113 protein-coding genes and 1 tRNA gene (2 of these 114 running past the window's edge) are annotated in these 112547 nt (G+C 65.5%); 52 read left to right on the top strand and 62 right to left on the bottom strand.

All coding sequences use genetic code 11. The features are described 5' to 3' along the window. Both sufB and XW59_RS09840 read right to left on the bottom strand, forming a co-directional pair. Window positions 1-577, bottom strand: the beginning of a protein-coding gene (gene sufB, locus XW59_RS09845) for a Fe-S cluster assembly protein SufB (protein ID WP_047144773.1). It extends 935 nt beyond the left edge of the window; 577 of the gene's 1512 nt are visible here — the first part of the coding sequence; it begins with the start codon at window positions 575-577; its stop codon lies beyond the left edge, outside the window. Window positions 578-754: 177 nt separating this feature from the next. Further along, entirely contained in the window at window positions 755-1918 is a 1164-nt protein-coding gene (locus tag XW59_RS09840) for a cysteine desulfurase family protein (protein WP_047144772.1), read from the bottom strand. Window positions 1919-2158: 240 nt separating this feature from the next. Here XW59_RS09840 and XW59_RS09835 point away from each other — a divergent pair, with 240 nt between their 5' ends. Both XW59_RS09835 and XW59_RS09830 read left to right on the top strand, forming a co-directional pair. Further along, on the top strand, window positions 2159-2833 hold the full coding sequence (locus XW59_RS09835; RefSeq protein ID WP_047144771.1) for an alpha/beta hydrolase: 675 nt from the start codon (window positions 2159-2161) through the stop codon (window positions 2831-2833). A 13-nt stretch (window positions 2834-2846) separates the two neighbouring features. After that, window positions 2847-3500: an FMN-binding negative transcriptional regulator gene (locus XW59_RS09830; protein WP_047144770.1), complete on the top strand. Its 654-nt coding sequence runs from the start codon at window positions 2847-2849 to the stop codon at window positions 3498-3500. Window positions 3501-3640: 140 nt separating this feature from the next. Here the strand turns inward: XW59_RS09830 and XW59_RS09825 are convergent, their stop codons facing one another. Together XW59_RS09825 and XW59_RS09820 are read right to left on the bottom strand one after the other, a co-directional pair. Next, window positions 3641-4999, bottom strand: coding sequence for an esterase-like activity of phytase family protein (locus tag XW59_RS09825; RefSeq protein WP_047144769.1), 1359 nt, complete (start codon window positions 4997-4999; stop codon window positions 3641-3643). Window positions 5000-5106: 107 nt separating this feature from the next. Continuing rightward, entirely contained in the window at window positions 5107-6216 is a 1110-nt protein-coding gene (locus XW59_RS09820; protein WP_047144768.1) for an anhydro-N-acetylmuramic acid kinase, read from the bottom strand. 128 nt (window positions 6217-6344) lie between these two features. On the opposite strand from XW59_RS09820, the gene tyrS reads away from it, so the two are divergent. Further along, complete coding sequence (tyrS, locus tag XW59_RS09815) at window positions 6345-7598, top strand: tyrosine--tRNA ligase (protein WP_047144967.1); 1254 nt, start codon at window positions 6345-6347, stop codon at window positions 7596-7598. A gap of 18 nt (window positions 7599-7616) precedes the next feature. On the opposite strand, the gene XW59_RS09810 is transcribed toward tyrS, so the two are convergent. Next, a complete protein-coding gene (locus XW59_RS09810; protein ID WP_047144767.1) occupies window positions 7617-11021 on the bottom strand; it encodes a DUF3971 domain-containing protein in 3405 nt (1134 codons plus the stop codon). Between the two features lie 93 nt (window positions 11022-11114). Here XW59_RS09810 and XW59_RS09805 point away from each other — a divergent pair, with 93 nt between their 5' ends. Together XW59_RS09805 and XW59_RS09800 are read left to right on the top strand one after the other, a co-directional pair. Then, entirely contained in the window at window positions 11115-11585 is a 471-nt protein-coding gene (locus XW59_RS09805; RefSeq protein ID WP_047144766.1) for a peroxiredoxin, read from the top strand. 319 nt (window positions 11586-11904) lie between these two features. Continuing rightward, window positions 11905-13179: a M23 family metallopeptidase gene (locus tag XW59_RS09800; protein ID WP_047144765.1), complete on the top strand. Its 1275-nt coding sequence runs from the start codon at window positions 11905-11907 to the stop codon at window positions 13177-13179. Between the two features lie 6 nt (window positions 13180-13185). On the opposite strand, the gene prfB is transcribed toward XW59_RS09800, so the two are convergent. From prfB to XW59_RS09785, 3 genes are all read right to left on the bottom strand, one after another. Next, a protein-coding gene (prfB, locus tag XW59_RS09795; protein ID WP_136068093.1) for a peptide chain release factor 2 occupies window positions 13186-14317 on the bottom strand; the annotation gives its coding sequence in 2 pieces (ribosomal slippage) (window positions 13186-14250 and window positions 14252-14317; 1131 coding nt in all). A gap of 130 nt (window positions 14318-14447) precedes the next feature. Continuing rightward, the gene (locus XW59_RS09790) at window positions 14448-16949 is read right to left on the bottom strand and encodes a penicillin-binding protein 1A (RefSeq protein ID WP_047144763.1); all 2502 of its coding nucleotides are present in this window, start codon (window positions 16947-16949) and stop codon (window positions 14448-14450) included. A gap of 207 nt (window positions 16950-17156) precedes the next feature. Continuing rightward, on the bottom strand, window positions 17157-18356 hold the full coding sequence (locus XW59_RS09785; RefSeq protein ID WP_047144966.1) for an N-acetylmuramoyl-L-alanine amidase: 1200 nt from the start codon (window positions 18354-18356) through the stop codon (window positions 17157-17159). A gap of 672 nt (window positions 18357-19028) precedes the next feature. Here XW59_RS09785 and XW59_RS09780 point away from each other — a divergent pair. Next, window positions 19029-21830, top strand: a complete 2802-nt coding sequence (locus tag XW59_RS09780; RefSeq protein ID WP_047144762.1) for a ribonuclease E/G — start codon at window positions 19029-19031, stop codon at window positions 21828-21830. Window positions 21831-21918: 88 nt separating this feature from the next. Here XW59_RS09780 and XW59_RS09775 read toward each other — a convergent pair whose 3' ends face one another. Further along, window positions 21919-23070: an aminotransferase class I/II-fold pyridoxal phosphate-dependent enzyme gene (locus XW59_RS09775; RefSeq protein ID WP_047144761.1), complete on the bottom strand. Its 1152-nt coding sequence runs from the start codon at window positions 23068-23070 to the stop codon at window positions 21919-21921. 127 nt (window positions 23071-23197) lie between these two features. On the opposite strand from XW59_RS09775, the gene XW59_RS09770 reads away from it, so the two are divergent. The 6 genes from XW59_RS09770 (at window position 23198) to aat (ending at window position 28523) form a co-directional block, all read left to right on the top strand. Further along, window positions 23198-24595 (top strand): M48 family metalloprotease, encoded by a 1398-nt coding sequence (locus XW59_RS09770; RefSeq protein ID WP_047144760.1) that lies wholly within the window; start codon window positions 23198-23200, stop codon window positions 24593-24595. Between the two features lie 44 nt (window positions 24596-24639). Continuing rightward, window positions 24640-25452, top strand: coding sequence for a DsbA family protein (locus tag XW59_RS09765; protein WP_047144759.1), 813 nt, complete (start codon window positions 24640-24642; stop codon window positions 25450-25452). A gap of 147 nt (window positions 25453-25599) precedes the next feature. Then, complete coding sequence (gene aroQ / locus XW59_RS09760) at window positions 25600-26037, top strand: type II 3-dehydroquinate dehydratase (RefSeq protein WP_047144758.1); 438 nt, start codon at window positions 25600-25602, stop codon at window positions 26035-26037. A gap of 32 nt (window positions 26038-26069) precedes the next feature. After that, window positions 26070-26537: an acetyl-CoA carboxylase biotin carboxyl carrier protein gene (gene accB / locus XW59_RS09755; protein WP_047144757.1), complete on the top strand. Its 468-nt coding sequence runs from the start codon at window positions 26070-26072 to the stop codon at window positions 26535-26537. Window positions 26538-26549: 12 nt separating this feature from the next. Next, window positions 26550-27893 (top strand): acetyl-CoA carboxylase biotin carboxylase subunit, encoded by a 1344-nt coding sequence (accC, locus tag XW59_RS09750; protein ID WP_047144756.1) that lies wholly within the window; start codon window positions 26550-26552, stop codon window positions 27891-27893. A 15-nt stretch (window positions 27894-27908) separates the two neighbouring features. Beyond that, window positions 27909-28523 (top strand): leucyl/phenylalanyl-tRNA--protein transferase, encoded by a 615-nt coding sequence (aat, locus tag XW59_RS09745; RefSeq protein WP_047144755.1) that lies wholly within the window; start codon window positions 27909-27911, stop codon window positions 28521-28523. A 27-nt stretch (window positions 28524-28550) separates the two neighbouring features. Here the strand turns inward: aat and XW59_RS09740 are convergent, their stop codons facing one another. Together XW59_RS09740 and XW59_RS09735 are read right to left on the bottom strand one after the other, a co-directional pair. Further along, complete coding sequence (locus XW59_RS09740) at window positions 28551-28985, bottom strand: DUF2155 domain-containing protein (RefSeq protein ID WP_082137516.1); 435 nt, start codon at window positions 28983-28985, stop codon at window positions 28551-28553. A gap of 126 nt (window positions 28986-29111) precedes the next feature. Then, window positions 29112-29510 carry an NADH:ubiquinone oxidoreductase subunit NDUFA12 gene (locus XW59_RS09735; RefSeq protein WP_047144754.1) on the bottom strand — a complete coding sequence of 133 codons (399 nt, stop codon included), beginning with the start codon at window positions 29508-29510 and terminating at the stop codon, window positions 29112-29114. Between the two features lie 150 nt (window positions 29511-29660). Here XW59_RS09735 and XW59_RS09730 point away from each other — a divergent pair, with 150 nt between their 5' ends. Next, entirely contained in the window at window positions 29661-30161 is a 501-nt protein-coding gene (locus tag XW59_RS09730; protein ID WP_047144753.1) for a hypothetical protein, read from the top strand. Here XW59_RS09730 and XW59_RS09725 read toward each other — a convergent pair. From XW59_RS09725 to gatB, 3 genes are read right to left on the bottom strand one after another with little or no spacing between them, the layout of a single operon-like run. After that, a complete protein-coding gene (locus tag XW59_RS09725) occupies window positions 30145-30606 on the bottom strand; it encodes a GNAT family N-acetyltransferase (protein ID WP_047144752.1) in 462 nt (153 codons plus the stop codon). The two genes, XW59_RS09730 and XW59_RS09725, sit on opposite strands and share 17 nt — an antisense overlap. A 49-nt stretch (window positions 30607-30655) precedes the next feature. After that, window positions 30656-31156, bottom strand: coding sequence for a GNAT family N-acetyltransferase (locus XW59_RS09720; protein WP_047144751.1), 501 nt, complete (start codon window positions 31154-31156; stop codon window positions 30656-30658). A 5-nt stretch (window positions 31157-31161) separates the two neighbouring features. After that, a complete protein-coding gene (gene gatB / locus XW59_RS09715; protein ID WP_047144750.1) occupies window positions 31162-32664 on the bottom strand; it encodes an Asp-tRNA(Asn)/Glu-tRNA(Gln) amidotransferase subunit GatB in 1503 nt (500 codons plus the stop codon). A gap of 286 nt (window positions 32665-32950) precedes the next feature. Between gatB and XW59_RS09710 the strand changes: the two genes are divergently transcribed. Further along, window positions 32951-33208, top strand: coding sequence for a YjhX family toxin (locus XW59_RS09710; RefSeq protein ID WP_047144749.1), 258 nt, complete (start codon window positions 32951-32953; stop codon window positions 33206-33208). 50 nt (window positions 33209-33258) lie between these two features. Here XW59_RS09710 and XW59_RS09705 read toward each other — a convergent pair whose 3' ends face one another. After that, complete coding sequence (locus XW59_RS09705) at window positions 33259-33690, bottom strand: CBS domain-containing protein (RefSeq protein ID WP_047144748.1); 432 nt, start codon at window positions 33688-33690, stop codon at window positions 33259-33261. A 163-nt stretch (window positions 33691-33853) separates the two neighbouring features. On the opposite strand from XW59_RS09705, the gene XW59_RS09700 reads away from it, so the two are divergent. Both XW59_RS09700 and XW59_RS09695 read left to right on the top strand, forming a co-directional pair. Then, complete coding sequence (locus XW59_RS09700) at window positions 33854-34687, top strand: glycosyltransferase (protein ID WP_052958075.1); 834 nt, start codon at window positions 33854-33856, stop codon at window positions 34685-34687. A 74-nt stretch (window positions 34688-34761) separates the two neighbouring features. Then, window positions 34762-35199 carry a RidA family protein gene (locus XW59_RS09695; protein ID WP_206077698.1) on the top strand — a complete coding sequence of 146 codons (438 nt, stop codon included), beginning with the start codon at window positions 34762-34764 and terminating at the stop codon, window positions 35197-35199. Window positions 35200-35208: 9 nt separating this feature from the next. On the opposite strand, the gene XW59_RS09690 is transcribed toward XW59_RS09695, so the two are convergent. Further along, window positions 35209-35970, bottom strand: coding sequence for a rhomboid family intramembrane serine protease (locus XW59_RS09690; protein WP_047144746.1), 762 nt, complete (start codon window positions 35968-35970; stop codon window positions 35209-35211). A 365-nt stretch (window positions 35971-36335) separates the two neighbouring features. Between XW59_RS09690 and XW59_RS09685 the strand changes: the two genes are divergently transcribed. Both XW59_RS09685 and XW59_RS09680 read left to right on the top strand, forming a co-directional pair. Continuing rightward, window positions 36336-36977, top strand: a complete 642-nt coding sequence (locus XW59_RS09685; protein ID WP_047144745.1) for a PAS domain-containing protein — start codon at window positions 36336-36338, stop codon at window positions 36975-36977. A 110-nt stretch (window positions 36978-37087) separates the two neighbouring features. After that, complete coding sequence (locus XW59_RS09680) at window positions 37088-37708, top strand: PilZ domain-containing protein (RefSeq protein WP_047144744.1); 621 nt, start codon at window positions 37088-37090, stop codon at window positions 37706-37708. A 10-nt stretch (window positions 37709-37718) separates the two neighbouring features. On the opposite strand, the gene gor is transcribed toward XW59_RS09680, so the two are convergent. The 5 genes from gor to XW59_RS09655 all read right to left on the bottom strand — a co-directional run bounded on the left by gor (window position 37719) and on the right by XW59_RS09655 (window position 41835). Beyond that, the gene (gor, locus tag XW59_RS09675) at window positions 37719-39110 is read right to left on the bottom strand and encodes a glutathione-disulfide reductase (protein ID WP_047144743.1); all 1392 of its coding nucleotides are present in this window, start codon (window positions 39108-39110) and stop codon (window positions 37719-37721) included. Between the two features lie 177 nt (window positions 39111-39287). Then, window positions 39288-39770, bottom strand: a complete 483-nt coding sequence (locus XW59_RS09670) for a DUF2059 domain-containing protein (RefSeq protein ID WP_246666048.1) — start codon at window positions 39768-39770, stop codon at window positions 39288-39290. A 77-nt stretch (window positions 39771-39847) separates the two neighbouring features. Next, window positions 39848-40543 (bottom strand): ribose-5-phosphate isomerase RpiA, encoded by a 696-nt coding sequence (gene rpiA / locus XW59_RS09665; RefSeq protein WP_047144741.1) that lies wholly within the window; start codon window positions 40541-40543, stop codon window positions 39848-39850. A 146-nt stretch (window positions 40544-40689) separates the two neighbouring features. Beyond that, window positions 40690-41418: a L,D-transpeptidase gene (locus tag XW59_RS09660; RefSeq protein ID WP_047144740.1), complete on the bottom strand. Its 729-nt coding sequence runs from the start codon at window positions 41416-41418 to the stop codon at window positions 40690-40692. A gap of 81 nt (window positions 41419-41499) precedes the next feature. Next, entirely contained in the window at window positions 41500-41835 is a 336-nt protein-coding gene (locus tag XW59_RS09655; protein WP_047144739.1) for a hypothetical protein, read from the bottom strand. A gap of 194 nt (window positions 41836-42029) precedes the next feature. Between XW59_RS09655 and XW59_RS09650 the strand changes: the two genes are divergently transcribed. From XW59_RS09650 to XW59_RS09635, 4 genes are all read left to right on the top strand, one after another. Then, on the top strand, window positions 42030-42713 hold the full coding sequence (locus XW59_RS09650; protein WP_047144963.1) for a phosphoglycolate phosphatase: 684 nt from the start codon (window positions 42030-42032) through the stop codon (window positions 42711-42713). A 68-nt stretch (window positions 42714-42781) separates the two neighbouring features. Then, window positions 42782-42856, top strand: a tRNA-Val gene (locus tag XW59_RS09645). 231 nt (window positions 42857-43087) lie between these two features. Next, window positions 43088-43306: a hypothetical protein gene (locus XW59_RS09640; RefSeq protein ID WP_047144738.1), complete on the top strand. Its 219-nt coding sequence runs from the start codon at window positions 43088-43090 to the stop codon at window positions 43304-43306. A gap of 71 nt (window positions 43307-43377) precedes the next feature. Then, a complete protein-coding gene (locus tag XW59_RS09635) occupies window positions 43378-43680 on the top strand; it encodes a hypothetical protein (protein WP_136068090.1) in 303 nt (100 codons plus the stop codon). Between the two features lie 158 nt (window positions 43681-43838). On the opposite strand, the gene XW59_RS09630 is transcribed toward XW59_RS09635, so the two are convergent. Next, window positions 43839-45977 carry a L,D-transpeptidase family protein gene (locus XW59_RS09630; RefSeq protein ID WP_047144736.1) on the bottom strand — a complete coding sequence of 713 codons (2139 nt, stop codon included), beginning with the start codon at window positions 45975-45977 and terminating at the stop codon, window positions 43839-43841. A 372-nt stretch (window positions 45978-46349) separates the two neighbouring features. Here XW59_RS09630 and XW59_RS09625 point away from each other — a divergent pair, with 372 nt between their 5' ends. Then, window positions 46350-46748 carry a rhodanese-like domain-containing protein gene (locus XW59_RS09625; RefSeq protein WP_047144735.1) on the top strand — a complete coding sequence of 133 codons (399 nt, stop codon included), beginning with the start codon at window positions 46350-46352 and terminating at the stop codon, window positions 46746-46748. 17 nt (window positions 46749-46765) lie between these two features. Here XW59_RS09625 and XW59_RS09620 read toward each other — a convergent pair whose 3' ends face one another. Next, entirely contained in the window at window positions 46766-47671 is a 906-nt protein-coding gene (locus XW59_RS09620) for an alpha/beta hydrolase (protein WP_047144734.1), read from the bottom strand. A 47-nt stretch (window positions 47672-47718) separates the two neighbouring features. Between XW59_RS09620 and XW59_RS09615 the strand changes: the two genes are divergently transcribed. Continuing rightward, window positions 47719-48171, top strand: a complete 453-nt coding sequence (locus XW59_RS09615; protein WP_047144733.1) for a MarR family transcriptional regulator — start codon at window positions 47719-47721, stop codon at window positions 48169-48171. A 6-nt stretch (window positions 48172-48177) separates the two neighbouring features. On the opposite strand, the gene XW59_RS09610 is transcribed toward XW59_RS09615, so the two are convergent. From XW59_RS09610 to XW59_RS09600, 3 genes are read right to left on the bottom strand one after another with little or no spacing between them, the layout of a single operon-like run. Continuing rightward, window positions 48178-48498: a YnfA family protein gene (locus XW59_RS09610; RefSeq protein ID WP_047144732.1), complete on the bottom strand. Its 321-nt coding sequence runs from the start codon at window positions 48496-48498 to the stop codon at window positions 48178-48180. A 52-nt stretch (window positions 48499-48550) separates the two neighbouring features. Then, window positions 48551-49162: a pyridoxamine 5'-phosphate oxidase family protein gene (locus XW59_RS09605; RefSeq protein WP_047144731.1), complete on the bottom strand. Its 612-nt coding sequence runs from the start codon at window positions 49160-49162 to the stop codon at window positions 48551-48553. A gap of 2 nt (window positions 49163-49164) precedes the next feature. After that, a complete protein-coding gene (locus XW59_RS09600; RefSeq protein ID WP_047144962.1) occupies window positions 49165-49518 on the bottom strand; it encodes a DUF971 domain-containing protein in 354 nt (117 codons plus the stop codon). 203 nt (window positions 49519-49721) lie between these two features. Between XW59_RS09600 and moaA the strand changes: the two genes are divergently transcribed. The 9 genes from moaA to XW59_RS09555 all read left to right on the top strand — a co-directional run bounded on the left by moaA (window position 49722) and on the right by XW59_RS09555 (window position 57946). After that, window positions 49722-50729 (top strand): GTP 3',8-cyclase MoaA, encoded by a 1008-nt coding sequence (gene moaA, locus XW59_RS09595; RefSeq protein ID WP_047144730.1) that lies wholly within the window; start codon window positions 49722-49724, stop codon window positions 50727-50729. Between the two features lie 120 nt (window positions 50730-50849). Further along, complete coding sequence (locus XW59_RS09590) at window positions 50850-51770, top strand: DMT family transporter (protein ID WP_047144729.1); 921 nt, start codon at window positions 50850-50852, stop codon at window positions 51768-51770. 79 nt (window positions 51771-51849) lie between these two features. Continuing rightward, window positions 51850-53055: a multidrug effflux MFS transporter gene (locus XW59_RS09585; RefSeq protein ID WP_137327005.1), complete on the top strand. Its 1206-nt coding sequence runs from the start codon at window positions 51850-51852 to the stop codon at window positions 53053-53055. Next, the gene (gene mobB / locus XW59_RS09580) at window positions 53052-53567 is read left to right on the top strand and encodes a molybdopterin-guanine dinucleotide biosynthesis protein B (protein ID WP_047144727.1); all 516 of its coding nucleotides are present in this window, start codon (window positions 53052-53054) and stop codon (window positions 53565-53567) included. The genes XW59_RS09585 and mobB overlap by 4 nt, the downstream gene beginning before the upstream one ends. A gap of 158 nt (window positions 53568-53725) precedes the next feature. Beyond that, window positions 53726-54484, top strand: a complete 759-nt coding sequence (locus XW59_RS09575; RefSeq protein ID WP_047144726.1) for an ABC transporter substrate-binding protein — start codon at window positions 53726-53728, stop codon at window positions 54482-54484. A gap of 215 nt (window positions 54485-54699) precedes the next feature. Next, on the top strand, window positions 54700-55413 hold the full coding sequence (locus XW59_RS09570) for an ABC transporter permease (RefSeq protein ID WP_047144725.1): 714 nt from the start codon (window positions 54700-54702) through the stop codon (window positions 55411-55413). Beyond that, the gene (locus XW59_RS09565; RefSeq protein ID WP_047144724.1) at window positions 55410-56228 is read left to right on the top strand and encodes an ABC transporter permease; all 819 of its coding nucleotides are present in this window, start codon (window positions 55410-55412) and stop codon (window positions 56226-56228) included. The genes XW59_RS09570 and XW59_RS09565 overlap by 4 nt, the downstream gene beginning before the upstream one ends. 112 nt (window positions 56229-56340) lie before the next feature. Then, on the top strand, window positions 56341-57210 hold the full coding sequence (locus XW59_RS09560; protein WP_047144723.1) for an NAD(P)-dependent oxidoreductase: 870 nt from the start codon (window positions 56341-56343) through the stop codon (window positions 57208-57210). A gap of 4 nt (window positions 57211-57214) precedes the next feature. Then, window positions 57215-57946, top strand: a complete 732-nt coding sequence (locus XW59_RS09555) for a DNA alkylation repair protein (protein WP_047144722.1) — start codon at window positions 57215-57217, stop codon at window positions 57944-57946. 39 nt (window positions 57947-57985) lie between these two features. On the opposite strand, the gene XW59_RS09550 is transcribed toward XW59_RS09555, so the two are convergent. From XW59_RS09550 to XW59_RS09530, 5 genes are all read right to left on the bottom strand, one after another. Next, entirely contained in the window at window positions 57986-58687 is a 702-nt protein-coding gene (locus XW59_RS09550; protein WP_047144721.1) for a gamma-glutamyl-gamma-aminobutyrate hydrolase family protein, read from the bottom strand. Window positions 58688-58886: 199 nt separating this feature from the next. After that, complete coding sequence (locus XW59_RS09545) at window positions 58887-59378, bottom strand: Lrp/AsnC family transcriptional regulator (RefSeq protein ID WP_047144720.1); 492 nt, start codon at window positions 59376-59378, stop codon at window positions 58887-58889. Between the two features lie 98 nt (window positions 59379-59476). Next, window positions 59477-60103, bottom strand: a complete 627-nt coding sequence (locus XW59_RS09540) for a uracil-DNA glycosylase family protein (RefSeq protein WP_047144719.1) — start codon at window positions 60101-60103, stop codon at window positions 59477-59479. Further along, window positions 60103-60714 carry a glutathione S-transferase gene (locus XW59_RS09535; protein WP_047144718.1) on the bottom strand — a complete coding sequence of 204 codons (612 nt, stop codon included), beginning with the start codon at window positions 60712-60714 and terminating at the stop codon, window positions 60103-60105. The genes XW59_RS09540 and XW59_RS09535 overlap by 1 nt, the downstream gene beginning before the upstream one ends. Beyond that, window positions 60711-61361, bottom strand: a complete 651-nt coding sequence (locus XW59_RS09530) for a thermonuclease family protein (protein WP_047144717.1) — start codon at window positions 61359-61361, stop codon at window positions 60711-60713. Before XW59_RS09530 ends, XW59_RS09535 begins: the two co-directional genes overlap by 4 nt. A 75-nt stretch (window positions 61362-61436) precedes the next feature. Between XW59_RS09530 and XW59_RS09525 the strand changes: the two genes are divergently transcribed. Next, a complete protein-coding gene (locus XW59_RS09525) occupies window positions 61437-62975 on the top strand; it encodes a HAMP domain-containing sensor histidine kinase (RefSeq protein WP_047144716.1) in 1539 nt (512 codons plus the stop codon). Between the two features lie 3 nt (window positions 62976-62978). Here the strand turns inward: XW59_RS09525 and XW59_RS09520 are convergent, their stop codons facing one another. Continuing rightward, window positions 62979-63968, bottom strand: a complete 990-nt coding sequence (locus XW59_RS09520) for a nicotinate-nucleotide--dimethylbenzimidazole phosphoribosyltransferase (protein WP_047144715.1) — start codon at window positions 63966-63968, stop codon at window positions 62979-62981. Between the two features lie 144 nt (window positions 63969-64112). Here XW59_RS09520 and XW59_RS09515 point away from each other — a divergent pair, with 144 nt between their 5' ends. Both XW59_RS09515 and XW59_RS09510 read left to right on the top strand, forming a co-directional pair. Continuing rightward, window positions 64113-64349, top strand: a complete 237-nt coding sequence (locus XW59_RS09515; protein ID WP_047144961.1) for a DUF1289 domain-containing protein — start codon at window positions 64113-64115, stop codon at window positions 64347-64349. Beyond that, entirely contained in the window at window positions 64346-65050 is a 705-nt protein-coding gene (locus tag XW59_RS09510) for a TIGR02281 family clan AA aspartic protease (RefSeq protein ID WP_047144714.1), read from the top strand. Before XW59_RS09515 ends, XW59_RS09510 begins: the two co-directional genes overlap by 4 nt. Window positions 65051-65059: 9 nt before the next feature. Here XW59_RS09510 and XW59_RS09505 read toward each other — a convergent pair whose 3' ends face one another. The 3 genes from XW59_RS09505 to XW59_RS09495 all read right to left on the bottom strand — a co-directional run bounded on the left by XW59_RS09505 (window position 65060) and on the right by XW59_RS09495 (window position 67834). Further along, a complete protein-coding gene (locus XW59_RS09505) occupies window positions 65060-65893 on the bottom strand; it encodes a sulfite exporter TauE/SafE family protein (protein ID WP_047144713.1) in 834 nt (277 codons plus the stop codon). A gap of 58 nt (window positions 65894-65951) precedes the next feature. Further along, window positions 65952-66947, bottom strand: coding sequence for a tRNA dihydrouridine(20/20a) synthase DusA (gene dusA, locus XW59_RS09500; protein WP_047144712.1), 996 nt, complete (start codon window positions 66945-66947; stop codon window positions 65952-65954). 707 nt (window positions 66948-67654) lie between these two features. Continuing rightward, the gene (locus XW59_RS09495; protein ID WP_047144711.1) at window positions 67655-67834 is read right to left on the bottom strand and encodes a hypothetical protein; all 180 of its coding nucleotides are present in this window, start codon (window positions 67832-67834) and stop codon (window positions 67655-67657) included. A 252-nt stretch (window positions 67835-68086) separates the two neighbouring features. Here XW59_RS09495 and XW59_RS09490 point away from each other — a divergent pair, with 252 nt between their 5' ends. Next, window positions 68087-68428 carry a hypothetical protein gene (locus XW59_RS09490; RefSeq protein ID WP_052958074.1) on the top strand — a complete coding sequence of 114 codons (342 nt, stop codon included), beginning with the start codon at window positions 68087-68089 and terminating at the stop codon, window positions 68426-68428. A gap of 95 nt (window positions 68429-68523) precedes the next feature. Here the strand turns inward: XW59_RS09490 and XW59_RS09485 are convergent, their stop codons facing one another. The 11 genes from XW59_RS09485 to XW59_RS09435 form a co-directional block, all read right to left on the bottom strand. Then, the gene (locus XW59_RS09485) at window positions 68524-68931 is read right to left on the bottom strand and encodes a response regulator (RefSeq protein ID WP_047144710.1); all 408 of its coding nucleotides are present in this window, start codon (window positions 68929-68931) and stop codon (window positions 68524-68526) included. 161 nt (window positions 68932-69092) lie between these two features. Further along, window positions 69093-69407 (bottom strand): hypothetical protein, encoded by a 315-nt coding sequence (locus XW59_RS09480; RefSeq protein ID WP_047144959.1) that lies wholly within the window; start codon window positions 69405-69407, stop codon window positions 69093-69095. A 72-nt stretch (window positions 69408-69479) separates the two neighbouring features. Beyond that, on the bottom strand, window positions 69480-70256 hold the full coding sequence (locus XW59_RS09475; RefSeq protein WP_047144709.1) for an SDR family oxidoreductase: 777 nt from the start codon (window positions 70254-70256) through the stop codon (window positions 69480-69482). Further along, window positions 70253-71980, bottom strand: a complete 1728-nt coding sequence (locus XW59_RS09470; protein WP_047144708.1) for an SMP-30/gluconolactonase/LRE family protein — start codon at window positions 71978-71980, stop codon at window positions 70253-70255. The genes XW59_RS09475 and XW59_RS09470 overlap by 4 nt, the downstream gene beginning before the upstream one ends. Beyond that, a complete protein-coding gene (locus XW59_RS09465) occupies window positions 71959-72939 on the bottom strand; it encodes an NAD(P)-dependent oxidoreductase (RefSeq protein WP_047144707.1) in 981 nt (326 codons plus the stop codon). The genes XW59_RS09470 and XW59_RS09465 overlap by 22 nt, the downstream gene beginning before the upstream one ends. A gap of 1 nt (window position 72940) precedes the next feature. After that, a complete protein-coding gene (locus tag XW59_RS09460; RefSeq protein WP_047144706.1) occupies window positions 72941-74059 on the bottom strand; it encodes an ABC transporter ATP-binding protein in 1119 nt (372 codons plus the stop codon). A 3-nt stretch (window positions 74060-74062) separates the two neighbouring features. Next, window positions 74063-74893 carry a carbohydrate ABC transporter permease gene (locus tag XW59_RS09455; protein WP_047144705.1) on the bottom strand — a complete coding sequence of 277 codons (831 nt, stop codon included), beginning with the start codon at window positions 74891-74893 and terminating at the stop codon, window positions 74063-74065. Between the two features lie 11 nt (window positions 74894-74904). After that, on the bottom strand, window positions 74905-75813 hold the full coding sequence (locus XW59_RS09450; protein ID WP_047144704.1) for a sugar ABC transporter permease: 909 nt from the start codon (window positions 75811-75813) through the stop codon (window positions 74905-74907). Window positions 75814-75916: 103 nt separating this feature from the next. Then, window positions 75917-77152, bottom strand: a complete 1236-nt coding sequence (locus XW59_RS09445) for a sugar ABC transporter substrate-binding protein (RefSeq protein WP_246666052.1) — start codon at window positions 77150-77152, stop codon at window positions 75917-75919. Between the two features lie 76 nt (window positions 77153-77228). Continuing rightward, window positions 77229-78398 carry a mandelate racemase/muconate lactonizing enzyme family protein gene (locus XW59_RS09440; protein ID WP_047144703.1) on the bottom strand — a complete coding sequence of 390 codons (1170 nt, stop codon included), beginning with the start codon at window positions 78396-78398 and terminating at the stop codon, window positions 77229-77231. Next, entirely contained in the window at window positions 78395-79321 is a 927-nt protein-coding gene (locus XW59_RS09435; RefSeq protein WP_047144702.1) for a dihydrodipicolinate synthase family protein, read from the bottom strand. Before XW59_RS09435 ends, XW59_RS09440 begins: the two co-directional genes overlap by 4 nt. Window positions 79322-79424: 103 nt before the next feature. Here XW59_RS09435 and XW59_RS09430 point away from each other — a divergent pair, with 103 nt between their 5' ends. The 6 genes from XW59_RS09430 to maiA all read left to right on the top strand — a co-directional run bounded on the left by XW59_RS09430 (window position 79425) and on the right by maiA (window position 86219). Beyond that, window positions 79425-80414, top strand: a complete 990-nt coding sequence (locus XW59_RS09430) for a 2-dehydro-3-deoxygalactonokinase (protein ID WP_047144701.1) — start codon at window positions 79425-79427, stop codon at window positions 80412-80414. After that, a complete protein-coding gene (locus tag XW59_RS09425) occupies window positions 80411-81403 on the top strand; it encodes an aldose epimerase family protein (protein WP_047144700.1) in 993 nt (330 codons plus the stop codon). The genes XW59_RS09430 and XW59_RS09425 overlap by 4 nt, the downstream gene beginning before the upstream one ends. A gap of 242 nt (window positions 81404-81645) precedes the next feature. Continuing rightward, entirely contained in the window at window positions 81646-82620 is a 975-nt protein-coding gene (gene deoC / locus XW59_RS09420) for a deoxyribose-phosphate aldolase (RefSeq protein WP_136068109.1), read from the top strand. A gap of 31 nt (window positions 82621-82651) precedes the next feature. Continuing rightward, window positions 82652-85027: an aldehyde dehydrogenase family protein gene (locus XW59_RS09415; protein ID WP_047144699.1), complete on the top strand. Its 2376-nt coding sequence runs from the start codon at window positions 82652-82654 to the stop codon at window positions 85025-85027. A 51-nt stretch (window positions 85028-85078) separates the two neighbouring features. Beyond that, window positions 85079-85552, top strand: coding sequence for a homoprotocatechuate degradation operon regulator HpaR (gene hpaR / locus XW59_RS09410; RefSeq protein WP_047144698.1), 474 nt, complete (start codon window positions 85079-85081; stop codon window positions 85550-85552). A 16-nt stretch (window positions 85553-85568) separates the two neighbouring features. Beyond that, a complete protein-coding gene (gene maiA, locus XW59_RS09405) occupies window positions 85569-86219 on the top strand; it encodes a maleylacetoacetate isomerase (RefSeq protein WP_047144697.1) in 651 nt (216 codons plus the stop codon). A gap of 43 nt (window positions 86220-86262) precedes the next feature. On the opposite strand, the gene XW59_RS09400 is transcribed toward maiA, so the two are convergent. The 5 genes from XW59_RS09400 to XW59_RS09380 form a co-directional block, all read right to left on the bottom strand. Beyond that, entirely contained in the window at window positions 86263-86892 is a 630-nt protein-coding gene (locus tag XW59_RS09400; RefSeq protein WP_082137514.1) for a glutathione S-transferase family protein, read from the bottom strand. A 130-nt stretch (window positions 86893-87022) separates the two neighbouring features. Continuing rightward, on the bottom strand, window positions 87023-88294 hold the full coding sequence (locus XW59_RS09395) for an alpha-hydroxy-acid oxidizing protein (protein WP_047144696.1): 1272 nt from the start codon (window positions 88292-88294) through the stop codon (window positions 87023-87025). A gap of 20 nt (window positions 88295-88314) precedes the next feature. Beyond that, window positions 88315-88746, bottom strand: coding sequence for a TIGR01841 family phasin (gene phaP / locus XW59_RS09390; protein WP_047144695.1), 432 nt, complete (start codon window positions 88744-88746; stop codon window positions 88315-88317). Window positions 88747-88810: 64 nt separating this feature from the next. Further along, complete coding sequence (locus tag XW59_RS09385; RefSeq protein ID WP_047144955.1) at window positions 88811-90103, bottom strand: DUF445 family protein; 1293 nt, start codon at window positions 90101-90103, stop codon at window positions 88811-88813. A 121-nt stretch (window positions 90104-90224) separates the two neighbouring features. Continuing rightward, on the bottom strand, window positions 90225-90764 hold the full coding sequence (locus XW59_RS09380; RefSeq protein ID WP_047144694.1) for a GNAT family N-acetyltransferase: 540 nt from the start codon (window positions 90762-90764) through the stop codon (window positions 90225-90227). A gap of 237 nt (window positions 90765-91001) precedes the next feature. On the opposite strand from XW59_RS09380, the gene rirA reads away from it, so the two are divergent. Further along, window positions 91002-91466 (top strand): iron-responsive transcriptional regulator RirA, encoded by a 465-nt coding sequence (gene rirA, locus XW59_RS09375; protein ID WP_047144693.1) that lies wholly within the window; start codon window positions 91002-91004, stop codon window positions 91464-91466. Window positions 91467-91472: 6 nt separating this feature from the next. Here the strand turns inward: rirA and XW59_RS09370 are convergent, their stop codons facing one another. The 5 genes from XW59_RS09370 to hemP are packed head-to-tail and all read right to left on the bottom strand — an operon-like array spanning window position 91473 to window position 95571. Next, window positions 91473-92264 carry a heme ABC transporter ATP-binding protein gene (locus XW59_RS09370; RefSeq protein WP_047144692.1) on the bottom strand — a complete coding sequence of 264 codons (792 nt, stop codon included), beginning with the start codon at window positions 92262-92264 and terminating at the stop codon, window positions 91473-91475. Between the two features lie 10 nt (window positions 92265-92274). Next, window positions 92275-93348, bottom strand: coding sequence for an iron ABC transporter permease (locus XW59_RS09365; RefSeq protein WP_246666047.1), 1074 nt, complete (start codon window positions 93346-93348; stop codon window positions 92275-92277). A 43-nt stretch (window positions 93349-93391) separates the two neighbouring features. After that, entirely contained in the window at window positions 93392-94288 is an 897-nt protein-coding gene (locus XW59_RS09360; RefSeq protein ID WP_047144690.1) for an ABC transporter substrate-binding protein, read from the bottom strand. A gap of 12 nt (window positions 94289-94300) precedes the next feature. Then, the gene (locus XW59_RS09355; RefSeq protein ID WP_047144954.1) at window positions 94301-95359 is read right to left on the bottom strand and encodes a hemin-degrading factor; all 1059 of its coding nucleotides are present in this window, start codon (window positions 95357-95359) and stop codon (window positions 94301-94303) included. Between the two features lie 8 nt (window positions 95360-95367). Continuing rightward, window positions 95368-95571: a hemin uptake protein HemP gene (gene hemP, locus XW59_RS09350; RefSeq protein ID WP_047144689.1), complete on the bottom strand. Its 204-nt coding sequence runs from the start codon at window positions 95569-95571 to the stop codon at window positions 95368-95370. A gap of 210 nt (window positions 95572-95781) precedes the next feature. On the opposite strand from hemP, the gene XW59_RS09345 reads away from it, so the two are divergent. The 3 genes from XW59_RS09345 (at window position 95782) to XW59_RS09335 (ending at window position 98728) form a co-directional block, all read left to right on the top strand. Continuing rightward, the gene (locus tag XW59_RS09345; RefSeq protein ID WP_047144688.1) at window positions 95782-97971 is read left to right on the top strand and encodes a TonB-dependent receptor; all 2190 of its coding nucleotides are present in this window, start codon (window positions 95782-95784) and stop codon (window positions 97969-97971) included. A gap of 174 nt (window positions 97972-98145) precedes the next feature. After that, complete coding sequence (locus XW59_RS09340) at window positions 98146-98391, top strand: hypothetical protein (RefSeq protein ID WP_136068086.1); 246 nt, start codon at window positions 98146-98148, stop codon at window positions 98389-98391. Between the two features lie 22 nt (window positions 98392-98413). Further along, window positions 98414-98728: an antibiotic biosynthesis monooxygenase gene (locus XW59_RS09335; RefSeq protein ID WP_047144686.1), complete on the top strand. Its 315-nt coding sequence runs from the start codon at window positions 98414-98416 to the stop codon at window positions 98726-98728. A gap of 297 nt (window positions 98729-99025) precedes the next feature. On the opposite strand, the gene putA is transcribed toward XW59_RS09335, so the two are convergent. After that, window positions 99026-102658, bottom strand: coding sequence for a bifunctional proline dehydrogenase/L-glutamate gamma-semialdehyde dehydrogenase PutA (gene putA / locus XW59_RS09330; protein ID WP_047144685.1), 3633 nt, complete (start codon window positions 102656-102658; stop codon window positions 99026-99028). A gap of 144 nt (window positions 102659-102802) precedes the next feature. Between putA and XW59_RS09325 the strand changes: the two genes are divergently transcribed. After that, window positions 102803-103255, top strand: coding sequence for an Lrp/AsnC family transcriptional regulator (locus XW59_RS09325; RefSeq protein WP_047144684.1), 453 nt, complete (start codon window positions 102803-102805; stop codon window positions 103253-103255). Between the two features lie 572 nt (window positions 103256-103827). Here the strand turns inward: XW59_RS09325 and XW59_RS09320 are convergent. The 5 genes from XW59_RS09320 to XW59_RS09300 form a co-directional block, all read right to left on the bottom strand. After that, on the bottom strand, window positions 103828-105042 hold the full coding sequence (locus tag XW59_RS09320; RefSeq protein ID WP_047144683.1) for a cytochrome c peroxidase: 1215 nt from the start codon (window positions 105040-105042) through the stop codon (window positions 103828-103830). A gap of 4 nt (window positions 105043-105046) precedes the next feature. Beyond that, entirely contained in the window at window positions 105047-105490 is a 444-nt protein-coding gene (locus tag XW59_RS09315; protein ID WP_047144682.1) for a FixH family protein, read from the bottom strand. 55 nt (window positions 105491-105545) lie between these two features. After that, on the bottom strand, window positions 105546-106565 hold the full coding sequence (locus XW59_RS09310) for an aldose epimerase family protein (protein ID WP_047144681.1): 1020 nt from the start codon (window positions 106563-106565) through the stop codon (window positions 105546-105548). Window positions 106566-106575: 10 nt separating this feature from the next. Then, the gene (locus XW59_RS09305; protein WP_047144953.1) at window positions 106576-108033 is read right to left on the bottom strand and encodes an NAD-dependent succinate-semialdehyde dehydrogenase; all 1458 of its coding nucleotides are present in this window, start codon (window positions 108031-108033) and stop codon (window positions 106576-106578) included. A gap of 159 nt (window positions 108034-108192) precedes the next feature. Continuing rightward, entirely contained in the window at window positions 108193-109143 is a 951-nt protein-coding gene (locus tag XW59_RS09300; RefSeq protein ID WP_047144680.1) for an AEC family transporter, read from the bottom strand. Window positions 109144-109271: 128 nt separating this feature from the next. On the opposite strand from XW59_RS09300, the gene XW59_RS09295 reads away from it, so the two are divergent. From XW59_RS09295 to XW59_RS09280, 4 genes are all read left to right on the top strand, one after another. Continuing rightward, on the top strand, window positions 109272-109826 hold the full coding sequence (locus XW59_RS09295; RefSeq protein WP_047144679.1) for a histidine phosphatase family protein: 555 nt from the start codon (window positions 109272-109274) through the stop codon (window positions 109824-109826). A 113-nt stretch (window positions 109827-109939) separates the two neighbouring features. Then, complete coding sequence (locus XW59_RS09290; RefSeq protein WP_047144678.1) at window positions 109940-110221, top strand: acyl carrier protein; 282 nt, start codon at window positions 109940-109942, stop codon at window positions 110219-110221. A gap of 38 nt (window positions 110222-110259) precedes the next feature. Continuing rightward, window positions 110260-111447 (top strand): beta-ketoacyl-ACP synthase, encoded by a 1188-nt coding sequence (locus XW59_RS09285; protein ID WP_047144677.1) that lies wholly within the window; start codon window positions 110260-110262, stop codon window positions 111445-111447. A 24-nt stretch (window positions 111448-111471) separates the two neighbouring features. Next, on the top strand, window positions 111472-112547 hold the 5' portion of the coding sequence (locus tag XW59_RS09280) for a beta-ketoacyl-ACP synthase (protein ID WP_047144676.1). It continues 196 nt past the right edge of the window; the window shows 1076 of its 1272 coding nt (coding positions 1-1076); the start codon lies at window positions 111472-111474; its stop codon lies beyond the right edge, outside the window.

Raw genomic sequence — 112547 nt, 5'->3', positions numbered from 1 at the left:
AGCCGAGATATTTCTGGACCAGCTCCGGGTGCTCGCGGATCGCCTCGGAGATCGAGCAGAAGATCACGCCGGCCTTGGCGAGCTCTTCCTTGAAGGTGGTGACGACCGAAACCGAATCGAACACGGCGTCGACTGCCACCCGGCCCGACTTGTAGACATTGTCGTTGGCGCTCTCGTCGTCCGGGTCCTTCTGGACGCCGGCGAGGATTTCCTGCTCGCGCAGCGGAATGCCGAGCTTCTCGTAGACCTTGAGCAGCTCGGGATCGACCTCGTCGAGCGAACGCGGGCCGGACTGGTTTTTCGGCGCGGCGTAGTAATGGATGTCCTGGAAATCGATCTTGGGGTAGCTCACCCGCGCCCAGGTCGGCTCCTCCAGCGTCAGCCAGCGGCGATAGGCGCCCAGCCGCCATTCCAGCATCCAGTCGGGCTCGCCCTTCTTCGCCGAAATGAAGCGGATGATGTCCTCGTTGAGACCCTTGGGAGCCTTGTCGGTCTCGATCTCGGTCTCGAAACCGTATTTGTACTGGTCCACGTCGATCTTGCGGACCTGCTCGATCGTCTCCTGCACAGCAGGCATCGGCGCTCTCCATCCTCGCCGGGGTCAAGGCCCGGCAGTTGTCGATATCGCATATGGCCGCCTACAGGCGGTATGCGCTCTATTTAAGGTGTGCGGAGCGAAATTGCACCACCAGCGATGCAATTCCTTCCGACACGAGTTTCGCCGGACCGTCGCGGTCCGGGTTTCGTCGCCGCCTCAGGCCGCGCTCGTCCTTGTGGCGCGCCGCGCGACAAGGCCGGCCAGCGCCTCGCGGAACGCCGAAAGCTCGGCTTCGCCGGTATCCCGGCCGATCGAGACGCGCAACGCGCCCATGCCGTCGACCACGCCCATCGCCTTGAGCACGTGGCTCGGCCCGACCTTGCCGGAAGAGCAGGCTGAGCCCGCCGAAAGGGAAATCCCGGCGAGATCCAGGGCGATCTGCGCGGTCTCGGCCTTGAGGCCGGGTATCGCAAAGAAAACCGTATTGCAAAGCCGTTCTGCGTCGGCACCGTAAATTTCGGCGTCCGGCACCAATTCCTTCACCGCATCCTCGAAGACGGCACGCGTCGAGGCGACCCTTCCGGCCTCCTCCAGCGCGGCAAGCGCTTCGCGCGCGGCCGCCCCGAAACCGGCGATCGCGGCGAGGTTCTCCGTGCCCGCGCGGTGGCCTTTTTCCTGCCCTCCGCCGCTGACGAGCGGGACCGGCATCATCAGGTCGGACGCGCCGACGATCGCGCCGGCGCCCTTCGGTCCGCCGATCTTGTGCGAGGAAAAAATAAGGAAGTCGGCACAAAGCTCTGAAATATCGAGAGAAACTCTCCCCGCAGCCTGCACCGCATCGATCACGGCGATGCCGCCGGCCGCCTTGGCGGCGCGGGCGATTTCGCGCATCGGCTGGACCACGCCGGTCTCGTTGTTGGCCGCGTGCACGGCGACCATCGGCAGGCCGCCCTGCCTGTCGTGCCGCGCGAGCGCGGCTTCGAGCGCGGCAAGGTCGATGACGCCGTTCGCGTCGACCCCGATCGTTTCCACCATATCGGCCGGAAAACGCCCGCCGCCGCGAATGCAGGGATGATCCGTCGCCGAGACATGAAGGCGCGAAACGCGCAGCGGCGCGCGCCCCATCCTCCAATCGGGCGTAAGCAGGGTGGAAGCGGCCTCGGTCGCGCCGGAAGTGAAGACGACATGCTCGGGCTTCGCCGCGCAGAGCGCGGCGACGTCGCGCCTCGCATCCTCGATCATCCGTCGCGCATCGCGCCCGTCGGCATGGACGGAAGACGGGTTGGCGTCTATCTCGAGCGCGGCAAGCATTGCCCGGCGCGCCGCCGGCAAAAGCGGAGCACTTGCATTGTAGTCGAGATAGGTGCGCGTCACCGCCATGACCGCAAATCTTCTCCTTCAGGCCGCAATCACCGGGAAGTCGGCGTTTTTCCTTGAAATTGCAAGGCCAGCCGTCCTATCTACCCGCTTCGAAAACCAGATGGGCTTGCCCGTCGAGTTTTGAACAATTCTAAACTAGCTTCTAAGAAGACGGTCGCCTTACGTCAAGGCCATTCGGCCTTTTCCCCCGAAATCGGGGTGGCGAGCGACGTCCGTGGAGCGGCAGTAACTGGAGCAGATATGCCAGAGGTCATTTTCGCAGGTCCGGCCGGACGTCTCGAGGGTCGTTACCAGCCTTCGAAGGAAAAGAACGCGCCGATCGCGATTATTCTTCATCCGCACCCGCAATTCGGCGGCACGATGAACAACAAGATCGTCTACGACCTCTTCTACATGTTCCAGAAGCGCAACTTCACCACGCTGCGCTTCAATTTCCGCGGCATCGGTCGCAGCCAGGGCGAATTCGACCACGGCACGGGCGAATTGTCGGACGCCGCCGCCGCGCTCGACTGGGTGCAGTCGCTGCATCCCGATTCCAAGAGCTGCTGGGTTGCCGGTTATTCCTTCGGCGCCTGGATCGGCATGCAGCTCCTGATGCGCCGCCCCGAGATCGAAGGCTTCATCTCGATCGCGCCGCAGCCCAACACCTATGATTTCTCGTTCCTGGCGCCATGCCCCTCCTCCGGGCTGATCATCCACGGCGATGCCGACAAGGTGGCGCCGCCGAAGGACGTGCAGGGTCTCGTCGACAAGCTGCACACCCAGAAGGGCATCACCATCACGCAGAAGACGCTTCCGGGCGCCAACCATTTCTTCTCGAACGACCCCGATGTTCTGATCGAGGAATGCGCCGACTACCTCGACCGGCGGCTTGCCGGCGAGCTCGCCGACCCACGGCCGAAACGGCTCAGATAGGAAGGGCAACGATATGTACCAGCCTCCCCATTTCATCGAAACGCGGCTGGACGTTCTGCATGCCTTGATCACCGCCCATCCGCTCGGGCTGCTTGTCTCGAACGGACCGGAAGGGCCGGTCGCCAATCCGTTGCCCTTCCTGCTCGACGCCGGAGCGTCGCCGAAGGGCACGCTGCGGGCGCATCTCGCCAAGGCGAATCCGCAGTGGCGCATGCTAGCGGACGATCCCGAAACGCCGGTCCTGGTCGTCTTCCAGGGCGCCGACACCTATGTGACGCCGTCCTGGTACGAGACCAAGCGCGAAACCGGCAAGGTCGTGCCGACCTGGAACTACGCCATGGTGCAGGTGCGCGGCCGCCCGCGCATCATCGACGACCGGGACTGGCTTGCCGGGCAGATCGCCGAGCTGACGGCCGGCCACGAAGCGGAACGATCCGAGCCGTGGAAGGTCACGGACGCGCCGGATGCCTTCATAGAGGCGCAGCTCAAGGGCATCGTCGGACTTGAGATCGAGATCGCCGCCATCGACGGCAAATGGAAAGTCAGCCAGAACCGTCCCGTCACGGATCGCGCCGGTGTCGCCGAAGGCTTGGCGAAGGAACCGAAGCCGGCCAGTGCGGAGATGGCTCATATGGTGCGCCGCTATGGCGGTCTGACCGGCGAATAGATCGAGTCTCCGCCCGCCCGGACCGCGCTCGCCGGTCATTCCGACGGACTTTCGCAGACGAACAATGGGCAGAAAAAGGGCCCCGATCGTTCCGGAGTCCCTTTTTCCATTCATGAGAAAGCGGACATAACAGTCAGGATTTATTCCGCTTTCAGGAATTCGCCGACTTCCAGCAGCACGAACTCGTTGTCGTCCACCGCATCCACCGCGCGCCCGGCCGAGAACGGCAGGTTGTTGTCGTTTCCGACGATGATGTGGTTCTCGTCGACGCGGTCGACATTCTCGATCGTCACGAACGGCATGTCGTAGAAACCGTCGCCGCCGCCCTGGCGCTTCCTGTTGTCCGGATCCGCGATGTTGAGCAGGTCGATATAGCCGATCTTGCGCACCGCGCCGCCGACATTGTCGTCGCTCATCTCGATCTTGTAGATGCGCTTGACCTTGGACGGCTTGGCGAAGCAGTCGGGCTTCGGGTCGTTCGCGTCCGCGCAGGCATTCGCGGCGACGCCCGCGCCGTTGTCGCGCTCGATGACCAGCGCGGTCGTCGCATCGAGCATGTTGAAATCGCCGATCGCCTCGCCGCCCTCGGCAAGCGGATAGAACCAGCTCCGGCCGGTCCATTCCTTGCTGGCGACGTCGAATTCGATGACCCGCAGCGCCGTCCGGCCGTCCGCCTGCTCGACCGAACCGTCTTCGAGGAAAAGCGGACCTTCGAGCATGCCGTAGAGTTTGCTCCCGTCCTTCGACATCGCCAGGCCCTCGTAGCCGCCCGAGCGCTTCAGGTTGAAGGACGGCATTTTTCCGGTCGGGCTGCCCGGCAGCGCCAGCGCGGGATGGTCGGGCGAACGCACCGGCTTGCCGTCGGCCACGGTCTCGAACACGTCCGTCAGGCGGCCTTCCGCATCGAACTTCAGGAGGTAGGGCCCGAACTCCTCGCCGATCCAGAAGCCGTCCGCCACCGGCTGGATCGATTCCACGTCGAAATCGGCGCCGGTGAGAAAGCGGTTGTCGGACCCCTCGAGCACGATCGGGAACGGCGCCTTCCTGTCCGGGTCGGTCAGAAACACCGTCTGCAGCCTTTCCACCTCGCCGCCGTCCCAATCGAAGCGAAGCTGGTGCAGCATCAGCATGGCATCGGGCGAGTTCAGCTTGTTGCCGAACCCGTTGTCGGAGAGCGACCAGAACGTGCCGTCCTCCATGGCCTTGATCCCGGAAAAGCCCTGGACCGGCTGGCCGTCGAAGGGAAGCGAGAGATTGGTCGGGCGGTGACCGTCCATGCCGGGAACGGTGCCCAGCTCTTCCGTGCGGCGGCGGTCGGGCGTGGTGAACTTGCCCGAGACCTTCATGTGCTCGGGCGCGTTCTCCGGCGCGGCGACGAAGGTCTCGGCCGGCAGGATCGCATGGCCGGCAAGCGTCGCGGGAAATTCCTTTTCCTGCGCCAGCGAAGGAGCGGTCGTGAGGGCAATGGCGGCGACAGCCGCGAGCAACGAAGGTTTCATGATGATGACCCGGTTGGAAATGACTTATGCGCAAGTGCTAGGCGCCGCGCATGTCGGCCGGGTGACGCGACCATAAAGCTTCGATGACAATCCCCGTGGACGATGCCTCAGGGGCGGGCGAGCACGCCGCCGCTGACGGGCTTCCTGCAGCCCGTCGTCGTCGGAAAGGTCAGCGGCAGGCCCTTCAGCGAGCGTACCGCCAGAAACGCCCACGCCTCCGCCTCCATCGCGTCCCCGTCGAGGCCGGCATCCTCCGCAAGCACGACCTCCGCGCCATGCGCGGCCGCTCCTTGCCGCAAATCGCCGACGATGTGCGGATTCTTGCGGCCGCCGCCGCAGGCGATCCACAGCTTCGGCGGCTCGGGCATGTGCTCGGCCGACCTCAGGATCGCCTCCGCCGAAACGGCCGCCAGCGTCCGCGCGCCGTCCGACAATTCGAGACCGCTCGCGATCTCCAGGGTAAAATCGTTTCGATCCAGGGATTTGGGACCGGCTTTCTCGAAGAAGGGATTGTCGAGATAGCGGTCCACCACGCTGCGCACGACACCGCCTTCGCTGGCGATCATGCCGTCGGCGTCGTAGGGCACGCCGCCCTGGCTCGCCACCCACTGGTCGATCAGCGCGTTGCCGGGCCCGCTGTCGAAGGCGACGGGGTCGTCCCGCTTCGGCACGTAGGTCACGTTCGAGATGCCGCCGATATTGACGAAGCAGACGGGAAACCGGGCCAGGCCGGCCGGCAGCGAGGCGGCGAGCGCGGCATGATAGGCCGGCACCAGCGGCGCGCCCTGCCCGCCATGCTCCATGTCCCTGGCGCGCATGTCGTAGACCACCGGCAGGCCGGTTTCGCGCGCCAGCAGCGCCCCGTCCCCGATCTGCACGGTCAGCGCCCTTTCCGGCCGGTGAAGGACGGTCTGGCCGTGAAAGCCGACGACGTCGATCCTCGCATCCGGATGCGCGGCCGCGAAACGCCGGACGGCCTCGGCATGGCGCATCGTCAGCTCGCGCTCCAGCGCCGCGAGGTCGCCCGGCCGCTCGTCGCGCTTCTCGATCCGCTTCGCGGTCTCCAGCGCCTCCTCGATGCTTCGGCGAAACACGGCCTCGTAGGGCACGAACATGCTGGCCCCGCGCTTCACATCGCCTTCGCCGTCGGTTTCCAGCATCGCCAGGTCGATGCCGTCCATCGAGGTTCCGCTCATCAGGCCGAGTGCCGAGGTCATTTTTCCTGTCGACTTTCGCGTGCCATGTCACGTTTCTTGTGATTCCGCCCCTCTTGATGCTAAAGGCGCGCCATCGGCTTTGCCATCGGCAAGGCGGAACGACGAACTTCTCCACCGGAAAGAACCGAATTATGTCCTTCAAATCCGAATTCCTGCGCACCCTTTCCGAGCGCGGCTTCATCCACCAGATCTCGGATGAAACCGGCCTCGACGACCTCTTCGCGAAGGAAACCGTGACGGCATATATCGGCTTCGATCCGACGGCGCCGAGCCTTCACGCCGGCGGGCTCATTCAGATCATGATGCTGCACTGGCTGCAACAAACCGGCCATCGCCCGATCGCGCTGATGGGCGGCGGCACCGGCATGGTCGGCGACCCGTCCTTCAAGGACGAGGCGCGCAAGCTGATGACGCTCGACACCATCGCCGCCAACATCGCCTCCATCAAGCGGGTCTTCGCCAACTATCTCACCTTCGGCGAAGGCGCGAAGGACGCGGTCATGGTCAACAACGCCGATTGGCTGGCCCCGCTTAACTATCTCGAATTCCTCCGCGACGTCGGCCGGCACTTCTCGGTCAACCGCATGCTGAGCTTCGATTCCGTCAAGCTGCGGCTCGAGCGCGACCAGTCGCTGTCGTTCCTCGAATTCAACTACATGATCCTGCAGGCCTACGACTTCGTCGAGCTGAGCAAGCGCTACGGCACGCGCCTGCAGATGGGCGGCTCCGACCAGTGGGGCAACATCGTCAACGGCATCGATCTCGGCCACCGCATGGGCACGCAGCAGCTCTACGCGCTGACCTCGCCGCTGCTGACCACCGCCTCCGGCGCCAAGATGGGCAAGTCGCTTTCGGGCGCCGTCTGGCTCAACCCGGACATGCTGTCGGCCTATGATTTCTGGCAGTACTGGCGCAACACGGAAGATGCCGATGTCGGCCGCTTCCTGAAGCTCTACACCACGCTGCCTCTCGACGAGATCGCGCGGCTTGCCGCGCTTGGCGGCTCGGAGATCAACGAGGCCAAGAAAGTATTGGCCACCGAGGTGACGGCGATGCTGCACGGGCGCGAGAACGCCGAGCAGGCCGCCGAAACCGCGCGCAAGACCTTCGAGGAAGGAGCGCTCGCCGAGAGCCTGCCGACGGTGGAGGTCGCGAAGTCGGAACTGGAAGCCGGCATCGGCATTCTGTCGCTCTTCGTCAAGGCCGGCCTTGCCGCCTCCAACGGCGAGGCGCGCCGGCAGGTTCAGGGCGGAGCCGTGCGCCTCAACGACGAGCCCGTCTCCGACGATCGCCGCGGCGTGACGGTTGCGGACCTGACCGCCGAAGGCGTCGTCAAGCTTTCCATGGGCAGGAAGAAGCACGTCCTGGTGCGGCCGGTCTGACCGGCCGCGCCAGCGCTTTCAGCGGAACTCGAACACCGAGCGGAAGATGCCCGGCGCGATCACCGACAGCGGATTGATCTGAAGGTCCGGCTCGCCCGCCTTGCCGGCGAGCCGGAACGTGATGCCGATCAGGCCGCGGTCGCGGCCATTGCCGAGAATCTGGCCGATCAGCGGAATCTCGCCGAAGATCCGGTTCAGCCCATAGGCCGGCATGAAGGTGCCGGTCATCGCCATGTTGCCGGACCTGTCGTAGAGCGAGCCCTGGAAGGTGGCGCCGATCAGCGGTCCGCGCAGCACGCCGCGATCGAGATTGAGATAGCCCGTTCCCTTCTCCACGACCGAGAAGCCGCGCTCGAACTGCACGCGCGAAACGTCGATCTCGCCGCGTACCGCGTCGTTGAGGGTGCGCCCGTCGCTGGCCGGCGCCGTGGAGACCAGCGAACTCAGCCGCGGCTCGTTGACGACCCAGAAATTGCGCGCATCCACCTGCCCGGAGAGCGGTCCGCCGCTGCCCTTGAGCGCAACCGTGATGTCGCCGCCCTCCATCCGCTCGTAAATGTCGAGGAACCGCAGTATCGAGCCGGCATCGGCGGATTGCATGCGGATGTTGCGTGCGCCGCCCGCCCTGCCGTCGGTGAAGGTCACCTTGCGCCCGTTGCGCGTGGTGGCGGAAAACTCCAGCGCATCGGTCACCGGGCCGTTGCCCCGATAGCTCAGCGTCACGTCGCGCAATGTCTCGCCGTGAAAACCGATCGCGGACGCGACCGCGAGATCGACCGTCACGGGCACGCCCTCGACCGACTTGGCGGCTCCCTCCGCGTCGGCGGTCAACATCTTGATGACCGAACGCACGTCGATCGAATTGCCGCGTATGGTGACGTTGTAGCCGCTGCCCTGCCGCTTCACGTCCACGGAGAAATCGTCGGTACGGTTGAGTTTGGCGGAATTGAGCTTGACGCTCGACACGCCGCCGCGATCGAGCGAGATCGCGCCCGCGGCTGAAAACGTGTCGCCCTTGACCCGGAAATCCGAAAGCTCGGTCCGGCTCCCGCGCCTCTCCATGGTGAAGCTGGCGGTTCCGGGTATGCCCGTTCCCTTGCTCCATCCCACCCATGGCACCTTGAGGGTGGAACGGGAAAGGTCGGCCGTGATGGCCTCCTTGCCCTCGCCGGCGGCCACCGCCTGCACCAGCGCGGTCCCGCCCAGAACGACATCGAGGCCCGGCGCGAGCGCATCGCGCGCCTTGTCGTCCAGCACCAGATCGACCTTGCGCTCTCGCGCAATCTCGCTGTTGCCCAGCGGGAACACCAGATGCACCTTGGAGGCCGCGCCGTTCAGCTTCGCATCCGCGTCGATCGCCGCGCGCGTCGGCTCGACGACGATCCGCCCCTTCGCCTCCGTGACGGTCATGCCCTCGAACGGCCTTGCCAGCGCGAGGTCGGAATAGTCGAGCTCGACCTTCCATCCGAGGCTTTCCACGGGGACGTTCCGCGTCAGCGGAATATCGGCGGACACCGTTCCGCTCACCTCGCCCGACAGCTCCCCCGGCTTGAGATCGACGAAGCGCTCGACATTGATCGGCTCGTAGCCGGCCAGCGCCATGATCGCCGGCGCCTGCCCGTCGACGCCGATCCGCAGTTTGCCGATCACCGGGTTCAGATGCGCGTCGCGGATCGTCAGCGTGCCGGCGCTTGCATTCACGGTCCTTCCGTCGCTCATGAAAACGGTGCCCGAATTGAGCGCGATGTCGACATCCGTCCCGCGAAACTCGACGACGCCGTCGCCGTCGCGCATCGGCGGAAGCCGGCCGGCCATGTCGAATCGGGTTCCCGCGATCGCGAAACGGCCGGAGACCTCGTCGCCGTCGAACGGGATGCCGTTGCCCATGCGTCCCGGCGGAACGCCGAGCCGCACGCTGCCCTCGACAACGCGCCCGCCATAGACGTTCTTCGATACCCAGTTGCGCGCGCCGGGCGCGGCAAAGAACGGCCAGATCTGCTTGACATGACTGACCGGCATGTCGGTGACGTCGACATTGAGCTGCAGGCCCGGCGACTTGCCCGGCTCGAACCGCACCTCTGCCGAGCCGGTGACCTCGCCCTGGGCGGTGCGCAGCCCGATCTCGTCGACGTCGAGAATGCGGGCCGGCCCTTCGTAGCGGCCGGCGATGCGGGCGAGAACCGGCAAAGCCGGCTCGGACGAACCTTCCGGCGAGATCACCGAACCGTCGCTGACCAGCTCGTAGCGGTAGTGCGGCCGCTCGCCGCTCGCCTTCGGCGCGGGGCCGACGGCGCCGTGAAACTGCCAGCGCGACCGCCCGCTGGTGACGCTCGCCCGTTCGATCTCGATCTTCCTCGTGCCGCCGACGACCGTGGCGGTCATGTCGGCATCGATCTTCATCTGGCCGGGACGGCCCATGTCGAAGACCGCGTTGGCAAGATGCGCGTTGAACGACAGGCGGTTTGGAGCCCCCGACCCTTCCGCGCCGGTGATCTCGACGTTCAGATTTCCCAGCACGTTGGGGTCCTCGACCGCGGCGCCATTGCCGGCCACCACGATTTCCGGCGCTTCCGAATTCGTCGTGATCGCGAGGCGCTCGATGCGCCGCTCACCGGCGTTGCGCGAGGCCGTTCCCTCGAGCTTCACCACCCGCTCGCCCCAGCGCAGCAGTGCCGAGATGGCGAGCTGGCCGTCTGCCGGCGCCGACAGCCTGGAGCTTTCCACCAAGAGGCGGCGCTCGTTCTCGCCGCTGCCGAAGACGATCTCGACGTTTTCCAGGTCGATCTCGTCCGTGCCGCTGGCCTGGAGCGCGTCGAAGGCCTGGTGGAGGCTGTCGAACACCAGGGCCGCGGCGACATCGGGATCGAGCAGCCCGTCCTCGTTCAGGAAATGCAGGCCGACGCCCTGCCCGTCCGCGCGCGGCAAGGCTTCCATCATGATACGGGCATTGCCCAGATGCGCGCTGCCGAGCTTCACCTCGCCGCGCAGCAGCGGCAGCGCCCTCAAGCCGAAACGCAGCGAACCCACGCTCATCATCGTCGCGTTCGATTCGGCGGAGGCGATTTCAGCGTCGCGGATTTCGATGCCCACCCGGCGCCCCTTGGCGACCGAGAAACGGGTGCTGCCGATGGCGGTGGTTACCCTGGTGCCCGCAAGCGCGGTGATCGCCGCCTGCGCTTCGCGCTGGAGCCGCTCGTTTCCGACCCCGCTTCGCGCCGCGAAGTAGACGGCGCCGATCGCCGCGATCGACAGCACGAGGCTCGCGAGCACGACATAGGTCAGCGTTCTCGTCAGCCGTGACCACAGCGGCCGCCGCGCCCTGGTGGGAGCCGGCGTGGGCGCGGCAGACGGCAATGCGTCGAGACGAGCGATTTCGTTACGCCTGAAGCGTATTTTCTCGTGTTGCGGGGCGTCGCCGTGCACCAGTTCGCTGCCGACCTTTCCGTAATGGACGAATCTTGGGGAGCCACTATATCTGTCGCCTCCTGACGCGTAACCTCACAGAAGGGCGATCCCATGGCAAACTTCAATATCGGCGACACCGCACCGGATTTCGAACTTCCCGGAGACGGCGGCACGACCGTTTCCTTGTCGGCGCAGCGCGGAAAGCAGGTCGTCCTGTTCCTCTATCCCAAGGACGACACCAGCGGCTGCACCGCGGAAGCCCTCGCCTTCTCCGCTCTCAAGCCCGAATTCGAGAAGCTCGGAGCGGTTCTCATCGGAATGTCGCCGGACACGGCAAGGAGCCATGACAAATTCAAGGCAAAGCACGACCTGACCGTCATGCTTGCCGCCGACGAAGAGAAGAAGGTGCTCGCAGGATACGGCGTCTGGGTCGAGAAGAGCATGTACGGACGCAAATTCATGGGCGTCGAGCGGACCACCTATCTCATCGGCGCCGACGGCAGGATCGTCCGGAAATGGGAGAAGGTGAAGGTTCCCGGCCATGCCGAGGAAGTGCTCCAGGCGGTGAAATCGAACCGATAGGTTCCCGACGGCGAAGCAGGAACCTCTCGTCTCTCCGTACGTTCCCCCTTCAAGGAACGAGAACCGCAAGACCACGGAGAAGGAAATGCTGAGAGGACTGCTTCTGTGGATGATCGGCATACCGATCCCGATCATCATACTTCTGCTTCTGTTCCTCGACTGATCCTGCAGCCGCAGGACGTAAAAATGCCCCGATCAGCCATCGGGGCATTTTTCTTGTAGGCCGGCTTCGCGGCCGCGCGAACGTCCCGCCGAAAAGCTTTGTTAACCCTAATAATGTGTAATCGGGACCTGACATCTTTCGGCGTGGGTAGGATTCGTGACAGACAATCGGCAGGCTTCGGTCTTTGGCAGGCGGAGGGAGCCTCATACCGTCATCATCGCGCGCGGAGACCAGATCCGGCACTTCACCATCCGGCCCTGGATGGCCGCGCTCGCAGGCTCCGTGGTGGCCGCCGCCGCCGTCGGCTACCTGCTCGCCACCTCCTATCTCGTGCTGCGCGACGACCTGATCGGTGCGGCCGCCGCACGTCAGGCGCGCATGCAGCAGGCCTATGAGGACCGCATCTCGATGCTCCGCGCACAGGTCGACCGCATCACCAGTCGCCAGATGCTCGACCAGCATCTCGTCGAGAGCAAGGTCACCGAGCTGCTGGAGCGCCAGGCCCAGCTCACGCAGCGCCACGGGCGCATATCCCCGATCCTCGACCGGATCGGCGACGCCAAATTGCCGAACTCGGCTCCGGTTCCCGCTGGCAAGCCGGACCGCCAGGCGCGCCTGGGTTCTGCCGCCACCGCCTACGCCTCGGTGACCGGCGGCACGGAGCCCGCGCCCTTTTCATCGGCGTTCTGGGAAACCCGCCACGGCCATTCCGGCGGCGAAAGCGCCGCCGATCAGGCCGACAGGCTGTTCATGACCATCAATCAGTCGCTTCAGGACATCGAGGAAGAGCAGATCGCACGGCTCGACATGCTCGCCGAGGACGCCTTCGAGAAAACCGGGCGCATCGTCGAGGCGCTGGAAGAGGCAGGCCTCCAGGTCGACATCGACGAAGGCGGCCAGGATACCGGCGGCCCCCTTCTCCCGGTTCAGCCGCTCAATTTCGACATGCGCGTCCGCGAACTCGATCAGGCACTCAGCAAGCTCGAGACGGTGACGGAGATGACCAAGGCCCTGCCGATCCACAATCCCGCCCCCGGCCGCTCGGTTTCCAGCACCTTCGGCATCCGCCGCGATCCGCTGATCGGCGCCCCGGCCATGCATGCCGGCATGGACTTCCGCGCCACGACCGGCACGCCGGTATTGGCCGCGGGGGCCGGAAAGGTGATCAGGGCCGGCTGGAACGGCGGCTACGGCCGCATGGTCGAGGTCGAGCATGGCGACGGCTTCACCACACGCTATGCCCATATGAGCAGGATCGGCGTGAAGGCTGGCGAGAGCGTGAGCACCGGCGACGTGCTCGGCAAGGTCGGCTCGACCGGCCGTTCGACCGGCCCGCATCTGCACTACGAGGTCCGCCGAAACGGCGAACCCCTGGATCCCGTACGCTTCCTGAAGGCCGGCAGGACCGTCAAGAAGCTGATGCAGCCCTGACCTCGATCAGTCGAGATCCGCGACCGGCTGGCCGGGAGCACCCTCGATCTTCTGGGACAGCGACGCTTCCATGAATTCGTCGAGATCGCCGTCGAGCACGTCCTGCGGACTGGTGCTTTCCACCCCCGTGCGAAGATCCTTCACGAGCTGATAGGGCTGCAGCACGTAGGAACGTATCTGATGCCCCCAACCGATGTCGGTCTTCGACGACGCCGATGCGTCGGCCGCCGCCTCGCGCTTCTTGAGCTCCTCTTCGTAGAGCCGCGAGCGCAGCATGTCCCATGCCTTGGCCCGGTTCTTGTGCTGCGATCGCTCGGCCTGGCACTGCACCACGATACCGGTCGCGATGTGGGTGATGCGGACGGCTGAATCGGTGGTGTTGACGTGCTGGCCGCCGGCGCCGGAGGCGCGGTAGGTATCGATCCGTACGTCAGATTCCGAGACGTCGATCTCGATCGACTCGTCGATGACCGGATAGACCCAGATGCTCGCGAAGGAGGTATGGCGCCGCGCGTTGGAATCGTAGGGCGAGATGCGCACCAGGCGGTGGACGCCGGATTCCGTCTTCAGCCAGCCATAGGCGTTGGTGCCCTTGATCAGCACGGTCGCCGACTTGATGCCCGCCTCCTCGCCGTCGTGGATTTCCATCACCTCGACCTTGAAGCCGCGACGCTCCGCCCAGCGGGTGTACATGCGCAGCAGCATGTTCGCCCAGTCCTGGCTTTCCGTGCCGCCGGCACCCGCGTGCACCTCGAGATAGGTGTCGTTGGCGTCAGCCTCGCCCGAAAGCAGGGTTGCGATCTGGCGGGCCTTCAATTCGCCGCGCAGCGATCTGATCGCCGCTTCGGCTTCCTGCACGACGGCTGCGTCGCCCTCTTCCTCGCCCAGCTCGATCAGGCCGACATTGTCCTCCAGCGCCTGATTGAGCCCGGTGATGGCCTTGATGTTGTCGTCGAGGGTCTGGCGCTCGCGCATGAGCTTCTGCGCCTCCTGCGGATCGTTCCACAGATCGGCGTCCTCCGCGCGCATGTTCAGGTAATCAAGTCGTTTTACGGCCTGATCCCAGTCAAAGATGCCTCCTCAGCAGGCTTATGGCCTGCTTGATTTCGTCGACGAGATTTTCGGTTTCCGCTCGCATGGCAGCTTCGCTGTCCGTTTCTGCTTGGTTGATGAATCGGGCCGGAACATAGGGGGGTGGCCAGGTGCTGTAAAGTGAAACGGCCACGCAGTCATTCGCCTGCGTGGCCGTTTTCCTATGGTTTTTGACGTCAGTAGAGGCCGCCGCCCGAACCGGATGTGATCGCCTCGCTCGCCTGCGGAGAGATTTCCCTGGCGCGCTCCTCCTGGTTGGAATCCATGCCGATCACCCAGTAGCTGTCGGCCGGCCCCGTACCGGGCTTGAACGCTTCCATGATCGCACCCGAGGCGCCTTGCGAGGCGCGCATGCCCGACTTGCGGTCGACGGCGATCATCTTCATGCCTTCCGGCACGCGGAAGTCGACCGGCGGCGTGTCCTTCAGCGCCTCGGCCATGAACTCCTTGAAGATCGGAGCGGCGAGGCCGCCGCCCGTCGAGCCCTTGCCCAGCGGCGTCGGCCGGTCGTAACCGAGATAGAGGCCGACGACGAGGTCCGGCGTATATCCGATGAACCAGGCGTCCTTCTCATCATTGGTCGTGCCCGTCTTGCCGGCGATCGGGCGCTTGAGCTCGGAAACGGTGACGGCGGTACCCCGGCTGACGACGCCTTCCATCATCGAGGTGATCTGGTAGGCGGTCATCGGGTCGAGCACCTGCTCGGCGTTGTCGACGAGCTCCGGCTCCGACTGCTCCTGCCAGGTATTGGCATTGCAGCCCTCGCAGGGGCGCTCGTCATGGCGGTAGACGGTCTTGCCGTAACGGTCCTGGATGCGGTCGATCAGCGACGGCTTGATCTGCTTGCCGCCATTGGCCATCACCGAATAGGCGGAGACCATGCGCATGACGGTCGTTTCGCCGGAGCCGAGCGACATCGCCAGCACCGGCAGCATCTTGTCGTAGACGCCGAAGCGTTCCGCGTATTCCGCGACGAGGTTCATGCCCATGTCGTTGGCGAGCCGCACCGTCATCAGGTTGCGGGACCGCTCGATGCCGGCGCGCAGGGTCGAAGGCCCGGCGAAGCCGCCGCCATAATTCTTCGGCTCCCACACCTGGTTGCCGACCTTGATCGAGATCGGGCCGTCGAGCACCACCGAGGCGGGCGTATAGCCGTTGTCGAGTGCGGCCGCGTAGACGATCGGCTTGAAGGAGGAACCCGGCTGGCGGTAGGCCTGCGTCGCGCGGTTGAATTCGGACTCCGAATAGGAGAACCCGCCGACCATTGCGAGCACGCGGCCCGTATGCGGGTCCATCGCCACCATGCCGCCGGAAACCTCCGGAACCTGGCGCAGCACCCATCCCGCGGCCGGGATCTCCTTGACCTCGTCCCTGCCGTCCTCGCCGCTGGCCGCGGTGAGCGCGGGGTTTTCGATCATGACGACGTCGCCGGGGTTCAACACGCCGGCCGGCGAATTGGCCTTGACGCGCTTGCCGTCCACCGTGTGGCGCAGCGCCCAGCTCATGTCCTTGGCGGCGACGGAAACGATATCGCGCGCTTCCACGAGCTCGCCCGAGGCCTTGCGGGCAGGCTGCAGGCCGACCTTCAGCCCTTCCGACGAGGATTCCAGCACCACCCCCAGCTTCCACTCGGGCACGTCGCTCAACCGGGGCACCTCGCCGAGCGGCACGCCCCAGTCTCCCTCCACGGAGACCGTGGTGACCGGTCCGCGATAGCCGCGCAGCGTGTCGTATTTGATGAGCCCGTGCTGAAGCGCCTTGCGGGCGATGAGCTGCATCTCCGGATCGAGCGTGGTGCGCACGGACAGCCCGCCCTCGTAGAGCGCGTCCTCGCCATAGCGGGCGATGATCTCGCGGCGGACCTCCTCGGTGAAATACTCGCCCGCGAACAGGTAGGTTCCGCCGCGGCGCGGCGTGACGCCGAGCGGCAACGCCTTGGCCTTATCGGCCTCCTCGGTCTCGACATAGCCGTTGGCGACCATCTGGTCGATGACCCAGTTGCGGCGCTCGAGCGCGCGCTCGGTGTGCCGGAACGGGTGATAGTTCGACGGACCGCGCGGAAGCGCGGCCAGATACGCGGCTTCCGCGACCGTCAGCTCGTTCACCGACTTGTCGAAATAGGTCAGCGCCGCGCCGGCGACGCCGTAGGCGCCTAGGCCGAAGAAGATCTCGTTGAGATAGAGTTCGAGGATGCGGTCCTTCGAATAGGCCTGCTCGATGCGGAAGGAGAGCAGCATCTCGCGCACCTTGCGCTCGATCGTCTGGTCCGACGTGAGCAGGAAGTTCTTCGCCACCTGCTGGGTAATCGTGGACGCGCCGACGGGGCGGCGGCCGGAGCCCATGTTCTGGGCGTTGGTGATGACCGCTCGCGCCAGGCCCGTCACGTCGATGCCGGGATGGTTGTAGAAATTCTTGTCCTCGGCCGAAAGGAAGGCGGCCTTGACGCGGTCCGGGATCGCCTGGATCGGAAGGTAGAGGCGCCGCTCGCGGGCAAACTCGCCCATCAGCGCGCCGTCGGAGGCGTGGACGCGGGTCGTCACCGGCGGCTCGTACTTGGCGAGCACTTCGTAGTCGGGCAAATCCTTGGTGAGGTGGCCGATATACATCGCCACGCCACCCGCCACCAGCAACGCCAGCATGATGCCGATGCCGAAGAAATATCCGATGAGACGTATCATGCCCACTCCAGTCTACGGATCCGGTACGATCCTCGCGGCGTGCCGTAGCGCTATCGCTATCTGCCTTCCGCTCTTCAAGTCACGCTCGTGCTCCGCCCATGTGGGCAAAATGCGGCGGCCGAAAAGAGCTTCTGCATGATTTTGAAATTAAACCACAAAGTGTTGTGCCATTGCAACGATGGCCGCAAGGGTTGCCGCCGCCGCGTTTCATCCGCCCGCACCGGCTTTCGCCGCGGCGAACATGTCGATTGCCGAGACGATGCTGTCAATGGCCTTGGCGCGCCATTTCGGATCGCGCAGCTTCACCTCGTCGGCTTCGTTCGAAAGATAGCCGAGCTCCAGCAGGACGGACGGCACGTCCGGCGCGCGCAGCACCCTGAAACCGGCGAAACGATGGGGATTGTTGATCATCTCGATCGAATTCGACAATTCGCCGACGAGCGAGCGGGCGAAGCGCATGGAGAAGGAGTGGGTCTCGCGCCTGATCAGGTCGACGAGGATGTCGGCCACGCCCTGATTCTGCTCCTCCACCTCGATGCCGGCGATCTCGTCGGAGAGGTTCTCGCGGATCGCCTTCGCCGCCGCTTCCGCGTCGGAAGCCTTGTCGGAGACGGTGTAGACCGTCGCGCCGCTGATCCCCTTCAGGCGGATCGTGTCGGCATGCACCGAAATGAACAGGTCGGCCTCGTGCTGGCGGGCGATGCGCACGCGCTCGTCGAGGCGCAGGAACACGTCCCTGTCGCGCGTCAGATAGACGTCGTATCTGGAGGTGTCGTCGAGGCGCTTCTTCAACTCGAGCGCGAAAGCCAAGGTTATCGTCTTCTCCAGCGTGCCTTTCGAGCTTTCGGCGCCGCTGTCTATGCCGCCATGCCCCGCGTCGACCACGACGGTGAACTTGCGTGTCTCAGGCTTTGTCGGGGTCGCGAGGCGGTCCACCTTGCGGGTCGTCTGCGTCGCGCCCGTGGTGCCGATCTGGTCGCTCAGCGCGGCCTCGAACGCCTTTTCCGAGCTGGCGACGATGTCGGCGACCAGCCGGTAGCCGGGCGATGATTCGTTCTGCACCACCTCGAAATGCTCGACCTCGAAGGGCGTGTCCATCGAGACGATGACCCGGGAAGCGCCGCTTTCCAGATTGCCGTGACGCACGTCGGTCACCATGCCGCGCGGCTCCAGCTCGGCCTCGTCGAATCGGAAGGCCGTTTCCGGAAGGTCCACGACCAGCCGGTGCGGATTGCGCAGCAGCAGCCACCGCACCTCCGGCTCGCGGTCGAACTGCATGATGATGCGCACGCGCGAGGCGTCGCCGGCCATCTTGTAGCCGTCGGCCTGGAGTATTTCCTGCGCGGACGCGCCCCTCGCCGCGACGGCGCAAAGGACAACCAGAAGGAGAAAGCAGGCCGACTTCACGGTTTGCGCGAAATCCGGGACGGCAAGGCCCCATCCACGCGTCGTGACATTATCGCTTGCTGGAAACGAGCACGGCTGCATTGCGTCCCAAGATGACTCAAACGTTGAAAATCCGAAATACGCGCGGTTAACGACTGGTAATCGGTGATGGTTAATCAAATATTTAAGGAGCCCGCAAAGCCGGGCGAACCGTGGAAGACTCCTTCCCGCCACTTTTGCCGGCATCCAAATCGGGGTTGCCATGACCTTCGCCAAATCATAAAAGCGAGGTTGGATCACCGCAATGCCTGCAATCGGTCCGAGACGCGATCGCTGCAGGCGCGGGCGATGCCGCCGAATTTCTTCAAGGCGTTTCCGGCAACGAGGAACCCTTGAGTGATGAAAACGGCCGGAACGGTGAGTTCCGCGCCGGCTCGGTCAGAGCAGCAGAGAACGGTCCGGCAACCGCCGGATCTTGGTTGAAAAGGTTTCGTAAGACACGAATGGCCCCATCCGCATCGCCACCCAAACCCGGAAATGACCGCGCCGTTCCGGCCGCGGCCGGTTTGGGCGGTGCGCTTCGGCAGTGTCTTGCGAACCCGCAAATGTCCGGATCGCCGGCAAGACAGTTAAGAAAGCCGCATGCCCCAGCGCGCTTCCCCGTGTCTGCCCGCACCGGGGAGAAAAGAAATAATGCCCAACAAGATGCTTATAGACGCCTCCCACCCGGAGGAAACGAGAGTTGTTGTCGTTCGCGGTAACCGCATCGAAGAATTCGACTTTGAGTCGCAGGACAAGAAGCAGCTAAAAGGAAACATCTACCTCGCCCGCGTCACGCGGGTGGAGCCTTCGCTTCAGGCGGCGTTCGTCGAATATGGCGGCAACCGCCACGGCTTCCTGGCCTTCAGCGAAATTCACCCGGACTACTACCAGATCCCGGTCGCCGACCGTCAGGCGCTGTTGCGGGCGGAGGAAGAAGCCGCCGCCGCGGAAGACGAGGATTCGGACGAATCGGAAGAGCGCGGCCGCAACCGCCGCCGCCGTCGCGGCAACCGGAGCCGCGGTGGCCGCGGCGATGAAAAGCGCGCGGACGCTTCTTCGGACGCGGAAGACGGCGCCGAGGCCTCCGAGGACGGCACGCACGACGACGACGGCGGTTCGGTGATGGCCGAGGCCGTCGATGCCGACGTGATCGCCGAGGACGTCGGCGAGGGCCGTGGAAGCGACGACGCCGACGACGCGGGCGGCGAGGATGCGAACGGCGCCGGCGGCGATGACGGCGAGGTCGAATCGGTCGGCGCGGGCGACGCCATGGAAGAGGTGCGCGACCGCCGCAAGCCGCCGCGCCGCCATTACAAGATCCAGGAAGTCATCAAGCGCCGCCAGATCCTGCTGGTGCAGGTGGTCAAGGAGGAGCGCGGCAACAAGGGTGCGGCACTCACCACCTATCTCTCGCTCGCCGGCCGCTATTCGGTGCTGATGCCGAACACCGCGCGCGGCGGCGGCATCTCGCGCAAAATCACCAATGCGCAGGACCGCAAGCGCCTGAAGGACGTCGTCAAGGATCTCGAAGTGCCTCAGGGCATGGGCGTGATCCTGCGCACGGCTGGCGAAAGCCGCACCAAGGCCGAGATCAAGCGCGACTACGAATATCTGATGCGGATGTGGGAGAACGTCCGCAACCTGACGCTGCAATCGACCGCCCCTGCCCTCGTCTACGAGGAAGGCAGCCTGATCAAGCGCTCGGTGCGCGACCTCTACAACAAGGACATCGATGAAATCCTCGTCGCAGGCGAGGACGGCTATCGCGAGGCCAAGGACTTCATGCGCATGCTGATGCCCAGCCATGCGAAGGTCGTCCAGCCCTATCGCGACAAGGCGCCGATCTTCGCGCGCAACGGCATCGAGGCCCAGCTCGACCGCATGCTGCAGCCGCAGGTGACGCTGAAGTCCGGCGGCTACATCATCATCAACCAGACCGAGGCGCTGGTCGCCATCGACGTCAACTCCGGCCGCTCCACCAAAGAGCATTCGATCGAGGACACCGCGCTCCAGACCAATCTGGAAGCGGCCGAGGAGGTCGCGCGGCAGTTGCGCCTGCGCGACATGGCGGGACTGATCGTCATCGACTTCATCGACATGGAGGAGAACCGCAACAACCGCTCGGTCGAGAAGAAGCTCAAGGATTGCCTGAAGAACGACCGCGCCCGCATCCAGGTCGGCCGCATCTCCCATTTCGGCCTCCTGGAGATGTCGCGCCAGCGGATTCGTGCTTCCGTGCTGGAATCGACGATGCAGCCTTGCCCGCATTGCGGCGGCACCGGCCATGTCCGTTCCGAATCGTCGGTCGCCCTGCTCGTCGTGCGTGCGATCGAGGAATTCCTGCTCAAGGACAATCGCAACCACATCACCGTGCGCACGCCGACCTCGACGGCGATCTACGTGCTCAATCACAAGCGCTCCATGCTTGCCGAGCTCGAGGCGCGTTTCGGCCTGACGATCACGGTGGAAGCCGACGACACGGTGCGTTCGCAGCACTATGCGATCTTCAAGGGCGCGCCGGTGGAGCGCCCCGTCACGATCGAGGCGCCCTCCATCTCCGTCGCGGATCTCGATGACGATCTGGTCGAGGACGAGGAAGTGCCCGCCGAGGAAGCTGACGAGGCCGAGAGCCATGTCGAGCAGCCGCGCGGCGGCGATGACGGCGAAGGCCAGCGCAAGCGTCGCCGCAGGCGGCGGCGGCGTGGCGGCCGCGACCGCGATCGCGAACAGCAGGCGCCGGGAGAGGCCGCGCCGGTGGAAGACGCTGCCGCCGACACCGACGGCGACGAGGATGCCGACGAGAACGACGCGGAAGCCTTTGCCGACGACGACGCGAACGGCAATGACGGTTCCCGCAAGAAGCGCCGCCGCGGCAAGCGCGGTGGTCGCCGCAATCGTCGCGACGAGGAGGACGCGGAGCAGGAAGCCGGTGCGGTCGCCGAGGCTGCCGAAGCCGAGGTGATTGCCGAAACCGTCTCCGCCGAAGTGCCGAACGTGGACGAAGCTGCCATGGCGGCCGTGGAACAGGCCTCCTCCGTAGTGGAGACGAGCACGGGCGACGCTTCGGCCGAAGAAGCGCCCGAGGCCGAGGCAGTCGCCGAGGAGCCGAAGGCCAAGAAGCCGAGGCGCACGACGAAGCGCGCCAAGAAGGAACCGGAGCCCGAGGTCGTGGAAGCCGAGGCCGCACTTGCTACGCCTGAGCCGGAAGCACCGGAAGCAGAGGCGCCGGCAGTCAAGAAGAAGGCTGCGCCGAAGCGCGCGCCCAGGCGCAAGGCGGCGGCTGCGGAAACCGAATCCGAAACCTCCAGCGAGCCGGCGGCCCCCGTCGACGCCGGGGAGCAGGTCGCGGACGCGGAGGCGGAGCCGGTGGTGGTTTCGTCCGACGCCGCAGCCGGGAGCGACGAGCCCAAGCAGCGCAAGACCGGCTGGTGGCAGCGCAAGGGCTTCTTCTGATCGCGTCAGAGCCGCTGAGAACGAAAACGGCATTGAAAACCGGCCTTTGGGCCGGTTTTCTGCTTTTCAGCCTATGGTCGTTCCGCTGCTATCCGTTCAGCCAGCGCTCCAGGGCGTCGGTTGCGGCGATCATGTCCTCGTGGCTTCCGGCATAGGAAAACCGCATGAAGCGGTGGCCTTCGCGCGTGTCGAAGTCGCGTCCGGGCGTCGCCGCGACATGCGCCTCGGCGATCATGCGCCTCGCGAATTCCATGCTGTCGTTGGTGTGCTGGGATACGTCGCAATAGGCGTAGAAGGCTCCGTCCATCGGGGCGGCGACCGGCAGGCCGAGCGCCGGCAGCCTCGCGAGCAGCAATTCGCGGTTCAGCCGGTAGCGCTCCTTGATCGCGTCGAGTTCGCCGGAAGCGTCGAAGGCCCGCTCCGCCGCGATCTGCGAAAGCTCCGGCGCGGAAATATAGAGGCTCTGCTGCAGCCGCTCGACCGTTCTGACCAGCGGTTCGGGCAGCACCATCCAGCCGATCCGCCAGCCGGTCATGCAGTAATATTTCGAGAACGAGTTTATGACCGCGACGCTGTCGTCGAAGGCGAGCGCGCTCATGTCCTCGCCGACATAGGAAAGACGGTGATAGATCTCGTCCGAGATGGCCGCGACGCCGAGATCGGACGCAGCCGCCAGCAGCTTGCGCAACTCCTCGGCGGGAATGACGGCGCCGGTCGGGTTCGCGGGGCTTGCGAACAGGACGCCCTTCAGCGGCACCTTTCGGTGCTCGGCCTCCAGCAGCTCCGCGGTCAGATATCCATGTCCGCCGAGCGGGATTTCGACCACTTCCAGGCCGAGCGCGGCCAGAATGTTGCGATAGGCCGGATAACCGGGCTCGGTGATCGCCACGCGGTCGCCCGCGTCGAACATGGCGAGGAAGGCGAGGTTGAAACCCGCCGAGGAGCCGGTCGTCACGACGATTCGCTCCGCGGGCACGGCTAGGCCGTAATGGTCGCGGTAGTGGCGGCTGATCGCCTGGCGCAGCGAGGCGCGGCCAAGGGCGTCGGTATAGCCGATGCTGCCCGTCGCCAGCGCCCGCGCGGCCGCCTCGCGGACGATCGGGGGCGCCGGATCGAAGGGCTGCCCGACCGCCAGCGAAACCACCTGTTTGCCCGTGGCGCGCAACCTGTTAGCCTCGGCAAGCACGTCCATGGCGTGAAACGGCTCGACCGCGCCGCGTTTGGATATCGATATCGGCATGGATGCTCCTGGTTCCGCGGCTCGCCGCCGCGCCGCACAAATGCCCTATTGATGTGGGGATCACAAGTTCATGAGAAAATGCGCAGCGTCTTTCCTTCAAGCTTCCCGTCGGATACCAGTGCGAGGCATGAAATCACGCTCCGCTGCCGCATCGATTCTGGCACGGCCCGCCCGTTTTGTGGCGGCGGCGCTGCTGGCGATTCAATCCACGCTCCTTCCGCTCTCCTCCGCGCAGGCCCAGCAGCGCGTCCCCATCGTGCGCGACGCGGAGATCGAGGCGCTGGTGCGCGACTATGCGGCGCCGATCCTGAAGGCGGCGGGCCTCTCCCGTTCCGGCATCGAGATCGTGCTGGTGAACCAGCCCTCCTTCAACGCCTTCGTCGCCGGCAGGCGGATATTCATCAACACCGGCGCCCTGATGACCGCCGAGACCCCCAACGAGATCATCGGCGTGCTCGCCCACGAGGCCGGCCATATCGCCGGCGGCCATCAGCAGCGCCTGCGCGACCAGATGGCGCGCGCGCAGACGATGTCGGTGGTGGCGACGATCCTCGGCATAGGTGCCGCGGTGGCCGGCGCGGCCAGCGGCACCCAGGGCCTCGCCCAGTCCGGCGCCGGCCTTGCCATGGGCGGCGGCGAAGCGGCGCGGCGCAGCCTGCTCGCCTATCAGCGCACCGAGGAGATCACCGCCGACCGTTCGGCCATCACCTATCTCGAGCGCACCGGCCAGTCGGCGCGCGGCATGCTCGCGACCTTCGAGCGGCTCGCCGACGGGCTCTCGCTTTCCGGCGCCCGCGTCGATCCCTACCAGATCAGCCATCCGGTCCCGCGCGAGCGCATCGCCAATCTGGAGACGCTCGCCCGCCAGAGCCGCTATTTCGACCGCACCGATCCGCCGGCGCTCCAGCAGCGCCACGATCTGATACGCGCCAAGATCGCCGCCTACACGCAGGGTCAGGCGGCAACCTCGCGCCTCTTCCGCAACGACCGCGGCAGCCTGGCGGCGCGCTATGGCGACGCGATCAGCACCTTCCTCGCCGGCAATCCGCGCGGCGCGCTGCCCAAGATCGACGCGCTGATCCAGGCGCAGCCGCGCAATCCCTATTTCCACGAGATGCGCGGCGAAATCCTGATCAAGGCGAACCGGCCGGCCGAAGCCGCCCAGTCCTTCGCCCGCGCGCTCAGCCTCGATCCCAACAGGTCCGGCATCATCCAGATCGGATATGGCCAGGCCCTGCTGGCGACCGGACAGCCCGACCAGATACGCAAGGCGGTCAGCGAGTTGCAGACCGGCCTCAGCAAGGCACGCGAATTCGCCGCCGGCTATCGCTACCTTGCCCAGGCTCACGGCCAGCTCGGCGATATCGCCCAGGCGGAGCTTGCAACGGCCGAGGGCCACTATTATTCGGGCAGCATCCGGGACGCGAAGATCTTCGCCGCGCGCGCCCAGCAGAAACTGCCGCAAGGCTCGCCGGGCTGGCTCAAGGCCCAGGACATCATCAATCAAAAGCAACCGGGCAGATAGGCAAGCCGCCAAACGCCGGGCCGCAATGCTGAGGGAATTCTGGAATGGGTAAGGCAATCGCATTGGGCGTCACCGGCGCCGTCATTTCCGTCGGGATGCTCGGGCTCGGCTATCTGGTGGGAAGCGGCGGTGCCGGCCTGCCGGAACGGAGCCCCGCTCCCGCGGCTGCAAGCCAGCCCCTGCCCGTCGCGACGGCCGACCGCGGCGCGGTGGAGGCGATCGTGCGCGACTATCTCGTCGCCAATCCGGAAATCCTTCTCGAGGTGCAGCAGGCGCTCGAGATCAAGCAGCAGGAGCAGCAGCGGGTCGCCCAGACCGAGGTGATCTCCGGCATGTCCGGGCAATTGTTCAACGCCGCCCATGACGGCGTGGTCGGAAATCCGGAAGGCGACGTCACCATCGTCGAGTTCTTCGACTACAATTGCGGCTACTGCAAACGCGCGCTTGCCGACATGGAGGCGCTGGTCGCCGCGGATCCGCAATTGCGCTTCGTGCTGAAGGAACTGCCCATCCTCGGGCCGGATTCGCAGCAGGCGCACATCGTGTCGATGGCGTTTCGCTCGCTTGCGCCGGAGAAGTACGGCGATTTCCATCGCGAGCTCCTCGGCAGCGGCCGCGCCAACGAGGCGACCGCCATCAAGGTTGCACTGGCCCAGGGCGTCGACGAGACGCAATTGCGCGAGGCCATGAAGGATCCGGCGATCGCGAAAGCCTTCGGCGAAACCTACACGCTCGCCAACGAGCTCTCCATCACCGGCACGCCCTCCTATGTGGTCGGCAACGAGGTCGTCTTCGGCGCGCTCGGCCAGGAAACGCTCGCCGAGAAGATCGAGGCGGCGCGCGCCCTGACCAATTGAAGCCGTTTTGACGTTTTTCCTCTCCATCGACGGCTTTTTGCGCCTGTGGACAGGAAAAGAAGCCACTTGCCCCCTTTGCCGGGCGGTTTATGCCGATTATAGAAGTGCCCGCGCGCGAGCTTTTTCGCGCATGGCTGGATGTTTCGTATGACCAAGACGATTTTTGTTCTCAACGGCCCCAACCTCAACATGCTCGGCAAGCGGGAGCCCGGCATCTACGGCGGCAAGACGCTCGACGAAATCGGCGCGGACTGCCGCAAGGCGGGGAAGGAGCTCGGCCTCGACGTCGATTTCCGCCAGACCAATCACGAGGGCGTGCTGGTCGACTGGATCCAGGAGGCCGGCGAGAAGGCGAAAGCCATAATCATCAATCCCGGCGCCTACAGCCATACCTCGATCGCGATCCACGACGCCCTGCGCTCGGTGGCGCCGCTGCCGGTCGCCGAGGTGCATCTCTCCAACATTCATGCGCGTGAAGCGTTCCGCCACGTATCCATGGTTTCGCCGGTCGCGCTCGGCGTCATCTGCGGCTTCGGCCCGTACGGATACGTCATGGCGCTTCAGGCGCTCGCAGCCCGGCTTTGACCGGCAAACGAAAAGACAAGGACGATAGCCAGATGTCGACGAAGAAAGCCGGTGTTGACCAGCAGCTCATTCGGGACCTCGCGAGCATTCTCGACGAGACCAACCTGACCGAGATCGAGGTGGAGCAGGACGACATGCGCATACGGGTTTCGCGGCAGTCCGCGCCCGTCCAGGCTTTCGCGCCCGCTCCGGCATACGCAGCGCCGGCGCCCGCGGCAGCTCCCGCCGCGCAGGCCGCCCCCGCTCCGCAGCCGGCCGACCAGAACAAGAACGCGGTTGCCTCGCCCATGGTCGGCACGGCCTACCGCGCCGCGGCTCCCGGTGCCGCGCCCTTCATCGAGATCGGCCAGCAGGTCAAGGAAGGCCAGACGCTGCTCATCATCGAGGCGATGAAGACGATGAACCAGATCCCTTCGCCGCGCGCCGGCACCGTCACGGCAATCTTCGTCGAGGATGCCCAGCCGGTCGAGTTCGGCGAGCCGCTCGTTGTCATCGAATAGATCGGGACCGGAATGTTTCAGAAAGTCCTGATTGCCAATCGCGGCGAGATAGCGCTCCGGGTATTGCGCGCCTGCAAGGAGCTCGGCATCAAGACGGTCGCCGTGCACTCCACCGCCGACGCCGACGCCATGCATGTGCGCCTGGCCGACGAGAGCGTCTGCATCGGCCCGCCGCCCTCGCGTGACAGCTACCTCAACATCCACCAGATCGTCGCGGCCTGCGAGATCACCGGCGCCGACGCGATCCATCCAGGCTACGGCTTCCTGTCCGAGAACGCCAAGTTCGCCGACATCCTCGCCGCCCACAACATCACCTTCATTGGCCCTTCCGGCGACCATATCCGCGTCATGGGCGACAAGATCGAAGCCAAGCGCACCGCCAAGCGCCTCGGCATTCCGGTCGTTCCCGGCTCCGAGGGCGCGGTCAGCGACGAGAAGGAAGCGAAGCGGATCGCCGCCGAGATCGGCTATCCCGTCATCATCAAGGCTTCCGCCGGCGGCGGCGGCCGCGGCATGAAGGTCGCCCGTTCCGAAGAGGACCTCGTCGTCGCGCTCGCGACCGCCCGTTCGGAAGCCGGCGCCGCCTTCGGCGACGACGCCGTCTATATCGAGAAATACCTGGAAAAGCCCCGCCACATCGAGGTTCAGATCGTCGGCGACGGCGCCGGCAACGCCGTCCATCTCGGCGAGCGCGACTGCTCCCTGCAGCGCCGCCACCAGAAGGTCTGGGAAGAGGCGAACTCGCCGGCGCTCAACGCCGAGGCCCGCGCCAGGATCGGCGATATCTGCGCGACGGCCGTTGCCGACCTCGGCTATTCGGGCGCGGGCACGATCGAATTCCTCTACGAGAACGGCGAGTTCTACTTCATCGAGATGAACACGCGCCTTCAGGTCGAGCATCCGGTGACGGAGGCGATCACCGGCATCGACCTCGTGCACGAGCAGATCCGCGTCGCTTCGGGCGGCGGCCTCTCGGTCCGCCAGGAGGACGTGCGCTTCCAGGGCCATGCCATCGAGTGCCGCATCAACGCCGAGGATCCGAGGACCTTCGTCCCCTCGCCCGGCACGATCACCCATTTCCACACGCCGGGAGGGCTCGGCATCCGCGTCGATTCGGGCGTTTATTCGGGCTACAAAATTCCGCCCTATTATGACAGCCTCATAGGCAAGCTGATCGTCCACGGACGCAACAGGGTGGAATGCATGATGCGTCTGCGTCGCGCCCTCGACGAGTTCGTGGTGGACGGCATCAACACGACGCTGCCGCTCTTCCGCGACCTGGTCGGAAACTCGGACATAGCCAATGGCGACTACGACATCCACTGGCTCGAGAAACATCTCGCCTCGCACGACTGAGGCTGAAAGGCCGTCATGACGCGGCCTTTCGCCCCCGGCTACCGCATTCCGCCCGACCTCCTGTTGCGGGCCTATGCGTCCGGCGTCTTCCCGATGGGGGAGAGCGCAGAGGATCGTGAAATCTTCTGGGTCAGGCCCGAGACGCGCGGTGTCATCCCGCTCGACGGCTTCCACATGCCCAGGAGCCTGCGCAAGGTCATCCGCCAGGGACGCTTCGACATCCGCTTCAACACGGATTTCGCCGGCGTCATGGAAGGCTGCGCCGAGCCGTCGGAAGGCCGGCACAATACCTGGATAAACGGACCGATTCGCGAAGCCTACTCGGCGCTTCACGATCGCGGCTACTGCCACTCCGTCGAGGCCTGGCGCGAGGATCGCCTGGTCGGCGGTCTCTACGGCGTGACGCTTGGGCGGGCCTTCTTCGGCGAAAGCATGTTTTCGCGGGAGGCGGATGCGTCGAAAGCCTGCCTTGCGGCGCTGGTCGAGCGCCTGCGGGAACGCGGCTTCGTGCTGCTCGACACCCAGTTCACCACGGAGCATCTCAAGCGGTTCGGGGCGGTGGACATTCCCCGGCGCAAATACGAGACATTGCTGGAAGACGCCCTGCGCGACGAAGCCCGGTTCGACTGATCGCCGGCGGGGAAACCGAGCGGCGGCTCAGTTGGTCGAGGAGGCTTCCGGCGGCGGCACGTCGGACTTGTCCTTGCAGCTCTTCAGCCACACGTCGTAGACGGCATGCTCGACGGCGTTGAGGCCCGGGCTTTCGGCGAACATCCAGCCGGTGAAGATGCGGCGTATCTTGCGGTCGAGCGTGATCTCGTCCACCTCCACGAAGGAATCGGTCTTGGGTTCCTCCGTGTCCGGCGCGGAGTAGCAGACGCGCGGCGTGACCTGCAGCGCGCCGAACTGGACCGTTTCGTCGATATAGACGTCGAATGTGGTGATGCGCCCGGTGATCTTGTCGAGACCGGCGAATTCGGCGACCGGGTTGACCGCGCGTTCGGCGAGCGCCGGCGCTGCGAGCATGCCGAAGGCCGAAAGGCCGAGAATGGCGGCCAGAAATCCGGGGCGAAGCAGGTTTGCTGAAATCATCGCGAGAAGCGGCCCTCTTGCATGTCGCCCCTGTCCCACCAGCAGCGCCCTTTCGAACAAGTCCCGACGCCCTATCGTGAAATTATGGCGATAAAAGCTCCGGCCGCAATGGGTCGGAGCCACGGATCAGTTGCCCGGCGTCCAGGCATCGTAGTCGCCGGTGACGCGCGGGCGCTCTTCCGTGCCGAGGATCGAGCCCTTGGGCCGGTAGGCCGCGGCTGACCCGGTCAGGTTCGGCTCGTGCGGTTTCTGCCATTCGCGCGGCTTGTAGTCCTCGTCCGTCGGCGGCGTGTCGACGCGGTGCTGGATCCAGCCGTTCCAGCCCGGAGGAACCGTGGAGGCCTCGGAATAGCCGTTATAGATCACCCAGCGGCGGGTGCGACCCTCCGGATCGACGCCTCCCTCATAGTAGACATTGCCGAATTCGTCCGAGCCGACGCGCTTGCCCTTGCGCCAGGTATGAAAGCGCGTGCCCAGCGTCTGTCCGTTCCACCAGGTGAAGAACTGTTTCAGGAAGGTCGTCATGGAATCCTCAGGCAAGCCCCATTTGATCCAGCCGCCTTATGGCCTCCAAAGCGGCTGAAGGCAAGGGCTTGTACTCCGGCGCGGCGATTGGCAGCGGACTATTCCCCGCATAAGCTCCGATATCCGCCGCCGCAAGGGAAGGAGCCGCTCATGGCCATGATACAGGTCTGGGAATTGCTCAGCTACATGGTCACCGTGATCGGTCTGCCGGTGGCGATCTTCTTCTTCGTCTACGAGCAGCGCCGCCAGCGCGAGAACGAGGAGGAGGAAATCTACCAGATTCTGTCGGACGGCTATATCGACTTCCTGAAGCTCGCCATCGACAACCCGGACCTCAAGCTTCAGGCGAACGCCGCCGTCCTCGACCTCACTGAGGAGCAAAGGGAACGCATGCTGGCGATGTTCGGCATCCTCATCTCGCTTTTCGAGCGCGCCTATCTGGTGGTCTATGACGACAACATGTCCGAGCGCAGGGCGCGGCGGTGGCGATCGTGGGAGGATTTCATGCGCGAATGGTGCCGGCGCGAGGATTTTCGCGACAACCTCGATCTGCTCCTGCCGGGAGAGGACCCCGATTTCGCCGTTCATATCCGCAAGATAGCGGAAGAAGAGAACGCAAGCCCGCGCCCGGCCGTCACGGCTTCATCTTGAAGCCGGCATGACTCTTGGCGAAGCCGAGCCGCTCGTAGAAGCGGTGGGCGTCGACGCGTGCATTGTTCGACATGAGCTGGACGAGGCGGACGCCCTCGCCCCTCGCCTTTTCGATGGCGAAGCGAATCATCCTTTCGCCGATCCCCCGGCCGCGCATGTCGGCGCGCGTCTGCACCGCCTCGATCGTCATGCTCGTCGCGCCGCGTCCCGTCATGCTGGTGATAAGGGTCGTCTGGAAAGTGCCGACCACCTCGCCGCCGAGCATCGCCACATGGAGCGTATCGTTCGGGCTCGCCGCTATCTTCTCGAAAGCGGTGAGGTAGTCGCCGCCCGCCGCGGCATCCGTCGTATCGCCATGCCCACCCAGGGTGTCGGCGGCGAACAGCGCGACGATCGCCGGCACGTCCACCCGGCGGGCTTCGCGGATTTCGAGATCCTGTATCATGTCGGGACGGCCTCGGAGAAAACTCGATGCATTCCAGCTTCGGCCAAACTCAGTCGACCCACACGATCGGCCGTTCGTAGATAGCGGCTGCAATTCCCGATCGCCGCGCGCCGCAGTCGGCTGTCATGCCGACCTTCGCGAACCCCTGGGCGAGGTAGAAGGCGACGGCCTTGGCATTCGCCTCCTCCACCTCCAGCCGCAGCTTGCCGGCCTCTGGGAAGCAGCTCTCGATCTCGTCCAGGAGAAGACCGCCTATGCCCCTGCCCTGAAAGCCCGGTCTCACATAGAGCTGGCGCAGCATGACGGTCCTGCCCTCGTCCGTGGCGTCGGCAAAAGCCATGCCGCCAAGCCGCTTGCCGTCGTCCGCGACGAGGAATTCCGAATGCGGCCGCGTCAGTCGCGCCCGCAGCGAGGCGATCGAATGCCAGTCGTCGGTGATCTCCGTCACGCGCTCGGCGCCGTAGATGCCGTCATAGGTGTCGTGCCAGGTCTCGACGAGGAGCGCGCGCACGGCATCGAGATCGCGCTCGGATGCGGTGCGCACGAACATGACCGTCAATCCTCGAGCCCGAGCTTGGCCTTGACGAGGTCGTTGACGGCCTGCGGATTGGCCTTGCCGCCGGTCGCCTTCATGACCTGGCCGACGAACCAGCCGGCGAGCGTCGGCTTGGCCTTCGCCTGCTCCACCTTGTCCGGATTGGCGGCGATCACGGCATCCACCGCCGCCTCGATGGCGCCGGTGTCGGTCACCTGCTTCATGCCGCGGCTTTCGACCAGCTCGCGCGGATCGCCGCCCTCGTTCCAGACGATCTCGAACAGGTCCTTGGCGATCTTGCCGGAGATCGTGCCTTCCTTGATCAGGTCGAGGATGGCGCCGAGCTGGTCGGGCGAAACGGGCGACTCCTCGATGTCCTTGCCCGCCTTGTTGAGCGCGCCGAGGAGGTCATTGATCACCCAGTTCGCGGCCGACTTGCCGTCGCGACCTTCGGTCACCTTCTCGAAGAACTCCGAGATCGCCTTTTCCGACACGATGATCGAGGCATCGTAGATGGAAAGCCCGAACGTCCCGATCAGGCGCGCCTTCTTGTCGTCGGGCAGCTCCGGCAGGTCCTTCGCCAGCGCCTCCACATAGGCCTGGTCGAACTCCAGCGGCAGCAGGTCCGGATCGGGGAAATAGCGATAGTCGTGCGCCTCTTCCTTGGAGCGCATCGAGCGCGTCTCGCCCTTGCCGGGGTCGAAGAGCCGCGTTTCCTGTTCGATCTGGCCGCCATCCTCCAGAATGCCGATCTGGCGCCGCGCCTCGTATTCGATCGCCTGGCCGACGAAGCGGATGGAGTTGACGTTCTTGATCTCGCAGCGCGTGCCGAACGGCTCGCCCGGCTTGCGCACGGAAACGTTCACGTCGGCGCGCATCGAGCCTTCGTCCATGTTGCCGTCGCAGGTGCCGAGATAGCGCAGCAGGCTGCGCAACTTGGAAAGATAGGCTTTCGCCTCGTCGGAGGACCGCATGTCCGGCTTCGACACGATTTCCATCAGCGCGACGCCGGAACGGTTGAGGTCGACGAACGACATGGTCGGATGCTGGTCGTGCATCGACTTGCCGGCGTCCTGTTCGAGATGCAGCCGCTCGATGCCGACCTCGATGTCCTCGAACTCGCCCTTTTTGTCGGGACCGACCGAGACGATGACGGTGCCCTCGCCCACGATCGGCTGCTTGTACTGCGATATCTGGTAGCCCTGCGGCAGGTCCGGATAGAAATAGTTCTTCCGGTCGAAGACCGAACGGTTGTTGATCTTCGCCTTGAGGCCGATGCCGGTGCGGATCGCCTGCCTGACGCATTCCTCGTTGATGACGGGCAGCATGCCGGGCATGGCGGCGTCGACGAGGCTGACATTGGCATTGGGCGCCGCGCCGAATTCGGTCGAAGCGCCGGAGAACAGCTTCGCCTCCGACGTCACCTGCGCATGGACTTCCAGGCCGATGATGATTTCCCAGTCGCCGGTCGCGCCGGGAATGAGGCGTTTCGGATCGGGCGTGCGGGTGTCGACGATGGTCATGGAAATCCGGTCGCTGGTCAGATGTGTGGGCTTTGCTGGGTCTGTCGCTAGTCCAATTGTCGAACGCTGGCAAGACGACAGGCGGTCGCCTCTGGATTTTCCGGCCACGCGCGGCTATATGAGCGGCTCCTTCCAAGGGAGCTTTTATGTCCAACCAGTCTGAGTCCCGCTGAGGCCCTGACCTTCACCGAAGGCAGGGCGTGAAACCACTGAACAACCGCGCCGTATCACGGCCGCGGCGTTTTTCGTTGGCCCTTCGGGCCGGGTTTCCGGGACTACGGACAAAATGGATATTTCACGCGCGGAACAGCGCATTCTGCACCTGCTCGCGCAGGGCGGATGGATCGAGCTCGAAAAGAACGACGAGGGGCGGGTCGACACCGCCCACTGTCACACGAGGGATGGCTGGCGCTTCGCCGGCTTCGACCTCGAACTCTTAAGGAAGCTGAAACGCAAGAAGGCGGTCGCCTCGGCCGCCGGCGGGCCCTATCGCATCACCCGCCGGGGGCTGGAACTGGTGCGGGCGCGGCCCGACAACCGCTGACGCCTCGAACCAGGCCCGCCGGTGCGCCCGCATCGGCGGGCCTTCCCGCCTCAGGCGGTGGCGATATAGGTGCGGATCTCCTGCGCCTCGCGCTCGACATCCTCGATGCGCCGCTTCACCACGTCGCCGATCGACACGATCCCGTAGAGGCTGCCGTCCTTCTCGACCGGAAGATGGCGGAAACGGCCGCGGGTCATGATCTCCATCACCTCGTTGACCGTGTGGCTTTCCCTGCAGGTGTTGACCTTGGCGGTCATCACCTTGTCGACGGTCAGTTGCAGCGCCTCCGCGCCCGCCTCGCCGATCGCGCGCACGATATCGCGCTCGGAGAGGATTCCGAGTATGCGCTTGTCTCCCTTCGTGACGATGACCGCGCCGATGCGCTTTTCCCGGAGCAGCCGCGCGGCCTCCTCGACAGTGGCGCTGGGATCGAGCGTCACCACATCGTGACCTTTTTCATCCAGAATTGCCCTGACAGTCATAGCGCGCTCCTCTCGGCTGATGCCACAAAGCTTCTCGTCCGTCCAAGGACGAACCTCCCGCCTTTTGTATGGTGCGACGTGTGTCGCGGCTTTTCAAGGCCCCTTGTTCTTTGCGGCAAAGCGACTAAGAGGGGCGAATATTGTCTCGCGCCGGCCTTTCTACATGATACCGAAGATCATCCACTATGTGTGGGTTGGAACCAGCCCGAAATCCGAACTCGTGGAAAGGTGCATCGAGAGCTGGCGCCGCCATCTTCCCGGCTACGAGATCGTCGAATGGAACAATGAGCGTTTCGCGGAGCTCGACAATCGCTACGCCCGCGAAGCCTTCGCCGCCGGCAAATGGGCCTTCGTCTCCGACTATATCCGCCTCTACACGCTCAGCCGGTACGGCGGGTTCTATTTCGACAGCGACCTCGAGGTCACGGGCGATCTGGAGCGGTTCCGCGGCCATCGCTTCGTCACCGGCTTCGAGAACTACCAGGGGAAATTCGCCCCGATAACCGCGCTGATGGCGGCGGAACCGGGAAACGGGATCGTCGAGGAACTGCTCGCCGCCTATGATGGCCGCAGCTTCCTCAAGGCGAACGGAAAATACGACCTTTCCCCCAACACGGACGCCATCACCAGGCATTTCCAATCGCGCTTCGGCGTCACCCCGCCCTTCCACGGCTCGTCCACGCTGACATTGGCTGAAGGCTGCACGGTGTTCCCGAGCTTCTTCTTCTGCACCCCCGAGGACGGCAGGGAAAATTTCGCCATCCACCATTTCAACGGTTCGTGGATCGGCAACTACTCGCGAAAGCTCACGATCAGCCTCTTCGGCCACCGGCTCAGCCTGGTGAAGAAGAAGCGCGAGACCTCCTTCGACAATCTCGTCGGAGACAGGGAGCGGCTCGTCTTCAGCAAAAGGCTGTCTCCGCGCTTCCATTTGCTGCTCGCCAGGCGCGTGAACGTGCCGGCGGTCGGCCCCGCGCGTCAGTCCAATCGGGGATGATGGCACGAACCTGGGAGAACGCCGGGAACGGGAGCGGCCGTCCCGCTCCCAGCGTCGCAAGAATCGGGTCGCGGATGCGCGCGTCGGCAACTATGCTTGGACAAGGAGGTGAAGTCATGCGCAAGACCTATTCAGCTCCCTACTTCGAGCACTTTCGCGATGAATGGCATCTTTCCCCGGCGCTCGACGCTGGCGAGTTCGTGTTCTTTTCCGGGATTACGGGATGCCGCGCCGACGGCTCCGTGGCGGAGAATCCGGAGGCGCAGTTTCGGGACGCATTTCGGTTTCTCGGCGAAACGCTTGAGGCTGCGAAGCTTGGATTTGAGGACGTGGTCGAGATGACGACCTACCACGTGGGATTGCGACAGCATCTCGACGCGTTCGTCAAGGTGAAGGACGAGTTCGTCAAACCGCCCTATCCCGCGTGGTCGGCAATCGGGATAACGGAGCTGATAACCGAAGGGACCCTGGCGGAAATCCGCGTGATCTGCAGGCGTCGCGGCGGAGCCTGAGGCCGCGATCTAGACGCTTCCGCCCCTCGTTGGCGGTTCGGACATGCCCGCCTTGCGGTCGAACAGCCTCACGGCGAGGAAGCCCGCGAGGAAGCCGCCTATATGGGCTTCCCAGGCGATCCGCGCGTCGCCACCGGGAGTTCCGAAGCCGAAGCCCGCGAGCAGGTTGACCGCCATCCACACCGCGAGAAAGGTCAGCGCCATGCGCGAGCTGAAGACCTCCGGGATCGAAAGGATCCTTCCCGCGAACGCGCCCTTGCCTTTGCTGCGGTCGATGCGGAATCCGAACCGCGCCGCCGCGCCCATCATCCCCGAAATCGCGCCCGAGGCCCCGACCAGCGGCGCCTGATCGAGCGGGTGGAGCACGTAGTGCAGGCCGACGGCCGCCAGCGACGTGAACGCCCAGAACAATAGGAAGCGGCCCGCGCCGATGCGGTTCGCAAGCGGCGAGCCGAACGCGGCGAGCCAGATCACGTTGACGGCGAGATGGGCGAAGCCGCCATGCAGGAAGGCATAGCTGAAAGGGCTCACAAACGCCCATATATCAATGAGATAACGTCCGGAATAACGTTCCGGGATGAAGGCGAGACGCAAAATGAGCTGCAGATCCTGCGCTTGGTCGAGCAGATAGAGGCGGGCCAGGTGGACGCCGACGCAGGCCGCGATCAGCCAAACGACCACGGCGGGCATGTTGAAGATCGGCTCGCGGCCCCTCGCCTCTTCGGCCTGGTCAATCCCTTCGGGTCGGCCGTCCGGGCCAGCTTCGCTCATCTTCCGTCCGATCGTCGTTCGTCAGTTGGGATCGTCCCACGCGGGTATCAGAACGGTCGCCAAATAGAAAGGCCGCCCAGGGTATCCCCTGAACGGCCTGCCGAGCCCCCTGCTCGTCCCCTGAAGCTTTTTGACTGAACGCCCGTGCTGAAGCGCTGTCCTCATGGAGTAGAGCCCTTGATTGCCACGGCGCCCGCCGGCCCGCAATCGAAACCATTTGTTAACCTTAACGACCCTCAGAACCGTTAACAACGGCGCACGGGACTGGCACACAACCTGCTTGGCCGGGCATGTAGACCGTCGGAGGGCTTCGATTCTGTTCACCGATGGCACATCCGCAAAGGTCTAGGGAGCCGCGCCAAAACATGAATCAGGATGGATCGATCGCCTTGTTCCGATACTGGGACACCTTGCGGGACGGACGGCCCGCCCCGAGGCGTACCGAGATAGAGCCGGCGGAGATAAAATCGCTGCTGGCCGACACCTTCATCCTCGAAAAGGATACACGCGGCGAAGCGATCTTCCGGCTTGCCGGCACCCGGCTGTGCGCCACCTACGGGCGCGAGCTCAAGGGCTACGCCTTCCCGCTGATCTGGTCGACGCGCGACCAGCGCATGATCGCCCGGCTCGCCTTCAGCGTTTTCCAGGAAAAGGCGGTTGTCGTCGTCACCTTCGCCGGCGCCAGCCGCGGCGACAACACGCTTTCCTTCGAGATGATCCTGCTGCCGCTCGAGGGCGGGCTCGGCAGCCCGCGCCTGCTCGGCGCGATAACGCCGGCTTCCAAGCCCTTCTGGCTCGGTGCCGATCCGATCGTGGAAAACCGCATCGACACGTTGCGCGTGGTCGATCCCGAACGCGAGCAGGTCTTTCTCGGCAGCCGCGCCTCCATCAAGGTTCCCTCGATCGCGCCCGGCGCCGGTTCCATGCTGCGCGACGGAGGCGCGCCCGGCGAAGGCGGACGCCGCATCCGCCACCTGATCGTCTTCGACGGCGGTCGCGAAGGTTAACGCGAAGGCCCTTCTCCCCCCTCGGCTTACCCCTTGTTAACCGGCAATCACTACGATCCGCGCGACCATTCCGCGTGGCGGAACAATTTTATCGGCGGGGCGACGATAGCATGGGGATTGCGGCGACACACATCGCGCCGTCGAGGGCGGAACGGCGGAACTTTCAGCGCGTCCGCGTCAAGGTCTACGGACGCTTCATGCTCGAGGACCGCTCTGAATATCCCTGCCATGTCATCGACATGTCGCCCGGCAACGTCGCCTTCCGCGCCGATCGCAGCGGCGAGATCGGCGAGCGCGTCATCGCCTATCTCGACCATATCGGCCGCATCGAGGGCGCGGTGACCCGCATCTTCGACGGGGGCTTCGCCATGACGATCGTGGCGTCCGAGCGCAAGCGCGACAAGCTCGCCGCCCAGCTCACCTGGCTTGCCAACAAGCACGAGCTCGACCTTCCGGAGGACCGCCGCCACGAGCGCGTGGCGCCGCGCAACCCGATGAGCATGCTCGTGCTTTCCGACGGCCGCCAGTATCAATGCCGCATAATCGATCTGTCGCTTTCCGGCGCGGCCGTCGAGATCGACGTCAAGCCGGCGCTCGGCGTGCTGGTGACGCTCGGCACGATGCGCGGTCAGGTCGTGCGCCATTTCGAGGACGGCATCGCGATCGAGTTCGCGGTCGTCCAGAGGCCGGAAACCCTCGACGCCGAGTTCAACCGCGCGGGCAGGAATTGAGGCCGGGCGGCTATTCCACGCGCTCGCCGTTCCTCAGGCGGTAGCTCGGCTGGTACATCGTCACCAGTTCCTCCGCCGCCGTCGGGTGAACCGCCATCGTGCCGTCGAAATCCTCCTTGGTCAGCCGCGCCTTGACCGCGATGCCCAGAAGCTGCGCCATCTCGCCCGCGTCAACGCCGAGCACATGCGCGCCCACCACGCGGCGCGTCGTCGCGTCCACCACCAGCTTCATGATCATGCGTTCCTGCCGGCCGGACAGCGTGTGCCGCATCGGCCGGAACTCCGCGCGGTAGATTTCGAGCTCGTCGAAACGTTTGGCCGCCTCGTCCTCGGAAAGCCCGACCGTGCCGATCTCCGGCTGCGAGAAGACCGCCGTCGCGATCGCATCGAAATCGGGCGGCGTCGGCCTGTCCCTGAAGACGGTGTCGACGAAGCACATCGCCTCGTGGATCGCGACCGGCGTGAGCTGCACGCGGTTGGTCACGTCGCCGATGGCGTAGATGTTGTCGACATTGGTGCGCGATAGCTCGTCGACGACGATCTCGCCGATCGGCCCGGTCTCCACGCCGGCGGCCTCCAGCCCCAGCCCTTCCGTATTCGGCGAGCGCCCGATCGCCAGCATCATCTGGTCCGCGACGATGATTTCGTCGTCAGACAGCCTCACCTCCAGGCGCCCGTCGGGCCGCTTGACGATGCCCTTCGAGATCGTGTGGCAGAGAATGCGGATGCCCTTCCTCTCCATCTCCCTGTGAACGCCGCGCCGCATGTCCATGTCGAAGCGGCCGAGAATTTCCTTGCCGCGATAGATCAGCGTCGTCTCCACGCCGAGCCCGTGGAAGATGTTGGCGAACTCGACGGCGATATAACCGCCGCCGGCGATCACGATCGACTTCGGCAGTTCGGGAAGGTCGAAGGCTTCGTTGGAGGAGATGCAATATTCGTTGCCGGGCAGCGCCTCGTGCATGTTGGGACGCCCGCCGGTCGCGATCAGTATATGGCGCGCGGTGACGGTGCGGTTCTCGGAGACGATGCGGACCGTGTGCCGGTCGTCGAGCACGGCGCGGCTCTCGAATATCTCGGCGCCGGCATTTTCCAGCCCCTTGCGGTAGAGCCCTTCGAGCCGTGCGATCTCGCGGTCCTTGTTGGCGACGAGCGTACGCCAGTCGAAGGACGTTTCGCCGACCGTCCAGCCATATCCCGCCGAATCCTCGAAATGTTCGGGAAACTGCGAGGCATAGACATAGAGCTTCTTCGGCACGCAGCCGCGGATGACGCAGGTGCCGCCGAAGCGATACTCCTCGGCGATCGCCACCTTCTTGCCCAGCGCCGCCGACACCCGGCCGGCGCGCACGCCGCCCGACCCTCCCCCGATCACGAAAAGGTCGTAGTCGAACTCGCTCATGCGCCTGCTCCGGAATTTCTGTAGCATCGGGCCGAAGTGGAATCCGATTTTCGGCTATTCCGATGCTCACCAATCTGTTGTGGCCCGGCAAAGACCTAAGCATCGCGCGGGCAAAAGAAAAGCCCGGAACGGGTGTCCGGGCCATCCTTCGAAACGGAACCTGTCGATCCAGGCGGATCACTGATTGGCGGTCGTGCCCTGCCCTTCGGGAAGATTTGCCGTCGGGGCAGCCTTGGAAAGCACCTCGGCAACCTGCTGGGCAAGGTCGCGCGCAACGCCGCGCTGCCAGATCTCGGCCGCGCGGCCGACCTCGCGGGCGATGATCGGGCCGTCTTCGAGCAGCTTCTGACCGGTGTCGGAGGAGTAGAACTCGCCTATCTCCTTCAACTGCTGCTCGTTGAAGACCTTGGCATAGGCGAGAGCCGCCTCGCGCTCCAGGTCGGAACGGCGCTTCGCCAGTTCCAGCGTCTTCTCGTCGACGGTGGACGAGATCAGCGACTGCATGTCCGGATTCTTTTGTATCAGCTCCGCCTTCAGCGCCTGCGCGGCGCGCGGCAGGATAAGGTCGAACTCGTCGGTGGCGCCGACCGAATCGATGGCCGCTCGCGCCGCGGCGAGATGGCTGTCCGAAATCTCTTGCGCATGGGCGGTTTGGGCCATCGCCAAGAGCACTGCTGCCATAGCGGCCCGGCGTGCGCATTTGACCAGCATCATGATCGTGAAAGCTCCCTGTTTTGTCACGCGGCGTGCAAGGTTTTGACGCCGTCCGCGTCCGCCACCACCGCAGCGTCCGCTATCCCCAGAAATAGACCATGCTCGACCACGCCCGGAATGGCATGCAGAGCATCAGACAGCGCTCTTGTATCCGGAATGCGGCCAAAAGATGCGTCTATGATGAAATGACCGCCGTCGGTGAGGAACGGCGCGCCGTCCCGCATCCTCAATTGCAGCGGCCCGGAAAGCCCGAGCGCGGTCGCCGCGCGGGAAATCGCCAGTTCCGTGGCCTTGAGCCCGAACGGGTTGACCTCGATCGGCAGCGGAAAGCGGCCGAGCGTATCCACAAGTTTCGACGCGTCGGCGATCACGATCATGCGATCGGAGGCCGCCGCCACGATCTTTTCGCGCAACAGCGCGCCGCCGCCGCCCTTGACGAGCGTCAGCTGCGGATCGATCTCGTCCGCGCCGTCGATGGTGAGGTCGAGCGCCGGCATCTCGTCGAGCGTGGACAGCGGCACACCGAGGTCACGGCACAGCGTCGCGGTGCGTTCCGACGTCGGCACCCCTGTGATTTTCATCCCCGCCGCCACCTCGACGGCGAGCACGCGCACGAATTCCTCGGCGGTGGAACCGGAACCGATTCCGAGCTTCATGCCGTCCCTGACATGCGAAAGCGCCACGCGCGCGGCTTCAATCTTGAGTGTTCTTGCATCCATCGCGAGGCCTTTCTCCCTGCCCCGCTCTAGCAGTTTTACGGCCACGGGCAAATGTTTTTGCGCCCGTGGCGACGAAGCCGATGCCTTCGGCGGGCGTGGCGCGCGTCCCGGGCCCGCCGCCGGGACCGGGACGCCGCGACCGGGCCTCAGGCGGCCGCGACCTCGATGCCGCCATCGTGGATGACGACGATCGGGCTGCCGTCGCGGACGTTGCCGTGCAGGTGGACGACGTCCTGATTGATCATGCGGATGCAGCCGGACGAGACGGCGCGGCCGATCGACCAGGGCTGATGGGTCCCGTGGACGCGATAGAGCGTGTCGCGCCCGTTCTGGTGAATGTAGAGGGCGCGCGCGCCGAGCGGGTTCGTCGGCCCCGGATCCATACCGCCATTGGCGATGCTGTAGGGTTCGAGTTCCGGCTGGCGCTCGACCATTGAATCCGGCGGCGTCCAGCGCGGCCAGACGCGCTTGTAGGCGACGACGGCGCGCCCCTGCCACGCGAAGCCTTCGCGACCGACGCCGATGCCGTAGCGCATAGCCCGTCCGCCGGGCTTCACGTGATAGAGATATTTCGCCGCCGTATCGACGACGAGCGTGCCGGGCTTCTCGGCGGTGGGATAGTCGACTTCCTCACGCCACCATTGCGGCCCCATCTGCGAGACGTCGACGGCGGGAACGGAGAATTGCTCCTCGGGAAGCGCCTGGTACATCAGCGGCCTCGCGGGCGGCGGAGGCGGAGGCGCCGGCTCCGGTGCCGGGGGGCTCCGAAGCGTGGACATACAGCCGGAAAGGGTGAGCGCGCCCGCCCCGACGAGGAATGCGCGACGGGCGACGAGGCCGGATCCGCGCTGGGCGGCCGAATGAAGCTTGGACATTTTCGATACTCATATGATCAGGTTCGCCGACCGCAGGAAGCGTGGCCCGCAAAACGATGAAAAGATTGGCCGATCGGCCGTTCAGGCGGAAAGGAGCAGGCCGCGCGGAGGTCGGTCCGGAAGGAAGGAAAGCTTGCTCGCCTCGGCCTGTGGCTTGCGGTCGATGTAGCCCGAAGCAACGGCCGGCACGCCGAACCGCATCGCCTCGGGAAGAATGGCGCAGGCTCCGCCGCACGGCACGACGGTTGCATGCTCGGTCGAGGAAGACGCTGTATCGCGCGCGTCGTCCTTCTGTTGGAACTGCGCCAGCTTCTCGCAGAACCGGACGTTCTGATGGGCGTGCGCGGCCGACAGCGCCGGGCCGAAAACGGCCGCGCAGGCGATGATCAGGATCAGGACGGACCTCAGACGTTCCATGTCAGCCGGGCTAGGCAGGGAAAATGGCGAGAATGTTGCAGCGTTGCCCGCCGGAGCCCGCCGAACGGTGCGCGCGCCGCGAGATGTGGCCTTGCTGCCACAGTCGGTCCCGCTGCCCGATGGTCGCGGAACCTTGCCGCGGCGAGGAACGCGGGTTATCCATGCGCATCTTTCAAACCAACGGAAAAAACGAGATGACAAAGCCGATCGTCGTGTTCGACCTCGACGGTACCCTGATCGACACCGCCCCCGATCTGCTTGCCAGCCTGAATCACTGCCTGGAGATCGCCGGGCTGATCAGGGCCGAGCAGACGGCCCTGCGCCGTTTCGTCGGCATGGGCGGCCGCGTCATGATCGAGCGCGCCTTCGCCGCCCAGCAGAAGACGTTGGCGGAACGACAGCTCGACGAGCTGCAGGCCGCCTTCCTGTCGCACTACGGCGACAACATACCGGGCGGCTCGATGCCCTATCCCGGCGTCGTCGACGCACTCGACCGTTTCGAGGCGGCGGGCTACATCGCCGCCGTCTGCACCAACAAATACGAAAAGCTCTCCACGGCGCTGATCAGCGCGCTCGGGCTCGACCACCGATTCGAGGCGATCTGCGGCGCCGACACCTTCGCTTTCCGCAAGCCCGATCCCCGTCACCTGCTCTCGACCATCGAGAAGGCGGGCGGCGACCGGCGTCATGCGATCATGATCGGCGATTCGCAGACCGACATCGACACGGCCAAGGCCGCCGGCATCCCCGTCGTCGCCGTCGATTTCGGCTATACCGACCGCCATGTGCGCGAATTCGAACCGTCCCGCGTGATCTCGCATTTCGACGAACTCACCGTCGAAATGGCCGAAAGCCTGATCTTCGCCGCGGCGCGCTGATCCGTTCTTGACTCGACCCCGGACCCGCCCTTATATCGCGGCTCCTCGGGGCCGAAGCGGTCCTCGGCGGGCGCGTAGCTCAGCGGGAGAGCACACCCTTCACACGGGTGGGGTCACAGGTTCAATCCCTGTCGCGCCCACCATGCGGCCGAACGGCCGGCATGGGATGAAAGACAGTCTTCCAGAACTCGCACACCCGGTTTCGTTCTGCGTGCGAAACCGGTTTAGCTGGAATTTCTTCCGCGCGTCCCGACGACCGGTTCTGGACTGACGCGGCCGTCCTCGGGCAGCCGGTGCATTGCTACCAAATGGTAGGTGCACGGCGCGCTGACTATCCGTAGGCTGAGACGCCTCAACTTGGGCTTGAGGTAAAAATGAAGATCTACGTCGAGCCGGCCAAAAGGCCCGGTAGAAGAAAACTCATCAGCCGCCAAACGCTGAGTGCATCCGACATCGAGCGAGACGGTGAATGCCTCGTCCTCTCGTTCGAGGCCGACGGCATCTACGACGCTTCCCGATACCGGTATACGATCGAGCTTTGCCCCGAGTGTATCGCCGCTCTCAAGGATGCGCTGGCGCGGCCATCCCCTTGAGCGGGGACGGCATGGCATTGCACTTTCGCGCGTGTTACCAGAACGTTTCCGTCATGCAGAAAGGATGCCCGATGCTTACGAGATGCATTGCGCTCGCGTTATTCACCAGCCTTGTCACCAGTCCCGCCTCGGCGGCCCTGGCCGGCTACTACGACAGCGCAAGGGTCTTGCACGCCGTTCTCGGTCATGACGACGTCGCCGACGCGCTACGCCAGCAGCCGATCGCAACCATCACGCAGACGGAAGATGGCTACCGGCTTGAAAGCCGCGACTGTGCCGTCGAGGTCGTCGTGCATCGGGAGGCAGGCTCCCAGCCAGGCCCAGGCTCGTTTCGGCTTGATGTGGGCCAGGGAAAATGCGCCGCCGGCGACTGAGGCATTCCTCGAACCGTCGAGGCAAATGAGGATTGCAAATCCTCGGTTTGCTTGAATGCTCCGCCCGGGACGGCACGCATGCCCCTTCCGTTTGAAACGACCGGCGATGAGACCATGCCGCGCCGCAGACCGGCTTCGCGCCTTGCGATCGCCGATGCTCAGATGCTCGGCGCGCGCAGGCTCTCGACCTTGGCGAGCGCTTCGAGCACTTTCGCGTCGCGCCCGTAGACGTCGTGGTGGTAGTGAACCTCGCCCGCCGCATCCGGCCACGCGGTGAAATAGGCGACGTAGACCGGAACCTTGACGTCGAGATTGGCGCGCGAATTACGTCCGTTGAACCGCTGATCGAGCCGGCCGCGATCCCAGCCGAGCACGGCGGCCGCCATGGCGCGGGGGTCCTGCAGGCGTATGCAGCCATTGCTGACGGCGCGGCTGTCGCGGCCGAACAGGTGCTTTTCCGGCGTGTCGTGCATGTAGATCGCATGCTTGTTGGGGAACATGATCTTCAGTTCGCCCAGCGCGTTGCCGGCACCCGGCCGCTGGCGCACGCTGTAGGGTACGTTGGCGCCGTACTGGCCCCAGCCGATCGCGGAGGAAGGAATCGTCTGTCCCTTCGAATTCACCACCTCGAAGCCGTTGCGGTCGAGATAGGAAGGATCGCTGTAGAGCTTCGGCAGGTATTTGTTGACGAGGATCGAGCGCGGCACGCCCCAATAGGGATGGAACTCGACATAGGAGATCTCGTCCTTGAAGAAATAGGTCTGGGTCGCCAGGCTGCCGACCACCGTGCGCATCGACAGCTTCTCCTTGCCGCCCTCGACATAGGTCGCGTCCATGGCCGGCGTGTTGAGGAAGACGTAGCGGTCGCCGAAATCCGACGGCAGCCAGCGGAGCTGTTCCAGCGCCACCTCCACCTTGGCGATGCGCGAGGCCTTCGAATCGCCCGCCAGCACCTGCACCGTGCGGGGGCCGATCACCCCGTCGTCCTTGAGCCCGGCGGCGAGCTGGGCCGCCTTGATGACCGGAATCAGTTCCTGGGCATAGGTCTCGCTGCCGAGATGGCGCGTCAGCGTCTCGCCATGCGCCGTCCGGAAGGCTGCGTCGGCCTTCGCCGAAATCAGGCTGAGAATCTTCGGAAATTCGGGGTTGCTCTCGCCGGGACGAACCAGCGTGTCGGGCGCGATTACGATTTCGTTCTCGGTACTTGCGCGCAGCATCTCGAGCTCCACGCGCAGCGCCTTGTAGAACGCGTTCCGCGGGTGCTGGCCTTCGAGGAAGGCCGCGACGTCGTCGCTCGTACGGGCCTTTTCCAGCAAGCCGGCATGGTCCACAGGCTCGATCTTGAAATCGTGATAGCCCGACAGCCGGTTGGGATCGACGCGGCCGGAACGGGCGTCGCGCGCGTAGCGCAGCATGCGCGCCGAAAGCGTCATCTCGAACCGCGCCATGCCTTCCGCGGTCAGCTTGCCCTCCTCTCCGGAGCCATTCGGCACCGTGACCGAATAGTCGGCCGGATCGAGCCCGTGGCTGCGGGCGTCGCCCAGCACCGTCAACGCTTCCCGCGCCCTGTCGTTGGGCTTGCCGTCGCTCACCCAGATGAAGCTCGGATTGGCGGCATAATGCGCCGCGATCGCCTCGGCGGCGCCCTTCTCGGCGAAGAGCTCGAAGGACTGAAGGGAGGCGATCTCCTCGGCTGTCAGCGTCTCGGAAATCACCGCCACGGCGGAAATCGCCGCCACCGCGCCGGTGCCGGCCTCGATCTCGCGCCTTTCGGATGCGGTTTCGGCCGCAGCCTCGGTCGCGGCCGTCCGAGGCTGCCCGGCCGCCTCGCCGCTATCGTCGGATGCCCCCTGCCGATCCGCAGCTTCCGGCATTTCTTCCCGAACGCCGCTCGACGCGGCGGTCGCTTCGTCGGTGTCCGATTCGACCTTCTCCGTCGCGCCGACCGTGCCTGGATCGATCGAGGCCGGATGCGGAGCGAGCGCGCCCATGGCGAGGGCAAGAGCGGAAAAATCCACCCGCACCAGGCTGTCGGTCTTGTAGTCGTAATATTGCGGACCGGAAACGCGCGGCGGCGGCGCGGCGCGTCTCGCGGGGGCGGTGGCCGCCGGCACGGCGCGAGCAGCGGGAGCCGCCTGCGGCGGCGGCGCCTGGCGTTCGACCTGCGGCCCGCTCCGGTTCACGTTGAAGAACCTTTCGAGCAGGGTCTGCGCCGACGCCGGAGCCGCGCTCAACGCCAGCACCACCGCCAGCGAGCTGCACGAGAAAGCCAGGCGATCACGCCGCAAGAACTTCATTTCAAACCCCTTCCTTCGAGCGCGCCGCGTGTTTCACGCCGCAGCGAATTTCCCCTGGTCGCTGCCACCGCAATCGCGCTTTTCGAACGCCATAGCATGATTCCCGTGTCTTCCCGACGAAGCTTGGCGGCCGTTGCCTCGGGAACTGCGAGAAAGATCGATTCGGGCATGTGAGGCGGACCGCCGCGGGAGGCCGACCATGCGCGCCCATGGTTAAGGAAGGCTTGCCGGCGCGGCTATTTCCGGCAGGCGTCCGATAAACTTCCGGTGAGCCCGCCCGGCGCGCTCGCCGCCGCCACCTTGCGCCCGTGCCGCGCGGGCGGCATGATCCCCGAAGCCGGCTCATCGGCTCGAAGGAATAGGAGAAGGCCGATGAAGAAGGGTTACAAGGCGCTGCTGGAAGAGGCGAATGCCGAGATCGAAGCGGTGAGCCCGCAGCAAGCCGAGCGGATGGCGCGGGATGGCGACGTGGTTCTGGTCGACCTGCGCGACATCCGCGAGTTGAAGCGCGAAGGCCGCATTTCCGGCGCGGAGCATTGTCCTCGCGGCATGCTCGAATTCTGGATCGATCCCGAAAGCCCCTATCACAAGCCGGTGTTCTCGTCCGGCAGGACCTTCATCTTCTTCTGCGCCGCCGGTTGGCGTTCGGCGCTTGCCACCAAGACGGCGCAGGACATGGGCCTGTCGCCGGTCAAGCATATCGAAGGAGGTTTTTCCGCCTGGAAGGAGGCCGGCCTGCCGGTGGATCTGCCGGACGAGCGCAAATCGTGACGCCCGCGCGCGGCAGCTCACGCGGCGTTGGCGCGCGCGGCGGGTTCCGCCGCGAAGGCGGCAACCGCCGCAGTCACCTCGCCGTCCGCAAGTATGCGGCGATGCCCCCTGCCCGGCGCCCGCATCAGGCGCACGTGACGGCCGGCATCCTCGAACTGGCGCGCATTCTCGAAGGAAATCTCCTTGTCGTCCGGTGCGTGGACGACGAGCGTCGGTATGCCGAGTTCGCGCAGTTGCGTCGCGGCGACATAATCCTCCAGCGGCCGGCCGGCGACCACCTGCACCCGCTCGGCAAGCGCGGTCTGCGTGCGCGGCCCGAGCTTGAGGAAACGGCCGAAATCCTCGAAGAGCGCCGGCATCGAGCTCGGCGAGGCGATCAGCACCAGCCGCTGCGCGGATATTGGATCGAAACCCCTGACGGAACCGGCCGCGGCATTCACGGCCACCGCGCCGCCGAAGGAATGCCCGACGACCGCCTGGAACGGACCCAGCCACTGCGCCGTGGCGTGCACCGCGGCTACCGCGACGGCCATGTTGAGATAGCGGCCGGACGACGCACCGTGACCGGGAAGGTCGAGCGAGATCACGCGAAACCCTTCGTCGCGAAGGCTTTCGACGACGCGCCGCATATGTTCGGTGCGCGAGCCCCAGCCGTGGATGACGAGCGCGCGCGGCGCGCCCTCGGCGGCGGGGCGGAAATCATGCGCCGTGACCCTGCCGTAATTGGTGGTGAGGCAGTGGTGGCGCGCCTCGGCCATGAAGGCTGCGGCATCGGCGATCATGCTTGCTTCCTTGCCCGAAACCCGATTTGGATCGGCGGTACGGCAGAAGAGGGCGAAGGCGGCGCGGCCGGAAAGCCGCGGCGCGAAATGTTCGGCAACGGAGAAGATGCTGCGAATGACCTGGAAACCGAAAGTCGCCATGATTGCGGCCCTTGAATTTGTTCAAGTTTGAACAAGATAGTTCAAACATGAACAACAAACAAGCCCTTCCCTGGGACAATCCCCGTTTCAAGAACTGGATCGCGCTGGTGCGCGCGGAGAAGGCCGTTGTGCGCGAGCTGACGCGCTCGCTGGCCACGCTCGATCTGAAGATCGGCCAGCTCGACGTCCTCATGAACCTCTATCGCCATCCGGGCATGTCGCAGCACGATCTCGCGCGGCGGCTTCTGGTCGGCCGCTCGAACATAACCATGCTGCTGCCGCAGCTCGAAAGTCAGGGTCTGCTGCGCCGCGAGGGCGACGCCAGGGACAAGCGCGTCATGCGCCTCTTCCTCACCGAGGACGGCGAGACGAAGCTGATGGAGGCGCTGAAGCTCTACACCGAGCTGATCGACCGGGTCATGGCACAGTCGACGCCGGCCCAGTGCGACGCGATGGGAGAGCAGATGCGCCGCATCTCGGAGATGCTCAAGGAAGACTAGGGATCGTCATCGCGGCGCGGCGATGATGATCACCGCGCCGACGAGAGCGATCGAGGCGCCCACCACGTCCCAGCGGTCCGGCGAAAATCCCTCGAACAGGCGCAGCCACAAAAGCGAGGCGAGGATGTAGACGCCGCCATAGGCGGCATAGGTGCGCCCGGCGGCCTCGCTGTCGACCAGGGTCAGCAGCCAGGCGAACAGCACCAGCGACGCCACGCCCGGCACCAGCCACAGCGCCGATTTGCCGAGCCTGAGCCAGGCCCAGAACGCATAGCAGCCGGCAATCTCGGCGAGCGCCGCGCCGGCGAAGGCGAGCGCGCTTCTCATCCGCGACGCATCGCAGCTTCAGCAGGAGCGAAAGCAGCAGTGCCGCGCATGGTCACCACATCGTCTTCCTTGCGCGTTCCGGCCACTCCTCGTCGTATGCAGCGCCGTCTATGCGCTGGCGGCTGGTCGAGGTGAGGATCTGGCCGGGCGTCGGCAGGCTTTTCGGATCGACGTGCCCCTCCGCGCTCCACAGTCGCGAGCGGTGGATGGCCCGGGCACACTGAAAATACACGGACTGCACCTCGATGACGATCACCGAGCGCGGCGCCTTCTCCTCCACCGCGAAGCTCGCGAGCAGGTCCGGATCGGTCGATAGCCACGCCCGCCCGTTGACGCGCAGCGTCGTGCCCGAGCCCGGCACCAGGAAGAGCAGCCCCACCCTGCCGTCGCGCACGATGTTGCGCAGCGAATCGACCCGGTTGTTGCCGCGCCTGTCGGGCATCATCAGCGTGCGTTCGTCATCGATGCGCACGAAGCCGGCCAGATCGCCCCGCGGCGAGCAGTCGAGACCTTCCGGTCCCGAAGTTGCGAGCGCGACAAAGGGCGAAGCCTCGATATAGGCGGCATATTCCGGAATGATGCGGTCGAGTTCCTTGACCAGCGACGCCTCGCCGGGCTTGCCGTAAATTTCCTCGAGTTCTTCTACCGTCGCGATTTTCGTCATGCTCATGGTTCCCGGCTCAGTCCCTTTTCGGCCAGCTCGTCGAGATAGCTTTGCCAGCGCTCTTCCTTCTCATGTCCGAGCGTGTGGAAATAATCCCACGTGAATATTCCGGTATCATGAAGGTCGTCGAAAGTTATGCGCACCGCATAGTTTCCGACCGGCTCGATCTTGAGGATGGCGACGTTCCTCTTGCCGGGAACCGTGACGCGCTGCTCGGGCGAATGTCCCTGCACCTCGGCGGACGGTGAAAGCACGCGCAGCATTTCCGCCGGCAGTTCGAAAGCCGCGTGCCCCGGGAAGGTCACGCTCAGAAGACGGCGATCCTTCGATACGCGCAATTCCGTGGGAGCGGTCATGTCTTCACCCTGTTTCTTTCCTGACACCGGCCTATCGCCGGATCGGCCGAATTGCAAAGGCTCAATTCGCGCGGCGCGTCCGCCGCGTTGCGGTCGCCCGCCCGCGGATGCTATGAAGATGGAAAAGCGGCTTGAAACCCGGCGCCGGACCACCGACATTGGCGGCATGGGCAGCGCGAAAGCAAAAGGTACGGAAAGATCGAATGAGCTTTGCCGGCAGCATGATTGATCCCTTCGGGCGCTCCATCAGCTATCTGCGCGTTTCCGTGACGGATCGCTGCGACTTCCGCTGCACCTACTGCATGGCGGAAGACATGAAGTTCCTCCCCAAGAAGGATCTTCTGAGCCTGGAGGAGCTCGACCGGCTCTGCACCGTCTTCATCGAGAAGGGCGTCAGGAAGCTGCGGCTGACCGGCGGCGAGCCGCTGGTGCGCAAGAACATCATGCACCTCGTCCACGAGCTTTCGCGCCATCTGGAAAGCGGCGCGCTGGAAGAGCTGACGCTCACCACCAACGGCTCCCAGCTCTATCGCTTCGCCGCGGAGCTCGCCGCCTGCGGCGTGAAGCGCATCAATGTCTCGCTCGACACGCTCGACGCCGACAAGTTCCGCACCATCACCCGCTGGGGCGATTTCTCGCGCGTCATGGCCGGCATCGACGCCGCGCAGGAAGCCGGCCTCAAGGTCAAGCTCAACGCCGTGGCGCTCAAGGGCTTCAACGATGCGGAAATTCCCGACATGCTGCGCTGGGCGCATGGCCGCGGAATGGATCTGACGGTGATCGAGACGATGCCGATGGGCGAGATCGACGCCGACCGCACCGACCAGTACCTGCCGCTGTCCAAGCTCAGGGCCGACCTCGAGCGCCAGTTCACGCTCGCCGACATTCCCTACAAGACCGGCGGCCCGGCCCGCTATGTCGAGGTCGAGGAGACCGGCGGACGGCTCGGCTTCATCACCCCGATGACGCATAATTTCTGCGAAAGCTGCAATCGCGTCCGCCTCACCTGCACCGGCACGCTCTATATGTGCCTCGGCCAGGAGGACGCCGCCGATCTGCGCGCGCCGCTGCGCGCCTCGGAAGGCAACGAACTTCTCTCGTCCGCGATCGACGAGGCCATCGGACGCAAGCCCAAGGGCCATGACTTCGTCATCGACCGTCGCACCCGCCGCCCGGCCGTTTCCCGCCACATGAGCGTGACCGGCGGCTGACCGGCCGATCCCGCGGCTTCGGGTTTTTGCCGGCGCATTCGTCGTTCTGGACCATTCGATTGCGGTTGTGCTTTCCCATGTGGATGCTACACCCGTGAAAAACCTCCGGAAACGCTCGCTTTGGCCCTCTCACCGAATATGCGTGCAGCCTTGTTCATGGTCGTCTCCATGGCGGGCTTCACGATCAATGACGCGATCACCAAGACCTTGGTGGTCTCCATGAACCAGGGACAGGTAATGCTGGTGCGCGGCCTGTTCGCTACGGCGCTGGTCCTCGTTCTCGCCCTGCCGCAGGGCGCCTTGCGCGCGCCGCGCAGGCTTGCCCATCCGATGATCGCGCTGAGAATCGTCGGCGAGCTCGGCGGCACCATCACGTTCCTTCTGGCGCTCGCCCATCTGCCGCTCGCCAACGTCTCGGCGATCCTGCAGGCCCTGCCGCTCGCCGTCACCATGGGAGCGGCGCTTTTCCTTGGCGAAACCGTGGGGTGGCGGCGTTGGCTGGCGATCGCGGTGGGCTTTGCCGGCGTGCTTATCGTCATCCGTCCCGGCTACGAGGGCTTCAACGCCTTCTCGCTGCTGGCGCTCTCCACAGTGGTCTTCTGCGCCGTCCGCGACCTCGCCACCAAACGCATACCCCAGGAAATCCCTTCACTGATGGTCTCGACCGTCACGGCCGCCGCCGTCACCGTGGCCGGCGGCCTGCTGATCGTTCCGATGGGCGGATGGTCGCCGATGACCTTGCAGGAGACGGGCTCCCTGGTCGCGGCGGCCGCCCTGCTCATCCTGGGCTACCAGTGCATCATCACGGCCATGCGCCTCGGCGACATCTCCTTCGTTGCGCCGTTCCGGTATACGGCGCTGTTCTGGGCGATCCTGCTTGGCTATTTCATCTTCTCCGACGTGCCCGACATGCCGATGGTCGTCGGCGCGCTCGTCATCGTCTGCTCGGGCCTCTACACGCTCTATCGCGAGCGCAAGGTCGGGCGCCGGCAGCCCGCCGCCGAAAGCACCGGCCCGACCATGGCGCCCGACGGCATCTGAGCCCGTCGCGGCCTGACCAGGAGAATTCGAGCGGTAATCGAGATAGGTTTCACAACATGCTGATTCACCTGGAAGTTTGATGTCCGATCGCCTTTCCCACCGCCTGACGCCGCCGCACATACTGACGCTGGTCATCGCGACCGCCACCGGCACGTTGGCGATGAACGTGTTCCTGCCGTCGCTTCCGGGAATGGCGCGTCATTTCGACGTCGACTACGGCGTCATGCAGCTTGCCGTCTCGCTCTATCTCGCCGCCACGGCCCTGCTCCAGCTTGCCATCGGCCCGGCCTCCGACCGGTTCGGCCGCCGCCCGGTCATGCTCTCCTGCTTCGGCATCTTTCTCCTCGGCTCGCTCGGCGCGCTCTACGCGCCGACGGTCGAGTTCCTGCTGCTTGCCCGCATGCTCCAGGCCTTCTCGGCCGCCGGCATGGTCTTGTCGCGCGCCATCGTCCGCGACACGGTCGGCACCGACCAGGCCGCCAGCAAGATCGGCTACATCACCATGGGCATGGCGCTCGTGCCGATGATCGCGCCGGTCGTCGGCGGCTTTCTCGACGAGCTCTATGGCTGGCACGCCAATTTCATCATGATCCTGGTATGCGGCATGCTCTCCTTCGTCATCGTCTATCTCGACCTGGGCGAGACCAACCACAACCGTTCGGCGAGCCTGCTGTCCCAGGTCGGCAGCTATCCCGAGCTGTTCCGGTCGCGGCGTTTCTGGGGCTACACGGCGACGGCGGCCTTCGCGTCGGGAACCTTCTTCGCCTTCCTCGGCGGCGGTCCTTACGTCGCCACGCAGATCCTCGGCCTGCGTCCTTCCGAATACGGGCTCTATTTCGCGATCCTGTCCTGCGGCTACATGCTCGGAAACTTCCTGTCGGGCCGATATTCCCGGCGGCTGGGCATCAACACGATGATGCTCTCCGGCAACATCGTCGCGGCCCTCGGCATGGCGGTATCGCTCCTCCTCTTCGCCTTCGGCTACCATCACGCGATCGCCGTCTTCGGCCCGGTCGCGCTGGTCGGCGTCGGCAACGGCATGACCCTCCCCAATGCCAATGCCGGCCTCGTCAGCGTGCGGCCGCATCTGGCCGGCAGCGCGTCGGGGCTCGGCGGCGCCCTGCAGATCGGCGGCGGCGCGGCACTTTCGGTGGTGGCCGGCGCCCTCCTCTCCCCCACCAGCGGCCCCACGCCGCTTTTATGGGTCATGTTCATTTCATCGTTGCTGGCGGTCTTCGCCTCCTTGTACGTTGTCCATGTGGCACGCCGGGCAGGCAGCATATGAAGCAACGCGTCCTTGGCATCACCGGCTGGAAGAATTCCGGCAAGACGACGCTCACCGAACGTCTGGTCGGCGAGCTCGTCCGGCGCGGCTGGAAGGTCTCGACCGTCAAGCACGCGCATCACGATTTCGACATCGACAGGCAAGGCACGGATTCCCATCGCCACCGGCTCGCGGGCGCGAGCGAGGTCGCCATCGCCTCCGGCCGCCGCTGGGCGCTGATGCACGAGCTCCATGGCGACGACGAGCCGAAGCTCGACGAGATCCTCGGCCGGCTTTCGCCTTGCGATCTCGTGATCGTGGAAGGCTACAAGCGCGAAGGGCACGCGAAGATCGAAACCCGCCGCCGCGAGGCGAAGGACACCGTCCCCCTGTCGGCGACAGACCCGCGGATCGTGGCGGTCGCCAGCGATTTTCCGGTGAGCGGCGAGGCGGTGCCGGTCTTCGATCTCGACGACATCTCGGCGATCGCCGATTTCGCGGAGAAAACCGCGGGCTTGCGCGGTTCCGACTGACGTTGCGGAAGCGTTTCGGGGCGCCCCAGGAGGCGCTTTCACCATTGCTTTTCGACAAGAAAGAATGGGAATATCGGCCTCAGGGTGCACGACAGACGGCACTTGTTCTTGGCTCAGGAGGTAAACCTGAAGCCTCACAGGCAACAGAGAGGAACGATATGCGTATCACCGCTCGCATGACACTGGCTCTTTCGGCCGCGGCGCTCGCGCTGACCGTGGGAGCCGCCCAGGCGCAGGACAAGCTGCGCATCGGCACGGAGGGCGCCTACCCGCCCTTCAACAACCTGACCTCGGACGGCAAGCTCGAGGGCTTCGACGTCGATATCGCCCGCGCGCTGTGCGAGGAGATGAAGGCCGAGTGCGAATTCGTCACCCAGGATTGGGACGGCATCATCCCCGCGCTCCAGGCCAACCGCTTCGACGCCATCGTCGCCTCCATGTCGATCACCGACGAGAGGCTGCAGCAGGTCGATTTCACCAACCCCTACTACGTGAACTCGCTGGTCTTCGTCGCGCCGAAGGACAGCGAGCTCGACCCGGCCTCGATCGGAAGCATCTCCATCGGCGTCCAGGAAGGCACGATCGCGGCGATCTTCGCCGAAAAGACCTACCCCGACGCCGACCTCAAGGCCTATCCCTCGCAACTGGAGGCCTGGGCCGACCTCGGCAACGGCCGCGTCGATGCCGTGCTGGCCGATTTCGGCGTCCAGTATGACTGGATCAACGGCGCCGACGGCGCCTGCTGCGAGTTCAAGGGCGAGCCCGTCAGCAGTGACGACAAGATCGGCATCGCCATCCGCAAGGGCGACACCGAGCTGCGCGACCGTCTCAACACCGCGCTCGACGCGATCCGTGAAAACGGCAAATACGCCGAGATCAACAAGAAATACTTCCCGTTCGATATCTACGGCGAATAGGACGCGAGAAATCATCGCCGCCGGCAGGGTGCGCAGCGCCCCGCCGGCGCATCTAAGCGGGAGGTGCGGGCCGCGCACCTTGTCGACCCGCCCCTTGGGTGGCTTGACGGGCCTTCGGCAATGCTTCCGGCTAGGAGCGGAAACGACCTCTGTCGTGTTTGCGGCGATGCGTTGCCCGTCGAAATTCTCCGACCGACCGAAGCCGGAAGGATTCGATGAACGATTACATGACGCTGCTCAGTTTCGGGGCGCAGGGCTGGGGCGACGAGATCGCGTCGGGCATGGCGGTGACCGTGTCGCTCGCGCTCGCGACCCTGCCGCTCGGCCTCGCTGCCGGCTTCGTGATCGCTCTTGCCAAGCAGTCGGCCGAACCGAGCCTGCGGCTGGCGGCGAACATCTACACCACCATCTTCCGAGGCCTTCCCGAACTGCTGACGCTGTTCCTCGTCTTCTATGGCGCGCAGCTCGGCCTGCAGCGCGTCGTCGCGCTCTTCAGTCCCGGCGCGAATATCGAGATCAACGCCTTCGTCGCCGGCATGGTGGCGCTCGGCGTCGTCTTCTCCTCCTATGCGAGCGAAGTCTTTCTCTCGGCGTTTCGCGCGATCCCGGCGGGGCAATATGAGGGCGGCTACGCCATCGGCCTGTCGAAGCGGCAGACCATGCGGCTCGTCATCCTGCCGCAGCTCGTGCGCATCTCGCTGCCCGGCCTTTCCAATCTCTGGCTCATCCTTCTCAAGGACACCGCCCTCGTCTCGGTGATCGGCCTTTCCGACATCATCCGCCAGGCCGGCATCGCGGCGCGCGTCACCAATCAGGCCTTTCTCTTCTTCGGCGTCGCCTGCCTGCTCTATCTCGTTCTCGCGCTCATCTCCTCCGTCGCCTTTACCGCGATCGAACGCCGGACGCATCGGGCGGAGCTGGCGCGATGAGCGAGCTTGCCAGCGTCGAGAGGCCGCCGCCGCCGGCCCGCACGTGGAACCGGCAGCGGATCGTCGGCACCGTCCTCATCGGCATATGGGCGGCCCTCGGCCTCGGACTGATCGCCTTCCTCGCCTTGTCGTGGAACCAGGAGCTCTTCGAGCGCTACGCCCCGAACTACCTCTCCGGCCTGATCGTGACGATCCAGCTCGTCACCATCTCCATCGCGCTGGGCGCGCTGCTTTCCGCCCCCATCGCCTATGCGCGCATGTCGAAGAACAGGCTGCTCGCCTGGCCGGCCTACGCCTATGTCTATTTCTTCCGCGGCACGCCGCTCCTCGCGCAGGCCTTCCTGATCTATTACGGCCTCGGCTCCTTCCGGCCACAATTGGAGGCGCTCGGCCTGTGGACCTTCTTCCGCGAGGCCTGGTACTGCGCCATCCTCGCCTTCACCCTCAACACCGCCGCCTACCAGGCGGAGATCCTGCGTGGTGCGGTCGAAAGCGTGCCGAGAGGCCAGTGGGAGGGCGCGGCCTCGCTCGGTCTGCACAAGCTGCGAACCTTCCGCGAGATCATCCTGCCGCAGGCCATGATCGTCGCCCTGCGGCCCTATGGCAACGAGATCATCCTGATGATCAAGGCCTCGGCGATCGTGGCGATCATCACCGTCTACGACCTCATGGGCGAGACGCGGCGCGCCTATTCGCGCACCTTCGATTTCCAGACCTATCTCTGGGCGGCGCTCATCTATCTCATGATCGTCGAGGCGCTGCGCCATGCCATCGAATGGATCGAGCGCCGCATCATCAAGCATCTGAAGCGCTGATCCGGCGGTTTTCCCGCTGGCTCTGCCATATCGAGGGCCAGCGCTATTCCATGCGCATCCATGTTGCTTTAGACCGGAACCGACATCCGCACAGCGAGCAAGGGAAGAGATCATGGCATCGGTCGCATTCATCGGACTTGGCGTAATGGGATACCCGATGGCGGGCCACCTGAAGAACAAGGGCGGCCATGACGTCACGGTCTATAACCGCACCGCCGAAAAGGCCGGGAAATGGGCGAAGGAGCACGGCGGAAGCTTCGCCCCGACACCGGCCGAGGCCGCGCGGGACAAGGACTTCGTCTTCTCCTGCGTCGGCAATGACGACGATCTGCGTTCCGTGACGCTGGGCCCCGATGGCGCTTTCTCCGCCATGAAGAAGGGCGCGATCTTCATCGACAACACCACCGCCTCCGCCGAGGTGGCGCGCGAGCTCGACGCGGCCGCCCGCGAGCGCGGCTTCTCCTTCCTCGACGCGCCCGTTTCCGGCGGCCAGGCCGGCGCCGAGAACGGCGTGCTCACGGTCATGTGCGGCGGCGAGCAGGCGACCTTCGACAAGGCCGGGCCGGTCATCGACGCCTTTGCCCGCATGGTCGGCCTGATGGGGCCGGCCGGCGCCGGCCAGCTCACCAAGATGATCAACCAGATCTGCATCGCCGGCCTCGTCCAGGGCCTCGCCGAGGGCATCCATTTCGGCAAGAAGGCCGGCCTCGACATCGAGAAGGTCGTCGACGTCATCTCCAAGGGCGCGGCCGGCTCGTGGCAGATGGAGAACCGCCACAAGACGATGAATGCCGGCAAGTATGATTTCGGCTTCGCGGTCGACTGGATGCGCAAGGATCTGCGTATCTGCCTCGAGGAAGCCGACCGCAACGGCGCCAGGCTTCCCGTCGCCGCTCTCGTCGACCAGTTCTACAAGGAAGTCCAGGAGATGGGCGGAAAGCGCTGGGACACGTCTTCGCTGCTCGCGCGCCTGGAGAGATGACGGCGTGACCGCAGCGCTCTCGCGCGCCTCCACCGCCGACGAAATTCTGGGCCGGCTGAACGCGCTCGCCTCCGGGGAGAACCGCGCAGGGCTCGCCCGCTACGGCATCAACGCGGAAAACGCGCTCGGCATTCCGCACGGCGAGCTGCGCGCCATGTCCAAGGTGGTCAAGCGCGACCACGAACGCGCGCTCGCCTTGTGGGAAAGCGGCTTTCGCGAGGCGCGCGTGCTTGCCGCCATGACCGACGAGCCGGGCAAGGTGACGATCGGCCAGTGCAGGCGCTGGGCCGACGAGTTCAACTCTTGGGACATCGTCGACAGCGTCTCGGACCTGTTCGTCGCGACGCCCTTCTGGCGCGAGCTCGTCGGGGAATTCGCGGCCGACGAGCGCGAATTCGTGCGCCGCACGGCGTTCGCCATGATCGCCTGGGCGAATGTTCCGAGAAACAAGGTGCCCGAGGAAACGCTGCTTTCCATGCTGCCGCTGATCGAGCGCCACGCCGACGATCCGCGCAATTTCGTCAAGAAGGCGGTCAACTGGGCGCTGCGAGCGACCGGCAAGAACTCGCCCGCCCTTCACGCCGCCGCGCTGGACCTCGCGCGCGAACTGGCGGGCTCGGAAGACAAGACCCGACGCTGGGTCGGCAAGGATGCGGTACGCGACCTCACCTCGGAAAAGACGAAGCAGCGCCTCGAAGGGATCGCCAACAAGGTTTCAGGGAAACCGGCGAACTGAAAATCACACGGCGCCCTGCAGGATGGCCGCACTTTCCGGCTATGATTTTACGTGCGCGGCGTCCACGAATGCGTCGAATATTCGAAGACCCGCATGGTCCTCGGCCGCCAATTTTTCCGGATGCCACTGCACGCCCATGGCAAAGGATTGCGAGGGTATCTCGACCCCTTCGATCACCCCGTCCGGCGCGCGGGCGGTGACGACAACGTCTGTCGATGCCTCGACGATCGCCTCCCGGTGAAAGGTGTTGGCGCTAAATGTCTCGTTCCCGAAAATATCTGCCATCCTCGTGCCGGGCTGGATGAACACCTCGTGCCGCAAGTCGGCCTGATCGTGGTTGAGAGCGTCCGGCCACGAGGAGTGCACATCCGAAACCATCCGGCAGCCGTTCAGGCATGCGAGCATCTGCATGCCGTTGCAGATGCCCAGCACCGGCTTGTTGCGCGCGAGAAACCCTCCCATCAACGCCAGCTCGACGGACAGGCGATCTGACGTCGGGTATCGGGACTGATCGCCGTGAACGTACCAGGGCCTGGGAAATTCTATCCGCCCGCCGACGCTCAGGAACCCATCGAATTGCTCGATCGTCTGGTCTACGAGCTCCGGCAGATAGGGGATGCCGAAAGGCGCGCCCCCGGCACGGCTGACAGCAGAAAAGTAGTTCTTCGACGTCTGATAGTAATTGCCGCCGGCGCTGGTATTTTCATCCATGATCACGGCGATCATCGGCTTGCGCTTCATGTGCTTGCACCTGCTTGGCGTTTAGGTCGGAAGAATCCTTGCCGCACGATACTCGCCAAACTGGCCACATATGCAACGCCGTTCAGGCAATACGTCTCGCCTGATCCAACTGACCAGCACCATCTGGCCGGCATGCCCGGTTGTTCGACAGGTTCTGCAGTCAGGCCCGAAGGCCACCGGAGCAGGCGCGCCGGCGACCTCAGGCGGCGCGTTCACCGCTTTCCTTGTCGAGCACCAGATAGTCGAGCGGAAGCTGCGTCGTGTTCTTGATCTGCTCCATGGCGAAGGCGGAGGAGACGTCGCGTATCTCGATCCTGGCGATCAGCCGCTTGTAGAAGGCGTCGTAGGCGGCGATGTCCGGCACGACGACACGCAGCAGATAGTCCACCTCGCCGCTCATCCGGTAGAACTCCACCACTTCCGGGAATTCCTGGATGACCTCCGAGAAGCGCCGCAGCCATTCGTGGCTGTGCGAATTGGTGCGGATCGAGACGAACACGTTGACGCGCGTGTTGATCTTCACCGGGTCGAGCACGGCCACCCGGCGCTGGATGACACCCTCTTCCTCCAGCTTCTGGATGCGCCGCCAGCAAGGCGTCGTGGAAAGCCCCACCTTCTTGGCGATGTCGGCGACGGCGAGCGTCGCATCCTCCTGAAGCAGGCGGAGGATTTTGCGGTCGAGGCGATCCATCTTGGCACTCCATTAGAATTTCATGCCATGATGATTAGAACCAAATGCCTTTACAAGAAAATTTTTCTCATTCAAAAGCACAAGCGGAGCCGCAAGCCCTACGAAAGGCGGCCGAGCCGCATTCGGATTTCGTTTCTCAAGACCGGAAGCAATTCCCGTTCGAACCAGGGATTCTTTTTGAGCCATCCCGTGTTGCGCCAGGACGGGTGCGGCAAGGGCAGAACGCGCGGAGCGGAATTGCGCATGAGGATGGCGTGCCAGTCGGCGACGGTCTCGGTCAGGCTCGCCCGCCGCTCTTTCCCGAGATGCCATTGCTGCGCATAGGATCCGACGGCGAGCACCAGCTCGATCCGGGGCATGAGATCGATCAGCGGCGCGCGCCACGCACCCGCGCATTCGCGCCGCGGCGGCAGGTCGCCGCCCTTGGCGTCCTGTCCGGGAAAGCAGAAGCCCATCGGCACGATCGCGAAATTGCCCGGGTCGTAGAATTCGTCGCGCGAGACCTCCATCCAGTCGCGCAGCCGGTCGCCCGAACGGTCGTTGAAGGGCAGGCCGGTGGCATGCACCCTCGTCCCCGGCGCCTGCCCCGCGATGAGCACCCTCGCGCCGGAGGAAGCCACCACCACCGGCCGCGGCTCGTGCGGCAGCGGCCTGCGCGATGCCGCATCCCTGCAGATGCGGCATTCCCGAATGGTCGCCAGCAGTTCCGACAGTTCCTTGTCCATCAGGCCTTTGCGCTGGGGCGGGAAGAGACCTCGCCATACCAGCGATGGACGTTCCCGAGTTCCGCCGGCACCTCGATGCGTGCCGGCTTCATGAAGTCGATCGCAATCAGCCCCGTGATGTCGGCGATTGAATAGTCGTCGCCCGCGACGAATGCGCGCCCTGCGAGTTCGTCGTCGAGAAGTTGGAGGAACTCGACCGCCTTCGGCTTGTTGGCCTCGCCCCATTCGGGGATCTGCGGCACCTCCCATTCCTTCATCGCCGGATGGATGTGGCGGAAGGCCTGCGCCACCGCGGTCAGAAGGTTGAGCTCCATCCGGCGCTGCCACATCTCCACCTTGGCGCGACCGACCGCTCCGGTGCCGAACAGCGGCGGTGTCGGATGCAACTCCTCGAAATAGCGGCAGATCGCTACCGACTCGGTGATCACCGTGCCGTCGTCGAGTTCGAGCACCGGAAGGCGCTGCAGCGGGTTGCGCTCCCTCACCTCGTCCGACCTGTGCCCCATCGCTCCCATGTCGACCGGCACCAGCGGCACCTCTATGCCCTTTTCGGCAAGAAACACCCTCACCCGCCTCGGGTTGGGCGCGCGCCCGCCGTCGAAAATCCTCATCCGCTCTCTCCCTGTTGTCCGTTCATTGAGGAAAACAACTCTAGCAGCCAATTGAAGAAGCCGGAAAGACCACCGCCGCCATGCCCGGTCTCCGCCAGGCCGCCATGGACGCGCCGCCAATATTGCGGCCGATCGAAGGAACCGGCCCACATCCCCTCTCCCGCCCGCCGCGCGACGTCCTCCTCCGAATAGAAGTCGCCATAGGAAACGGCCCAGCCGCGCTCGACCATCGTCTTGTTCAGGTTGACGCCGCCCGCATGGCAGACGGCGAGAAGCCGGTCGTACTTGTCGTTTTCCCAGCCTTCGCAGGACACCCGCCCGCCGGCCACCATCCGCCGCAACGCGTTGCGCGCTTCCCGCCCACAGTCATAGGCCGCTCCGTTTCGCGTGCATTGCTGGGTGAATTCCGGCGCGTCGATGCCGCGTAGCCTGATCTTCTGTTCGCCGAGCGTGATCGTGTCGCCGTCGTTGACGATGGCATTGCCGCCCAGCGTCTGTGTCGCATCGTCCTGAAACCGGGCCGCGACCAGGGCGACGGCACCAAGAAGCACGACGGTCAGCGCAATGTCGAGCACCTTGCGCAAGCGGCTGCGCGGCCTCGAACTGCGGCGGTTCCGCGCGGCACGTCGCGGGCGATACGTCCTCATTCGTGGAAGGGTCTCTTAATCATTCGCCACTAAATTGAGATGCCAGTTTATCGCGCGCGCGAATTGAGCGGACGAATGGCGTTACAACGCTCGGCTTTCGCCGACAAGATCATTGTGGACCGCACCAGGGCGCACCGCAACACCGACGTCGCGCGCACCGTGCGCCGCATGCGCGACCGCCTTTCGCAGACCGGCGGCAATCCCGATTACGACCGCGAACTCCTGAAACTTCACGCCCGCGCGATGATCAACACGTCGACGGCGATGCCGCTGCTCGTCATGCTGATCGCCGCCGCCGGCCTCTTCGCCGGGATGGGCACGCAGATCCTGTTCTGGGCGCTGGTCATGGTCGCCGGCTATACCGGCCTCGCGCTGGTGGCGCGGCAGGCCGACCGCACCGACGTCTCCGAGATCGATACGCCGCGCGTCCACCGCGCCTTTTTGCTCGGCCATTTTGCCAGCGGCATCGGCTGGGCCTATTTCGCCTTCATCCAATGTGCCGAATGCCGGGTCGACCAGTTCCCCGTCATCAAGGCGGTCATCCTGCTGCTCGCAATCGCCGCCACGGCGCTGATCGCGTCGGCGCTGCGCGGTGCGCTCGTCGTCACCTTCGCGCTGCCCGTCGCCGTCTTCACCTTCGCTTCCGCGCGCTTCTGGATGCCCTCGGAATCGATCATGGTCGGCCTGCTGATCGCCTCGCTCCCCTTCTTCAGCTATGTGGCGAGCCACCTCAACAACTCGACCGTGATGCTCCTGTCGTTCCGTTCCGAGAAGGACGGGCTGATCGCCGAGCTCGAGACCGCCAAGTCGATGTCGGACGAGGCGCGCCGCCGCGCCGAGGAAGCCAACCTGGCGAAGTCGCGCTTCCTCGCCACGATGAGCCACGAATTGCGGACGCCGCTCAACGCCATTCTCGGCTTCTCCGAGGTGATGGCGACGGAAGTGCTCGGCCCGATCCAGAACGAGACCTATCGCGACTACGCCAACGACATTCACGGCTCGGGCAAGCACCTCCTCCATCTGATCAACGAGATACTCGACCTTTCACGCATCGAGGCGGGCCGCTACCAGCCTAACGAGGAGCCGGTGAGGCTCGCCGGCGTGGTCGAGGATTGCTGCCATCTCATGGAGATGAAGGCGCGCAACAAGGACATCCGCATAAGCCATCAGTTCGAGCAGGGCCTGCCGCGGCTTTTCGCCGACGAGCGCTCGCTGCGGCAGGTGACGCTCAACCTGCTCTCCAACGCGGTCAAGTTCGCGCCGAGCGGCGGCGAGGTGCGGGTGCGCGTCGGCTGGACGATGGGCGGTGGCCAGTATGTCTCGGTCAAGGACAACGGCCCCGGAATTCCCGAGGACGAGATCCCGGTCGTGCTCGCGGCCTTTGGCCAGGGCTCGATCGCCATCAAGAGCGCCGAACAGGGCACCGGCCTCGGCCTGCCCATCGTGCAGGGCCTGGTCGCGCTGCACGGCGGCGAGTTCCAGCTTCGCTCGAAGCTCCGCGAAGGCACCGAGGCGATTGCGGTCTTCCCTGCCTCCCGGGTGATGGAGGAACTGCCGGCGGTTCCTGCCCGCGAGAGATTCGAACCCGCGGTCGGACGGCGCCTCGCGAGTTGACGGCTATGTCCTGATCGTCATGCCGGAGTGGACGGCCGCGGCGTTCTTCACCAGGCCGGCGGCGAGTGCCGCGCCCACCCCCTCCCCGTCGCCCAGCGAGAAATCGAGCAGCGGCTTCAGACCGAGTATTTCCGCGGCCTTGCGCATGCCCGGTTCCGTCGAGACATGGCCGAGCAGGCAGTGTTCGATGGCCGTTTCGTCGGCCTGGTGGAGTACGGCGGCCGCCGCGAGGCCCGTATAGCCGTCGAGAATCACCGGTATCTTCTGCATGCGCGCGGCGAGGATCGCACCGGCGATCGCCGCGAATTCGCGCCCGCCGAGCCGGCGCAGTGCTTCCAGCGGGTCCTTTAGATGAGCCGAATGGAGCGCGACCGCGCGCGCCACGATTTCCGCCTTGCGCGTCATCATCGCCTCCTCCGCGCCGGAACCGGGACCGACCCATTCGCGCGCCTCGCCGCCGAAGAGGCCGTGCATCAGCGCGGCCGCCACCGTCGAGCCGCCCACGCCGATGCTGCCGGCGCAAATCAGGTCGGCGCCGCCGGCGATCGCCTCCATGCCGTAGGCCATGGTCGCCGCGCAGCCGCGCTCGTCCAGCGCCGCCTCCCGGGTGATGTCGGCGACCGGCAGATGCAGCGCGAGGTCGAACACCTTCAGGCCGAGATCGTTGGCCGCGCAGAGCTGGTTGATCGCCGCGCCGCCCGCCGCGCAGAACTCGACGAGGGATTGCGTGTCCGAAATTTGCCGGGGCGACACGCCGTGCCTTGCGACCTCGTGCGTGCCGGCGAACAACGCCACCAGCGGGCGCGCCACTTGAGGCGCGCGTCCGCTCCAGGCGGCCAGCCATTCCGATATGCCGGCGATGCGGCCGAGCTCGACGCCTTGCGCGGAAAGTCGCGCATTGCGTTCGGCGGCGCGCGCCGAGGCGGCCTTGTCCGGTCCCGGCAGGTTTTTGAGGAGATCGCGAAAATCGTCGAAGGGCAGTCCGCTGGTCATTTTTCGTCCGATGGCATTTTTGCTTCGTGCGCGGCATAGCCCTTCGCAAAGGCAAGCACAATGCCGGCGGGCCTGTGCGATATTGTCGGGCTTGCATTGATCGCCGACCTGTCCCATCTGGAAATAGCGGCAAGAGGCAACCGAATGACGGCCATCGAATCTCCCTGCATACTGGTCTGCTCCATGGACATGGCGACCGGCTACTGCTTCGGCTGCGGGCGCACCCGCGACGAGATCGGCGCGTGGCTGACCTATTCGCCGCAGGAGCGCCGCGCCGTCATGGAACTTCTGCCGGCGCGATTGGAGACGATCGAGCGGAAGCCCAGGCGCGAGACGCGCCGGGCCCGCATGGCGCGCGAAAGGGGCGAGAACGTCGGATGAACCGGTTTCTTTGGGTCATTCTCGCTATCATCGGCATCGGCCTCATCCTGCTCGTCGCCAATGACGAAAGCGGCAGCGTGTTCGGTTTCGGCACCGACCAGTTCGGCCGGATGCTCTATCTCGGCGTATTCGGCGCGGTCATCGCCGCCGGGATATTGGGCTCGGGCATGCGCTTCGGCCATGTCGCGCGCAGCCTCGCCGTCTGGCTCCTGATCATCCTGGCGCTGGTCACCGGCTATCAGTACCGTTACGAGCTTCAGGACATCGCCAGCCGCATGACCGCCGGTCTTGTGCCCGGCAGCCCGCTTTCCACGATCGACGGCGACGGCCGCGCCTCGGTCATGCTCGAGCGCATGTCGGACGGCCATTTCCAGGTGCGCGCCGAGATCAACGGCGCGCCGGTGCGCGTCATGGTCGACACCGGCGCGACGAGCACGGTGCTTTCGGCGCAGGACGCCCGCAGCGCCGGCTTCGATCCCGACACGCTCGCCTACAACGTTCCGATCATGACCGCGAACGGCGAAGCGCGCGCCGCGCGCATCACCATCGACGATTTCCGCATCGGCGACATCACGCGGACCAACATGCCGGTGCTGGTGGCCGAGGGCGGACGGCTCGGCCAGAGCCTTCTCGGCATGAATTTCATCAACACGCTTTCCGGCTTCGACATGCGCGGCGAAAGGCTGATCCTGCGCGACTGAGCGTCGTCCTCAGCCGATCAGGCTCCAGAAGAAGCGCGCCGAAACGAAGACGCAGAACAGGCCGAAGGCGACCTCCATCTGTCGCTTCTTCAGCGCATGCGCGATGCGCACCCCGTAGGGCGTGACGATCAGCGCGATCGGGATGATGAGCGCCACCGCGATCCAGTTGATGAAGCCCGTCGAGGCGATCGGCAGCAGCGGATTGCCCCAGCCGGCCCAGATATAGCCGATGGTTCCCGGAATCGCGATCAGGACGCCGACGCCGGACGACGTGCCGACCGCCTGGTGCATCGAGCGCCCGTAGAGCGTCATGAAGGTGTTGTTCATGACGCCGCCGCCGATGCCCATCAGGGTGGAGAAATAGCCGATCAGCAGGCCGACGATCCCCCGCGCCGGATTGCCCGGTATTTTCTCGCCGATGCGCCAGGATTCGCGGTTGAAAAGCAGCCGGAAGGCCACCGCCAGCGTGGTCACGGCGAAGATGATGCGCAGGCTCTCGCTGGAAATATAGGCCGCCGTCAGCGAGGCGAGCACCACGCCGGCCGGCACGGGGATCAAAAAGCTCTTCAGAAGCTCCATGTCCACCGCGCCCCGCGCCTTGTGGGCGGTGAAGGAGCGGATTGAGGTCGGGATGATGATCGCCAGCGACGATCCGACGGAAAGGTGCATGCGCACGCTTTCGTCGACGCCCAGCAAGCCCAGCACCTGGTAGAAGACGGGAACCAGCACCGCACCGCCGCCGATGCCGAATATGCCGGCGAGCAGGCCGGCGACGACGCCGGCCCCCGCGATGGCGAACGCGAAACTCGCGAGCTCGCCCCAGGGAAGATCGAGTCCCACCATAAGAATTCCCCCGAGATGGAAAGGTGGCTAAACGGTCTGGGAGGTAAAGTAAATCGGGTCAGGCGGCCCTTGCCGTTTCGTCCAGGTGCACTTCGGCGAAGGCTTGCAGCAGGATCTTCTCGTCCGCGCCGGGCTTCACGGCTTCCGTCGAAAGTATCTGCCGGTAGCGCCGCGCGCCCGGCAGGCCGTGGAACAGGCCGGTCATGTGCCGTGTGACATGCGCAAGCCGCCCGCCCCGCGCGATGTGGCGCGCGGCGTACTCCGCCATCGCGTCGATCAGCTCCGCGAAATCCACCGGCCCGCCGGCTTCGCCGGGGTAGAGCCCGTCGACGCCGGCGAGGATGCCGGGATTCTGATAGGCGGCGCGGCCGAGCATCACGCCGTCGACGCCGTTGCCCAGATGCGCGCGCGCCTCCTCCAGGGTCAGGATGCCGCCGTTTATGCCGACGAAGCGTTCGGGCAGTCTCTGCTTCAGGCGGTAGACGCGCGGATAGTCGAGCGGAGGAATGTCACGGTTTTCCTTGGGGCTCAGCCCCTGGAGCCACGCCTTGCGCGCATGCACCCACAGCGCGTCGGCCCCGGCCGCGAAGACCCGGTCGGCAAGCTCGTCGAGCGCGATTTCGCTGTCCTGGTCGTCGACGCCGATCCGGCACTTGACCGTGACCGGCACCGAAACGACGCCCTTCATCGCGGCAACGCAATCCGCGACGAGGCCGGGCGTCTTCATCAGGCAGGCGCCGAACGTACCCGACTGCACGCGGTCGGACGGGCAGCCGACATTGAGGTTGATCTCGTCATAGCCGAAATCCGCGCCGATCCGCGCCGCCTCTGCGAGCTTTTCGGGATCGGAACCGCCGAGCTGCAGCGCCACCGGATGCTCGCAATCGTCGAAGCCGAGCAGGCGCCCGCGGTCGCCATGGATCGCCGCGTCGGCGACCACCATTTCGGTGTAGAGCAGCGCGCGGCGCGTGAGCCGACGATGGAAGAACCTGCAATGCCGGTCCGTCCAGTCCATCATAGGTGCGACGGATAATTTATCTTTATTTTCAGTCACTTAGATCTCTATGTTGGTCCAATCAACAGAAGACTAGACACTATTATATATTGAAATACTTGGCTTTTTTTCGGTAGCTACCCAAGTGGTGAGATTTTCGCACCACTCAGTTGGTACATTTTTGGTACATTTTTGGAGGTACACCCCCGCGACCAGCGATGTACCAAATAGGAAAATTATCCTAGAGCAGCTTAGAGGGATAGAGTGACAAGAGGTAGATTGCGCCTTCGATAAACGCCGCATCTTTTGGTGCATTTTTGGTACATAGCCACCCCAAATAAGATGTAAGCATCTGTTTTTATTATCTAATGTACAATTACCGTCCAGTCCATCATCGGCGCAATGGCAACCCTATACGCTTGATATTCCATCGCTTTTTTTGCATTCTCAACATGTTGCATTGCAGCGCGCTCTACGGCCGAATTCGCTTCCGTTTCCGCGTTTGGGCCTACAGCACCCGCCGCGGAGTTTTCCTTCGGTTCCTCGCGTTCAGCTTCGACGCAAAGCAGTTACGCGACCGGGACATTCCCGCGCCCGGCCGACGGTTAATCTAGGCGATACCGTGAAGCTCCAAGGAGCGCGGTGAACCTATACTATGCGATACGCATACAACCAAGACCCTGCGGTTCGACGGCCTGCGCCGGGCCCGCAGCCGAGCGACAATCCCGACCTGAATGGAAACGGTGAAAGCTCCAATGTTCGCGGCGTCAGCCGAGTTCGCGGATCATCCTGGCTTCCGTCTCCAATATCCGCGCCGTCTGCTCCGCCGATATATGTGTCAGCATGAGACTGATGCAGCATTCGAGATAGGTGAGCGAAGAACGGCGCAGATAGTCGTCTGTCTGCTTCTGCGCCAGGCGATCGATGTCGTGTCTCTTGTAGGGCATGGCCGCATTCCCATGAGGTTGCAGGATCATACACATCAACCCATGTCGGCAGCCTATGTTCCTCTCCACGGGCTCGAAGCCGCCAGTCCCTTTCACCCGTCGCACGGGCGGAAGACCGCTCCTTACCCGGCGCACGAGCCCGACGAATGGCCGGCTCGACGGTCTCCACGATATCCGAGGCAAAACGAGCCGGGGAACATTGCGGGCCCCGCGAAGTTCGGGCTGTCTGGATGTCAGAAGGAGGATCCGGCTATGCAAATTTTCATACGAACGACCGCTGCGGCGGCACTGCTTGCTTTCTCGGGCGGTATCGGGCTTGCCGACGACTGCGTCGACCCAAGCTCCTCCGCTTCGATCGGCCAGGAGCAGAAGACGCCTCCCGTCGCCAAGGACGGATCGAAAGCTCCGCTGGAGGCTCAGCCTCGGGATACGGACAAGTCCGGTCAACCCGACCAGGCGCAGAAAGACGGCTCCAACATGCCGCTGACCGAGCAGGAAGGCGGCGGCGACAAGAACCTGGCAACGTCGCAGCAGGACACGGAAGCCCAGCAGGAGGGTGACCGGACCGCGGCAGCGAAAGCCGAGGATTGCTAGCGCCTCGTCGGAATTGACGATGCGCGTGAAGCGTTAGGGCTGGGCAAAGGTATTTTCCTCCAAGCTCGGCGCGCGAGCGGCCACGCCTGCTCGTTTCAGTGCCACGCCGTGCTTCCTCCGCCGAAGAGCGCGTTCACGATCTCCTCCATCAGCGGCGGACGGCGGCAGAGAATGAAGCCGGGATAGCGATCCGGGAAGCGTCCGAGATTCTGTTTTGTTGCGAACACGAAGGGTATTCGCCGTTTCATCAATTCGTCGGCGAGGGGAAATGCGCGCGCCGCGGAGAGGGAAAGGTCGAGTATCGCGGCGTCCGGCGCGGGAATTTCCGAGATGCGGTCGAGTGCCAGGTCGACGTCGGAAAACGGGCCGATGATGATGGTTCCCAGCCGGGCAAGCTCCTTCTCGGTTTCGTTCGTGAGCAGATGGTCGTCCTCGACGAGCAGAATCCGTCGCCCGTCGAGCTTTCCGGCCAGCCTCTGGAACGTTCGCTGGTTCTGTTTCATTGACGACTCGTGCCGGCATTCCCCGCTTCTCCCCTGCCCCGCAGAACATTGACCTGATGCAGATGTTCCGGCGGCTGCCCCAAAAACCGCCGCCATCCGGGTCGGCGCGCGACCGGGAGATGCGGGTGGTTGGAATGCGGCGACCTCGGGCGTCGTTCAGATCAACGTGCCCGTACGTCCGACGCGCCGGCGTCGCGGAACGCTTGCTTGGCAACCGCGATTTCATCGCGGCCGACGTCCGCCGACACCTGAATCTTCCCGCGAAGAGCCGCGCCGAGTTCGGAGCCTCCGGCCCCTTCGCGGGAAGCATCTCCGCCGGACGGTGCCGTGCCGGCGGTGTTCATGGCGTCTTCCGCCTGCACGAAGATGTCGGCCCGGTTGATCTTGTGTTCCTGAACAAGGTGCTCGACCGCGCGATCGGCCGCCGCCCGGGTCGCGAAGGTTCCATAAATCGTCTTTACGCTGTCATCGGCCATTTTCTGTTTCTCCCGCATGGGATGACAGAAGCGATTTATGCCCCGGTTGTTCCATCGGCCGGTCGTCGGCGGTCAATATCCGCCGGTCATGACGATCGTTTCGCCGGTCATGAAGCTGCAGGCGTTCGACGAGAGGAAAACCGCCGCCCCGACCATCTCGTCCACGGTCCCTGCGCGGCCCATCCAGTTCAACCCGCGAACATAGGCCGCCCAGGCCTCCGGATCGCCGTCGCGCCGATCGGCATTGCGGTCGGTGTCGACCAGCCCCGGCGCGAGCGTGTTGAGAAGCACGCCGCGCGGTGCGTATTGGCGGGCGAGGCTCTGGATCAGATTGTGTTGCGCGGCCTTCGTCGCGGCATACATCGTCACCACCGGCTTGGGACGGATCTGGTTGATCGAGCCGACATTGACGACACGCCCCCAGCCGCGCTCGGCCATGCCCGGAAGACAGGCCTGGAGCATGTCGAGCGTCGAACGCAGATTGACCGCGACATGCCCGTCGAAGCTCTCGTCGTCGATGTCCCCGATCTCGCCGTTGATCTGCATGGAAGCGTTGATGACGAGAATGTCGATGCCGCCGGCGAGCCTTTCTGCCTCCTCGATCAGCTTTTCGCCGGCATGGGCCAGCGAAAGGTCGCCGGAAACGGAAAAGCAGGTGCCGCCGGCCTTCTCGATCGCCTCGCGGGTTGCCCGAGTGGAGTTTTCCTTCGCGCCGTGGACGACGACCTGCGCGCCGAAGGCCGAAAGACCTTCGGCCAGCGCGGCACCTATGCCGCGCGACGACCCGGTGACGAGCGCGCGCTTTCCCGCGAGCGAAAAGAGCTTGTCGGCGAAGGGCCGCACGCTCATGACGACTTGCCCGCGGCCTTGAACAGATTGTCGGCGATGCCCTTGTGCCCGGTGAGACAGGCGAAAAGGCCGCCCGACAGCGGAGCCTCCGCCAGCGCCGAGGCCGGCAACCGCGTCCTGGCGCTCGTGACGTAGAGCGTCGCGAGATCGTCGCCGCCGAATGCGACGCTCGTCGGCCGCGGCACCGGCATCTCGATCGAGAAGTCGAGTTTGCCGTCCGGCGTATAGCGATCCACGCGCCAGCCATCCCATATGGCGCACCAGACGCCTCCGTCCGCATCGACCGCCAGGCCGTCCGGGCGGCCGCTCGCTTCCGGTATCTGGGCGAACACCCGGCGATCCGATATGCCGCCATGCCCGTCGACCGCATAGGCCAGGATGGTTCCCGGCACCGTATCGACGAAATAGAAGGTCGAGCCGTCGGGGCTCCATCCCATCCCGTTGGAGACGGTTATTCCGCTTTCCATCTGCCGCACCGAGGTCTCGCCGGCGATGCGGTAGAGGCTGCCGCCGGGACGGCTCGCATCGAGGCGCATCGAGCCGACCCAGATGGCGCCGTGACGGTCGACCTTGGCATCGTTCAGCCTGTTCTCCGACAGTTCCGCTTCGGGATTGACGTAAGGGTCGAATGTCCCGAGAGCGAAATCGAACTTCTCGATTCCGTCCTGCGACGCCACGAACATCCGGCCGCCCTCGGCGGGCAGGATGGCGCTGACCAGCTTGTTCGTGCTGCGCGTCTCGTTGCGGCCGCTCGCGGGATCGAACCGATGCACGGCCGGCTCGAGAATATCGACCCAGTAGAGCCGCTTCTCTTCCGCGACCCATACGGGAGATTCACCGAGCTGCGCGCCCCAGGGAAGCACGCAATCGACATCCACCCGCCGGGTCGTCCTCAGTTGCGAGCGCGGTCGGGGACCGGAACTGATCGCGACGGTGCCCGCCGATCCCGTGATCCGGCGGGCGGCCGCCATCAGTTCGCGTCCGACCGGGTGAATGCGTTCCTTGTCCAGGCGCGACGATGGGGCGAGCGCCACGATCGCGCCCATCGGTCCGCCGTCACGGCCCGGAAGCGCCGCCGCGACGGAATTGACGCCTTTGAGGTGCTCTTCATAGGACACGGCATAGCCTCGCGCGCGGGTCAGGGTCACCTCCGCCATGAGTTGCGGGAGATCGGTGATGCTGCTGGGCGTATGCCTGTCGAGAACCAGCTTGCCGGTCAGCGCGCGCAGGGCCGACGGTTCCATGGCGGCAAGCAACGCCTTGCCGGCGGCTGTGCAGTGAAGCGGAACCCGCCTGCCCTGGTCGACGCGCACGCCCAACCCGTCGCCGGATCTTTCTTCCATGTAGAGCGCCTGCTCGCCATCCAGCCTGCAGAGCGCGACGGTTTCGCCGAGCTCCGCGGAAAGGCGTTCGAGTTCCGGAAGCGCCGCGGACGAAAGATCGAACGTGTCCCAGACGCGGTGCGACAGCTCGATGAACCGGTGGCCCAGCATGTAGGTACCGTTCTTCTGGTCATGCCGGACCAGGCGAAACGCGATGAGCGTGCGCAGGATTCGCGAGAAAGTCGGCTTGGGCATGCCCGAGGCGCGCATCAGGTCGGCGAAGCGCAGGGGCTTTTCCGCGTCGGCGATGAGGTCCAGCAGGTTGAGGCCCTTGGTGAGCGCCGCGGTTCCGGCGGGGACGCCGGGTTCCTCGCGCTCGTTCATGCCGTCCGTCTGCGCCATGCCGCCGCGGCGTCCTTCAGCATCCGGTCTATCGTCCATTCTGGATTGAACCCCAGCGCAGCCCGTATTTTTTGGTTCGACGTATGGTACCATACGCCCGCACCCGGCAGATCGACCGTCACCACGGGCAATCCGGTGATTTCTCCCATGTCACGCAGAAGCGCTTCGAAATCAACCGGTTCGGTCGCGCCGAGATTGAAGGCCTGGCCGGCGGCATCGGGATGGTCGAGGGCCAGCAATATGCCCTGAACCATGTCGCGCGTGTCGGTGACATGCATCTTGAACGGGCGGCCGTTCTCGTTGCGGGCGAGGATGTGGGCCTCGCGACCGGGATCGGCCGCGCGCAGCACGTCCGCGACCGCTCGATTGCCGAAGGCCTCCTGCTGGCGGATGCGCGGACGAAGGAAGAAGCGCGGGCCTGAAAAGAAACTGTCCGGATCGAGCAGCTCCTCGGCATCCTGCGTATGCGAGAAGCGGAGGATGACGGTCTCCATGCTTCCCGTCCTTTCGTGGAAGCGAACGAGTTCCTCGCCGAGCAGCTTGGTGAGGCCATAGGCGGAGTTGGGCCGGAAAGGGTGTTCCTCGTCGACCGGAAGATAGTCGGGAACGTTCTCCGGATAGACCTCCCCCGACGAAGCGAAAACCAATCGCCTCGTTCCAGCCGACGCAGCCGCCTCGAGGATGCGTCTGGTTCCCTCGACATTGGCCGCGAAAAGCCGGTCGCGATCCTCCGCCCGCCAGGACATGAACGCGCCGAGGTGAAGAACCGCGCCTGCGCCCGCCGTGGCGATCTCGCATTTCGCGCGGTCGTCGAACGCGCCGACGACCTCGGAATAGGAGGGATGCGCCAGGCCGCTTTCGCGTAGGTCGAACCCTCGAACCGTCTCTCCCCGAGCCAGAAGCGCCTTGACGACGGCCGAACCGATGCGGCCCGCCGAACCCGTAACCAGAATCGTCATGTCAGTTCAGCGCCTTTCCGCTTGCCGCGTCGAAGAGATGGATTCGGGCGGGATCGAGGGAGAGCGTCACCGCTTCGCCGACGCCGAGATGCGCGGCGTTCTGGACCCGCGCGATGAGGCCCTTCCTGTTTTCGTCGTCGGCTCGAAACTCCGCCGGAACCGCATGCTCGTCGGCGCTGAAATAGACATATTGTTCGGAGCCCAGGCTTTCGACCAGCGTCGGCTTCACCTCGAACCGCAACGGGCCGTCGCCGAGCTTGATGTATTCGGGCCTGATGCCGGCGATCAGACCTTTCGAACTCGCCGCGCCGGAGAGCTTGCCCGGATCGGCATCGACCGGCACCGCCTGGCCGAGTAGCTCCACCTCCGCCTTGCCGTCGACTTGCCGGGCGGAAACGAAATTCATCCCCGGCGATCCCATGAAGCCGGCGACGAACAGGTTCGCCGGCTTGCGGAACAGGGTGTCGGGATCGGCGATCTGCTGGATGACGCCGTCCTTCATGATCACCACGCGATCGGCCATGGTCATCGCCTCGATCTGGTCGTGCGTGACATAGATCGTCGTCACGCCGAGCCGCTGGTGCAGCGCGCTGATTTCGGCGCGCATGTGCACCCGCAGCTTGGCGTCGAGGTTCGACAGCGGCTCGTCCATCAGGAAGGCCTGCGGCTCGCGAACGATCGCGCGGCCGAGGGCCACGCGTTGTCGCTGCCCGCCCGACAGCTCCTTGGGGCGCCGCTGCAGCAGGTTCTCGATCGCCAGTATCTTGGCGGCATCCTTGATCCGCGTGGCGATCTCCTTCTTCGCCACCTTGCGCATCTTCAGCCCGAAGCCGATGTTTTCGGCCACCGTCAGATGCGGATAGAGCGCGTAGTTCTGAAAGACCATCGCGATGTCGCGGTCGCCCGGCGCGAGATCGGTCATCTCGCGGCCGCCGATGAAGATCCTGCCGCCCGAGGCGGGCTCGAGGCCGGCGAGGATCTTGAGCATCGTCGACTTCCCGCAGCCGGAGGGGCCGACGAGCACCACGAACTCCCCGTCCTCGATCTCGAGCGAGAACTCCTTGAGTACGTTCAAGCTGCCGTAGTTCTTGTAGACGTTCTGAATGCTGATGTTGGCCATGGCTTATTTCTCCGCCCCTGCGGTGAGACCGCCGACGAGGTAGCGTTCCAGGAAAAGGTAGATCACGATGATCGGCACGGCGATGAAGATCGCCGCGGCGGAAACCTCGTTCCAATCGGTGACGTATTCGCCCTTCATGGTGGTTATTCCGAGATTCGCCGTCCAGCTTCCCTGCTGGTTGGTGAGGAAGGTTCGCGCATAGGCGTAGTCCGACCAAGAAAGGACGAAGGCGTAGAGCGCCGTCGCCGCGAGCCCGGGAGTGGAGATCGGCAGGATCACCCGGACCATCGCGGAAAGCGGCGAGCAGCCGTCCACCATGGCGGACTGTTCGAGCTCGCGCGGAATGGTGTCGAAATAGCCTTTCAGCATCCAGGTGGTGAACGGGATGATCAAGGTCGCATGGGCGATCACCAGCGACCAGAGGCTGCCGATGAGGCCGACCTGCCGGAATATCCCGAAAAGCGGAATGACCAGCAGTGTCGCCGGCAGCATCTTCGCCGTGAGGATGAACAGGCCGAGCGAATGGCCGCCGCGCACCGAGAAGCGCGACAGGCTGTAGCCCGCCAGCACCGAGACCACCATGGACAGCGACACCGATCCCAGCGCGGCCAGGGTCGAATTGAGCAGCCAGAGCGGGATCGGGCGCTCGGCGAAGACCTTGGCGAAGGTACCCCACTGCGGCGCTTCCGGCCAAAAGCTCGGCGGAAGCCGGCTCAGCTCCGCGCTCGTCGAAAGCGCGGTGACGATCAACCAGTAGACCGGAAAAAGCAGGAATGCGCAGGTCAGGACGACGACGCCGTAAAGAATGAGGCTCTGCAGCCGGGTTCGTTTCATTAGCCGCCTCCCTAGTACATCGACTTGGTTTCACGACCCAGCATGAGCAGGCTGGTGGCGACGCAGATGATGAGCGTCACGATGCCGATCGCCGATGCGTAGCCGAAATTGAAGAAGCCGAACGCTTCGTTGTAGGTCATGATGGACAGCGTCTGCGTCGCCTTCAGCGGCCCGCCGTCGGTCAGCACCTTGACGATCGAGAAATCGCGGAAGACCCACAGCACCACCAGGACCAGCGTCACGCCGAGCACCGGCATCAGGGATGGAAGGGTGATGTAGCGGAACCGCTGGAATGCGTTCGCCCCGTCGACCTTGGCGGCGCTGTAGAAATCGCTCGGTATCGACTGCAGCCCGGCGAGCGCCATGATCGAGACGAAGGGATAGCCCTTCCAGATCATCGTGATCGCGACGACCCAGAACGCCGCGGTCGGATCGGAGAACCAATTGATCATGCCGTTCGCCAGGCCGAGCCTGATGAAAAGCCAGTTCATGAGGCCGAAGGAACTGTCGAAGATCCATGCGAAAATGACGGTCGCGATCACCTCCGGTACAGCCCAGGGCAGCGCCACTGCCAGACGGGCGAGATTGCGCCCCTTGAACCGGTTGTTGACGAGCAGCGCGGTCCCGAGCCCCATGACGAGGCAGGCGGATGTCACGATCACCGTCAGCTTCAGCGTGACCCAGCATGCCATCCAGAAATCGCGCGACGAGAACAGGCGCTCGTAATTGGCGAGGGTAAAGGCTTTTCGGGGCGCATCGAGCCGCGCCAGCTTGACCTGCTGGAACGACAGGTCGAGCGACACGATCAACGGGTAGACGATGATCAGCGCGACCAGCAGCACCGCCGGCACGAGCAGGATGTAACCCAGCCAGTGCTGCCTGCTCGGGCGCGCCAGATCGAGTGACGGAATTCTCGGCACGGATCAACCTCCGGCTCATGGGGTGTGACGGGAGCGCCCGTCGCTCGACGTGCGCTCCCGCGATTGAAAAGAGGCCGGGCCCGGCCGCGCCGGGCCCGCCGGCTTAGTAGGACTGGATGGCTTCCGCCTTTTCCTGCATCGTCGCGGCGACGGCTGCCGGATCGAGATCCTCGATGATCATGCGCTGCGCTTCCTCCATGACCATCTTGGCGAACTCGTTGAAGTTGATTTCCAGCCCCGCCGGGATGCGGTCGACCTTGGCCGCGGCCGCCGCCTTCTGCGTCTCGACCAGCAGATCGAAATGCGGCACCGCCTCTTCCGCGCCGCTGATGTCCGCGGTCGCGCTCGGCGGCGTCGAATTGGCGACCGTGGCGTATCTCGACTGGAACTCCGGCGACATCGCGGTGGCGATGAAATCCCAGACGAGCTCCTTCTGCTCGTCGGGAATCTCGCTGGCCATCGCGAGCACGTTCGAGGAACCGCCGTTCGGCGGGGTAAACGGCGGCTTGGTCAGTTTCAGCTTTTCGAAAGCCGCCCCCTGCTCCATGATCGGATAAAGCCAGGGCCCTTCCAGCTTGAGGGCGATCTTGCCGTCGGCGAACAGCTTGCGGACGTCGCCGGCGGTCATGTCGCGCGGCGACAGGTTTTCGGAAATGACCGTCTTCCAGCGCGTCAGGCCCTCGACCATTTCCGGCGTATCGATGGTCACGTTGCCTTCCGCGTCGGTCCAGCTTCCGCCGGCGTCGAGAATGTAGTTCAGCATCTCCGTGAGATACTGGCCGCCGCCGCCTCGTGTCTCGTGGCCGGTGCCGAACTGGTCGATGATGCCGTCGCCGTTCAGGTCCTTGGTGGTCTTGCGCGCCACGTCGAGGAATTCTTCCCAGTTCGTGGGCACGGTGAGCCCCTCGGCATCCAGGATTTCCTGGTTGTAGCCCATCACGAAGCCGAAATAGAGCATCATGATGCAGGCGGTCTCGTCGTTCCACCTGCACGTCTCCTGTCCGGCCCATCCGGTCATGTCGATGCCGGATTTCTCGATCCAGGGGTCGAGGTTCTCGAGCCAGCCGTTTTCGGCGAAGGCCTGGAACTCGAACGAGGCAAGATGCACGATCTGCGGCGGCTGGCCTCCCGCGAAGAGCGTTGTCATCGTGTCGGCATAGGCGTTGCGCTCGACCTTCGTCCATTCCACGGTGACGCCGGGATGTTTGGCTTCGAACGCCTTGATTACCTCGCCCCACCAGTCGCCATAGCCCTTTTCGTCCTTTTGCCACGAGACGAATTTGAGGGTTTCCGCGAATGACGGGGCGATGAAGCTCGTCGTGCAGAGCGCGGCCAGCATCGCCGCTCCCAAATGCTTCCTTACGGACATCTTCATGTTCTCCTCCACTTGTTTGGTTGGTTTCTGCTTGCGATCCTCAGTGCCGTTCGAGAAGCGACAGCGCCTCCTCCGAGGGCTCGACACCGAGGCCCGGCCCCGCCGGCAGCCGATAGCTTCCTTCCCTGCAATCCATGTCGCCGCGCAGCAGGCGGCGGTTCGGTTCGAAGATCGAATGCTGGAACTCGTGGCAAACGACGTTCGCCAGCGCCGAGCTCGCGTGCAGGCTGGCCGCCAGGAAAATGCCGGCACCGATGGTCGCGTGCGGAATGATCTGAAGATTGTGCACATGGGCGAGCTGGCCGATGCGCATGAATTCGGTGATGCCCTTGTGCCCCATCTCCGGCTGCACGATCGCTATGCCGGCGCGTTCCACGCGCAACTGCATGTCATGAACGGTGCGCCATTCCTCGCCGACCGCGATGGCGGTCGAAACGCCGGACGCGACGCGGGCGAGGCCGGCCATGTCTTCCGTGCGCACCGGTGCTTCCGCGAACCAGAGACCGTGCGGCTCCATTTCCTCGATGAGGGCGATCGCCTCATGCGCGGTCTGGTTCCAGTGCATGTCGCAGGCAATCCGCGCCGCCGCGCCCAGCCGTTTGCGCAGAAGCTCGATCTCCACCGCGACGCCGTCGTCGGCGACCGGGGCGGCGAACTTGAAACTGTCGAAGCCCTGGTCGCGCCAGCGGACGGCGAGCTCGGCGCGAGCCTTGCCCGTCTTCTCTGGCAATCCCGATACATAGGCCGGCAACTTCGACACCCTTTGCCCGCCGAGCATCTTGACCAGCGGGAGCTTCGCGATGCGCGCGGCGATATCCCAGAGCGCTATGTCGATGGCGGCCAGCGCGTCGAGATAGAAGCCTCCGGTGTAGCCGCGCACCCTCATCAGATCGTAGAGGTCGTCGTGGATCACCGCCGGGTCGAGCGGATCGCGGCCGATCACGAAGTCGGCCAGCAGGTCGCCGATCAGCGCCAGCACCGCGCCCGGGGCGACGATGCCATATGTTTCCCCCCAACCCACGACGCCCTTCGCCGTCTCGACGCGAACGAGGATGCTCCGGTCGAAAACCGGATAGACGGTCTTGTTGCCCTGGCGCACCAGATAGCCCTTGGCGTTGGGCTCCTCGCCCGGCCTGGCGGCGCCGAGATAGGGCGTCTCGCGCGGGATCGTCAGGGTGAAGGCCTCGACGCTCTTGACGCGATCGCTCATGCGGGGACCCCTACGGCACCAACGGCGGGTTCGCTGCCGGACGACAGCGCCTGCTCGAGGCTGCGGTCGATATCGGCGATGGCGCTGGCGTCCAGCTCGGGCGTCGGCGCGCGCACCCCGACATGCTCGATCACGCCCTGCCGCATCAGGGCATGCTTCGTCAGCCGCATCCGATAGACCGCTTGAAGAACCAGCAGCGGCAAGGTTTCGACATAGATGCGGCGCGCCAGGTCGTGGTCGCCGTTGCGGAACGCCCTGTCCAGGCGAACGTGCCGCGCGGCGATTTCCAACGCCGGCATCGCCGCCGTGGCGCCGCGCGCGTATTCGTCGAGGATGTATCGCGCGCCGCCGCCGCCGATCACGCCCTTCAGGCTGGCGGGCCTGCGCGCCAGGATGTGGCTGATCGCCGGCCCGGCCGGCAGCGTCTCCTCCTTGACGTAGGTTATGGCGGGGACGCGTTCGAGAATGTCGATGATCGCCTCGGGAGAGAGGTCGGAGCCGCGCGGGACCGGCGCGTTCTGGAGAATGATCTCCATGCCCGGCAGCCGCGCCGCCACGCCGGCGAGAAAATCGCCCACCGGGCCGGCACCGGCGCCGATGCTCCGGGGCGGCTGCACCATGATATGCATGATACCGAGCCGCCGCGCCTGCTCGCCATGGGCGACGATCTCTTCGACATCGGCCGCGCTCGCCCCCGCGATCACCGGTATCCGCCCGCCGCTTTCCTCGACCACGACGGAAAGGAGCCGCGCGCGCTCGTCCGCGTCGAGCGTTTCGACCTCGCTGGCGAAGCCGGGGAAAACGACGCCGTCGACGCCGGAGCGCACCGCATAGCGCACGATCTCGCGCATCGCCTCGACGTCCACGCCCCCCGCAGCATCAAACGGCGTCGGCAGGACCGGGAAGATACCGGTCAATTCCATTCTTTCCTCCTCGCGGCATTACAAGCGGTATGTATCACAATGTGATACCTAGTTTCATGAATTGACACTATCGTGAAGCGCACGCTATGACAAGCCCGAAATCATGATCGAGGAAATCGCCGCCGGCGGCGGCTCATGGGAGGAGAGCTTGGCAAACACACCTGCTTCGATAATCGTCGACTGGGGAACGACCTCCCTGCGCGCCGCGCTGGTCACCGCCACGGGAATGACGGTCGCGGCCCGCGAGACCGAAGGCGGCATTCAGTTCGTCGAGGACCGCCGTTTCGAGGCCGCGCTGATGGACGCGGTGGGGGACTGGTTCGAGGCCCACGGCCTCCTGCCGGTGCTGGCGATCGGCATGATCACGAGCCGCAACGGCTGGATCGAGGTGCCTTATGTCGACGCGCCGGCCGGAGTGGACGAGCTCGCGGGAGGCACGCATTCCATCACCCTCGGCAATGGCGCGACGCTGACGTTCCTGGCGGGCCTGCGCAATCCGGCCGGCGAGCCGTTTCCCGACGTCATGCGCGGCGAGGAAACCCAGATCGTCGGATTTGGGCTGGAGCGCGACATGACCCTCGTTCTGCCCGGCACCCACAGCAAGTGGGCGCGGATGGAGAATGGCAGGATCGACCGCTTCCAGACTTATGTGACGGGCGAGGTCTTCGCGCTCCTGACCAGGCATTCGTTCATCGCCAGGACAGCCGCTCCCCAGGCCGGAACGGATGTGGATTGGGCGGCATTCGAACGCGGCGCGAAGTTGGCAGCCGGTGGCTCTCCCGCCTCCGACGCTTTTCTGGCCCTCATCTTCAGCGCCCGAACCGGCATTCTGGACGGCAAATTGGCGCCGGCCGAGATTGCCGATTATGTGTCCGGGCTGGTGATAGGCTCGGAGTTCCGCCAGGCTCGGGCGGCCGGCTGGTTCTCCCATGGCGACAGGATCGGCATCGTTGGCAATGACGGCCTGAACGACCGCTACCGCCGTGTCGCTCCCCTTTTCGGGCTGAGCGCGGAGGAAGGTCCCGCCGACGCCGCGACGAAGGGCGTCCTTGCGATCTCGGACCGGCTGCCGCGCAGGGTCGAGCCTGCTTGAAGCCGTTCGGAACCCTGCCCGACGGAACCCGCGTGGCCGGCGTGACGCTGACTGCCGGCAACCTCTCCGCCCATGTGATCGGCTGGGGAGCCGCGCTGCGCGATCTGCGACTGCGGATCGACGGCACGGACCGCCGGCTCGTTCTCGGCTTCGAGCGCCTCGGCGACTACGTCGCCCACTCGCCTCATTTCGGAGCGACCGCGGGCCGTTATGCGGGCCGGATCGCCGGCGGCACCTTCGTCCTGGACGGCGTGCGCCACCGGCTCTCGCTCAGCGCCGCCGGAAAACACCATGTTCACGGCGGCTTTGCCGGCTTCGGCAAGCGCAACTGGACCCTGGCGGAAGCCGGAGGGGATTTCGCCCGGTTCACCCTCCTTTCCCGTGACGGAGAGGAGGGATATCCGGGCAATCTCGTCGCCGATTGCAGTTACCGGCTCGCGCCGCGCTGTCTGCGTGTGACGATGGAAGCGAGGACGGATCGTCCCACCGTCGTCAATCTCCTGCATCACAGCTATTTCAACCTGGACGGCGAAGGCCGGATCGACGGGCACCGCCTGCGCATCCCGGCCGAGCGGATGGTGGAGGTCGATTCGGAAGGACTGCCGACCGGGCGGTACATGCCGCCCTCTCCTCCCTTCGACTTCATGGCGCCGCGCCACCTCGATCCCGACACTCGATACGATGCGAGCTATCTGCTGCCGGACGGGGAAGGAATGAAGCTGGCGGCGGAGCTCGGCTCCTCGGCGGGCGACCTCCGCATGGAGGTCTGGACCACGGAACCCGGCCTCCACCTTTATGACGGCGGCAAGATTTCGGTGCCGGTGAACGGGCTCGACGACATCCGCTATGGCCCGCGCTCCGGCCTTTGCCTCGAGCCCACCCGTTTTTCGAACGCGCCCAACGCGGAAGGCTTTCCGGATACGGTTCTGCGACCCGGAGGCATTTACCGCCAGATCACCGAATTCCGCTTCGAGGGCGATCCGCGATGAGAGTTTCCGAAGGAGGCTGGAGAAGGGAGGCGGAAATGTTCAACGGCGCCCGCATTACGTATCGGCAGCCTGTTACCTATCGAAGCAGGCTGAAAAATGCGATAGGCTCCTCCGGAAGGCCCGAAGAGGCTGCGGAAACTCGGGAACAGGTCGGGAGCATGAGCGGAAACAGCCAGCAAACGCATCGCGGCGCGAGCGTCCATCCCCTGCCCACCGCGTCGGGCTCGCAGCACGCGGCGGGCATGCAGGCGCAGCCCGAGGACGCGATCGTGCGCAATCCGGGCATGGCGCTCGACCTCGGCTGGCTGGAGGAGATGCGCGGCGTCAACCGCAGCGCGCTCGAGCGACGGGTGCAGACGCTTGCCAGGCGCCGCTCCATCAAGGCCGACAACCAGGCGGCCTGGCTCCTGCGTGCCGTCGCGCTGATGGACCTCACCACGCTCAACAGCAACGACACCGACGAGCGCGTGCGCCGTCTCTGCGCCAAGGCGCGCAACCCGCTGCGGGCCGACATCGTCGAGGGGCTCGGGCTCGGCGAGACGGCAATCCGTCCGGCGGCGGTTTGCGTCTATCACCCCTTCGTGGCGACCGCCGTCGCGGCGCTCGCCGGCACCGGCATCCACGTCGCCGCGGTCTCCACCGCCTTCCCGCACGGCCTCGCGCCGCTCGAGACCCGCATCGCCGAAATCCGCGCTTCCGTCGGGGACGGAGCGGACGAGATCGACGTCGTCATTCCGCGCGGCCTGGTTTTCGGCGCGAAATGGCAGGAGCTCTACGACGAGATCGCGCGCTTCCGCGAGGCCTGCGGCGAGGCGCATCTGAAGGTCATCCTGGGAACCGGTGATCTCGCGACGCTGCGCAACGTCACGCTCGCCTCGATGGTCGCGATGATGGCGGGCGCGGATTTCATCAAGACCTCCACCGGCAAGGAAAGCGTCAACGCGACGCTGCCGGTCGGCCTCGCCATGGTCCGCGCCATCCGCGCCTATCGCGAGCGCACCGGCTATCTGATCGGCTTCAAGCCGGCCGGCGGAATCTCCACCGCCAAGGCCTCGCTCGACTGGCTGGTCTTGATGCGCGAGGAGCTCGGCCGGCGCTGGCTGGAGCCCGACCTCTTCCGTTTCGGCGCTTCGAGCCTCCTGACCGACATCGAGCGCCAGCTCGAACATCACCTGACCGGCCATTATTCGGCCGCCCATCGCCACGCGATGGCGTGAGCCCTCGAAAGGGCAGCGGAGCGACAGCACCATGAACATACTCGAACGCTACACCGCGATGGATTACGGCCCGGCCCCCGAATCGCGCGGCGAGGCCGACAAATGGCTGAAGCAACGCGACTTCTCGGCCGCCCTCTTCATCGCCGGCGAATGGCGCAAACCGGCTTCCGGCAAGACTTTCGAGGTGCGCGAGCCATCGACCGGAAAGCTTCTGGCGAGCGTCGCGGAGGCGGGCGAGGCCGACATCGACGACGCCGTCGCCGCGGCGCGCAAGGCGCTGCCCCAATGGCAGGCCGCCTCGGGCTACGAGCGTGCGCGCGTCCTTTACGCCATCGGCCGCGCCATGCAGCGCCATGCGAGGCTCTTCACGGTGCTGGAATCGATCGACAACGGCAAGCCGATCCGCGAAAGCCGCGACATCGACGTGCCGCTGGCGATCCGCCATTTCATCCATCACGCCGGCTGGGCGCAGGCGCTGGACAGGGAATTTCCGGGCCTTTCGGCGGCCGGCGTCGCCGGCCAGATCATCCCGTGGAACTTCCCGCTCCTGATGCTGGCGTGGAAGATCGCGCCGGCGCTCGCCGCCGGCTGCACTGTGGTGCTGAAGCCGGCCGAATTCACGCCGCTGACGGCGATCCTCTTCGCCGAGATCTGCGAGCGGGCGGGCGTGCCGAAGGGCGTGGTCAACATCGTCCATGGTGGTCCGGAGGCCGGCTCCGCGATCGTCGGCCATGCCGGCGTCGACAAGATCGCCTTCACCGGCTCTTCCGAGGTCGGAAAGATCATCCGCCGCGCCACCGCAGGCAGCGGCAGGAAGCTTTCGCTCGAGCTCGGCGGCAAGTCGGCCTTCATCGTCTTCGAGGATGCCGACCTCGATTCCGCGGTCGAGGGCCTGGTCGACGGCATCTGGTTCAACCAGGGCCAGGTCTGCTGCGCCGGCTCGCGCCTGCTCGTGCAGGAGAGCGTGGCCGAAAGGTTTCTCGCCAAGGTGAAAGCCCGCATGACGCAGCTCCGGCTCGGCGACCCGCTCGACAAGAACACCGACATCGGGCCGCTGGTCGACAAGGTCCAGCTCGAGCGCGTGCGCGGCCTCGTCGCCGAGGGAAGCCGGCAGGGCGCCGAATGCTGGCTGCCGCAGGGCGACGTTCCCGAGACCGGCTACTATCACCTGCCGGTTCTCGCGACCAATGTCGCGCCGTCGAACATCCTCGCCCAGGAGGAGGTGTTCGGGCCGGTGCTCGCCGCCATGACCTTCCGCGACACCGAGGAGGCGGTCGAGCTGGCCAACAACACCCGCTATGGGCTTGCCGCCTCCGTCTGGAGCGAGAACGTCAATCTCGCCCTCCACGCCGCTCCCCGGCTGAAGGCCGGCGTCGTCTGGATCAACGGCACCAACATGTTCGACGCCGCCTGCGGCTTCGGCGGCTACCGCGAAAGCGGCTTCGGGCGCGAGGGCGGCCGCGAGGGCATGTACGAATATCTCGTCCGCGGAAAACCCTCGGGCGCCGCGATCAGACCGCGGGATGCCGCCGGCGGCGTGCCGGAACGCGGCCAGGGCGACGGCGCCTTCATCGACCGCACGGCAAAGCTGTTCATCGGCGGCAAGCAGGCCAGGCCCGACGGCAACTATTCGATGGCCGTCACCGACCGCAAGGGCGGATATGCCGGCGAGGTCGGGCTGGGCAGCCGCAAGGACATTCGCGATGCGGTCGCCGCCGCCCGCGCGGCGAAGGGCTGGGCCGGCGCGACCGCCTTCAACCGCGCGCAGGTGCTCTATTATTTCGCCGAAAACCTATCCGTGCGGGCCGACGAATTCACCGCGCGGCTCGCGCAGCTCACCGGGGCGAACGCGAAGACCGCCCGCACCGAGGTCGAGACGAGCATCGAACGGCTCTTCGCCGCCGCCGGCATGGCCGACAAGTACGAGGGCCGCGTGCACAATCCCCCTGCCCGCGTGGTCACGCTCGCCCTGCATGAGCCGCTGGGCGTGCTGGGCATCGTCGCGCCCGACGAGGCGCCCCTGCTCGGGCTGATCTCCCTGCTCGCGCCCGCGCTGGCGATGGGCAACGCCGTCGTCGCGGTTCCCTCGGCGCGCCACGCGCTGGTCGCAACCGACCTCTACCAGGTCATCGAGACGTCCGACCTGCCGGCCGGCGCCGTGAACATCGTCACGGGGAAGGCGGCGGAACTGTCCACGGTGCTGGCGAAGCATGACGACGTCGACGGCCTCTGGTGCATCGCCGACGCCGAGACCTGCAGGATCGCCGAGTATGAATCCGTCGGCAATCTCAAGCGCGTCTGGACGAGCAACGGCAGGACGGTCGACTGGGACGATCGCGACTTGCAGGAGGAGTTGCTGCGCCGGTCGGTCGAGGTGAAGAACATATGGGTGCCATACGGGGATTAGGAGCGAACAAATCCGCTTGCGGCAGGCGGAAACCCGGTGAATAGTTCACACATGAATGAATTAGAATCGTCCGAAGCGACCCTGCCCGAGGATTCGCTTCTGCCACCCAACACCAAGCGCGCGCTGCCGATAGCCTTGTTGCGGTCCCGCGAAGCGGTGATGGTGCGGTTCAGGCCACTGCTCGCCGCCCACGGCGTCACCGAACAGCAATGGCGGGTCATACGCGTTCTCGGAGAGGAAAGTCCGCTCGACGCCTCGGAACTCGCCGAGCGTGCCTGCGTGCTCGCGCCCAGCCTCACCCGCATCATCAAGGCGCTCGAGGACCGGAAGCTGATCCGCCGGCAGAAGGACGAGGAAGACGGTCGGCGCGTGCTGCTCTCGATCGCCCGCGCCGGCTTGGATCTGCTGCACGAGGTGACGCCGGAAAGCCGGGCGATCTACAGCGAGCTGGAAGCGCAATACGGGCGCGAGCGCATCGAGCTGTTGATCGACATGCTGAACGATCTCGCCGCCCTCAAGCCCTGACCGTCGCGAGCATCCGATGACCGAGATCGTCCTGCACAATTATTTCCGCTCCTCGACCTCCTATCGCGTGCGCATCGCGCTGGCGATGAAGGGCATCGAATATCGCTACGTCGCCCATCATCTGCGCCATGGCGGCAACCGCGCGCCCGAATATCTCGCCGTCAACCCGCAGGGGCTGGTGCCTGCGCTGGTCTGGAGCGACGGCAGGATGATCGCGCAGTCGCTGGCGATCATCGAATTCCTCGACGAGACCGTGCCTCAGCCGCCGCTGCTGCCTTCCGATCCCGCCGGGCGCGCCCGCGTGCGCATGCTCTCGCAAATGATCGCCTGCGACATCCACCCGGTGAACAATCTGCGCATCCTCAACATGCTGCGCGGCCGGTTCGGCGCGGACGACACTGCGGTCGCTGAATGGTTCAGGCATTGGGTCAACGAAACCTTCGAACCGCTTGAAAAGATTCTGGCCGAAAGCCCCGAAACCGGCATCTTCTGCCATGGCGACACGCCCGGCATGGCCGACATCTGCCTCGTCGCCCAGGTCGCCAACAATGCGCGCTTCAACGTCGACATGTCGCTCTACCCGGTGATCGGCCGTATCCGCGACGCCTGCATGGAGCTGCAGCCGTTCATCGACGCGGCTCCCGCAAGGCAGCCCGACGCGGAATAGTGCGGAAACCGCCTGCCGCCAGGCACGCCTGCGAACATCTCGCTCAGGCAGCCGATAGGCTCGCAAAGGCTTCGGCGATCCGCTGCGGCGCCTTGGGCCGCGCATACATCCGCTCGAGATAGGCCTGGAGATTCGGGCAGCCGCCAAGCAGCCCGCTTTCATCGCCCCAGTCCAGGACATAGGCGGTGACGCAGTCGGCGATGCTCATACTGTCGCCGACGATGAACTCGCGTCCTTCCATGTGACGGTCGAGTATTTCCGCCATCGCCACGAATTCCTCGCTGGCGAGAGCGATGTCCTCCGGCAAACGCTTGTCCTCGTCATACAACATGGTGTGCTTGGCAATCCGCCACAGCGGCTGTTCGAGTTCCGTGACCGCGAACATGCACCAGCGATACGCCTGCGCTCGCTCCGTCAGGTCCGCGGGCATCAGCCCCTTGGAGGGGTACTTTTCCGCCAGATACATGACGATCGCGACGGATTCCGTGAGCACGAGGTCACCGTCAACCAGCACCGGAATTTTTCCGGCGGGATTGAGGCGCAAGAAGTCCGGGTGGCTGGCTTCGCCGGCCATGACGTCGACGGGAACGAACTCGAATTCCGCGTCGAGCTCCCGCAGGGCCCAAAGCACGCGCAGCGAGCGCATCGGACCACATCCATAAAGCTTCATCATCTTGCTTTTCTGTTTGTTCCAGACAGGCTGCGGTGTCGCGACGTGGTAAATACGCCGCAAGAAGCAGGAATGTTCCGCCGGCTGCCTCCGTTTTCCGCGACATTCGGCATCTCCTTGCCTCCCGTGCCGGCTAGACCGGCTCCAGGCAGTCGCGGTTCAGCTCGGCCGCGCTCGTCAGTCCCGCGAGCGCGAGCGTCAGGTCGAATTCGGCCACCACGTTGCGGATGACCTCGCGCACCCCGTTTTCGCCGGCGAGCGCGAGCCCGTAGACATAGGGCCTGCCCAGGAGAACGGCACGCGCGCCCAGCGCCAGCGCCTTCGCCACGTCGGCGCCCGAACGCACGCCGGAATCGACCAGGACCGGCATGCCGCCCGCCGCCGCGGCGACCAAAGGCAGCATGTCGAGCGTGCCGGGCTCCCCGTCCACCTGCCTGCCGCCATGGTTGGAGACGACGAGCCCGTCGACGCCGTGCTCTCGCGCCAGCTTCGCATCCCCCGGATGCCGAACGCCCTTCAGGAGGATCGGCAGCTTCGTCATCCCGCGCAGGCGCGCTATGTCCGACCAGTTCAGGTCGGGGCGCGAATAGGTGGCGGTGAAATGCGCCACGGCGGCGCGCATCCGGCCGAGACCCAGATCGAACTCCCTGCCCTTCCTGCGCAGGCTGAGCACGGCATTGACGATGCCCGCGCCCTTCGGCTTCACGCCAGTCTGCGGCGGCTGCGCCGGTATCCCGGCGCGAAAGACCGGGTCGCTCAGATATTGGGCGAGCCCCAGCCCCTCGAGGAAAGGCAGGTAGGCGAGGTCGAGATCGCTCGGCCGCCAGCCGAGCAGCGTCGTGTCCAGCGTCACCACGATCGCCTCGCAGCCGCAGTTTTCGGCACGCGACACCGCCGAGCGGACGAAATCGTCGTCGCTCGACCAGTAGAGCTGGAACCAGCGCGGCGCGGCGCCCATGGCCTCGGCGCAGCGCTCCATCGCCACGGATGCCTGGTTGGAGAAGACATAGCCGACCCCCTCGCCCGCCGCCGCCCGCGCAACCGCCAGGTCCGCCCCCCGGTCGACCATCTCGAGCACGCCGATCGGGGCGAGCAGCAGCGGTGCCTTGTGGGTCCGTCCGAACAGCTCGACCGAAAGATCGCGGCGCGATACGTCTCGCAGCACGCGCGGCACGATGCGCACGCGCTCGAAGGCGGCGCGGTTCGCCCGCATCGTCGTCTCCATGCCGGCGCCGCCGATGATGTAGGCGGCCGCCTTGCGGCTCATCGCGCGCGCCGCCTTCGCCTCCAGTTCGGCGGGCGCGACCGGCACCAGCGGCCGCCTGCCGCCCACGCCGGTGACATAGACCTCCATCTGGCGCATGCGCCCGGGCGCGGGCGCCGCCGGCGTTCCGGCATCCTCCATGAATCCCCCTCCAGCGATCTCTATTTGCGGCGGTCGAAACCTTCGCGGATTTCCTGCATGCCTTCGCGGATGCGCTGCCTCAGTATTTCCAGCGCCTCCGTGCTCGACTGGCGCGCCAGATCGGCGACCTCGCCGGTGTTCTTCACAGCAGTCTCGAAGGATTTGCGCGCGAACTCGACCTGCTTCGACATCAGTTCCTGCGGGTCGGACGAGGCGCGGTAGTTCTGCGCCATGTCGGAAACCTCGCGCAGCGTGTCCTGGAGCATTTCGCGCTGGCGCGACAGGATCGCCGACGTGCCGGACGCGGCGGCGCGCGCGCTCTGCTCGAATGCCTCGAGGTTCCTGCGGTTGTGCTCGATGATCCGCTCTATGTCCGTGCCGGACAATCTCAGGTCCTGGCCCAACCTGGCAAACATGTCGATGACGGATTCGGATGCGGCTTTCTTCGCCATGGCTTCCTCCCTTGGCTCGCCGGCTGGCCGGCGCGAAGAAGTGTAGGCCACAGCGCCGCCGCCATCAATGGAACAGCAGCCTTTCGCCGACATGCAGCGCAAGGCCCGCGAGGCCGCCGATCAGCATGCCGTTGAAGCGGATATATTGCAGGTCCTTGCCGATGTTCAGCTCGATCAGCCGGGTGAGCTGGACGATGTCCCAGCGCCGCACCTGATCGGCGATGAAGACGGAGACGCCGCTCTTCTGGCTCTCGACGAAGGCGGAAAGCGCGATGACGAAGCCCTGGTTCATGTCCGCGCGTATCTGGGTATCCCCGGCGAGCTGCCGGCCGACCTCCACGAACATGTCCGCCAGATGCCTGCGGATGACGGAATCGCGCGAGCGGGTATCCTCCTCGACGAACTTCCGGAAGCTCTTCCAGAAATCGCCGGCGAGATTGGCGAGTTCGGGCCGGGCGATGAGGTCGCGCTTGATGCGCTCCGCGCGCTCGGCATATTCGGGCGAAGTCCGCAACCGCCCGATGAAACCCTCGACGAAACGGTCGAACTCGCGGCGCATCGCATGGTCCGGATCGGCCTCGACCTCCTCCAGCAGCGCAGAGGCCGACGCGACGATCTTCTTCAGGAGATAGGCGTCCGCCTTGAAGAGATTGGCGATGGATGGCAGTTCCTGCTTGATCTTGTCGCGGATCGCGTTCATCGCGTCCTCGTCGGCGAGGAAGCGTCCGAAAACCTTGATCAGCTCGTCGAATATCTGCTGGTGCCGCCGGTCCTCGGTGAAGGCGGAAAGCATCTGCGCGGCGAAAGGCGCAAGCTCGACCTTCTCGAGCTGATCCGTCATGCGGCGCGAGACGAAGTCGCGCAGGCCAGATCCCTCGATCGCCGTCATCGTCTGCGGGATCAGCCGCGCCACGAATGTCGAGAGACCCGACGCGCGCTTGCGGTCCGAGAGCCAGTCGGCGACGAGCTCGGCGAAATCCACCTCCCGCAGCTTCTCGCGCACCGGTCCGGCCGCCAGGAAATTCGTCTCGATGAAACGGCCGAGATTGTCGGCGATGCGGTCCTTGTTGGCGGGTATGATCGCGGTGTGCGGAATGGGCAGGCCGAGCGGCCTTCTGAACAGGGCCACCACCGCATACCAGTCGGCGAGGCCGCCGATGGTGGCGGCTTCCGCGAATGCCGCGACATAGGCGAATGCCGGATATCGCGCCTGCAGGCCGCGCGCGATCAGAAAGACCGCAAGGCAGAGAACGAGCGCGGCCGTGGCGATGAACTTCGTGCGCCTCAGCGCCCGCAACTTCTCCCCGTCGCGCAATTCGTTCAATGAAGCCGTTCCGTCACGGGTGGACGCGGACATGATCCCTCCTTGCGAATCGGTCGTCGGCGTTCCCGTCGGGAGCACCGGCTGCCAGAAGCTAAAGGAAAGATAGGAAGAGAAATACCGGAATGCGCGGGTCCCTCTCGCGGGGACCCGGCCGTCACGCCATCGCGAAACTGCCGACGCCGGGGCGCGCGGGCACCGGCAGCGGCGGCTCGATCTCGATGACGCCCTGCGTCTCGCCGTCCTCGAAGCGCAGCGAGGCATTGAATTTGCGCGCCAGGCGCTTCATCGCCTCGTTCTGCGGGTGGGTGGTGACGTTCAGCTTCTCGTAGCCGAAGCTGCGGGCGCTGGCGATCAGGCGCTCGAACAGCAGGCTGCCCAGCCCGCGATGCTGCAACTCGCGCTCGACGCTGAAGGCGATCTCGCCGGTCGGCGTCGGTTCGCCGGCGCATTCATGCAGCTCGGCGGCGCCGAGCACCTTGCCGTTTTCCACATAGCCGATGACGATCGTGCCCCTCTGGAAGCTGCGCTCGGCATAGCTTTCCAGGAAGGCGTCGTTGGTCGGCCCGTTGAAGCGGTCGCGGCGGCTTTCCATGTCCAGACGCAGGAGATGCGCCTTGAACTGGCCAAGCTCGGAAGGTCTCAGGTGCCGGATCACCCCTGCCGGCGGGGCATGTCGGGTGTCGGTATTCAGCATGTCGCACTCCTCGTGGGTCCTCCCCGAGTCGGCGCAACTCGTCCGTGCGCTATATTGTGCATTGCAACATGGTTTTCAAGCGTCCCGTGCCACACCCCATCCATGCAAAAATGCCGCAACCAGGCCTCAAAAAAGTTGAATATGAAGTTCATATTTAACTTGCTTTGGACTCTGGAACCATTCTAATCTATATCCCATATAGAGTTCAGTCTTCGACGCTTCAGCGAAAGGCCCGCCATGCGGCTTACACGCCAAACCAACTATGCGATCCGGATCCTGATGTACTGTGCGGCCAATCAGGGCCAGCTCAGCCGGATACCGGAGATCGCGGCAGCCTATTCCGTCTCCGAGCTGTTCCTGTTCAAGATCCTGCAGCCCCTCGTCGAGAACGGCCTGGTGACGACCGTCCGCGGCCGCAATGGCGGCGTCAAGCTCGGCAAGCCGGCCACCGAGATCAATCTCTTCGACGTGGTGCGCGTGACCGAGGACAGCTTCGCCATGGCGGAGTGCTTCGAGAAGGACGCGGTCGAGTGCCCGCTGGTCGATAGCTGCGCCCTCAACGAGGCCCTGCGCAAGGCGCTCGGCGCCTTCTTCGAGGTGCTGGAGAGCTACACGATCGACGATCTGGTGAAGGCGCGCCCCGCTATGCGCGACCTGCTCGGCATCGACAACCTGCCGCCGCGCGTCGCCGTCGCCGGCTGAGCCTCCTCAAAGGCTGACGGATTGCGGAAGGACGAAAGGCACGTCGCCCTTCGGCAGCACGCCGACGCGCAGCCGGCAATCGAACACGCGATGGATCATCTCGTCGGTGAGGACGTCCGCAGGCGTCCCCGTCGCCGCGACGCGTCCCCCGTTCATCACCGTCACCTTGTCGGCGAACATCGCCGTCAGGTTGAGGTCGTGCAGGATGGCGATCACCCCTCCCCCGCGCGCGGCGAAATCGCCGGCGATCTTCATGATGATCAGCTGGTGCTTGATGTCGAGGCTGGAGACCGGCTCGTCGAGGAACAGATAACGCGGCGCGCCGTCGAGCACCGGCGCCCACACCTGGCACAGAACCCTCGCAAGCTGCACCCGCTGCTGCTCGCCGCCCGAAAGCTCCTGATAGAAGCGCCCGGCGAAACCTTCCAGGTCGACGCGCGCAAGCGCCCGTTCCGGCAGTCTTTCGCTTTCCCCGGCCAACGCCCCCGATCTTCCGTTCATCAGGCCGAGCCGGACGATCTCGCGCACGGTGAACGGAAAGGAGAGCGTCGTCGACTGCGGCAGCACGGCGCGCATGGCCGCTGCCTGCCAGGGCTTCATTCCGACGAGATCGCGGCCGTTCATCCTGATCGTGCCGCCGGCGCGGATATCGCCGGAGAGCGCTTTGAGGAAGGTGGTCTTGCCCGAGCCGTTCGGTCCGACGATCGCCGTGACCTCGCCCGGTCGCGCCTCGAAATCCACCCCGTGCAGGATGGGTTTCGCGCCGATCGACACCGAGACGTCGCTTGCTTCGATCATCGCTCCCGCCTCACAAATCGAGGACGCCGCGTCGCCGCAGCAATATCCACAGGAAGAACGGCGCGCCGACCGCCGCCGTGACGATGCCGATCGGCAGTTCCGCCGGCGCGACGATGGTGCGGCTGACGGCATCGGCGAGCAGCAGGAGCGCTGCTCCCAGCAGCGCCGAGGCCGGCAGCAGGTAGCGGTGATCCGGCCCGATCAACAGGCGAAGCAGGTGCGGCACCACGATGCCGACGAAGCCGATGCCGCCGGAAACGGCGACCGACGCGCCGGTTGCCGCGGCCACCGTCACGATGGCGACGTTCTTGAAGCGCTGCACCGGGATGCCGAGATGGTGGGCCGCCGCCTCGCCGAGCGCGAGTCCGTTCAGGCCCCGCGCCAGGAACGGCGCCGCGACCAGCGCCAGCGCGATGATCGGTCCCGCCGCTAGAATCTTCGTCCAGGTCGCGCCGGCGAGCGAGCCCAGCCCCCAGAAGGTCAGGTCGCGAAGCTGCCGGTCGTCGGCGAGATAGACGAGGACGCCGGAAAACGCGCTGGCCATGGCGGCGAGCGCGATGCCGGCGAGCAGCATCGTGGCGATCGACGTCTGCCCGCGACGCGTCGCCACACGGTAGAGCAGCATCGTGGTCGCCAGCGCGGTGGAGAAGGCGGCGAGCGGCAGAGCGTAGATGCCCAGCGTCGCCATCACCGGCGCCAATACGGTCGAGCCGAGCACGATCATCGAGATCGCGCCGAGGCTCGCACCCGCCGATATGCCCACCAGGCCCGGATCGGCCAGCGGATTGCGGAACAGCCCCTGCATCACCGCGCCGGAGACGGCGAGCGCCGCCCCGATCAGCATGCCGAGCACCACGCGCGGCAGGCGGATGTCGTAGACGATCACCCGGTCGCGTGCCGTGAGCGCCGCGTCGCCCGCTTCCGGCGCCGCCGTCCAGCCGGTCAGGACGTCCCAGGCGGAAGCGTCGGATGCGCCCGACGCCAGACTGAACAGCGCGACGAGGAACAGCGCGACGACGAGCGCCACGATCGTCGCCTTCGCGCGGGCCGACCGGTCGCCCTCGATATCGCCCTGGCGCGTCAAAGCCGCACCATCCAACACCCGCTGCAGCACTTTTCCCGTCCGCTCAGTTCTGGATCGTTTCGCCGTAGAGCGCGGCCGAGAGGTCGCGCACCGCGGCGGCCGTGCGCGGACCGAAGCCCAGCAGATACGCCCCGTCCATCCGGATCACCTTGCCGTCCTTGCCCGCGGGCGTCGGCGCGATGGCCGGATGCGACAGCAGTTCCTGGTTCGGCGCATCCAGCGACGCGCCGCGGTCCATCATCAGGATGATTTCCGGCGCGGCCGAGATCACCGCTTCGTCGGTGAGCTGCTTGTAGCCGGAGAAATCCGAGATCACGTTGTCGCCGCCCGCCATCCTGATGATGCCGTCGGCGGCCGTGCCCGTGCCCGACGCCATGATGCGGCCGCCCTGCATGCTGATGACGAACAGCACCTTGCGGCGGCTCTCTATGCTGCCGGTGGCCTTCTCGGCCGCCTGGATATCCTTGTCGACGTCGTCGGCCAGCGCACGCGCCTTCTCCTCGACATCGAGCGTCTCGCCGACGATGCGGATCTTCTCCAATATGCCTTCGCGGTCGAATTTCTCAGGCACCGTGACCATCGGGACGCTCGCCTTGCGCAGCACCTCGACGGCTTCCGGCGGGCCGCTGCCCTCGAGCGCGAGTATCAGCGTCGGATCGACCGACAGCACGCCTTCGGGCGAAAGCGCGCGCATATAGCCGACATCGGGCAGCTTCAGCGCGGCATCCGGAAAGACGCTGGTCGAATCCCGGGCGATCAGCCGGCCTTCCTCGCCGAGCGCATAGACGATCTCGGTGATCGAGCCGCCGACGGCCACCACGCGCGACGCGTCATGGACCTCCTGCGGCTGTACTTCGTTCGCCAGACCGGCCGAGGTCGCGGCGAGCAATGCGCCGGCGAGCGCGGCGACGCGCAGCGTATTTCTATTCAAGGACTTCATCGGGTTGCCTCCTCAGGCTGCCGTCGAACGTGGAAGGCGCGGCAGGTTCTCGGCGATCATCCGCCAGTCCTCGCGCTCGGTCTCGCCTTCGTGGCGTTCGCCGAAGAACTGGATGATGAGCTGGTTGCCGGCGTCATAGGCCTCGAGCGAGGTTATGTAGCCGTCCTTGCTCGGCTTGCGCACCGCCCAGACCTCGCGGACATGGTCGAGCCGCAGGTGCAGATGGAAGGTCGGATCGAGCACGTTGATCCATGGTCCCATCGACTTCACATTGGCGATCGGCCCGGTATGGATCTGGATGCAGCCGCGATTGCCGACGAAGCACATGATCGGAATCACTTCCTGGACCGCATGGTTCATCATCGCGCCGAGCGCGTCGCCGTCGAGCTGCCAGGCATAGTCCTCGCCCACCATGGCGAGCGCCTGACGCCGCTCGAGCTTCAGCGCCTTCAGCATGCCGAAGAACTGATGCACGTCCGTCATCGCGCCCCATCGCTCGCGTAGCTCCCGCGCGCCGGCCTCCGCCGCCGCGGCCAGAGGCTCGGCCGCCGAGATCGCCGACGTCTCGATGGTCTGCGACTGGTCGGCGCTCAGAAAATCCGACACCAGGTTTTCATAGGCGGTGATGTCCGAATCCGGCCGCAGATGCACCTTGTGCACCGCCTCGCCCGTCTTGTCGAAGAACTGCAGGCTGCGCCGCAGCTCGTTTCCGTCGCTTTTCTCGACCGCGAAGCCGAAGGCCCAGCTTTTCGGGAAGATGCGCAGGTCGATCTGCGAGCCGAGCACGAGCGAGGCATGCTCACCCGTGGAAATCTTCTCGTAGACGCCGATCTTTTCGTGCACGGCGCTTTCGTTGCGGGTCAGCGCCATGACCTCGCCGAGACCGCCGAGCCTCGGCAGGATGTCGTTCACGCGCGGTTCGATCCGCGCGACCCCTTCACCGCAATGCGCGGCGACGAAATCCGCCTCCGAAATGCCGAGCGAGACCGCGAGCTCGCGTTCCCGCATCTTCGGATTGTCCAATCGTGCGCGGCGGATTTCCCCCGGCGCCGGCTTCGGTGAAACCGTCATCATGCACCTTACTTGTTGAGTATGAGCTTGCCCTGGCGGGTGATCTTCAGCCGGTACATCGCGCCATGATGCTCGATCCCGATCTCGTAGGAACCGCGGAAGAGCGAATCGCTGCTGACGACCCGTGTCGCCGGGCGAAGCGAGACCTCGGCTTGCGCGCCGGCGGCGGGACGACGGAAATGCGGCTGGTTGAAAGTGCTGTAGCTGTTCACGGCATTGATCCTTCTGATGCACCGAAACTGCGATTGGCTGGCTTTGACGCGTGCTGAACCCGGCAATTGATTTCTTGACACTAATTATCAGGTTTATTAGTGAGCGCAATACCGGAGTTAATTACTCAACATTATTCCTCCGGCACGGATTATGACGCGAGCGAGCGTGACGCCAGCCAGCGACAACCAGAGATTCAGGAGCTTGGAGAGATGGGGCTGGTGGCTCGCAATTCGACCGTTCTGCTAGGTGGAGCGGCAATCGCCATCGTGGCGGGGACGATGCAGGTTTCGGCGCAGGACGCCGCGACCGGGGAAGCGGTGACAAATGAGCAGGACAAGCAGGGACGCGTGACGCTGCTGCAGCGCATCGTCGTCGGTGCCGGCGTCGAGAAGGTCGCGATCGACACGCCCCAGTCGGTCAGCGTCGTGGAGCAGGAGGACATCGACCTCGAGCAGGCGACGACGGTGGGAGACGTGCTGCGCGGGATTCCCGGCGTCAACACAGTCGGTTCCGACCGCGTCTTCGGCCAGGGCTTCAACATCCGCGGCATCGGCGCGCCGGAAGCCGCCGGCGAGGAAGGCCGCATCATCGTCACGGTCGACGGGGCGAACAAATATTACGAGCAGTACCGCATGGGCGGCCTGTTCACCGATCCTGAACTCTTCAAGAGGGTCGAGGTGCTGCGCGGACCGGCCTCCTCCACCCTCTATGGCTCCGGCGCGCTCGGCGGTGTCATCAATTTCACCACCAAGGACGCCGCCGATTTCATCGCCGACGGCGCCAACGGCGCGGTCAGGCTGAAGGGCAGCTTCAACGACAACAAGAACGGCTGGCTCGGCTCGGCGCTCGTCGCCCACCGTTTCTCTGAGCGCTTCGACTTCCTGCTCGCAGGCAACTACCGCAGCGCCGATCCTTACGTGACCGGCAATGGCACCGAGATCGCCAGCTCGAATTTCGAAGCCTGGTCGGGTCTCGCCAAGGCCACCATGAAGGTCGGCGAGGAAGGCACGCTCCGCGCCTCGTACCAGCAATGGGATTCGCAGGCCGACGACCAGGACTACGCCCAGATCGGCGGCCCGCTTTCCGGCGGCTCGGTCAGCGGTTTCGGCACGGTCGATCGCCACGTCATCGACCGCACGGCCGTCCTCTCCTACGAGAACCCGTTCTCCGACAACGACATGCTGAACGTCAAGGCTTCCGCTTCCTACTCGCGTACCAGCGTCGAGCAGACCAATGCGACCGGCATCCCGTCCATGGGCTTCGTCTGCGGCGTGCCCGGCGCGGAAACCTTCTGCGACGCCGACTACGCCTACGAGACCTGGCAGTTCAACCTCGAAAACACCAGCGAATGGCGTGGCGACAATTGGGAGAACTTCCTCACCTATGGCTGGCAGACCGCCTATCAGGTTCGCAGCGCCGAGGCCTTCGATCCGCTGGGCAACCCCTTCAACCACCCGCACCACCCGGAAGGCACCGACCTGAAGACCGGGCTGTTCGTGCAGAACGAGTTCATCTGGGATGACAGGCTGACGCTCATTCCCGGCATCCGCGTCGACTGGCGCAGGCTGAAGCCGGACGAGACCACCGGCCTCTCCGACAGCACGGACGATTGGGCCGTCTCGCCCAAGATCGCGGCGCATTACAAGTTCAACGACAATTTCGCGGTGTTCGGCTCGATCGCCCACACCGAGCGATTCCCGACGCTCGACGAGGTCTTCTCCACCACCTTCGCACCGAGCTACGGACTGAAGAAGGAGAAGTCGAACAGCTACGAGGCCGGCTTCGCCGTCTCGGCCTTCGATCTGGTCCAGCCTGGCGACGGCATCCAGTTCAAGACCACCGGCTTCTACAACGACATCTCCGATCTGATCGTGAGCTGCCGCACGGCTGCCCGGCTCTGCGGCCCGGACGGCAGCTATTTCGAGCATTACATGAACATCGACGCGGCGCGCATCTACGGCGCCGAACTGGAGCTCGCCTACGATTCCGACTACTTCTTCGCCAACGCCAGCTACACGCACACGATCGGCAAGAACAAGGATACGGGCGATTACCTCACCTCGGTCGCGCCGCACGAGCTCGCCTTCACGCTCGGCGGCAAGGTGCCGCAGCACGATCTGAAGTTCGGCTGGAAGGCCCGCTTCGTCTCCGGCCCGCAGGACAAGGCGCGCCGCTCCAGCGAGGCGGACTGGGCCAGTTCTTCGACGCGCTTCGCCAAGGCGTTCGACGTGCACGACGTGTTCGTGAGCTGGACGCCTCAGGAGGGAAGGTTCCGCGGATGGGAGGTCATCGGCGGCGTCGATAACATCTTCGACACCCAGTACAAGGAGTTCCTCCACAACGAGGCCTCCAAGGGCAGGACCTTCAAGATCACGCTGTCGAAGCAGTTCGACTACTGAGGGCCACGCTTGAAGGTCGCGGTCGCAGCCACGACATTCGAGGCCGTTTCTGACCGCGGCGGTGCGAATGGCGGCTGCGCGGGCGAGGCAGAGAGGACGCGACAACGTGTCCGCCCTGCCCGCCCGCAATCATGAGAAACAACGATGCGCCGACGCGCTTTAATGGATATGCAGATGTCTGGACTTATCGCACTTCACCATATGGCCGCCGGCGGCGACGGGCTCCTGCCCGAACTGCGCGAGCTGCTTGAAAAGCGTGCCGCGCGCTCGCCGGAGGTCGTCGAATTGGAGGCGAAGCGCGATGACGGCATGGTCCAGTCGGGGCCTTTCCCGCGGGGAAAAATGCCGGAAACGCTGCCCGACAACGTCGTCCGGCTGAAGGATTGGGCCGGATCGGCCGAAAAGCGCTCGAAAACCTGAAAACCGAAAAGGGAAGAACGTCATGTACATCGCCATGAACCGCTTCAAGGTAAGGAACGGCTCGGAAGAGGATTTCGAGAACATCTGGAAGAACCGCGATTCGAAGCTCTCCGAGATGAAGGGCTTCCGGGATTTCCACCTGCTGCGCGGCCCGGCCAACGAGGAGGAAGGCTACACGCTGTTCGCCTCGCACACGGTCTGGGAAAGCTACGAAGATTTCGTCGCCTGGACCAAATCGCAGAATTTCCGCGACGCGCACAGGAACGCCGGTACCACCAAGCCGGCCTATATCGGCCATCCCCAGTTCGAGGGTTTCTCGGTCGTCGAAGGGGCGTAGAGAGGCAGTCTCCGTGCCGGCGCAGCGCTCCTCGCTGCCGGCACCTCTCCTCGGACAGCGGGGCGGCGCACTTCCGCCTTCAGCGCCGTTGCTGCCCGAGCCGCCGGCGCACGTCCTTCGCCTCTCGTAAACGGCGGCTGTCCGATGCGGCCGCCCGCAACCCGGGTCCTCCCCTGCGAAGCGGGGCGGGGGAGCAAATCCTCACCTGTCGCGGAGTGGAACCGCCCAGGGCGATGAAGGGCAAGCGTCTCTCCGTCCGCCAAACACGGCCATACGCAGCGTGGGAAGGGCTTGCCCCTACTCCGCGCCCGCCAGCAGGCTGGCATTGCCGCCCGCGGCCGTCGTGTCGACGCAGACGGCGCGTTCATGCGCGTAGGCCGAGGGATTGATCGCCGCCGCCACCAGCCTGACGATCGGTCCCTCGCGCCCCGCCAGCGCAAGCCGCACGACGCGCAGCCTCTCCCCATCCGCGGCCATCGCCACCACATCCACGGGCAGTCCGGCGAGATCGGCGGGATCGACCGTTCCCTCGATCGCCTCGACCGGCATGCCCTTGCCGGTCAGGGGCGACAACGCCGCCCTCGCCCCCGGCGCAACCGCCAGCACGGAATTGCCGGCGGCGAGCGCCTGGATCGCCTGGGCAAACAGCGTCTCCCGGTCCGGACCGAGGCAAAGCACGCGGCCGCGCGGCACGAGCAGCAGCGTGTTCGCCTCGCCCGTCGGCCCAGGCAGGTCGACCGGGCCGAAATCGATCGCTGCCGCCGCGCCGATCGCCTCCGCGCCCTTGCCGCGCAGGTGCTTTCTCAGCACCGCCACGCGGTCCGGCCTCGTCGACCAGCCGCCGCGCGCCGGATCCGGCAGATGGTCGCGCAGCATGGTCGCCGTCACTGTCGGCGCGTCTCCATATTCCCCTCCACCTTGTGGGGAGGGGGTAGGAGTGGGGGTCACGGAAGCCCTTCGGAACCGGCGCAGATAATGCGGCCCGCCGGCCTTCGGCCCGGTCCCGGAAAGCCCCTCGCCGCCGAAGGGCTGCGAGCCCACAACCGCGCCGATCTGGTTGCGGTTGACGTAGATGTTGCCGGCATGGATGCCGTCGACGATGCGCTGGACGCGCGCCTCGATGCGCGTGTGAAGCCCGAAAGTCAGGCCGTAACCCTTTGCGTTGACGTCGGAAATCACCTTGTCGATTTCGTCGGCCTCGAAGGTCGCGACATGCAGCACCGGTCCGAAAATCTCCCGCTCCAGTTCGCCGATGCCCGACACGCGGAAGATGTGCGGGGCGACGAAGCGGCCGTCAGACGGCGCATCGAGCCTGGCGATCAGCCGGCCCTTCGCCTCCATCTCGGCGCAATAGCGGAGGATCGCCGTGCGCGCCTCGTCGTCGATCACCGGGCCGACATCGCTCGCGACGTTCCACGGATCGCCGACGTTCAGCGCACGCATCGCGCCCTGCAGCATGTCCAGCATCTTCTTTTCCACGTCCTTCTGGACGTAGAGGATGCGCAGCGCCGAGCAGCGCTGGCCGGCGCTCTGGAAGGCCGAGGCGACGATGTCGCGCACCGCCTGTTCGGGAAGCGCGGTGGAATCGACGATCATCGCGTTGAGGCCGCCGGTCTCGGCGATCAGCATCGCATCGGGCTCCGCCGTTTGCGAAATCTGGCGCTCGATCATGCGCGCCACCTCGGTCGAGCCAGTGAAACACACGCCGGCGATGCGCGGGTCGGCGGTGAGCGGCCCGCCGACGGAAGGCCCGTCGCCCGGCAGCAATTGCAGCACGTCGTCGGGAATCCCCGCCTCGTGCAGCAGCGCGACGGCGCGCGCGGCGATCAGCGGCGTCTGCTCGGCGGGCTTCGCGACCACCGCGTTTCCGGTCACCAGTGCCGCGGCGATCTGGCCGGTGAAGATCGCGAGCGGAAAGTTCCAGGGCGAGATGCATGCGATCACGCCGCGCGCGCTGGTATGCTGCTCGGCCTTCGCCGCCTGGCCGGCGTAATAGCGCAGGAAGTCGGCCGCCTCGCGCACCTCTGCCACGCCATCGGCGAGCGTCTTGCCGGCCTCGCGGGTGCAGAGCGCGAAGAATTCGACAGCGTTCGCCTCATAGAGGTCCGCGGCGCGCTCGAGCATCGCCGCCCGCTCCGCGACCGGCCGCCCGGCCCAGCCTGCCTGCGCCTTCGCGGCGGCGTCGACGGCTCTTTTCACGTCCGCCCCGCCCGCCTCGACCACCTGGCCCGCGATCTCGCCGGACTTGGCGGGATTGACGACCGGCCGGCCCTTGGCTTTGGAAGGCCCGACCTTCCATTCGTGCGGCGCGGCGAAGGCGGCGCGTGCGCTCTCGATCTCTGCCAGCGTCACCGGATCGTTGATGTCCCAGCCCTTCGAATTTCCCCTCTCGGCGCCGAAAATGTCCGCCGGGCGCGGAATGGCCGGGTTCGCGGCCGGCCCCTGTGCCGCCACCGCCTCGAACGGATCGCGCGCGATCGTCTCCGCTTCCACCGCCTTGTCGACGATCTGGTGCACGAAGGAGGAGTTGGCGCCGTTCTCCAGAAGCCGGCGCACCAGATAGGCGAGCAGGTCGGAATGCGCGCCGACCGGCGCATAGATGCGGCAGCGCGTGCCCTCGGCCTTGCGCACCGCCTCGTGCAGCGCCTCGCCCATGCCGTGCAGGCGCTGGAACTCGAACGCCTCGCGGTCCTCCGCCATGGCGAGGATGGCCGCCACCGTATGCGCGTTGTGCGTGGCGAATTGCGGATAGATGCGGTCGGTCATGCCGAGCAGCTTGCGCGCGCAGCCGATGTAGGAGACGTCGGTGTTCGACTTGCGCGTGAAGACCGGGTAGCCGTCGAGCCCCATCACCTGCGCCCGCTTGACCTCGGTGTCCCAATAGGCGCCCTTGACGAGGCGCACCATGATGCGCCGGTCGAGCCGCATGGCGAGCGCGTGCAGCCAGTCGATGACGTGTGGCGCGCGCGGCCCGTAGGCCTGCACCACCACGCCGAAGCCGTCCCAGCCCGCAAGCCCGGGCTCGGCCAGCACGCGCTCGATCACGTCGAGCGAGAGGTCGAGCCGGTCCGCCTCCTCGGCGTCGATGTTGAGCCCCATCCGCGCTTCCTTCGCCGCCAGCGCCAGCGAAAGCAGCCGGTCCGCCATGACCGGCAGCATCTTCTCCTTCTGCGTCGTCTCGTAGCGCGGGTGGAGCGCGGAGAGCTTCACCGAGATGCCGTGGTTCCTGCGGATGTCGGCGCCGGTCGCGCCCGTCTTGAGCGAGGCGATCGCGTCGGCATAGGCGCGATGGTAGCGCAGCGCGTCCTCCTCGGTGCGGGCCGCCTCGCCCAGCATGTCGAAGGAGTAGAGATAGCCCTTGCGGGTATGGTCGCGACCGCGCCGCACCGCCTCCTCGATCGTGCGGCCGAGCACGAACTGCTCACCCATCTCGCGCATGGCGGCGGCCACCGCCTTGCGGATCACCGGCTCGCCCAGCCGGCGCACCATCCCCCGCAGCGTGCCCTCGATGCCGCCCTCGCCTTCGTCCAGGACGCGCCCCGTCAGCATCAGCGCCCAGGTCGAGGCGTTGACGAAGATCGAGCTCGATTCGCCCGAATGCGCCGACCAGTCGTGCGGCGCGATCTTGTCGCGGATCAGGTCGTCCATCGTCTCGGCGTCCGGCACGCGCAGCAGCGCCTCCGCCAGGCACATCAGCGCCACGCCTTCCTTGGTCGAAAGCCCGTATTCGGAAAGGAACACCTCCATGAGCTGCGGCGTCGAGGCCGTGCGCACCGCGCGCACCAGATCCGCCGCCCGGCGCGAGATCGCGGCGCGCGCCTCGACCGAAAGGCCGGCAAGCTCGATCAGGCGGGCGAGCGTCTTCTCCTCGTCGGGAAGGTAGTTTTCGCGGATGGAATTGCGGATTGCGGAAAGCTGTCTTGAGCTCATTTCGGACCGTTGGAACAGAGGTTCGGGATTTGTCCGGCGACTATAGCATGCCGGCATCGTCGAAATGCTCCCAAAGCCATCGACTTTTCAGGCAAAACGATCTAATCGCCGGGCGATATTCAGACCATATAGGCCATCCATCCCATGCCTGAAGACCGTTTGGACCGAATGGACCGCAGCATCGTCGCCGCTCTCGCGCGCGACGGGCGGCTTTCCATGGCCGAGCTCGCCGCGCAAGTCGGTCTCTCCAAGACGCCGGTGCAGGCGCGCGTCAAAAGGCTGGAGCAGGAAGGCTACATACGCGGCTACGCCGCCATCGTCGACCGCGAGCGCATGGGCGAAGGCCATGTCGCCTTCGTGCAGGTGAAGCTGTCCGACACCCGCTCGGCCGCGCTCGACGCCTTCAACAGGGCGGTGCTCGCCGTGCCGGAGGTCGAGCAGTGCCACATGATCGCGTCGAGCTTCGACTATCTCCTCAAGGTGCGCACCAGGAACATCGACGCCTACAGGCGCGTGCTCGGCGAGCGCATCTCCTCCCTGCCCCACGTCGCCCAGACCTCGACCTTCGTCGCGATGGAGACGGTGAAGGACCGCTGACGGTCCAACGCTGACGGCTTTGGACGATTTGTTGTACGTCCTTCGAGGCTCGCTGCGCTCGCACCTCAGGATGAGGGAGGCTGGTTCCACTTCGTCGCTTCGTGAATTCGTCGCGCCTCAGGATAGAAATGGCACCGCCAATCTCCAACGTCGGCGATTGGCCGGCCCGACTCCATCTTCGCCATCCCGGGCGGAGCCGGAGCGCAGCGCAGGCCTGGGCGGCTCGGCAGCGCAACGCGGCGCAGGCCCGTCTGAACCGCAAACTCTCGCCACGGTTCCCCGCGTGGATCCTCGGGTCAAGCCCGAGGATAACGAACCGCCAAGAGCCGATGGCGTGGTATCTCCGGGCTGCACAGCCCCGCCCCCGATGTCATCCCTGAGCCCAAAGCTGGTCCGAAGGGGAGCCGACCTCACTCCCCCGAGCCGCACCCGGCCCTGAGCTTGCCCAGGGCGAAGGGCAACCTCCCTCATCCTGAGGTGCGAGTGCAGCGAGCCTCGAAGGGCCTCATCCCGAGATGCGATCCTGAGCCTGTCGAAGGGGGGCCTGTCGAAGGACAGCCTCGAAGGACGCGCTATCCCGGGTCCAGCGTCTTCAGGAAGGCGATCAGCGCCGCCTTGCCGCGGTCGGTGAAGATCACGCCCCCGATCTCGCTCTGCCCGGAGGCGGCCTCCGGGGCGCGGCTGTAATGGTCGACCACCTCCTCCAGCGTCGCGATCTGGCCCGAATGCATGTAGGGCGGTCGGGCGGCCGCGCCGCGCAGCGACGGCGTCTTGAAGGCGCGCTCGAGCTCCGCGCCGTCGCGCCGCATGAAGCGCAGCTCCTCGCATGCCTCCGGTCCCGCGTCGCTGTATTTCCCGAGGCAGTTGAACGGGTCGCCGACGAGCTCCGCGACCGCCTGCGCGCGGCCGCGATCGTCCGGCAATCCCTCGACCGGCGGCACGCCGGTATTATGGAAATGATCGTCGGTGAAACGCGGCCCGTTATGGCAGTCGATGCAGTTCGCCTTGCCAATGAAGAGCTTCAGCCCCTCGATCTCCAGCGCCGAGAACCGCGCGTCGCCTTCCGGCTCGCGCCCCGCGACGACAGCCTCGGCGAAGCGGTCGAAGCGCGTTTCGCCATGCGCGATGGTGCGTTCGAACGCCGCGATCGCCTTGCCGATATTGGAAAAGACGCGATCGACGGCGTCGCGCTCCGCCTCGCCCATCGCCGTCCACACCGCCCTCTCCGCCTCCGTTCCCAGCGGCGAGGCGTTTTCGGGAAGCCCGGAGAAATCCGGCAGCGGCCCGAAGATACGCTCGTAGCGTTCGCGGTAGCGCTCCGCCATCATCCGCGCATAAGCCGTGCGGTTGCCGCCGTGCTCGCGCGCTTCCTCCAGCGGCACCAGCGCCTGCGCCCACAGGCTGTCGCGTCGCCCGTCCCAGAAGAACCACGGCCCGTGCGCCACGTCCGCCAGCGGCATGGTGCGGCGGTCGGTGATGCCGATCGCCCTGGCGAGCGGCAGGCCGTCCTGGAACTGGTTGTCGATCTGGTGGCAGGTCGCGCAGGAGACCACGCCGTCGCTGCTCAGCCGCGTGTCGAAGAACAGCGTCGCGCCGAAGGCGGCCGCCAGCGGCTCGTCGGCATGGCGATTGGTCGGGTCGGGCTGCAGCTTCGCCAGCTCGGAGAGGCGCAATTGCCCGATGATGCGCTTCTCCTCCTCCGAGAAGCCGGAGGGCTTGCAGGCGCCGAGCGCCAGCGCCGCGGCAAGGGCGACGAGCCGGAAAATTCTGCGGAACGGCTTCTCCATCCCGCTATAATACGACGTTGAACTCGGCCTCGTCCCGTCCCGCGGGCGCTTCTATCGCGAATTTGAGCACCCACCAGCCGCCCATGTTGAACCGGACCCCCTCGATGCGGTAGCGGCCGTCGCCGATGTGCCCCGTCGATTGCGGTTCAGTCGGCAGGCCGTGGCTGTGCTGCGGCATGCCGCCGTCGACCGTGATCCGCGCGTCCTCCACCGCCGCGCCGTCCGGCGTGGCGACGGTCACGATCCAGGAATGCAGCGGCCCCTGCCGCAGCGGCTCGGCCTCGGGCGCGACCGAGACCCGGTAGAGGCCGGCGGCCGAGGCCTTGCTGCGCGAGAGGTCGAGGTCGTCCGACGGAGCGGAAAGGAAATGCATCGCGAGCATGCCGGCGATCACGATCGCCGCGATGCCCGCCGCAACGATGAGTATGGTCCTGCTCTTCCCCGCCATGGATTCTGCCCGCCCGTTGAGATTCCGGCGAAACTAGCGGCTAAGCCGGGGCCGATCAAACGTCTTGCGGCAGCCGGAAGCGGAATTCGCTGTGCTGCCTGTATTCCTCGCCCGGCCGCAGCGTCGCGTTCGGAAAATAGGGCCGGTTGGGCGCATCCGGCCAGAACTGCGGCTCGAGGCAGAAGCCGGCGAAGGATTTGTAGGCGCGTCCTTCGAGCCCCGGCGTCTCGCGGTCCGGAAACTGGCCGGTGAAGAATTGTAGCCCCGGCTCGGTGGTCCAGACCTCCATCTCCACGCCTGAATTCGTGCCTTGCGCCCAGGCGACCTGGCGCAGCGGTTCGCGCGCTGCGGTCAGGCAGAAATTGTGGTCGTAGAGCGTCTCGTCCTCGCCATCGAGCCTGATCGTCCGCGGCAGGATGAAATCGTAGCGCGTGCCCTGCACGGGAATGGCCGCTCCTGTCGGAATGCCGGTCTCGTCGATCGGCAGATAGGCATGCGCGGAGATGGTCATCCGATGGTCGAGGATCGAGGTCCGGCCGCCATCGTTGAGGTTGAAATAGGAATGATGCGCCAGGTTGCACGGCGTCGGGGCGTCCGTCGTCGCCGACAGCTCGACCGACAGCGTGCCCGGCCATTTGAGCCGGTAGGTGCAGCGAATGTCGAGGTTTCCGGGAAACCCCATCTCTCCGTCCGGGTCGAGGATGGCGAGGGTGACGAAATCGCCGCCTTGCGCCTCGACGCGCCAGACGCGGCGGTCGAGCCCTTCCGAGCCGCCATGCAGCGTGTTGCCGCGGTCGTTGCGGTCGGTCGCGAAGCGCTCGCCGTCGACGACGAAGCGGCCGCCGGCGATCCGGTTGGCGTAGCGCCCGACGATCGCCCCGAAATAGGGCGAATGGACGAGATAGTCGTCGAGCGTTTCATAGCCGAGCACCAGCGGGTCGGGGTGTCCGGCCAGGCGCAGGTCCTGGACGATCGCGCCGAGCGTCAGGATTTGGGCGGAAAGCCCGCCGCCCGAAATGGAAAGGCGATGGACGGGTTTTCCTTCGCCGGTGACGCCGAAGTCCTCGCCCGCCATGGCGCTGCTCCTAGAGGCCGAGACCGCCGATGCAGACATATTTGGTGTCGAGATAGTCCTCGATGCCCTGATGTCCGCCCTCGCGGCCGAGGCCGGATTCCTTGACCCCGCCGAACGGCGCCTCCGGCGTGGTGATCAGGCCCTCGTTGACGCCCACCATGCCGTATTTCAACCCTTCCATGACGCGGAAGGCGCGGCCGAGATCGCCGGTGTAGAAATAGCAGGCAAGGCCGAATTCGGTGTCGTTGGCGAGCGCCACGGCCTCTTCCTCGGTCTCGAACTTGAAGACGGGCGCGACCGGTCCGAAGATTTCCTCCTTCATGAACTTCATCTTCGGCGTGGCACCCGAAATCACCGTCGGCTGGAAGAACGAGCCGCCGAGCGCGTGGCGCTTGCCGCCGGTGACGACCGTGCCGCCCTTGGCGGCTGCGTCGGCGATGAACTCCTCGACCTTCTCGACCGCCTTGTCGTCGATCAGCGGTCCCTGCTGGACGCCGTCCTCCATGCCCGGACCGACCTTCAGGCCCTCCGAGGCCGCGGCGAGCTTCTCGACGAACTTGTCGTAGATGCCCGCCTGCGCGAAGAAGCGGTTGGTGCAGACGCAGGTCTGGCCGGAATTGCGGTATTTCGCGGTGATCGCGCCCTCGACCGCGCGATCGATGTCGGCGTCGTCGAAGATCAGGAACGGCGCGTTGCCGCCGAGCTCCATCGACACCTTCTTCACCGTCGTGGCCGACTTCTCGATCAGCAGCTTGCCGACCTCCGTCGAGCCGGTGAAGGTGATCTTCTTGACCAGCGGGTTGGCGCAGATCTCGTCGCCGATCTCTCCGGCCGAGCCGGTGACGATGTTGACCACGCCCTTCGGAATGCCGACCTCTTCGCACAGCGCGCCCCAGGCAAGCCCCGAATAGGGCGTCTGCGAGGCAGGCTTGACGACCGCCGTGCAGCCGGCCGCGATCGCCGGGCCGATCTTGCGCGACAGCATCGAGGACGGGAAGTTCCACGGCGTGATCGCGGCGATGACGCCGACGGGCTCCTTGGTCACCAGGATGCGCCGATCGGCCCACGGGCTCGGCACCACGTCGCCATAGGTGCGGCGCGCCTCCTCGGCGAACCAGAGAACGTAGGCGGCCGACGAGCCGATCTCGCCCTTGGCTTCGGTGAACGACTTGCCCTGCTCGAGCGTCAGCAGCTCGGCCAGCGCGTCCTGATTGTCCATGATGGCGTCGTGCAGCTTGCGCAACAGCTTGGAGCGCTCCAGCGCCGAGGTCTTGCGGAAGGTCTTGAAGGCCTCGTTCGCCGCCTCGATCGCCCGCCGCGTCTCGTCCTTGCCCGCTTTCGGCACGGTGCCGATCTTCTGTCCGGTCGCCGGATTGATCACGTCGATCGTGGCGCCCGAATCGGCCTGGACCCACTCTCCGTTGATGAGATTGGCCTGGCGCATGAAATGGCTGGTCTTCTGGAGCATGTATGCCTCCCGTCGGCGGTTGCCCGCATGGTTCATGATCTTGTCGAAAGCGGCTGGCGGTGTTCGAAAAACCGGCCGCGCCCGGCGAACGCTCTTACCCTGCGGAAGGCGGCCGGTTCAATCTCTAACCTAGTGGCTCGCCCCGATATGCCAAGCCCGTCAGCCGAAAACCCATTGTGCCACCGCCAGCCAGAACGCCGTCGTCAGCGCCGCGCAGGCGGTGCCGATCGTCATGGTGTTGGAGGCAAGCGCCTGGCCGGTGCCGAATTTGGTGGCGATCAGGTAGGGGTTCACTCCCGTCGGCAGCGAGGCCGCGGCAACCGCGATCTTCGCCGTCAGCGGCGGCAGGCCGACGAGCAGCGCCATGACCAGCGCGGCGGCCGGCATCAGCATCAGCTTGAGCATCGAAAGGGTGAAGGCGGGCAGGATGTGGCCCGACAGGCCGAACTTGCGCAGGCTGAGCCCCATCGCGAAGAGCGCCACGGGTCCCGCGAGATCGGCCAGCGCGTCCACGAAGCGGTGGCCGAGCGCCGGCAGGCCGAAACCCGTCATCCGCCAGACGAGCCCGGCAAGGATGCCCACGACCAGCGGATTGACGAGCAGGTTGCGCAGGAAGTCGCGCAGGACGCGCAGCGGGTCGGAGGGCTTCCCGTCGCGGTTTCCAACCAGTTCGAACATGGTGACCGACGCCGCCATCATCACCAGCAGGTGAACCGAAATCAGCAGCGAAAGGACATCGAATCCGGCCTGGCCGAACACGCCGAGAACCAGCGGTATCCCCAGAAGCACGAGATTGGAGAACGAGGTCGCGATGCCGCCGACGACCGCGGCCTGCGCGTCGCGCCTGAAGACGCGTTTGATCGTCGCCTGGCCGACGATCCACGCCACCACCACCGCGCTGAAATAGCAGAACCACAGCTCCCACGGCGCCGCGCCGTGGAAATCGACGTTCATCAGCGTCCGGAAGAGCAGCACCGGAACCGCGATTGCGACGGCGAAATCGGTCATCGCATCGCCGACCTGCGTGCGCAGCAGACCCGTCCATCCGGCCAGGTAGCCGAGCGCGATGAGACCGAAGACGAAGGCGATGGTTTCTGCGAGGGAAGACATCGCAAATCCGGTTATCCCATATAACCGCTTCCGGCAACCGTGGCTCGGCGGAAGATGCATGCCGAAGCCGGCTTGTCTTTCAGCGCGTGTTCGCGTCCCTATATGGAAGAGATGATGAAGGATACTGAATGCTGCGCATCGCCCTGGCCGTCACACTGATGCTTTTCGCCGTGCCCGTCCACGCCACCGAGGCTGGCTGGGCGCTCCTGCGCAATGGCGGGCAGATCGTGCTCCTGCGGCATGCGAACGCGCCCGGCGCCGGGGATCCGGCCAATTTCGACATCGAGAATTGCCGCACCCAGCGCAACCTCTCCGAGCGCGGCCGCCTGCAGGCCCGCCGCATCGGCGCGCTCTTCGCCGCCCGCGCCGAGCCGGTCGAGCATGTCTATTCGAGCCGCTTTTGCCGTTCGCGCGAAACCGCGCGTCTCGCCTTCGGCGACAGCCTGGTCGAGGAGATCGAGGCGCTGGATTCGCTCGCCCACGAGCCCGACAAGGAAGAGGAGCGCACGAAAGCCGTCATGGAGCTGATTCGCGACTATTCGGGTTCCGGCAATCTGGTTTTCGTCACCGACGAGGAGAACATAACCGCGTTGACGGGTTCGCGGGCGCGCGAGGGAGAGGCCATAATCGTGACACCGAACGATGGTGGCCTGCACATCACGGGGCGAATCGTGTTCAATTGACGCGCCCGGCGGCGGGCACTTTTTGGCGGGCCGCCCTTTTCCTGCCGTCAAAAACCGATTAGAGAGCCGCAGATCATTTGAATTGATAAGCCCCTATTTCGAGGGAATTTGCAGTGACATCCACATTCGACAAGGTCGCAGACATCATCGCTGAAACCAGCGAGATCGACCGCTCGACGATCACCCCGAAGAGCCACACGATCGACGATCTGGGCATCGACAGCCTCGACTTCCTCGACATCGTCTTCGCGATCGACAAGGAATTCGGCATCAAGGTTCCGCTGGAGAAGTGGACCCAGGAGGTCAATGACGGCAAGGTTTCGACCGAGGAATATTTCGTCATGGAGAACCTCTGCGCCAAGATCGACGCCCTCGTCGCCGCCAAGGCGGCCTGAGATGGCGTCTCGTCCCGTGAACCGCGCATGACGCATCCATGAGCGCACGCGACGTCGTCATAACCGGCATCGGCCTCGTCTCCTCGCTCGGCGAGGGGGCGGACGCGCATTGGCAGGCGCTGTCGAAGCCCGGCTTGCCGCCGGTCATCGATGCTGAGCGCTATTCGCCCTACACCATCCATCCCCTGCCCGAGATCGACTGGAGCCGCCAGATCGCCAAGCGCGGCGACCAGCGGCAGATGGAGACATGGCAGCGGCTCGGCACCTACACCGCCGGGCTCGCGCTCGACGATGCCGGGATGAAGGAGAACGAGGCGCTCTGCTCCACCATGGACATGATCGTGGCGGCGGGCGGCGGCGAGCGCGACGAGGCGGTCGACCAGGGCATCCTCGATGCGGCGCGCACGCGCAACGACCGCGACGTCCTTCTCAACGAGAAGCTGACGACGGAACTGCGTCCCACCCTTTTCCTCGCGCAGCTTTCCAACCTCCTGGCGGGCAACATCTCCATCGTCCACAAGGTGACCGGCTCGTCGCGCACCTTCATGGGCGAGGAAGGTGCCGGCGTATCGGCGGTGGAAACCGCGGCCGCTCGCATCCGTTCCGGCCAGTCGAGCCACGTGCTCGTCGGTGGCGCCTTCCAGACCGAGCATTCCGACATGCTGCTCGCCTACGAGCTCGGCGGTTTCCTGCACCGCAAAAGGTGGAAATCGGTGTGGCAGCGCGCGGCCAATGACGGCGGCGGCGTCATCACCGGTTCGGGCGCGGCCTTCCTGGTGCTCGAATCGCGCGAGCATGCCGAAAAGCGCGGGCGCAAGAGCTACGCCGCCATCGGCCGGGTCGCATCCGGGCGCGCGCGGCGCGGCGAGGGCAATCTCGTCGAGGCGATCTCCGGCCTGATCCGCACCGTCGCTCCGTCGAACGATCCGATGATGGCGATTTCCGGTGCTTCCGGCGCGCATGCCGCGACGGGCGCCGAGCGCAACGCGCTGCAGGCCTCCAGCAGTTTCGCCGCGCGCGGCTTCTCGACGCTGACCGGCCACATGAAGGAGGCGCAGTTCCCCTTCGCCATCGCGCTCGCCGCGCTGGCGATCAGCAACGGCGCGGCCTATCCGCCCTTTGATCCCGAGAACGAGCGCGAGTTCGCGGGAAATGTGGATTCGGCGTTGGCCACGGCCATAGGCTATCATCGCTTCGAAGGTGCGGCGCTCGTCGTCGCATCCTGACGCAACAGACGAGAGAGCGGTCACGTGAAAACCACCGATCATCTTGGCAGACCGATCGTCGTCGCAACCGGCGTCGGCGTGGTGACCTCGCTCGGTCAGGGCGTCGCCGACAATTGGGCGGCGCTGACCTCCGGCAAGTCCGGCATCCATCCGATCACCCGCTTCCCGATCGACCATCTCAACACGACGATCGCCGGCACGGTCGATTTCCTGGCGTCGAGCGACAAGGGCGCGAGCGCCCTCACCTACGAGCTCGCCGAGCTTGCCGCGACCGAGGCGATCGGCATGGCCGGCTTCGGCGGCAATCATTTCGCCGGCCCGCTCTTCCTCGCCTCTCCACCCGTGGAGCTCGACTGGCACGACCGGCTCGCGCTCTATGACGGCGCCGACGAGACCCAGCCCGGCTATCTGCGCCTCCTGACGGTGGCGCGCGAACGGCTCACCGCAGCCACCTTCGACGCCTGCCAGTTCGGCACCATCGCCGACCAGATCGCCGACCGTTTCGGCACGCGCGGCCTCCCGATCACGCTTTCCACCGCATGCGCCTCCGGCGCGACCGCGATCCAGCTCGGCGTCGAGGCGATCAGGCGCGGCGAATGCGACCGGGCGCTCTCCATCGGCGCCGACGGCTCGGCGACCGCGGAAGCGCTGATCCGCTTCTCGCTGCTGTCGGCCCTTTCGACGCAGAACGAGAAACCGGAGAAGGCATCGAAGCCCTTTTCCAAGGATCGCGACGGCTTCGTGCTCGCCGAGGGCTCCGGGGCGCTCGTCCTGGAATCGCTCGAAAGCGCGCTCGCGCGCGGCGCGCGGATCCTCGGCGTCATGCGCGGCTGCGGCGAGAAGGCCGACGATTTCCATCGCACCCGCTCCAAGCCCGATGGCTCGCCGGCGATCGCAGCCGTCAAGGCGGCGCTGGACGACGCCGGCATGGACGAGGGCGAGATCGAATACGTCAATGCCCACGGCACCTCGACGCCCGAAAACGACAAGATGGAGCATCTTTCGCTTTCCACGGTGATCGGCGAACGCATGCGCGACATTCCGATCTCGTCCAACAAGTCGATGATCGGCCACACGCTGTCGGCCGCCGGCGCCATCGA

Origin of the sequence: Aquamicrobium sp. LC103 (genome assembly GCF_001014615.2) — a bacterium.
Classification (GTDB): Bacteria; Pseudomonadota; Alphaproteobacteria; order Rhizobiales; family Rhizobiaceae; genus LBCQ02.
Note: the sequence above shows the minus strand (reverse complement) of the source record. Positions and strands in the feature narration are given on the sequence as shown.

Coding starts and splice junctions, on each gene's coding strand:
- phaP (WP_047144695.1), bottom strand. CDS start 88,746: ATGGCGAAGAAAGCCGCATCCGAATCCGTCATCGACATGTTTGCCAGG.
- XW59_RS09630 (WP_047144736.1), bottom strand. CDS start 45,977: ATGAAGTTCTTGCGGCGTGATCGCCTGGCTTTCTCGTGCAGCTCGCTG.
- XW59_RS09495 (WP_047144711.1), bottom strand. CDS start 67,834: ATGCCCTACAAGAGACACGACATCGATCGCCTGGCGCAGAAGCAGACA.
- aroQ (WP_047144758.1), top strand. CDS start 25,600: ATGACCAAGACGATTTTTGTTCTCAACGGCCCCAACCTCAACATGCTC.
- XW59_RS09565 (WP_047144724.1), top strand. CDS start 55,410: ATGAGCGAGCTTGCCAGCGTCGAGAGGCCGCCGCCGCCGGCCCGCACG.
- rpiA (WP_047144741.1), bottom strand. CDS start 40,543: ATGGATGCAAGAACACTCAAGATTGAAGCCGCGCGCGTGGCGCTTTCG.
- gor (WP_047144743.1), bottom strand. CDS start 39,110: ATGAGCGAGTTCGACTACGACCTTTTCGTGATCGGGGGAGGGTCGGGC.
- XW59_RS09670 (WP_246666048.1), bottom strand. CDS start 39,770: ATGGCCCAAACCGCCCATGCGCAAGAGATTTCGGACAGCCATCTCGCC.
- XW59_RS09680 (WP_047144744.1), top strand. CDS start 37,088: ATGGGGATTGCGGCGACACACATCGCGCCGTCGAGGGCGGAACGGCGG.
- XW59_RS09790 (WP_047144763.1), bottom strand. CDS start 16,949: ATGATACGTCTCATCGGATATTTCTTCGGCATCGGCATCATGCTGGCG.
- XW59_RS09710 (WP_047144749.1), top strand. CDS start 32,951: ATGGATATTTCACGCGCGGAACAGCGCATTCTGCACCTGCTCGCGCAG.
- XW59_RS09335 (WP_047144686.1), top strand. CDS start 98,414: ATGTACATCGCCATGAACCGCTTCAAGGTAAGGAACGGCTCGGAAGAG.
- XW59_RS09360 (WP_047144690.1), bottom strand. CDS start 94,288: ATGAAGTCCTTGAATAGAAATACGCTGCGCGTCGCCGCGCTCGCCGGC.
- XW59_RS09315 (WP_047144682.1), bottom strand. CDS start 105,490: ATGGCGGGGAAGAGCAGGACCATACTCATCGTTGCGGCGGGCATCGCG.
- XW59_RS09480 (WP_047144959.1), bottom strand. CDS start 69,407: ATGGCCGATGACAGCGTAAAGACGATTTATGGAACCTTCGCGACCCGG.
- XW59_RS09830 (WP_047144770.1), top strand. CDS start 2,847: ATGTACCAGCCTCCCCATTTCATCGAAACGCGGCTGGACGTTCTGCAT.
- XW59_RS09720 (WP_047144751.1), bottom strand. CDS start 31,156: ATGTTCGTGCGCACCGCATCCGAGCGCGATCTCGATGCCGTGCGCGCG.
- XW59_RS09730 (WP_047144753.1), top strand. CDS start 29,661: ATGGCCATGATACAGGTCTGGGAATTGCTCAGCTACATGGTCACCGTG.
- XW59_RS09835 (WP_047144771.1), top strand. CDS start 2,159: ATGCCAGAGGTCATTTTCGCAGGTCCGGCCGGACGTCTCGAGGGTCGT.
- XW59_RS09820 (WP_047144768.1), bottom strand. CDS start 6,216: ATGACCTCGGCACTCGGCCTGATGAGCGGAACCTCGATGGACGGCATC.
- XW59_RS09740 (WP_082137516.1), bottom strand. CDS start 28,985: ATGATTTCAGCAAACCTGCTTCGCCCCGGATTTCTGGCCGCCATTCTC.
- XW59_RS09825 (WP_047144769.1), bottom strand. CDS start 4,999: ATGAAACCTTCGTTGCTCGCGGCTGTCGCCGCCATTGCCCTCACGACC.
- XW59_RS09460 (WP_047144706.1), bottom strand. CDS start 74,059: ATGGCCAACATCAGCATTCAGAACGTCTACAAGAACTACGGCAGCTTG.
- XW59_RS09650 (WP_047144963.1), top strand. CDS start 42,030: ATGACAAAGCCGATCGTCGTGTTCGACCTCGACGGTACCCTGATCGAC.
- accB (WP_047144757.1), top strand. CDS start 26,070: ATGTCGACGAAGAAAGCCGGTGTTGACCAGCAGCTCATTCGGGACCTC.
- XW59_RS09615 (WP_047144733.1), top strand. CDS start 47,719: ATGAACAACAAACAAGCCCTTCCCTGGGACAATCCCCGTTTCAAGAAC.
- XW59_RS09525 (WP_047144716.1), top strand. CDS start 61,437: ATGGCGTTACAACGCTCGGCTTTCGCCGACAAGATCATTGTGGACCGC.
- XW59_RS09620 (WP_047144734.1), bottom strand. CDS start 47,671: ATGGCGACTTTCGGTTTCCAGGTCATTCGCAGCATCTTCTCCGTTGCC.
- XW59_RS09660 (WP_047144740.1), bottom strand. CDS start 41,418: ATGTCCAAGCTTCATTCGGCCGCCCAGCGCGGATCCGGCCTCGTCGCC.
- XW59_RS09840 (WP_047144772.1), bottom strand. CDS start 1,918: ATGGCGGTGACGCGCACCTATCTCGACTACAATGCAAGTGCTCCGCTT.
- XW59_RS09470 (WP_047144708.1), bottom strand. CDS start 71,980: ATGGCGCAGACGGACGGCATGAACGAGCGCGAGGAACCCGGCGTCCCC.
- XW59_RS09435 (WP_047144702.1), bottom strand. CDS start 79,321: ATGGAATTGACCGGTATCTTCCCGGTCCTGCCGACGCCGTTTGATGCT.
- XW59_RS09465 (WP_047144707.1), bottom strand. CDS start 72,939: ATGACGATTCTGGTTACGGGTTCGGCGGGCCGCATCGGTTCGGCCGTC.
- XW59_RS09735 (WP_047144754.1), bottom strand. CDS start 29,510: ATGACGACCTTCCTGAAACAGTTCTTCACCTGGTGGAACGGACAGACG.
- XW59_RS09520 (WP_047144715.1), bottom strand. CDS start 63,968: ATGACCAGCGGACTGCCCTTCGACGATTTTCGCGATCTCCTCAAAAAC.
- XW59_RS09285 (WP_047144677.1), top strand. CDS start 110,260: ATGAGCGCACGCGACGTCGTCATAACCGGCATCGGCCTCGTCTCCTCG.
- XW59_RS09305 (WP_047144953.1), bottom strand. CDS start 108,033: ATGCTCCAGAAGACCAGCCATTTCATGCGCCAGGCCAATCTCATCAAC.
- XW59_RS09475 (WP_047144709.1), bottom strand. CDS start 70,256: ATGAGCGTGCGGCCCTTCGCCGACAAGCTCTTTTCGCTCGCGGGAAAG.
- gatB (WP_047144750.1), bottom strand. CDS start 32,664: ATGACCATCGTCGACACCCGCACGCCCGATCCGAAACGCCTCATTCCC.
- XW59_RS09295 (WP_047144679.1), top strand. CDS start 109,272: ATGCTGCGCATCGCCCTGGCCGTCACACTGATGCTTTTCGCCGTGCCC.
- moaA (WP_047144730.1), top strand. CDS start 49,722: ATGAGCTTTGCCGGCAGCATGATTGATCCCTTCGGGCGCTCCATCAGC.
- XW59_RS09340 (WP_136068086.1), top strand. CDS start 98,146: ATGTCTGGACTTATCGCACTTCACCATATGGCCGCCGGCGGCGACGGG.
- XW59_RS09535 (WP_047144718.1), bottom strand. CDS start 60,714: ATGAGGATTTTCGACGGCGGGCGCGCGCCCAACCCGAGGCGGGTGAGG.
- XW59_RS09575 (WP_047144726.1), top strand. CDS start 53,726: ATGCGTATCACCGCTCGCATGACACTGGCTCTTTCGGCCGCGGCGCTC.
- hpaR (WP_047144698.1), top strand. CDS start 85,079: ATGAATGAATTAGAATCGTCCGAAGCGACCCTGCCCGAGGATTCGCTT.
- XW59_RS09585 (WP_137327005.1), top strand. CDS start 51,850: ATGTCCGATCGCCTTTCCCACCGCCTGACGCCGCCGCACATACTGACG.
- XW59_RS09300 (WP_047144680.1), bottom strand. CDS start 109,143: ATGTCTTCCCTCGCAGAAACCATCGCCTTCGTCTTCGGTCTCATCGCG.
- XW59_RS09430 (WP_047144701.1), top strand. CDS start 79,425: ATGATCGAGGAAATCGCCGCCGGCGGCGGCTCATGGGAGGAGAGCTTG.
- XW59_RS09415 (WP_047144699.1), top strand. CDS start 82,652: ATGAACATACTCGAACGCTACACCGCGATGGATTACGGCCCGGCCCCC.
- XW59_RS09510 (WP_047144714.1), top strand. CDS start 64,346: ATGAACCGGTTTCTTTGGGTCATTCTCGCTATCATCGGCATCGGCCTC.
- rirA (WP_047144693.1), top strand. CDS start 91,002: ATGCGGCTTACACGCCAAACCAACTATGCGATCCGGATCCTGATGTAC.
- maiA (WP_047144697.1), top strand. CDS start 85,569: ATGACCGAGATCGTCCTGCACAATTATTTCCGCTCCTCGACCTCCTAT.
- XW59_RS09325 (WP_047144684.1), top strand. CDS start 102,803: ATGCCTGAAGACCGTTTGGACCGAATGGACCGCAGCATCGTCGCCGCT.
- XW59_RS09780 (WP_047144762.1), top strand. CDS start 19,029: ATGCCCAACAAGATGCTTATAGACGCCTCCCACCCGGAGGAAACGAGA.
- XW59_RS09765 (WP_047144759.1), top strand. CDS start 24,640: ATGGGTAAGGCAATCGCATTGGGCGTCACCGGCGCCGTCATTTCCGTC.
- XW59_RS09550 (WP_047144721.1), bottom strand. CDS start 58,687: ATGAAGCGCAAGCCGATGATCGCCGTGATCATGGATGAAAATACCAGC.
- XW59_RS09770 (WP_047144760.1), top strand. CDS start 23,198: ATGAAATCACGCTCCGCTGCCGCATCGATTCTGGCACGGCCCGCCCGT.
- XW59_RS09530 (WP_047144717.1), bottom strand. CDS start 61,361: ATGAGGACGTATCGCCCGCGACGTGCCGCGCGGAACCGCCGCAGTTCG.
- XW59_RS09625 (WP_047144735.1), top strand. CDS start 46,350: ATGAAGAAGGGTTACAAGGCGCTGCTGGAAGAGGCGAATGCCGAGATC.
- XW59_RS09610 (WP_047144732.1), bottom strand. CDS start 48,498: ATGAGAAGCGCGCTCGCCTTCGCCGGCGCGGCGCTCGCCGAGATTGCC.
- XW59_RS09385 (WP_047144955.1), bottom strand. CDS start 90,103: ATGTCCGCGTCCACCCGTGACGGAACGGCTTCATTGAACGAATTGCGC.
- XW59_RS09725 (WP_047144752.1), bottom strand. CDS start 30,606: ATGATACAGGATCTCGAAATCCGCGAAGCCCGCCGGGTGGACGTGCCG.
- XW59_RS09400 (WP_082137514.1), bottom strand. CDS start 86,892: ATGATGAAGCTTTATGGATGTGGTCCGATGCGCTCGCTGCGCGTGCTT.
- XW59_RS09355 (WP_047144954.1), bottom strand. CDS start 95,359: ATGACGGTTTCACCGAAGCCGGCGCCGGGGGAAATCCGCCGCGCACGA.
- XW59_RS09455 (WP_047144705.1), bottom strand. CDS start 74,893: ATGAAACGAACCCGGCTGCAGAGCCTCATTCTTTACGGCGTCGTCGTC.
- XW59_RS09775 (WP_047144761.1), bottom strand. CDS start 23,070: ATGCCGATATCGATATCCAAACGCGGCGCGGTCGAGCCGTTTCACGCC.
- putA (WP_047144685.1), bottom strand. CDS start 102,658: ATGAGCTCAAGACAGCTTTCCGCAATCCGCAATTCCATCCGCGAAAAC.
- XW59_RS09655 (WP_047144739.1), bottom strand. CDS start 41,835: ATGGAACGTCTGAGGTCCGTCCTGATCCTGATCATCGCCTGCGCGGCC.
- XW59_RS09560 (WP_047144723.1), top strand. CDS start 56,341: ATGGCATCGGTCGCATTCATCGGACTTGGCGTAATGGGATACCCGATG.
- XW59_RS09640 (WP_047144738.1), top strand. CDS start 43,088: ATGAAGATCTACGTCGAGCCGGCCAAAAGGCCCGGTAGAAGAAAACTC.
- XW59_RS09515 (WP_047144961.1), top strand. CDS start 64,113: ATGACGGCCATCGAATCTCCCTGCATACTGGTCTGCTCCATGGACATG.
- XW59_RS09505 (WP_047144713.1), bottom strand. CDS start 65,893: ATGGTGGGACTCGATCTTCCCTGGGGCGAGCTCGCGAGTTTCGCGTTC.
- XW59_RS09540 (WP_047144719.1), bottom strand. CDS start 60,103: ATGGACAAGGAACTGTCGGAACTGCTGGCGACCATTCGGGAATGCCGC.
- accC (WP_047144756.1), top strand. CDS start 26,550: ATGTTTCAGAAAGTCCTGATTGCCAATCGCGGCGAGATAGCGCTCCGG.
- XW59_RS09705 (WP_047144748.1), bottom strand. CDS start 33,690: ATGACTGTCAGGGCAATTCTGGATGAAAAAGGTCACGATGTGGTGACG.
- XW59_RS09695 (WP_206077698.1), top strand. CDS start 34,762: ATGCGCGCGTCGGCAACTATGCTTGGACAAGGAGGTGAAGTCATGCGC.
- XW59_RS09445 (WP_246666052.1), bottom strand. CDS start 77,152: ATGCTGGCCGCGCTCTGCACGACGAGCTTCATCGCCCCGTCATTCGCG.
- deoC (WP_136068109.1), top strand. CDS start 81,646: ATGCAGGCGCAGCCCGAGGACGCGATCGTGCGCAATCCGGGCATGGCG.
- XW59_RS09320 (WP_047144683.1), bottom strand. CDS start 105,042: ATGGAGAAGCCGTTCCGCAGAATTTTCCGGCTCGTCGCCCTTGCCGCG.
- XW59_RS09490 (WP_052958074.1), top strand. CDS start 68,087: ATGCAAATTTTCATACGAACGACCGCTGCGGCGGCACTGCTTGCTTTC.
- XW59_RS09805 (WP_047144766.1), top strand. CDS start 11,115: ATGGCAAACTTCAATATCGGCGACACCGCACCGGATTTCGAACTTCCC.
- XW59_RS09690 (WP_047144746.1), bottom strand. CDS start 35,970: ATGAGCGAAGCTGGCCCGGACGGCCGACCCGAAGGGATTGACCAGGCC.
- XW59_RS09310 (WP_047144681.1), bottom strand. CDS start 106,565: ATGGCGGGCGAGGACTTCGGCGTCACCGGCGAAGGAAAACCCGTCCAT.
- aat (WP_047144755.1), top strand. CDS start 27,909: ATGACGCGGCCTTTCGCCCCCGGCTACCGCATTCCGCCCGACCTCCTG.
- XW59_RS09485 (WP_047144710.1), bottom strand. CDS start 68,931: ATGAAACAGAACCAGCGAACGTTCCAGAGGCTGGCCGGAAAGCTCGAC.
- XW59_RS09635 (WP_136068090.1), top strand. CDS start 43,378: ATGCTTACGAGATGCATTGCGCTCGCGTTATTCACCAGCCTTGTCACC.
- XW59_RS09545 (WP_047144720.1), bottom strand. CDS start 59,378: ATGGATCGCCTCGACCGCAAAATCCTCCGCCTGCTTCAGGAGGATGCG.
- XW59_RS09700 (WP_052958075.1), top strand. CDS start 33,854: ATGATACCGAAGATCATCCACTATGTGTGGGTTGGAACCAGCCCGAAA.
- XW59_RS09395 (WP_047144696.1), bottom strand. CDS start 88,294: ATGGAGGATGCCGGAACGCCGGCGGCGCCCGCGCCCGGGCGCATGCGC.
- XW59_RS09570 (WP_047144725.1), top strand. CDS start 54,700: ATGAACGATTACATGACGCTGCTCAGTTTCGGGGCGCAGGGCTGGGGC.
- XW59_RS09605 (WP_047144731.1), bottom strand. CDS start 49,162: ATGACGAAAATCGCGACGGTAGAAGAACTCGAGGAAATTTACGGCAAG.
- XW59_RS09345 (WP_047144688.1), top strand. CDS start 95,782: ATGGGGCTGGTGGCTCGCAATTCGACCGTTCTGCTAGGTGGAGCGGCA.
- XW59_RS09685 (WP_047144745.1), top strand. CDS start 36,336: ATGAATCAGGATGGATCGATCGCCTTGTTCCGATACTGGGACACCTTG.
- XW59_RS09440 (WP_047144703.1), bottom strand. CDS start 78,398: ATGAGCGATCGCGTCAAGAGCGTCGAGGCCTTCACCCTGACGATCCCG.
- XW59_RS09380 (WP_047144694.1), bottom strand. CDS start 90,764: ATGCTGAATACCGACACCCGACATGCCCCGCCGGCAGGGGTGATCCGG.
- XW59_RS09600 (WP_047144962.1), bottom strand. CDS start 49,518: ATGACCGCTCCCACGGAATTGCGCGTATCGAAGGATCGCCGTCTTCTG.
- XW59_RS09370 (WP_047144692.1), bottom strand. CDS start 92,264: ATGATCGAAGCAAGCGACGTCTCGGTGTCGATCGGCGCGAAACCCATC.
- mobB (WP_047144727.1), top strand. CDS start 53,052: ATGAAGCAACGCGTCCTTGGCATCACCGGCTGGAAGAATTCCGGCAAG.